The 115,343-nt window shown below is 35.4% G+C and carries 120 protein-coding genes (1 of these 120 running past the window's edge); 41 read left to right on the forward strand and 79 right to left on the reverse strand.

Features of this window, described 5'->3' with window-relative positions; translation table 11 throughout:
- Positions 1–773: 773 nt before the first annotated feature.
- The 8 genes from ACSVH7_RS09150 to ACSVH7_RS09185 all read right to left on the reverse strand — a co-directional run bounded on the left by ACSVH7_RS09150 (position 774) and on the right by ACSVH7_RS09185 (position 10,041).
- A complete protein-coding gene (locus ACSVH7_RS09150) occupies positions 774–1,235 on the reverse strand; it encodes a UpxY family transcription antiterminator (protein ID WP_438066411.1) in 462 nt (153 codons plus the stop codon).
- Positions 1,236–1,562: 327 nt separating this feature from the next.
- Entirely contained in the window at positions 1,563–2,951 is a 1,389-nt protein-coding gene (locus ACSVH7_RS09155) for a UDP-glucose 6-dehydrogenase (RefSeq protein ID WP_438066412.1), read from the reverse strand.
- 280 nt (positions 2,952–3,231) lie between these two features.
- Complete coding sequence (locus tag ACSVH7_RS09160; protein WP_438066413.1) at positions 3,232–4,203, reverse strand: SDR family oxidoreductase; 972 nt, start codon at positions 4,201–4,203, stop codon at positions 3,232–3,234.
- The gene (locus tag ACSVH7_RS09165; protein ID WP_438066414.1) at positions 4,203–6,671 is read right to left on the reverse strand and encodes a polysaccharide biosynthesis tyrosine autokinase; all 2,469 of its coding nucleotides are present in this window, start codon (positions 6,669–6,671) and stop codon (positions 4,203–4,205) included. The genes ACSVH7_RS09160 and ACSVH7_RS09165 overlap by 1 nt, the downstream gene beginning before the upstream one ends.
- A 15-nt stretch (positions 6,672–6,686) precedes the next feature.
- Positions 6,687–7,484: a polysaccharide biosynthesis/export family protein gene (locus tag ACSVH7_RS09170; protein WP_438066415.1), complete on the reverse strand. Its 798-nt coding sequence runs from the start codon at positions 7,482–7,484 to the stop codon at positions 6,687–6,689.
- Positions 7,485–7,715: 231 nt separating this feature from the next.
- A complete protein-coding gene (gene recR / locus ACSVH7_RS09175; RefSeq protein ID WP_438066416.1) occupies positions 7,716–8,345 on the reverse strand; it encodes a recombination mediator RecR in 630 nt (209 codons plus the stop codon).
- Positions 8,346–8,485: 140 nt separating this feature from the next.
- Positions 8,486–9,643 carry a DegT/DnrJ/EryC1/StrS family aminotransferase gene (locus tag ACSVH7_RS09180; RefSeq protein WP_438066417.1) on the reverse strand — a complete coding sequence of 386 codons (1,158 nt, stop codon included), beginning with the start codon at positions 9,641–9,643 and terminating at the stop codon, positions 8,486–8,488.
- 32 nt (positions 9,644–9,675) lie between these two features.
- Positions 9,676–10,041, reverse strand: a complete 366-nt coding sequence (locus ACSVH7_RS09185) for a CoA-binding protein (protein ID WP_438066664.1) — start codon at positions 10,039–10,041, stop codon at positions 9,676–9,678.
- Between the two features lie 292 nt (positions 10,042–10,333).
- On the opposite strand from ACSVH7_RS09185, the gene ACSVH7_RS09190 reads away from it, so the two are divergent.
- On the forward strand, positions 10,334–10,960 hold the full coding sequence (locus ACSVH7_RS09190; protein WP_438066418.1) for a MarC family protein: 627 nt from the start codon (positions 10,334–10,336) through the stop codon (positions 10,958–10,960).
- Between the two features lie 51 nt (positions 10,961–11,011).
- Here the strand turns inward: ACSVH7_RS09190 and ctlX are convergent, their stop codons facing one another.
- The 38 genes from ctlX to rpsL form a co-directional block, all read right to left on the reverse strand.
- The gene (gene ctlX / locus ACSVH7_RS09195; RefSeq protein WP_438066419.1) at positions 11,012–11,947 is read right to left on the reverse strand and encodes a citrulline utilization hydrolase CtlX; all 936 of its coding nucleotides are present in this window, start codon (positions 11,945–11,947) and stop codon (positions 11,012–11,014) included.
- Positions 11,948–12,003: 56 nt separating this feature from the next.
- Positions 12,004–12,918 carry a dimethylarginine dimethylaminohydrolase family protein gene (locus tag ACSVH7_RS09200; protein WP_438066420.1) on the reverse strand — a complete coding sequence of 305 codons (915 nt, stop codon included), beginning with the start codon at positions 12,916–12,918 and terminating at the stop codon, positions 12,004–12,006.
- A 65-nt stretch (positions 12,919–12,983) separates the two neighbouring features.
- Positions 12,984–14,267: a citrate synthase gene (locus tag ACSVH7_RS09205; RefSeq protein WP_438066421.1), complete on the reverse strand. Its 1,284-nt coding sequence runs from the start codon at positions 14,265–14,267 to the stop codon at positions 12,984–12,986.
- Between the two features lie 157 nt (positions 14,268–14,424).
- Entirely contained in the window at positions 14,425–15,717 is a 1,293-nt protein-coding gene (eno, locus tag ACSVH7_RS09210) for a phosphopyruvate hydratase (RefSeq protein WP_438066422.1), read from the reverse strand.
- A 110-nt stretch (positions 15,718–15,827) separates the two neighbouring features.
- The gene (carA, locus tag ACSVH7_RS09215) at positions 15,828–16,937 is read right to left on the reverse strand and encodes a glutamine-hydrolyzing carbamoyl-phosphate synthase small subunit (RefSeq protein WP_438066423.1); all 1,110 of its coding nucleotides are present in this window, start codon (positions 16,935–16,937) and stop codon (positions 15,828–15,830) included.
- A gap of 126 nt (positions 16,938–17,063) precedes the next feature.
- Positions 17,064–17,765 (reverse strand): hypothetical protein, encoded by a 702-nt coding sequence (locus ACSVH7_RS09220; protein ID WP_438066424.1) that lies wholly within the window; start codon positions 17,763–17,765, stop codon positions 17,064–17,066.
- A gap of 120 nt (positions 17,766–17,885) precedes the next feature.
- Positions 17,886–18,374 (reverse strand): 50S ribosomal protein L17, encoded by a 489-nt coding sequence (gene rplQ, locus ACSVH7_RS09225; RefSeq protein WP_438066425.1) that lies wholly within the window; start codon positions 18,372–18,374, stop codon positions 17,886–17,888.
- 38 nt (positions 18,375–18,412) lie between these two features.
- Positions 18,413–19,405 carry a DNA-directed RNA polymerase subunit alpha gene (locus ACSVH7_RS09230; protein WP_438066426.1) on the reverse strand — a complete coding sequence of 331 codons (993 nt, stop codon included), beginning with the start codon at positions 19,403–19,405 and terminating at the stop codon, positions 18,413–18,415.
- Positions 19,406–19,426: 21 nt separating this feature from the next.
- The gene (rpsD, locus tag ACSVH7_RS09235) at positions 19,427–20,032 is read right to left on the reverse strand and encodes a 30S ribosomal protein S4 (protein ID WP_024981528.1); all 606 of its coding nucleotides are present in this window, start codon (positions 20,030–20,032) and stop codon (positions 19,427–19,429) included.
- A 91-nt stretch (positions 20,033–20,123) separates the two neighbouring features.
- A complete protein-coding gene (gene rpsK / locus ACSVH7_RS09240; RefSeq protein ID WP_007803677.1) occupies positions 20,124–20,507 on the reverse strand; it encodes a 30S ribosomal protein S11 in 384 nt (127 codons plus the stop codon).
- 8 nt (positions 20,508–20,515) lie between these two features.
- The gene (gene rpsM / locus ACSVH7_RS09245; protein WP_024981526.1) at positions 20,516–20,890 is read right to left on the reverse strand and encodes a 30S ribosomal protein S13; all 375 of its coding nucleotides are present in this window, start codon (positions 20,888–20,890) and stop codon (positions 20,516–20,518) included.
- 2 nt (positions 20,891–20,892) lie between these two features.
- Positions 20,893–21,009, reverse strand: coding sequence for a type B 50S ribosomal protein L36 (gene ykgO, locus ACSVH7_RS09250; protein WP_002987490.1), 117 nt, complete (start codon positions 21,007–21,009; stop codon positions 20,893–20,895).
- An 11-nt stretch (positions 21,010–21,020) separates the two neighbouring features.
- Complete coding sequence (infA, locus tag ACSVH7_RS09255) at positions 21,021–21,236, reverse strand: translation initiation factor IF-1 (RefSeq protein ID WP_007136545.1); 216 nt, start codon at positions 21,234–21,236, stop codon at positions 21,021–21,023.
- A 4-nt stretch (positions 21,237–21,240) separates the two neighbouring features.
- Positions 21,241–22,587 (reverse strand): preprotein translocase subunit SecY, encoded by a 1,347-nt coding sequence (gene secY, locus ACSVH7_RS09260; protein WP_438066427.1) that lies wholly within the window; start codon positions 22,585–22,587, stop codon positions 21,241–21,243.
- 13 nt (positions 22,588–22,600) lie between these two features.
- Positions 22,601–23,053, reverse strand: a complete 453-nt coding sequence (gene rplO, locus ACSVH7_RS09265; protein ID WP_024981524.1) for a 50S ribosomal protein L15 — start codon at positions 23,051–23,053, stop codon at positions 22,601–22,603.
- An 11-nt stretch (positions 23,054–23,064) separates the two neighbouring features.
- The gene (rpmD, locus tag ACSVH7_RS09270) at positions 23,065–23,247 is read right to left on the reverse strand and encodes an uL30 family ribosomal protein (RefSeq protein ID WP_438066428.1); all 183 of its coding nucleotides are present in this window, start codon (positions 23,245–23,247) and stop codon (positions 23,065–23,067) included.
- A gap of 12 nt (positions 23,248–23,259) precedes the next feature.
- Positions 23,260–23,784, reverse strand: a complete 525-nt coding sequence (gene rpsE, locus ACSVH7_RS09275; RefSeq protein WP_024981522.1) for a 30S ribosomal protein S5 — start codon at positions 23,782–23,784, stop codon at positions 23,260–23,262.
- Between the two features lie 6 nt (positions 23,785–23,790).
- Positions 23,791–24,141 carry a 50S ribosomal protein L18 gene (rplR, locus tag ACSVH7_RS09280; RefSeq protein WP_438066429.1) on the reverse strand — a complete coding sequence of 117 codons (351 nt, stop codon included), beginning with the start codon at positions 24,139–24,141 and terminating at the stop codon, positions 23,791–23,793.
- An 11-nt stretch (positions 24,142–24,152) separates the two neighbouring features.
- On the reverse strand, positions 24,153–24,695 hold the full coding sequence (gene rplF / locus ACSVH7_RS09285) for a 50S ribosomal protein L6 (RefSeq protein WP_438066430.1): 543 nt from the start codon (positions 24,693–24,695) through the stop codon (positions 24,153–24,155).
- A 19-nt stretch (positions 24,696–24,714) separates the two neighbouring features.
- Entirely contained in the window at positions 24,715–25,113 is a 399-nt protein-coding gene (gene rpsH, locus ACSVH7_RS09290) for a 30S ribosomal protein S8 (protein WP_438066431.1), read from the reverse strand.
- A 109-nt stretch (positions 25,114–25,222) separates the two neighbouring features.
- A complete protein-coding gene (rpsN, locus tag ACSVH7_RS09295; RefSeq protein ID WP_438066432.1) occupies positions 25,223–25,492 on the reverse strand; it encodes an uS14 family ribosomal protein in 270 nt (89 codons plus the stop codon).
- A gap of 3 nt (positions 25,493–25,495) precedes the next feature.
- Positions 25,496–26,047 (reverse strand): 50S ribosomal protein L5, encoded by a 552-nt coding sequence (gene rplE, locus ACSVH7_RS09300; RefSeq protein WP_298294545.1) that lies wholly within the window; start codon positions 26,045–26,047, stop codon positions 25,496–25,498.
- Between the two features lie 2 nt (positions 26,048–26,049).
- Complete coding sequence (rplX, locus tag ACSVH7_RS09305) at positions 26,050–26,364, reverse strand: 50S ribosomal protein L24 (protein WP_026727873.1); 315 nt, start codon at positions 26,362–26,364, stop codon at positions 26,050–26,052.
- Positions 26,365–26,375: 11 nt separating this feature from the next.
- Positions 26,376–26,744, reverse strand: a complete 369-nt coding sequence (gene rplN / locus ACSVH7_RS09310) for a 50S ribosomal protein L14 (protein ID WP_007803649.1) — start codon at positions 26,742–26,744, stop codon at positions 26,376–26,378.
- Between the two features lie 2 nt (positions 26,745–26,746).
- Complete coding sequence (gene rpsQ / locus ACSVH7_RS09315) at positions 26,747–27,004, reverse strand: 30S ribosomal protein S17 (RefSeq protein WP_438061545.1); 258 nt, start codon at positions 27,002–27,004, stop codon at positions 26,747–26,749.
- Positions 27,005–27,021: 17 nt separating this feature from the next.
- Positions 27,022–27,213 (reverse strand): 50S ribosomal protein L29, encoded by a 192-nt coding sequence (gene rpmC / locus ACSVH7_RS09320; protein WP_031456038.1) that lies wholly within the window; start codon positions 27,211–27,213, stop codon positions 27,022–27,024.
- 11 nt (positions 27,214–27,224) lie between these two features.
- On the reverse strand, positions 27,225–27,650 hold the full coding sequence (gene rplP, locus ACSVH7_RS09325; protein ID WP_017495016.1) for a 50S ribosomal protein L16: 426 nt from the start codon (positions 27,648–27,650) through the stop codon (positions 27,225–27,227).
- A 19-nt stretch (positions 27,651–27,669) separates the two neighbouring features.
- Positions 27,670–28,422, reverse strand: coding sequence for a 30S ribosomal protein S3 (gene rpsC / locus ACSVH7_RS09330; RefSeq protein ID WP_024981513.1), 753 nt, complete (start codon positions 28,420–28,422; stop codon positions 27,670–27,672).
- Positions 28,423–28,427: 5 nt separating this feature from the next.
- Entirely contained in the window at positions 28,428–28,841 is a 414-nt protein-coding gene (rplV, locus tag ACSVH7_RS09335) for a 50S ribosomal protein L22 (RefSeq protein WP_438061547.1), read from the reverse strand.
- Between the two features lie 6 nt (positions 28,842–28,847).
- Positions 28,848–29,126 carry a 30S ribosomal protein S19 gene (rpsS, locus tag ACSVH7_RS09340; RefSeq protein WP_024981511.1) on the reverse strand — a complete coding sequence of 93 codons (279 nt, stop codon included), beginning with the start codon at positions 29,124–29,126 and terminating at the stop codon, positions 28,848–28,850.
- A 6-nt stretch (positions 29,127–29,132) separates the two neighbouring features.
- Positions 29,133–29,957 carry a 50S ribosomal protein L2 gene (gene rplB, locus ACSVH7_RS09345; protein WP_438066433.1) on the reverse strand — a complete coding sequence of 275 codons (825 nt, stop codon included), beginning with the start codon at positions 29,955–29,957 and terminating at the stop codon, positions 29,133–29,135.
- Positions 29,958–29,966: 9 nt separating this feature from the next.
- Positions 29,967–30,257 (reverse strand): 50S ribosomal protein L23, encoded by a 291-nt coding sequence (gene rplW / locus ACSVH7_RS09350; RefSeq protein ID WP_438066434.1) that lies wholly within the window; start codon positions 30,255–30,257, stop codon positions 29,967–29,969.
- Positions 30,258–30,263: 6 nt separating this feature from the next.
- Positions 30,264–30,893: a 50S ribosomal protein L4 gene (gene rplD, locus ACSVH7_RS09355; RefSeq protein ID WP_438066435.1), complete on the reverse strand. Its 630-nt coding sequence runs from the start codon at positions 30,891–30,893 to the stop codon at positions 30,264–30,266.
- A complete protein-coding gene (gene rplC / locus ACSVH7_RS09360) occupies positions 30,893–31,510 on the reverse strand; it encodes a 50S ribosomal protein L3 (protein WP_024981507.1) in 618 nt (205 codons plus the stop codon). Before rplC ends, rplD begins: the two co-directional genes overlap by 1 nt.
- A 156-nt stretch (positions 31,511–31,666) precedes the next feature.
- Positions 31,667–31,972 carry a 30S ribosomal protein S10 gene (rpsJ, locus tag ACSVH7_RS09365; protein WP_007803605.1) on the reverse strand — a complete coding sequence of 102 codons (306 nt, stop codon included), beginning with the start codon at positions 31,970–31,972 and terminating at the stop codon, positions 31,667–31,669.
- 11 nt (positions 31,973–31,983) lie between these two features.
- Positions 31,984–34,140, reverse strand: a complete 2,157-nt coding sequence (gene fusA, locus ACSVH7_RS09370; protein WP_438066436.1) for an elongation factor G — start codon at positions 34,138–34,140, stop codon at positions 31,984–31,986.
- Positions 34,141–34,151: 11 nt separating this feature from the next.
- Positions 34,152–34,628 (reverse strand): 30S ribosomal protein S7, encoded by a 477-nt coding sequence (gene rpsG / locus ACSVH7_RS09375; protein ID WP_024981505.1) that lies wholly within the window; start codon positions 34,626–34,628, stop codon positions 34,152–34,154.
- 92 nt (positions 34,629–34,720) lie between these two features.
- Entirely contained in the window at positions 34,721–35,104 is a 384-nt protein-coding gene (gene rpsL / locus ACSVH7_RS09380; RefSeq protein WP_007136570.1) for a 30S ribosomal protein S12, read from the reverse strand.
- Between the two features lie 179 nt (positions 35,105–35,283).
- On the opposite strand from rpsL, the gene ACSVH7_RS09385 reads away from it, so the two are divergent.
- A complete protein-coding gene (locus ACSVH7_RS09385; RefSeq protein WP_438066437.1) occupies positions 35,284–36,972 on the forward strand; it encodes a hypothetical protein in 1,689 nt (562 codons plus the stop codon).
- 232 nt (positions 36,973–37,204) lie between these two features.
- On the opposite strand, the gene ACSVH7_RS09390 is transcribed toward ACSVH7_RS09385, so the two are convergent.
- From ACSVH7_RS09390 to ACSVH7_RS09400, 3 genes are read right to left on the reverse strand one after another with little or no spacing between them, the layout of a single operon-like run.
- Positions 37,205–38,143, reverse strand: a complete 939-nt coding sequence (locus ACSVH7_RS09390) for a hypothetical protein (RefSeq protein ID WP_438066438.1) — start codon at positions 38,141–38,143, stop codon at positions 37,205–37,207.
- A 23-nt stretch (positions 38,144–38,166) separates the two neighbouring features.
- Positions 38,167–39,588 carry a SusD/RagB family nutrient-binding outer membrane lipoprotein gene (locus ACSVH7_RS09395; protein WP_438066439.1) on the reverse strand — a complete coding sequence of 474 codons (1,422 nt, stop codon included), beginning with the start codon at positions 39,586–39,588 and terminating at the stop codon, positions 38,167–38,169.
- 19 nt (positions 39,589–39,607) lie between these two features.
- Positions 39,608–42,748 (reverse strand): SusC/RagA family TonB-linked outer membrane protein, encoded by a 3,141-nt coding sequence (locus tag ACSVH7_RS09400; protein ID WP_438066440.1) that lies wholly within the window; start codon positions 42,746–42,748, stop codon positions 39,608–39,610.
- 355 nt (positions 42,749–43,103) lie between these two features.
- Here ACSVH7_RS09400 and rlmB point away from each other — a divergent pair, with 355 nt between their 5' ends.
- Positions 43,104–43,838, forward strand: coding sequence for a 23S rRNA (guanosine(2251)-2'-O)-methyltransferase RlmB (gene rlmB / locus ACSVH7_RS09405; protein ID WP_159687123.1), 735 nt, complete (start codon positions 43,104–43,106; stop codon positions 43,836–43,838).
- 67 nt (positions 43,839–43,905) lie between these two features.
- On the opposite strand, the gene ACSVH7_RS09410 is transcribed toward rlmB, so the two are convergent.
- Entirely contained in the window at positions 43,906–44,685 is a 780-nt protein-coding gene (locus ACSVH7_RS09410) for a rhomboid family intramembrane serine protease (RefSeq protein ID WP_438066441.1), read from the reverse strand.
- 262 nt (positions 44,686–44,947) lie between these two features.
- Here ACSVH7_RS09410 and ACSVH7_RS09415 point away from each other — a divergent pair, with 262 nt between their 5' ends.
- Positions 44,948–46,225 (forward strand): replication-associated recombination protein A, encoded by a 1,278-nt coding sequence (locus ACSVH7_RS09415; protein WP_438066442.1) that lies wholly within the window; start codon positions 44,948–44,950, stop codon positions 46,223–46,225.
- A 73-nt stretch (positions 46,226–46,298) separates the two neighbouring features.
- Here the strand turns inward: ACSVH7_RS09415 and ACSVH7_RS09420 are convergent, their stop codons facing one another.
- The 6 genes from ACSVH7_RS09420 to gcvP all read right to left on the reverse strand — a co-directional run bounded on the left by ACSVH7_RS09420 (position 46,299) and on the right by gcvP (position 53,764).
- Entirely contained in the window at positions 46,299–47,060 is a 762-nt protein-coding gene (locus tag ACSVH7_RS09420; protein ID WP_438066443.1) for an ABC transporter ATP-binding protein, read from the reverse strand.
- Positions 47,057–47,806, reverse strand: a complete 750-nt coding sequence (locus ACSVH7_RS09425) for an MlaE family ABC transporter permease (protein ID WP_438066444.1) — start codon at positions 47,804–47,806, stop codon at positions 47,057–47,059. The genes ACSVH7_RS09420 and ACSVH7_RS09425 overlap by 4 nt, the downstream gene beginning before the upstream one ends.
- 47 nt (positions 47,807–47,853) lie before the next feature.
- On the reverse strand, positions 47,854–48,702 hold the full coding sequence (locus ACSVH7_RS09430) for a glycosyltransferase (protein ID WP_438066445.1): 849 nt from the start codon (positions 48,700–48,702) through the stop codon (positions 47,854–47,856).
- Between the two features lie 94 nt (positions 48,703–48,796).
- Positions 48,797–49,318: a methyltransferase gene (locus tag ACSVH7_RS09435; RefSeq protein WP_342690509.1), complete on the reverse strand. Its 522-nt coding sequence runs from the start codon at positions 49,316–49,318 to the stop codon at positions 48,797–48,799.
- Positions 49,319–49,604: 286 nt separating this feature from the next.
- On the reverse strand, positions 49,605–50,663 hold the full coding sequence (locus ACSVH7_RS09440; RefSeq protein ID WP_438066446.1) for a 3-oxoacyl-ACP synthase III family protein: 1,059 nt from the start codon (positions 50,661–50,663) through the stop codon (positions 49,605–49,607).
- Positions 50,664–50,914: 251 nt separating this feature from the next.
- Positions 50,915–53,764, reverse strand: a complete 2,850-nt coding sequence (gene gcvP / locus ACSVH7_RS09445) for an aminomethyl-transferring glycine dehydrogenase (RefSeq protein ID WP_438066447.1) — start codon at positions 53,762–53,764, stop codon at positions 50,915–50,917.
- Between the two features lie 228 nt (positions 53,765–53,992).
- Here gcvP and ACSVH7_RS09450 point away from each other — a divergent pair, with 228 nt between their 5' ends.
- Positions 53,993–54,808 carry a hypothetical protein gene (locus ACSVH7_RS09450; RefSeq protein WP_438066448.1) on the forward strand — a complete coding sequence of 272 codons (816 nt, stop codon included), beginning with the start codon at positions 53,993–53,995 and terminating at the stop codon, positions 54,806–54,808.
- Between the two features lie 171 nt (positions 54,809–54,979).
- A complete protein-coding gene (locus ACSVH7_RS09455) occupies positions 54,980–56,092 on the forward strand; it encodes an ATP-binding protein (RefSeq protein ID WP_438066449.1) in 1,113 nt (370 codons plus the stop codon).
- Between the two features lie 55 nt (positions 56,093–56,147).
- On the opposite strand, the gene ACSVH7_RS09460 is transcribed toward ACSVH7_RS09455, so the two are convergent.
- The 6 genes from ACSVH7_RS09460 to ACSVH7_RS09485 all read right to left on the reverse strand — a co-directional run bounded on the left by ACSVH7_RS09460 (position 56,148) and on the right by ACSVH7_RS09485 (position 61,420).
- Complete coding sequence (locus tag ACSVH7_RS09460; RefSeq protein ID WP_438066450.1) at positions 56,148–58,175, reverse strand: M3 family metallopeptidase; 2,028 nt, start codon at positions 58,173–58,175, stop codon at positions 56,148–56,150.
- Between the two features lie 167 nt (positions 58,176–58,342).
- A complete protein-coding gene (gene purE, locus ACSVH7_RS09465; RefSeq protein WP_438066451.1) occupies positions 58,343–58,828 on the reverse strand; it encodes a 5-(carboxyamino)imidazole ribonucleotide mutase in 486 nt (161 codons plus the stop codon).
- A 106-nt stretch (positions 58,829–58,934) separates the two neighbouring features.
- Complete coding sequence (locus ACSVH7_RS09470) at positions 58,935–60,095, reverse strand: 5-(carboxyamino)imidazole ribonucleotide synthase (RefSeq protein WP_438066452.1); 1,161 nt, start codon at positions 60,093–60,095, stop codon at positions 58,935–58,937.
- A 48-nt stretch (positions 60,096–60,143) separates the two neighbouring features.
- Positions 60,144–60,569, reverse strand: a complete 426-nt coding sequence (locus ACSVH7_RS09475; RefSeq protein WP_438066453.1) for a type II toxin-antitoxin system VapC family toxin — start codon at positions 60,567–60,569, stop codon at positions 60,144–60,146.
- The gene (locus tag ACSVH7_RS09480) at positions 60,559–60,807 is read right to left on the reverse strand and encodes a DUF6364 family protein (RefSeq protein WP_438066454.1); all 249 of its coding nucleotides are present in this window, start codon (positions 60,805–60,807) and stop codon (positions 60,559–60,561) included. Before ACSVH7_RS09480 ends, ACSVH7_RS09475 begins: the two co-directional genes overlap by 11 nt.
- Before the next feature lie 67 nt (positions 60,808–60,874).
- Entirely contained in the window at positions 60,875–61,420 is a 546-nt protein-coding gene (locus tag ACSVH7_RS09485) for a hypothetical protein (RefSeq protein ID WP_438066455.1), read from the reverse strand.
- A gap of 98 nt (positions 61,421–61,518) precedes the next feature.
- Between ACSVH7_RS09485 and hpt the strand changes: the two genes are divergently transcribed.
- The 5 genes from hpt to ACSVH7_RS09510 all read left to right on the forward strand — a co-directional run bounded on the left by hpt (position 61,519) and on the right by ACSVH7_RS09510 (position 67,545).
- A complete protein-coding gene (gene hpt, locus ACSVH7_RS09490) occupies positions 61,519–62,049 on the forward strand; it encodes a hypoxanthine phosphoribosyltransferase (protein WP_438066456.1) in 531 nt (176 codons plus the stop codon).
- Positions 62,050–62,120: 71 nt separating this feature from the next.
- On the forward strand, positions 62,121–62,693 hold the full coding sequence (locus ACSVH7_RS09495; protein WP_438066457.1) for an adenylate kinase: 573 nt from the start codon (positions 62,121–62,123) through the stop codon (positions 62,691–62,693).
- A 220-nt stretch (positions 62,694–62,913) separates the two neighbouring features.
- Positions 62,914–64,137 carry a hemolysin family protein gene (locus ACSVH7_RS09500; RefSeq protein ID WP_438066458.1) on the forward strand — a complete coding sequence of 408 codons (1,224 nt, stop codon included), beginning with the start codon at positions 62,914–62,916 and terminating at the stop codon, positions 64,135–64,137.
- A gap of 86 nt (positions 64,138–64,223) precedes the next feature.
- Positions 64,224–65,225, forward strand: coding sequence for a GTPase ObgE (obgE, locus tag ACSVH7_RS09505; RefSeq protein ID WP_438066459.1), 1,002 nt, complete (start codon positions 64,224–64,226; stop codon positions 65,223–65,225).
- A gap of 175 nt (positions 65,226–65,400) precedes the next feature.
- Entirely contained in the window at positions 65,401–67,545 is a 2,145-nt protein-coding gene (locus ACSVH7_RS09510) for a S46 family peptidase (RefSeq protein ID WP_438066460.1), read from the forward strand.
- Between the two features lie 153 nt (positions 67,546–67,698).
- Here the strand turns inward: ACSVH7_RS09510 and ACSVH7_RS09515 are convergent, their stop codons facing one another.
- Complete coding sequence (locus ACSVH7_RS09515; protein WP_438066461.1) at positions 67,699–68,730, reverse strand: glycosyltransferase family protein; 1,032 nt, start codon at positions 68,728–68,730, stop codon at positions 67,699–67,701.
- An 8-nt stretch (positions 68,731–68,738) separates the two neighbouring features.
- Positions 68,739–69,554 carry a UDP-2,3-diacylglucosamine diphosphatase gene (locus tag ACSVH7_RS09520; protein ID WP_438066462.1) on the reverse strand — a complete coding sequence of 272 codons (816 nt, stop codon included), beginning with the start codon at positions 69,552–69,554 and terminating at the stop codon, positions 68,739–68,741.
- 234 nt (positions 69,555–69,788) lie between these two features.
- Between ACSVH7_RS09520 and ACSVH7_RS09525 the strand changes: the two genes are divergently transcribed.
- The 7 genes from ACSVH7_RS09525 to ACSVH7_RS09555 all read left to right on the forward strand — a co-directional run bounded on the left by ACSVH7_RS09525 (position 69,789) and on the right by ACSVH7_RS09555 (position 75,343).
- Positions 69,789–70,478, forward strand: coding sequence for a tetratricopeptide repeat protein (locus tag ACSVH7_RS09525; protein ID WP_438066463.1), 690 nt, complete (start codon positions 69,789–69,791; stop codon positions 70,476–70,478).
- A gap of 45 nt (positions 70,479–70,523) precedes the next feature.
- On the forward strand, positions 70,524–71,879 hold the full coding sequence (locus tag ACSVH7_RS09530; RefSeq protein WP_438066464.1) for a UDP-N-acetylmuramate--L-alanine ligase: 1,356 nt from the start codon (positions 70,524–70,526) through the stop codon (positions 71,877–71,879).
- 271 nt (positions 71,880–72,150) lie between these two features.
- Positions 72,151–72,843 carry a RadC family protein gene (radC, locus tag ACSVH7_RS09535; protein WP_438066465.1) on the forward strand — a complete coding sequence of 231 codons (693 nt, stop codon included), beginning with the start codon at positions 72,151–72,153 and terminating at the stop codon, positions 72,841–72,843.
- Positions 72,844–72,897: 54 nt separating this feature from the next.
- The gene (gene parS, locus ACSVH7_RS09540; protein WP_438066466.1) at positions 72,898–73,401 is read left to right on the forward strand and encodes a type II RES/Xre toxin-antitoxin system antitoxin; all 504 of its coding nucleotides are present in this window, start codon (positions 72,898–72,900) and stop codon (positions 73,399–73,401) included.
- Positions 73,401–73,859: an RES family NAD+ phosphorylase gene (locus ACSVH7_RS09545; protein ID WP_438066467.1), complete on the forward strand. Its 459-nt coding sequence runs from the start codon at positions 73,401–73,403 to the stop codon at positions 73,857–73,859. The genes parS and ACSVH7_RS09545 overlap by 1 nt, the downstream gene beginning before the upstream one ends.
- 5 nt (positions 73,860–73,864) lie before the next feature.
- Positions 73,865–74,554, forward strand: coding sequence for a YjjG family noncanonical pyrimidine nucleotidase (locus tag ACSVH7_RS09550; protein ID WP_438066468.1), 690 nt, complete (start codon positions 73,865–73,867; stop codon positions 74,552–74,554).
- Positions 74,555–74,611: 57 nt separating this feature from the next.
- Positions 74,612–75,343 carry a hypothetical protein gene (locus ACSVH7_RS09555; protein ID WP_438066469.1) on the forward strand — a complete coding sequence of 244 codons (732 nt, stop codon included), beginning with the start codon at positions 74,612–74,614 and terminating at the stop codon, positions 75,341–75,343.
- Between the two features lie 185 nt (positions 75,344–75,528).
- On the opposite strand, the gene ACSVH7_RS09560 is transcribed toward ACSVH7_RS09555, so the two are convergent.
- Genes ACSVH7_RS09560 through ACSVH7_RS09570 form a run of 3 tightly spaced genes read right to left on the reverse strand, consistent with a single transcriptional unit; the run spans position 75,529 to position 77,941 of the window.
- Positions 75,529–76,584: a mannose-1-phosphate guanylyltransferase gene (locus ACSVH7_RS09560; RefSeq protein ID WP_438066470.1), complete on the reverse strand. Its 1,056-nt coding sequence runs from the start codon at positions 76,582–76,584 to the stop codon at positions 75,529–75,531.
- Between the two features lie 36 nt (positions 76,585–76,620).
- The gene (locus tag ACSVH7_RS09565; RefSeq protein WP_438066471.1) at positions 76,621–77,220 is read right to left on the reverse strand and encodes a SprT-like domain-containing protein; all 600 of its coding nucleotides are present in this window, start codon (positions 77,218–77,220) and stop codon (positions 76,621–76,623) included.
- 43 nt (positions 77,221–77,263) lie between these two features.
- Entirely contained in the window at positions 77,264–77,941 is a 678-nt protein-coding gene (locus ACSVH7_RS09570; RefSeq protein ID WP_438066472.1) for an SDR family NAD(P)-dependent oxidoreductase, read from the reverse strand.
- 113 nt (positions 77,942–78,054) lie between these two features.
- On the opposite strand from ACSVH7_RS09570, the gene ACSVH7_RS09575 reads away from it, so the two are divergent.
- Entirely contained in the window at positions 78,055–78,648 is a 594-nt protein-coding gene (locus ACSVH7_RS09575; RefSeq protein ID WP_438066473.1) for an N-acetyltransferase family protein, read from the forward strand.
- A 78-nt stretch (positions 78,649–78,726) separates the two neighbouring features.
- Here ACSVH7_RS09575 and ACSVH7_RS09580 read toward each other — a convergent pair whose 3' ends face one another.
- Complete coding sequence (locus tag ACSVH7_RS09580; RefSeq protein WP_438066474.1) at positions 78,727–79,866, reverse strand: acyl-CoA dehydrogenase family protein; 1,140 nt, start codon at positions 79,864–79,866, stop codon at positions 78,727–78,729.
- Positions 79,867–80,327: 461 nt separating this feature from the next.
- On the opposite strand from ACSVH7_RS09580, the gene ACSVH7_RS09585 reads away from it, so the two are divergent.
- Positions 80,328–80,918, forward strand: a complete 591-nt coding sequence (locus tag ACSVH7_RS09585; RefSeq protein ID WP_438066475.1) for a chalcone isomerase family protein — start codon at positions 80,328–80,330, stop codon at positions 80,916–80,918.
- A gap of 132 nt (positions 80,919–81,050) precedes the next feature.
- Positions 81,051–82,277 carry a Glu/Leu/Phe/Val dehydrogenase dimerization domain-containing protein gene (locus tag ACSVH7_RS09590; protein ID WP_438066476.1) on the forward strand — a complete coding sequence of 409 codons (1,227 nt, stop codon included), beginning with the start codon at positions 81,051–81,053 and terminating at the stop codon, positions 82,275–82,277.
- A 222-nt stretch (positions 82,278–82,499) separates the two neighbouring features.
- Here ACSVH7_RS09590 and ACSVH7_RS09595 read toward each other — a convergent pair whose 3' ends face one another.
- From ACSVH7_RS09595 to gldB, 3 genes are all read right to left on the reverse strand, one after another.
- The gene (locus ACSVH7_RS09595) at positions 82,500–83,564 is read right to left on the reverse strand and encodes a serine hydrolase domain-containing protein (RefSeq protein WP_438066477.1); all 1,065 of its coding nucleotides are present in this window, start codon (positions 83,562–83,564) and stop codon (positions 82,500–82,502) included.
- A 184-nt stretch (positions 83,565–83,748) separates the two neighbouring features.
- Positions 83,749–84,087: a gliding motility protein GldC gene (gene gldC, locus ACSVH7_RS09600; RefSeq protein ID WP_438066478.1), complete on the reverse strand. Its 339-nt coding sequence runs from the start codon at positions 84,085–84,087 to the stop codon at positions 83,749–83,751.
- Entirely contained in the window at positions 84,087–85,043 is a 957-nt protein-coding gene (gene gldB / locus ACSVH7_RS09605) for a gliding motility lipoprotein GldB (protein ID WP_438066479.1), read from the reverse strand. The genes gldC and gldB overlap by 1 nt, the downstream gene beginning before the upstream one ends.
- Before the next feature lie 180 nt (positions 85,044–85,223).
- Between gldB and nadE the strand changes: the two genes are divergently transcribed.
- Both nadE and ACSVH7_RS09615 read left to right on the forward strand, forming a co-directional pair.
- Positions 85,224–86,024: an NAD(+) synthase gene (gene nadE / locus ACSVH7_RS09610; protein ID WP_438066480.1), complete on the forward strand. Its 801-nt coding sequence runs from the start codon at positions 85,224–85,226 to the stop codon at positions 86,022–86,024.
- Positions 86,025–86,114: 90 nt separating this feature from the next.
- On the forward strand, positions 86,115–86,744 hold the full coding sequence (locus ACSVH7_RS09615; RefSeq protein ID WP_438066481.1) for a LuxR C-terminal-related transcriptional regulator: 630 nt from the start codon (positions 86,115–86,117) through the stop codon (positions 86,742–86,744).
- Between the two features lie 62 nt (positions 86,745–86,806).
- Here the strand turns inward: ACSVH7_RS09615 and dnaG are convergent, their stop codons facing one another.
- From dnaG to ACSVH7_RS09640, 5 genes are all read right to left on the reverse strand, one after another.
- On the reverse strand, positions 86,807–88,783 hold the full coding sequence (gene dnaG, locus ACSVH7_RS09620) for a DNA primase (RefSeq protein WP_438066482.1): 1,977 nt from the start codon (positions 88,781–88,783) through the stop codon (positions 86,807–86,809).
- Positions 88,784–89,459: 676 nt separating this feature from the next.
- Positions 89,460–90,503: a hypothetical protein gene (locus ACSVH7_RS09625; RefSeq protein WP_438066483.1), complete on the reverse strand. Its 1,044-nt coding sequence runs from the start codon at positions 90,501–90,503 to the stop codon at positions 89,460–89,462.
- Positions 90,504–90,545: 42 nt separating this feature from the next.
- Positions 90,546–91,214, reverse strand: a complete 669-nt coding sequence (locus tag ACSVH7_RS09630) for a hypothetical protein (RefSeq protein WP_438066484.1) — start codon at positions 91,212–91,214, stop codon at positions 90,546–90,548.
- Complete coding sequence (locus tag ACSVH7_RS09635) at positions 91,201–91,761, reverse strand: RNA polymerase sigma factor (RefSeq protein WP_438066485.1); 561 nt, start codon at positions 91,759–91,761, stop codon at positions 91,201–91,203. Before ACSVH7_RS09635 ends, ACSVH7_RS09630 begins: the two co-directional genes overlap by 14 nt.
- 157 nt (positions 91,762–91,918) lie before the next feature.
- Entirely contained in the window at positions 91,919–92,896 is a 978-nt protein-coding gene (locus tag ACSVH7_RS09640) for a polyprenyl synthetase family protein (RefSeq protein ID WP_438066486.1), read from the reverse strand.
- A 229-nt stretch (positions 92,897–93,125) separates the two neighbouring features.
- Here ACSVH7_RS09640 and ACSVH7_RS09645 point away from each other — a divergent pair, with 229 nt between their 5' ends.
- The gene (locus tag ACSVH7_RS09645) at positions 93,126–94,007 is read left to right on the forward strand and encodes a hypothetical protein (protein ID WP_438066487.1); all 882 of its coding nucleotides are present in this window, start codon (positions 93,126–93,128) and stop codon (positions 94,005–94,007) included.
- A 169-nt stretch (positions 94,008–94,176) separates the two neighbouring features.
- Here ACSVH7_RS09645 and rlmN read toward each other — a convergent pair whose 3' ends face one another.
- Positions 94,177–95,220 carry a 23S rRNA (adenine(2503)-C(2))-methyltransferase RlmN gene (rlmN, locus tag ACSVH7_RS09650; protein WP_438066488.1) on the reverse strand — a complete coding sequence of 348 codons (1,044 nt, stop codon included), beginning with the start codon at positions 95,218–95,220 and terminating at the stop codon, positions 94,177–94,179.
- 376 nt (positions 95,221–95,596) lie between these two features.
- Here rlmN and ACSVH7_RS09655 point away from each other — a divergent pair, with 376 nt between their 5' ends.
- The 5 genes from ACSVH7_RS09655 (at position 95,597) to ACSVH7_RS09675 (ending at position 99,823) form a co-directional block, all read left to right on the forward strand.
- Positions 95,597–96,163: a YceI family protein gene (locus ACSVH7_RS09655; protein WP_438066489.1), complete on the forward strand. Its 567-nt coding sequence runs from the start codon at positions 95,597–95,599 to the stop codon at positions 96,161–96,163.
- An 11-nt stretch (positions 96,164–96,174) separates the two neighbouring features.
- Positions 96,175–97,575, forward strand: a complete 1,401-nt coding sequence (locus ACSVH7_RS09660; protein WP_438066490.1) for a hypothetical protein — start codon at positions 96,175–96,177, stop codon at positions 97,573–97,575.
- 3 nt (positions 97,576–97,578) lie between these two features.
- Positions 97,579–98,130 carry a hypothetical protein gene (locus ACSVH7_RS09665; protein ID WP_438066491.1) on the forward strand — a complete coding sequence of 184 codons (552 nt, stop codon included), beginning with the start codon at positions 97,579–97,581 and terminating at the stop codon, positions 98,128–98,130.
- 186 nt (positions 98,131–98,316) lie between these two features.
- Positions 98,317–99,075, forward strand: coding sequence for a LamG-like jellyroll fold domain-containing protein (locus tag ACSVH7_RS09670; RefSeq protein WP_438066492.1), 759 nt, complete (start codon positions 98,317–98,319; stop codon positions 99,073–99,075).
- A 106-nt stretch (positions 99,076–99,181) separates the two neighbouring features.
- A complete protein-coding gene (locus tag ACSVH7_RS09675) occupies positions 99,182–99,823 on the forward strand; it encodes an O-methyltransferase (RefSeq protein ID WP_438066493.1) in 642 nt (213 codons plus the stop codon).
- A 177-nt stretch (positions 99,824–100,000) separates the two neighbouring features.
- Here the strand turns inward: ACSVH7_RS09675 and ACSVH7_RS09680 are convergent, their stop codons facing one another.
- Entirely contained in the window at positions 100,001–100,564 is a 564-nt protein-coding gene (locus ACSVH7_RS09680) for a phosphatase PAP2 family protein (protein ID WP_438066494.1), read from the reverse strand.
- Positions 100,564–100,956: a Sec-independent protein translocase subunit TatA/TatB gene (locus ACSVH7_RS09685; RefSeq protein ID WP_438066495.1), complete on the reverse strand. Its 393-nt coding sequence runs from the start codon at positions 100,954–100,956 to the stop codon at positions 100,564–100,566. Before ACSVH7_RS09685 ends, ACSVH7_RS09680 begins: the two co-directional genes overlap by 1 nt.
- A gap of 560 nt (positions 100,957–101,516) precedes the next feature.
- Between ACSVH7_RS09685 and ACSVH7_RS09690 the strand changes: the two genes are divergently transcribed.
- The 12 genes from ACSVH7_RS09690 to pruA form a co-directional block, all read left to right on the forward strand.
- Positions 101,517–102,161 (forward strand): leucine-rich repeat domain-containing protein, encoded by a 645-nt coding sequence (locus ACSVH7_RS09690; RefSeq protein ID WP_438066496.1) that lies wholly within the window; start codon positions 101,517–101,519, stop codon positions 102,159–102,161.
- 62 nt (positions 102,162–102,223) lie between these two features.
- Positions 102,224–102,901 carry a TetR/AcrR family transcriptional regulator gene (locus tag ACSVH7_RS09695; protein WP_438066497.1) on the forward strand — a complete coding sequence of 226 codons (678 nt, stop codon included), beginning with the start codon at positions 102,224–102,226 and terminating at the stop codon, positions 102,899–102,901.
- The gene (locus ACSVH7_RS09700; protein ID WP_438066498.1) at positions 102,901–104,559 is read left to right on the forward strand and encodes a peptidase domain-containing ABC transporter; all 1,659 of its coding nucleotides are present in this window, start codon (positions 102,901–102,903) and stop codon (positions 104,557–104,559) included. The genes ACSVH7_RS09695 and ACSVH7_RS09700 overlap by 1 nt, the downstream gene beginning before the upstream one ends.
- Before the next feature lie 4 nt (positions 104,560–104,563).
- On the forward strand, positions 104,564–105,919 hold the full coding sequence (locus tag ACSVH7_RS09705; RefSeq protein WP_438066499.1) for an HlyD family secretion protein: 1,356 nt from the start codon (positions 104,564–104,566) through the stop codon (positions 105,917–105,919).
- Complete coding sequence (locus ACSVH7_RS09710; RefSeq protein WP_438066500.1) at positions 105,919–107,322, forward strand: TolC family protein; 1,404 nt, start codon at positions 105,919–105,921, stop codon at positions 107,320–107,322. Before ACSVH7_RS09705 ends, ACSVH7_RS09710 begins: the two co-directional genes overlap by 1 nt.
- Positions 107,323–107,780: 458 nt before the next feature.
- Positions 107,781–108,599, forward strand: coding sequence for a type I methionyl aminopeptidase (gene map, locus ACSVH7_RS09715; protein ID WP_438066665.1), 819 nt, complete (start codon positions 107,781–107,783; stop codon positions 108,597–108,599).
- Between the two features lie 56 nt (positions 108,600–108,655).
- Positions 108,656–109,030 (forward strand): GxxExxY protein, encoded by a 375-nt coding sequence (locus ACSVH7_RS09720; protein ID WP_438066501.1) that lies wholly within the window; start codon positions 108,656–108,658, stop codon positions 109,028–109,030.
- Between the two features lie 101 nt (positions 109,031–109,131).
- Positions 109,132–109,896: a class I SAM-dependent methyltransferase gene (locus ACSVH7_RS09725; RefSeq protein ID WP_438066502.1), complete on the forward strand. Its 765-nt coding sequence runs from the start codon at positions 109,132–109,134 to the stop codon at positions 109,894–109,896.
- Between the two features lie 93 nt (positions 109,897–109,989).
- Complete coding sequence (locus tag ACSVH7_RS09730; RefSeq protein ID WP_438066503.1) at positions 109,990–112,896, forward strand: SNF2-related protein; 2,907 nt, start codon at positions 109,990–109,992, stop codon at positions 112,894–112,896.
- 53 nt (positions 112,897–112,949) lie between these two features.
- Positions 112,950–114,197, forward strand: coding sequence for a DUF5103 domain-containing protein (locus ACSVH7_RS09735; RefSeq protein WP_438066504.1), 1,248 nt, complete (start codon positions 112,950–112,952; stop codon positions 114,195–114,197).
- 77 nt (positions 114,198–114,274) lie between these two features.
- Entirely contained in the window at positions 114,275–114,661 is a 387-nt protein-coding gene (gene apaG / locus ACSVH7_RS09740; protein ID WP_438066505.1) for a Co2+/Mg2+ efflux protein ApaG, read from the forward strand.
- Between the two features lie 121 nt (positions 114,662–114,782).
- On the forward strand, positions 114,783–115,343 hold the 5' portion of the coding sequence (gene pruA, locus ACSVH7_RS09745; protein ID WP_438066506.1) for an L-glutamate gamma-semialdehyde dehydrogenase. 1,068 nt of this gene lie beyond the right edge of the window; the window shows 561 of its 1,629 coding nt (coding positions 1–561); the start codon lies at positions 114,783–114,785; the stop codon falls past the right edge of the window.

Here is a 115,343-nt window from a genome sequence, read left to right on the forward strand (position 1 = left end):
CTGCGAATCCACGGCCATCCCTACCCACCATCCTTTCAAAAAAAATTCGAGCACTCGTATCCCCCCACAACCAATCCTTCTTTTTAATTGCCTCCAACTTTAGTTGGAGGAGAACAATTTGAAAATCTTAAAGGCTTTAGCCAAAATCAGCTACTTTTATTTCCCCAAGGACAACACGATCACTACCCACCACCACAATTCAAAAATTCGCGAATCTGCGGTCACCCCTCCCCACCATCCTTTCAAAATAATTCGTGCATTCATGACTTTACCCGCACAAGACCTTGCGCCCTTGCGTCTTCACGTTTCCCTTTTTTGGAATTTGGAATTTAAAAAATTGGAATTTCCTTTTCGTGGCCATCTCCCCCACAATCTTTTCCAAAAAAATTCGAGCCTTCGTGGCCACCCACAACAAAAATCCGCGCCCATCCGCTTCATCCGTATCCATCCGCGGCCCATCCCACCATCCTTTCCAAAATAATTCGAGCATTCATGGCCATAAAAAAATCCGCGCCCATCCGCTTCATCCATATCCATCCGCGTCCCCTCCCACAATCTTTTCCAAAAAAATTCGAGCATTCGTGGCCATCCCCTCAAAAACTTCGCGAACCTTGCGTAACCCTTTGCGCCCCTTGCGGTTAATCACTTTCCAAAAACAATTCGAGCCTTCGTGGCCACCCTCCACAAAAAAACCCTTCCTGAGTTCAAAACTCAAAAAGGGTCCTATTCCTATAAAACAAAAACACTACTCCCAATAAAAAACCGACTCCCCATCACCCAATAACCCGCAGCACACAACCCATCGCTTCTAAGACCACCACATAGCCATGCGACTTCACCTCTTGCACCACCGCCACTTGATCTTTAAAAACCCCGTGCTCCAAAACCACCCGATCTCCGGGTTGCCAACTAGTCACTTCCAATTCAAAACCATTCGGATCCGACAACCAATGCTGAATACACTCAATTTCATGATCCTTAACAATCGCCGGTTTCCCTAGCCAGAACAAATAGCGCACCACCCCCGTCACTGCAAAAACAGCATTTCTTGATTTCTCTTCCAATTGCACAAAAACATAGGAATGAAATAATGGCACTTCCACTTTCTTCTTCCGATCACTCCATTGTCGTTCCTTAATCACTAGGGGGCAATAGGCTGTTATCCCAATAGCATTCAGTTTATCCGCAATCTTCTTCTCCCATTTTGGTTTGGTATATAGTACGTACCAATTCATAGTATGCTCCTTTTCCTGTTTCACTTCTTTCTTGGTTGTATTCGTTGTAGGCACATTGCAGCGCTTACTTATTTATTTTACGTACGGCATTAAGTATAGTTGTAGCGCGCTACTAAATTTGAAATGTGTTGCTACAAATCATCTAGTCGTCGCGTTTCTACTATTGTTTCCCAGCACCATCATGCTGAACACGACCTCGCATATCTTGATTGCTCCAAACCCCAAAACTTTAAGCCAAAGTTCTTAAACCCTTAAACCTTTAAACTCTTAAACCTTTAAACTCTTAAACCCTTAAACGATTAACCCCTTAAACGATTAAACTCTTTTCTACCCAATTCCTAAATACACAAACCCAATCGACTCCATTTTGGCCGCATCTAAAATATTACGACCATCGAAAACGAAGGCGGGTTTTTGCATGCTATCGTATATTTTTTGCCAATCATAGGTTGCAAATTCGTCCCATTCGGTAAGAATCGCGATGGCGTGGGCTTGTTGGCAAGCTTCGTAGGCAGTGGTAGCCGTCGATAAATGTTGCGCGTTGTGTTCCGAAGATCTTGAGGCCAAGTAATCCAAATCGGCCACAATTTTTTGGAAAGGCACTTTAGGATCATAGACCGAAAGTTGGGCTTCTTCGTTAATTAAATCATCCGCCACATAAATCGCAGCCGATTCACGAGTATCGTTGGTGTCTTTTTTGAACGCCCAACCTAAAAAGGCTATTTTTTTTCCGGCCACCGTATTGTAGAGGGTTTGCACTATTTTAGTAGAAAACCTTCTTTTTTGATGGTCGTTCATGATAATTACTTGTTCCCAATAATCGGCGACTTCGTGCAAACCATACGACTTGGCGATGTAGACCAAGTTCAAAATATCTTTTTGAAAACAAGACCCACCGAACCCTACAGATGCTTTTAAAAACTTAGGGCCGATACGGCTATCCATACCAATAGCTTTGGCTACTTCGTTGACATCAGCACCAGTCACTTCACACAATTCCGACATCGCGTTGATAGAAGAAATGCGTTGTGCTAAAAAAGCATTGGCGGTTAGTTTGGACAATTCAGACGACCAGACATTGGTGGTCAAAATCTTTTCGGGTGCGACCCAATGAGCATAGACATCAACCAAGGCTTGTATGGCCTTTTGTCCTTCGGGAGAAGGATCGCCACCTATTAAAATGCGGTCCGGAAACAACAAATCGTTTACAGCGGTCCCCTCGGCCAAAAACTCTGGATTAGATAATATTTGAAATTGCACACCATTCCCGGTATGGTCTAAGATACTCTTAATCGCTTCAGCGGTACGGACCGGCAAAGTCGATTTTTCCACTACAATTTTGTTAGTTTTCGCAATTTTCGCAATCTGGCGCGCACACAATTCGATGTATTTCAAATCGGCAGCCATTCCTTTTCCCTTACCATAGGTTTTGGTAGGCGTGTTGACCGAAATGAAAATCAGTTGCGCTTCGTCTATCGCTTTTTCCACATCGGTAGAAAAAAACAAATTCCGACCCCTTGCTTCTTGAACCACTTCTGCCAATCCTGGCTCATAAATAGGAATCTCGTTGACATCAGCTGCATTCCATGCCGCAATTCTTTCTTGATTCAAATCCACCACAGTCACTTGAATCTGTGGACATTTTTGCGCAATAACTGCCATCGTGGGGCCTCCTACATAACCTGCACCTATGCAACATATTTTTGTAATCGTCATCTTCTTTTTTTTGAAATATAAATTTTGCTTACTTATTATCCTCTATCTATTCAAATTACTTCTAACCTCTAATTCCTAAATTCTCTAACTTCTAATTCCTAAATTCTAATTCCTAAATTCTAATTCCTAACTTCCAATTCATAACTTCTAATTCCTAATTCCTAATTCCTAACTTCTAATTCCTAAATTCTAATTCCTAACTTCTAATTTCTAACTTCTAATTTCTAACTTCTAATTTCTAACTTCTAATTTCTAACTTCTAATTCCTAACTTCTAACTTCTACTTTAAATGCTCCCAATACCACTGCACCGCTTCTTTCAAGCCTTCTTGCAAAGAGAACTTCGGGTCATACCCCAATAATCGTTTAGCTTTATCGATACTGGCTAGCGAATGCGGAATATCTCCCGCTCGATTAGGACCATATTCAATGGGAATGGATTGGATTCTTTCATCAAATTCTCCTAAATATGTTTTCAAATACCCCACCAAATCATTCAAGGTATTCCGATCTCCAAACGCTGTATTAAACACCGTATTAATGGCTTCCGGATGAGTCGTTGTTAGCGCCAATGCATTCATCTGAATCACATTATCGATGTAAGTAAAATCCCTAGAATAATTTCCATCCCCATTAATCTTCGGACTTTCGAGTGCCATTAATTGCTTCACAAACTTCGGAATCACTGCCGCATACGCCCCTTGCGGATCTTGTTTGCGTCCAAAGACATTAAAGTATCGCAGTCCTATCGTCTCCATTCCATAAGTTCTTCCGAAAATTTCAGCATAGAGTTCATTAACATATTTGGTAATCGCGTAAGGAGACAAAGGCTTCCCGATTACTTCCTCTATTTTGGGCAGTCCTTCAGAATCCCCGTAAGTAGAGGAACTCGCCGCATACACAAAACGTTTGACCTTGGCGTCTCTAGCTGCTACCAACATATTCAAGAATCCGGAAACATTCACTTCATTAGTCGTACTCGGATCCCCAATAGAGCGCGGCACGGAACCCAAAGCCGCTTGGTGCAAAACATAATCCACTCCCGTCACGGCCTTGGCACAAACCTCCTTATCTCGAATATCTCCTTCTATCAATTTAAAATTAGGATGCGCCTCCACCTCCAAAAGATTCTTCCGATGTCCTGTAGCAAAATTATCCAACACCACCACCTGATAGCCTTTCTCTAAAAAATAAACCGTCAAATTAGACCCGATAAAACCCGCGCCTCCTGTAATTAATAGTGTTGCTCCCATTATACTTTTCTTTCTTTTTTCAACCAATCAAGTAGCTTCGTGATAGTACTTTTAACTACTTCTTTTTCATGATAGCCACTAGCATAGGTAGTATTACCGTAACCATACCCATAGCCGTAGCCATAACTTGTTCCGTAACGTGCTTTGTTTTCGAAACCATTCATTATAATACTCGTGTTCTTCAGTTCGCCACGTTTCACTCGATTGTTCAATAGGGTAATCATGTCTTTCTTAGAAAAGTTTTGCCGAACAATATAAAGTGTTACATCACAATATTGATCCAATTCTAACGCGTCTGACACTAAGCCAACGGGAGGCGTATCTAAAATAATATAATCATAGCGTTCTTTAAGATCGTTCATCAAATCTGCTACTCTTTCACTTATAATCAACTCCCCAGGATTTGGTGGAATCGGTCCCGAAGTAATAACATCTAAGTATGGAATTTCAGTCGTATTAATGATCTCATCAATCCCATTTTGATTGATTAAATAGTTAACCACACCTTTTTCATTTTTCAAATCAAATTCACCATACAACTTAGGTTTACGAAGATCTAAACCAACAATTACTGTCTTTTTTTCACTTAAAGCAAACACGGTTGCAATATTAATGGAACAAAATGTTTTCCCTTCTCCACTAACAGAGGAAGTAATCATCAACGTTTTTGCCCCGTCAACATTTTGTTTTTTATACAAAAATTGCAAAGAAGAACGGATCGCTCTAAAGGACTCTGATAATGCAGATTTTGGTTTATTGAAAACGGCCAAGTCGGAAGAATCATTATTTACTCCTATGACTCCAATTAAAGGAATCTTGGTAAGATTACTTATTTCATCGGTATTTTGAATAGAATTATTGATAAAAAACAGCACCAAAACTATGAGAAGAGGAATCAATAATCCTAAAAAGAAAGCCAACACATAATTCACAGAAGTTTTGGGTCCAATTAACCCACCGCCAACGTCTTTTGCAGGATCAATAAACCGAACATCGGATAAATTAGCCGCTTTTACAATATCAGCCTCAGTTCTTTTCTGTAAAAAAGTATTGTAGATATTATCACTTAAATCATATTTACGCTTAATCTTAATCAATTCTTGTTGGTCCTCTGGCAATTGTTTGATAGCACTTTCAGAGACCCCAATTTTACTGCTAATTGTAGCTAAGTCATATTGTAAAGATTGTTTAGCAGTCACTATATTTTCTAATAAAACATTTTTAACCGCTTCCATTTGATTATCAAAATCTTTGAATATTTTTTCGCTTTTTACAGCATAAGCCATCTCGGATCGCTGCGTTGATAGGGCTATTAATTTCGATACATTGACCACAATATTAGGATCTTCAATACCAGCAACGGATGGTGCAGGAAGTTTTGAGTAATCTAAACTATTTCTCAAATACGCTTTTAGGGAATTGTAATAAGCCATTTTGCGCTCAATTTCATCCTTTTGAACATCATACTCTAAGATTTTGTCCGAAAATTTTGCCCCGCCATCTTCAATATTGATTATGTTTTTATCCTTACGAAACGTTTTCAATTCGTTACCCGTTTCTTTCAATTGCGATTCCATGGTGACCAAAGTACTGTCTATGAAAGCGATTGTATTTGTTGCAAATTGATTTTTACCATCAAGTTGCCTTTTAATCAACATTTTTACGGTGGCATTCAAATAATCAACCAAACGCGCTTTGTTCGTTCCTTGCAAACTCAGCGTCAGTATAGACCCTCCTTTATCATCTGCTTTTACGGCAATTCCACGATAATTAGAAACGGTACTATCAAAATCATTAAAACGAATAAAATACTCATTCCCTTTATAAAATCCGGGATTTTCATTAATCTGAAGACTTACGTTCAAAAATGGAAGTTGTACTTTCTCTCCTATTTTATACCTCTTTTTAAATTCGCCTATTTCCACTGATGTAGTCGATGTCGTACCATTAGCATACTGAAACAAGGGCACTGTATTCGTTTCAAAAGGAATTTTAATTTCGTAAACCGATTCTGAAACAAAAACAATACTGATTAAAGTATTGGCTAATTGCCCTTTGGATTTATCTAATGCTACCTTAAAAGGTATCGCTCCATAGGCATCGACTAAATTGTATTCACCCTGTACTAAATAATCAATATAATACTGCATTTTATCTACCACCAATTCGTTGTGAGAACGGGATTGCAATGTGGTAGTTACCGTTTGTACTTTATCAGAAACACCTCCCCAATTAAAAGTCAAACTCGTATTAGAAGTAAACAACGGATTATTTTCTTCTTTTACAGAAATCAAAGTTTCTAATCCGTAAATTTTTTCTTTCCTAATATTTACTTGGTAGGCTATAAAAAAAGAAATCGCTAAACTTATTAAAAACCATTTCCAATATCCTGCAATTTTTATGAGGAGCGCTTTAAAATCAAAAGTAGATTGATTATCAAAAATAGAGAAGTCTTTTAGATCAAGCATTTTCTTGAAATGGATTTAATTTTTTAATAATAAATAAGTAGTCGTCACTAAAGACAACAAAGTGATGATAGTTCCTAAAGACTCTATCCCCGTTTTACCCGTACCCCACGACTTTTGGCGTAGCGGTTTAACATAGATATAATCATTGGGTTGTAAATAATAATACGGCGAGTTCACCACATTTCTATCCGTTAAATCTAAATTATGCATTTCAACTCCTGTAGGAGATTTTCGCATAATCGTTACTTCTTTCCGATTACCTACCATGGTTATATCTCCAGAGTTGGCAATAGCTTCGAGTATGTTTACTCTTTCCTGAAACAATGTTTTGGTTCCGGTACTTCCTACTTCGCCATTGATAGTATATCGAAAACCTGATAATTTCACAGTCACAAAAAGGTTCGCTTCTTTGTTAAAATATTCTTCAAGTAATTGTTTTTCTATTTTCAATCGTACTTCATCTAATGTAAAACCCAGCACAGTGATTTCTCCTAAAATTGGCATACGAATAGTACCATGATCGTCTACAATAAACCCATTAAAGTACAACCCACTTTCAGAATTTTGATTCAAATCTTGATTATTGCTTGCACTTGTATTAAAAATAGCCACTAACTTTGGATCGATAGCTTTAAGATTGATACTCAAAACATCATTAGTTTGCAATCGATAGGGCTTAGATTCAAGGGCAACGATAGCTTTTTCTGGAGAGACTTCTTCTTTTTGTTGCAAATAGGTTAAATCTTTTATAGGTATACAAGAAACGAAGAGCATACAACTCATAAAGATCAAAAAGTAATTCGATTTATTCATGCTTTTAATTTTATGGTTTTACGCTCAAATGAGTGGGCTTAAAAAGTAACAACTTAATTTTTCTTTGCAACATTAAGTGATTAAGATGCATTAAGCCATCGAAAGCTTACTTTTCTTATGCTTATAATGGTAAGATTTTTTATTCCTATTTTCTTAACCACTCCTTTCTGGGTAGCACCAATTTTGTTACAAAGATAGTTTTTCATTGACAATTAACCAGAATCAGCACCGTTAATTAGATCCCGTAGTTTTGAAGGAAGATTCAAAAGGAACCCGCTGCAAAATACTACGCCCAAGCGTGACTTCATCAGCATATTCTAACTCATCTCCTACAGCTATCCCTCTGGCTATGGTGGAAAAAAGAATTCCTGTTGTGGCAATTTGTTTGTAAATATAAAAATTGGTCGTATCTCCTTCCATAGTAGAGCTTAGGGCAAAAATCAATTCTTTTACCTGTCCCATCTTTACTTTCTCTACTAGGGAATGAATGTTCAACTGACTCGGCCCTACACCGTCAATAGGTGAAATTTTACCTCCTAAAACATGATAAATTCCTTTAAACTGCCCCGTATTTTCGATGGCCATCACATCTCGAATATCTTCGACTACACAAATAAGTTGATGATTTCTAGCCGTATTAGCACAGATATGACAGATCTCCGTATCCGAGATATTATGACAAGTCGTACAAAACTGTATATCATTTCGCATGCTTGTCAACGCTTCCGACAAAAATTGGGTTTGATCTTTGGGTTGTTTCAATAAATGCAACACCAATCGCAATGCTGTTCGTTTTCCAATGCCAGGCAATTGTGACATCTCACTAACCGCTCTCTCTAATAATTTTGAAGAAAATTCCATGGTTACAAAATTACATTTAATAATCAAAAAAGCCTAGTTTTATTGATTTGCGGAAACACTGGAATGGATTGTACCACAAATTCAAAAAAAAACTCAAAATCAAGAGCAACTAAAGCCATTCAGAATATTGCCAAGCCCCACTATGAAGCAATACAGTCATAGTCCTTTAGCAATTGAGAGATGCAAGATTGAATACTGTTTTTAGCTTCCTGATTTAAGCTAGAACTCGAAGGCAAACACAAACCGTTTTCGAATAAAGTTGCTGCCACTTGGCCACCATAATAAGGATAGTTGCAAAACAACGGCTGTTGATGCATCGGTTTCCATAAAAGACGCGTTTCAATGCCTTGTTTTTCCATAAATGACCTAAATAATTCAGGGGTCAATCCGTTGGTTTTCTCCTTATCGATTTGAATTACAGTTAACCAATAATTCGAAAAAAAATCCGCATTAGGTTCTTTAAAAACAGAAATACCATCTACAGCAGCAAAAGCCTTTTCATAAAACAAACAATGACTTCGCCTCGCTGCTAGGCGTTCTTCCATCACTTCCAATTGACCACGACCTATAGCTGCCGAAATGGCACTCATAGCATAATTGTAACCCAACTCGCTATGCAAATAATACGGTGCAGCATCTTTAGCTTGTGTAGCCAAATAAAAAGCCCGATCTCGAAGCTCCTTAGAAGCCACTACGAGTGCACCGCCACTAGATGTTGTGATGATTTTGTTTCCATTAAAGGAAAAAACCCCTATATCGCCTAAGGTACCACAAGGCTGTTTTTTGTATTGACTCCCAAAAGCTTCAGCACTATCTTCCAGAATAGGAATCTCATACTTTGTAGCTATCGCTCTTATTGCATCAGCTTGAAAAGGCATTCCATACGAATCCACCACGAGTATTGCTTTGGGTTTCTTCCCCAAGCTGCAGCGGGATTGTATGGCTAATTCTAGTGCTTTAGGACACATGTTCCAAGTAGCCCTTTCACTATCTACAAAAACAGGAATAGCACCGATGTAACGTATCGGATTGACGGTAGCAGAAAAAGTAAACGTTTGACACAAAACTTCATCACCTGATTGCACCCCCAACAACAAAAGCCCTAAATGAAGGGCCGAGGTCCCCGAATTTGTAGCACAAACCCATTTTTTAGTAGTTAAAAAACGTTGTATATCATCTTCAAAATCCGACACACCAACGCCAGAGCTGATCCAGTTTTTTCGAATCGCCTCTTCTATATAGCGCAATTCCTTACCACTTGAATGCGGCTCTGAAAGATAAATGCGATTTTGAGTCATAAACACAAGCTCTATGAAAAAGAATAAGTAGGCTAATATTGATTTGTAGCTAGTAACACTAAAGTACATGCTACTTCAGCTTTAATCCCGTTCAATTCTAACAACTGATATAATTCAGGATTTTCAGTGCCTGGATTAAAAACAACTCTTTTAGGTTTTGCCTCCACAATATAATTGTAATAATCTCTTTGTCGTAAAGGGTTCAAATACAAAGTGACGGTATCCACATTTTTCAGTGGGATAGTTTTAGTCTGTATTTTTACTCCCGCCACTTCTCCTTTATTTTGACCAATTGCTAAGACGGTGTGTCCTTTATCTACCAACATCTGAATGGCTTTATAAGCATATTTTTCAGGCTTTGAAGAAGCCCCCAATACTACTGTTTTTTTGTTTTTCATCATTTAAATAAAATATGTTGCAAAAGTAGTCAAAAATAAAGGACAACATCGCTATTTTATTGCTTATAACCCTTTAATCAGAGTAATTACGTAGAAAAAAATACCTGTAAATAACACAAAACATAAGTGTAATTCATAAAAATTCAAATCTCTTATTGTACCTTCTGCTACTCTAGAAGAAGAAGTATTATTAAAAAAAACAGTGATTTTCTCATAATTCTTAAACATTAAAATAACATAGAGATGAGATGTATCGCCTCAAAAATTGTAGTTTTGTAGTAAAATCACCTTTATGGAATTATTCGTATACCTTTTTGCCGCATTATTTTCAGTACTCAACCCTATTGGAACCGTTCCAATTTTTGTAGGTTTAACACAAAATGACTCTCAAACGGAGCGCAATAGATTGTCTCTTTGGACCGCCATCAATGTTTTTATTATTTTGGTCGTCTCCTTCCTAATCGGTCAATATGTACTTTCTTTTTTCGGAATAAGTATTGATTCCTTGAGAATTGCCGGCGGCATCATTATCGTAAGTTCTGGATTTTCATTATTGTCTGGAAAATTCAATAAGAAAAGAGGAATTAACAAAAAAATTGAAAACGAAGTCCACAAAAGAAACGATATCGCTTTAACCCCTTTAGCCATTCCAATGTTAGCGGGTCCTGGCTCGATGTCATTGCTAATTGCTTTTTACAATCAGCACCATACCACTCACGAAATCCTAATTTCTATTGCAGCATTGTTAGCTATATCAGCAACGATCTATGTTATTTTGAGAAGTGCGCATTACCTGGCCAACGCCTTAGGAGCCTCTGGAATAGTCGCCATTTCTAGAATTGTAGGGTTTATAGTGATCGCTATTGGTATTGAATACATCATCAGCGCCCTTATCAATATTTTCAAGGCCAATTTCTAGGCAAAAGAAGCCAGTCAAAACTTACTTGACTGGCTTCTTTTTAATATAACATTACGCTCTTGGTAAGAAAATTTCGGCCATCATACAACGGGCGCTTCCTCCACCACAGGCCTCGATGGTATCCAAACTCGAACTAAGTATAGTTACATGTTCTTCTAATTGAGCGATTTGTTTTTTAGTCAAACTTTGATGTGCCGCCGTGCTCATTACCAAATACCTTCTATCATCAGCTCCTTTTACCTCTAGCATATTACCTGCAAAATTATTCACTTGATCTTCTGTAATCAACAGTAGCTCTTTATCGTCATTTCTTAAACTATCCATTACCATTTTACGCTCTTTTTTGTCATCGATAGCATCCGCGCAAAGGACCGCAAACGTCTCTCCCAAACACATCATCACATTAGTATGATAAATAAGTTTTCTCTCGCCTGCTACTGTTTGAAAAGCTTCAAAAATAACGGGAGCATAATCAAAATCTTCACAAAATTCTATAAACAATTCTTCATCAGCTCTAGAGGAAAGCGCACAATAAGCTTTCCCATTCGCTCTGTCCAGCAACAAACTGCCTGTTCCCTCTAAGAAAATACCATCCTTTTCTGCTTCTGTATAATCCATAATTTCATGGATCATAAAGCCATTGTCTTCTAGCACGTCTAGTAACTCTTCGCGACGTTCCAAACGCCTGTTTTCAGCAAACATTGGATACAAAACGACATCCCCATTTTCATGAAACGAAATCCAATTGTTTGGAAAAATACTATCCGGTGTGTCTGGAGTGAGCGTATCTTCAACCACAATCACATGTACCCCAACCGATCGTAATTTCTCAACAAACAAATCAAATTCGGCTTGCGCTTTAGCATTTACAGTGGCAGGTAATAACCCGTCTATTACTTTTTGGTAATAATTATTAACCGCTGTTTGCTCATTCATTCGAAAGGCAACAGGGCGTATCATCAAAATGGAATTAGTTGTTTGTTTCATTATATTTTTTATTTATGTGAAAATTAATCAAAGTTACGCAATCCTTTCCAAAAGTATTACGCTCTGATAAGCGGTAAGGTGGAACATCGCAACAAACCTTCTTGTTTAGCGATTTCAGAGTAAGCAATTTCTTCTACGGTAAAACCTTGTTCTCGTAGCCACTGGTTCAATCTAGTAAAATTTCTTTCAGAGACCACTACTGAAGGGGCGATTGAAAATACATTTGAATTCATATGATACATCTCCTCACGGGTAATATGAAACAAATTTTCTTCTCCAAAAAGCCCTACTAAGAATAAATAATCCGATTCTTCACGAAAACCATTCTTGTAGATAATTCCTTTGTGTTCTCCAACAGGTTGAAAACAACAATCTAAATGCAAAGCGTTGTCTCTGGCTTCAACTTTAGATTTTACTAAATCAAACTCTTTGACAATTTTATTAGGAAAAAGCGCTTTTAAATAAGCGACCCCATGATTATTTGTCCTTGCAGTAATATAATCTTTATAGTCGCTTCCTTTGTAAGTTCCTACAAAAATATAATCCTTCCACAGCATGACATCTCCCCCTTCGATATGAACTTCTTCTGGCGGACGTACAACTTTTGCGGGGTTCATCTGATCAACAATATATTGTATCGCTTCTAATTCTCTTTCTCTATCCGGTAAAATATTCGATTTAATAAAAACATCTTCTATTACAAATCCAATATCACGCGAAAAAATCTGATTATAATCTGAAATGAGTTGTGGTCGGAGTACTGTAACATCATATTTTTTAAAAACAGCATCAAAACCTTCCATTTCATTAATCATATCCTTTTCTAAAGGATAGGTCCCCGCTAAAATATGTTCCAATGATTTGGGATCATACGCCTCTGCAACAGTAGGGGTAGGTCCATTGCTATTGGCTAAACCTAAAACGACCATTCGCAACCTGCTAGTCTCATTTTGTACTTTTAATTCTAACATAAATCCTTTGGTTTAGAGCAAAAAAAGCTCCACAAGTTAGTGAAGCTTTAATTTTAATTATATTTCTATCGTTCCTCTACGGTTTTAAAATCACGCAATGGATACCCAATATATATTTGTCTAGGTCTTCCAATTGGTTCTTTTTTCTCTCTCATTTCTTTCCATTGCGCAATCCATCCTGGCAAACGTCCAATTGCAAACATTACTGTAAACATATCTGTTGGAATACCTAATGCTCTATAGATAATTCCTGAATAAAAGTCTACATTAGGATATAAATTTCTGGATTTAAAGTACTCGTCTTCTAAAGCAGACACCTCTAATTTTTTGGCAATTTCAAGAATTGGATCAACTACACCTAGAGTAGCTAAAACTTCATCTGCAGCTTTTTTAATGATTTTTGCTCTAGGATCAAAATTCTTATAGACCCTATGTCCAAATCCCATTAATCGGAAAGGGTCATTTCTGTCTTTTGCTTTTTCAATGTATTTATCTGCATCTCCACCATCTTTGTGAATCTCTTCTAACATTTCTAAAACAGCTTGATTTGCCCCTCCGTGTAAAGGTCCCCAAAGAGCAGAAACTCCAGCCGAAATGGAAGCAAATAAACCAGCATGAGATGAACCTACCATTCTAACGGTCGAAGTAGAACAATTTTGCTCGTGATCTGCATGTAAAATAAATAATTTGTCTAATGCATCTACAACTATAGGATTTGCTTTATAAGGCCCTGTTGGAATTTCAAACATTAAACGCATAAAATTCTCTACATAACCAATAGTATTATCATAGTAATTTAATGGATATCCCATACTTTTTCTGTAAGTCCAAGTTGCAATTACCAAGAATTGCCCCATAGTTTTACATACAGCATCATACATTTCTTTTTGATTGTCTGCATTAACAGATTTAGGACTAAAAGCAGTTAAAGCACTTGTCAAAGCAGACAAAACTCCCATTGGATGTGCCTTTTTAGGAAAACCATCAATAATCGTTTTCATTTCTTCATTGACCAAAGTATGATGATGAATATCACTTTCAAACTGTGCTAACTGTTCCTTGGTAGGTAATTCCCCGAAAACGATTAAGTAAGAAACTTCTAAAAAATGTGCTTTTTGAGCTAAATCCTCAATTGCATACCCTCTGTAACGCAAAATACCCAACTCCCCATCTAAGAAGGTAATCTCGCTTTTACAAGAACCAGAATTTTTGTATCCTGGATCAAGGGTAATTATACCGGATAAATCTCGTAATTTACTGATATCAATCGCAGCTTCATTCTCACTTCCAACAACAATAGGAAGTTCAAATTTATTGCCATCGAATTCTAATGTAGCTATTTTTGACATGATTTTTTAATGGATAGTTTTGATTAATTTTATTTCTGCCAAAACTAGTGAATTTAGAACTAAATAAAAAAAAAAACACCCTTACATGCTAAAACTTTAATAAAAAAAGTCGTCTGAATTAACAGACGACTTTCTATAGTAAAAGAAACGATTTGTATTACTTCAAATTAAAAGCATTTTTGCCAGGAAAATAAGCAGTTGCCTCTAATTCTTCTTCTATTCTTAATAATTGATTATACTTTGCCATACGATCTGAACGTGAAGCGGAACCGGTTTTAATTTGACCACAGTTCAAAGCTACAGCTAAATCTGCAATTGTATAATCTTCAGTCTCACCTGATCGATGTGACATTACAGAAGTATATCCAGCATTTTTCGCCATATTAACAGCCGCAATAGTTTCAGTTAATGTTCCAATTTGGTTCACTTTTACTAAGATAGAATTAGCAATTCCTTTCTCAATACCTGTTGACAAACGCTCTACGTTTGTTACAAATAAATCATCACCCACTAACTGAACTTTATCTCCAATTTTCTCTGTCAATAATTTCCAACCATCCCAATCATTTTCTTGCATACCATCTTCAATGGAAATAATTGGATACTTAGAAGCCAATTCTGCTAAATATTCAACTTGTTCTGCAGAAGTTCTTACTTTACCAGTTGGTCCTTCAAATTTAGAATAGTCATATTTTCCATTTACATAAAATTCAGAAGCCGCGCAGTCTAATGCAATCATTACTTCATCACCAAAAGTATAACCAGCAGCTTCCACAGCTTTTTTAATTGTATCAAGAGCATCTTCAGTACCACCCGGCAAATTTGGAGCAAAACCTCCCTCATCACCAACAGCTGTAGACAAACCTCTATCGTGTAATACTTTTTTCAAATTATGAAAAATTTCAGTCCCCATTTGCAAAGCATGAGTAAAAGAAGTTGCTTTAACAGGCATGATCATAAATTCTTGAAATGCAATTGGCGCGTCTGAATGTGACCCACCATTGATGATATTCATCATCGGCAAAGGCAATGTGTTAGCAGAAACACCACCTACATAACGATACAATGGCATTCCCAATTCATTGGCAGCAGCTTTGGCAGCAGCCAATGAAACACCTAAAATAGCATTTGCACCAAGTTTAGATTTATTTGGAGTACCATCCAAATCGATCATCATTTGGTCAAGTTTATTTTGCTCAAAAACAGAAGTTCCAACAAGTTCTTCGGCAATAAGGGTATTTACATTGTTAACTGCAGTTAAAACACCTTTACCCATGAATGACTTACCTCCATCTCTTAATTCGACTGCTTCGTGCTCACCAGTAGACGCTCCCGAAGGAACAGCTGCTCTACCAATAATTCCATTTTCAGTAATTACGTCCACTTCAACTGTTGGATTTCCTCTTGAATCAAAGATTTGTCTTGCGAAAATTTTAACTATAATACTCATTATCCTTAAATTTTATGTTATTAATTTGTATTTTCTCAAAATTACTGAAATAAAATGATACTATTAAATAAAGAAACCACAATATTTGATAATTTATTAACGATAACGTTTTAGACCAAAACTTTCTGGATATTTGCAATAAATTGATCAAATAAATAAGACGAATCATGTGGCCCAGGACTTGCCTCAGGATGATATTGTACAGAAAAACAGTTTTTATTTTTCATACGCATGCCTGCTACGGTCCCATCATTCAAATGTAAATGCGTGATTTCTAAATCAGGATGATTATCTAATTCTTCTTTGTTTACCGCAAAACCATGATTTTGCGAAGTAATTTCACCTTTACCAGAAATCAGATTGGTCACTGGATGATTGATCCCTCTGTGTCCATTAAACATTTTATAAGTTGAGACTCCATTTGCCAAAGCGATAACTTGGTGCCCTAAGCAGATCCCAAATAAAGGCCTGTCATCTGCAATTATCTGCTTTGCTACACCTATGGCACTATCCAACGGATCAGGATCACCAGGCCCATTAGACAAGAAAAAACCATCGGGATTGAAAGAACATAAATCCTCGTAGGATGCATCAAAAGGAAAAACCTTAATGTAACAATCTCTTCCAGATAAATTTCTAAGAATATTAGTTTTTATACCTAAATCTAATGCTGCAATTTTATATTTAGCGTTTACCTCTCCAAAATAATAAGGTTCCTTTGCAGAAACTTTAGAGGCTAATTCCAAACCTTTCATGTCAGGAACACTTGACAATGCAACTTTTAATTGCTCAATTGGCGTGTCATCAGTACAAATAACAGCATTCATAGCTCCATTTTCTCTAATATAACTCACCAAAGCCCTTGTATCCACATCAGCAATACAAATCAAATTTTGTTTCTTAAAATAATCCTCGAGACTTTCAGATGCATCAGGCCTAGAATAGTTAAAACTAAAATTTTTACAAATTAAACCTGAAATTTTAATAGTATTTGATTCCACTTCTTTTTCATTAACTCCATAATTACCAATATGCGCATTGGTAGCCACCATCAATTGACCGAAATAAGAGGGATCAGTAAAAATTTCTTGATAGCCAGTCATTCCAGTATTAAAACAAACTTCACCAAAAGCGACACCGCTAAGGCCAATAGATTTTCCATGAAAAATGGTACCATCACTAAGTAAAAGAAGAGCTTGTTGTCTTGTTGTATATTTCATTTGCGGTTGTTGTTATTATTTTGCAAATTTAAACCAATTATTTAGGCTTGGTATAAAAATGCAATAAAAATTTATAATTCTAAAGCTTTTAACAAAACACTATAAAAATGAAACTAATTATACAAATTACAAAATAGATTTATAATAATCTAAAATTTTACATATATCTCCTTCATCATCATACTTAAGTTTATTTTTTTTAACATACTCCTTGATCAAATCACTTTTATCAATTAAAGCATTAAGAACAGCATTTTTCTTAAGTTGAACTTTTACTTTTCTTCCATTCAGAATAAAAAAATAGGAGGATATTTGCGTATATTCAGCATCACTAATAATAACATTTGTCATTGGATTAATTACAGCTTTTGTTGTTGAAAGGTGGACATATTTAAAAAACTGTATTGAATTCAAATTACAAATTTCAAGAGACAAACCTTTTAAATCCCCATCATTAAAAACTTTATATCGTTTGTCATTCTTTAAAACATAATCAAACTTATCTAAATCATATTGAAAAACTGAATCCTTCGATAAATAAGATTCTAAAGTTTTAGACTTTAGATTAAAATTTAAATTCACAACATTTATTGACTTACCACTTTTCAAAACTACAATATAGTTGCTATTATAGTTGGGAAACAAGTAAATTGAACCCTTAATAGTATTATCAACCACAACACCTGGCACCCACATACCGGAGGTTCTGATATTGCCAACATAGCTAGAAGTATTAAAATCACTTACAGAAACATTTTCAATACCGTTTTGGGATAGTGCTTGAAAAAATGATAAAACAAAAATAAAAAGAAAACAAAGCTTTTTCATAATGGAATTTGTGTTAATTTATAAAATATCACGAATATAACTACAAATTATATGCCAAAAAAAAAGGATAAACTATAAATAGTTTATCCTTGATTATTTATCGAATAATTATTTTCTTAATTACTCTGCAGCTTCAGTAGTTTGTTCAGCAGCATCAGCAGAAGCTTCAGCAGCTTCTTCTGATTTCTTAGCTTTACCACCACGACGGCTTTTTGCTTTTTTAACTTCTTTTTTACCACCGTTATAAAGCTCATTAAAATCAACTAATTCGATCATTGCCATATCAGCATTATCTCCTAAACGATTTCCAACTTTAATAATACGAGTGTATCCTCCCGGACGATCACCAACTTTAGCAGCAACATCTCTAAAAAGATCAGTTACAGCATATTTGCTACGTAGGTAAGAAAAAACAATACGACGGTTGTGAGTCGTATCAGCTTTAGATTTTGTTATAAGCGGCTCAACAAATTGTTTTAACGCTTTAGCTTTAGCAACAGTAGTATTAATACGTTTGTGCTCAATAAGAGAACAAGCCATATTAGCTAACATAGATTTTCTATGCGCAGTCTGTCTGCTTAAGTGATTGAATTTTTTTCCGTGTCTCATTGCTTTATAAATTTAATCACACCAAAAGGTGGATTAGATTACTCTTTATCTAATTTGTATTTTGCTAAATCCATACCGAAAGTAAGGTTCTTTACTGCTACTAATTCATCTAGCTCAGTCAAAGATTTTTTACCGAAATTACGGAACTTCATTAAGTCATTTTTATTAAAAGATACTAAATCCCCAAGTGTATCAACTTCAGCCGCTTTCAAACAATTTAAAGCTCTAACAGATAAATCCATATCGACAAGCTTCGTTTTAAGCAATTGTCTCATATGCAATGATTCTTCATCATAAGATTCTGTTTGAGCAATTTCGTCAGCCTCAAGTGTAATTCTTTCATCAGAAAACAACATGAAATGGTGAATTAAAACTTTTGCAGCTTCAGTAAGAGCATCTTTAGGATTAATAGAACCATCAGTTTTAATTTCAAAAACTAATTTTTCATAATCTGTTTTTTGCTCAACACGGAAGTTCTCAATAGCATATTTTACATTTTTTACAGGAGTAAAAATTGAATCTGTAAAAATGGTACCAATTGCAGCATTCTGTTTTTTGTTCTCTTCTGCAGGAACATATCCTCTTCCTTTTTCAATAGTCAAATCAAAACTTAATTTGATTTTACTGTCTAAATTACAGATAACATGTTCTGGATTCAGAACTTGAAAACCTGAAATAAACTTTTGAAAATCACCAGCTGTTAATTGATCTTTACCTGAAACAGAAATAGTAACTGATTCATTATCTATATCCTCTATTTGACGTTTGAAACGTACTTGCTTTAGATTTAAAATAATTTCGGTAACATCTTCAACAACTCCTGAAATAGTGGAAAACTCATGATCTACACCTTCGATACGAACTGATGTTATTGCATAACCTTCTAATGCTGAAAGCAAAACTCTTCTAAGTGCATTACCAACGGTCAATCCATATCCAGGTTCTAAAGGTCTAAATTCAAATTTACCTTCAAAATCGGTTGAATCGATCATGATAACTTTATCGGGCTTCTGAAAATTAAATATTGCCATAAATTTCGACTAAGTCAATTATTATTTGTTGTACAACTCTACGATTAATTGTTCTTTAATGTTTTCAGGAATTTGAAGTCTCGCAGGTACAGAAACAAAAGTTCCCTCTTTAAGATCATTATTCCAAGTAATCCATTCATAAACATGACTTGAATTAGACAAAGAACGTTCGATAGCTTCTAATGATTTAGACTTTTCACGAACTGCAACTTTATCACCAGGCTTAAGGTGGTAAGAAGGAATATTAACCACTTCACCATTAACAGTAATGTGTCTGTGTGATACGATTTGACGAGCACCTCTTCTAGAAGGAGCAATACCCATTCTAAAAACAACATTGTCTAATCTTGCCTCACACAATTGTAATAACACTTCACCAGTAACACCTTTAGTAGCTGATGCTTTTTCAAATAAATTTCTGAATTGTTTTTCTAAAATTCCATAAGAATATTTAGCTTTTTGCTTTTCCATTAACTGAACAGCATACTCAGATTTTTTTCCTCTTTTTTTAGCCATCCCGTGTTGCCCAGGAGGGTAATTTCTTTTTTCGAAAGCTTTATCATCTCCGAAAATTGCTTCGCCAAATTTACGAGCGATTCTTGTACTTGGACCAGTATATCTTGCCATTTTTAATTGTTTAAGATAGAGATTATGAATTCAGGTCATATCCTTCGATAATCTATAATCTATCTAGGTTATACTATAATAAATTTGAGTATTAAACTCTACGTCTTTTAGGAGGACGACATCCGTTGTGAGGCATTGGAGTAACATCAATGATTTCTGTAACTTCAATTCCACCATTATGTATAGAACGGATAGCAGACTCACGCCCGTTTCCTGGTCCTTTAACATATACTTTCACTTTTTTAAGACCAGCCTCAAGAGCTACTTTGCTACAATCTTCTGCTGCCATTTGGGCTGCATATGGAGTATTCTTTTTAGAACCTCTAAAACCCATTTTACCAGCTGAAGACCAAGAGATAACTTCACCTTTTTTGTTTGTTAACGAAATGATGATGTTATTGAAGGTAGCAGAAATATGAGCCTCTCCCGTTGATTCAACGATAACTTTACGTTTTTTTGCAGTTGCTTTAGCCATATTACTTATTATTTAGTTGCTTTTTTCTTGTTCGCAACAGTTTTTCTTTTACCTTTTCTAGTTCTAGAGTTGTTTTTAGTTCTTTGTCCTCTTAATGGAAGACCCGTTCTATGACGAATACCTCTGTAACAACCAATATCCATCAAACGTTTGATGTTTAAAGATACTTCAGAACGTAATTCTCCTTCAATTTTGAATGCAGAAACAGCTTCACGGATTGCTCCAATCTCATCATCATTCCATTCTTGAACTTTTTTATCTTGGCTTACTTGAGCTTTCTCTAAAATCTCAATTGCTCTACTTTTTCCTAATCCGAAGATATAGGTAAGTGCTATAACACCTCTCTTGTTTTTTGGGATATCTACCCCTGCTATTCTTGCCATAATTATCCTTGTCTTTGTTTAAATCTAGGATTCTTTTTGTTGATTACGTATAATCTGCCTTTTCTACGTACAATAATGCACTCGGCGCTTCTTTTTTTAACTGATGCTCTTACTTTCATTTTGAATATCTTTAATATCTATAAGTAATTCTTGCTTTTGACAAATCATAAGGGCTCATTTCTAGTTTCACTTTATCACCAGGTAATAATTTGATATAATGCATACGCATCTTTCCAGATATATGAGCAATTACAATATGTCCATTTTCTAACTCTACTCGGAACATAGCATTTGATAATGCTTCAATAATTGATCCGTCTTGTTCTATTGCTGATTGTTTTGCCATAAATTTAAGCTACTGCTTTTCTGTTTTTACCACTTTTCATCAAACCATCATAATGTTTGTTCAACAAATATGAATTGATTTGTTGCATTGTGTCTATAGCAACACCAACCATAATGATTAATGAAGTACCTCCAAAAAACATTGCCCATGATTGTTGTACATCCATAAGACTTACGACAATTGCTGGGAACACAGCGATCAAAGCAAGAAATAAAGATCCTGGGAAAGTAATTAAAGACATCACTTTATCAAGATAATCAGAGGTCTCAGCACCAGGACGTACTCCTGGAATAAAACCACCGCTTCTCTTTAAATCATCAGACATTTTGTTGGTTGGTACAGTAATAGCGGTATAAAAAAATGTAAATATAACTATTAAACTAGCAAATACAAAATTATACCAAAAACCAAAGATATTACTAAAAGCACTAACAATTGTCTGAGAAGTCTCTGACTTAGACAAACCAGCAACAGCTGCGGGAATAAACATAATGGCTTGAGCAAAAATTATCGGCATAACACCTGATGCATTTAACTTCAATGGAATCCATTGTCTATTTCCACCCATCATATCTTGCTCAAAATCACCAGAGGTACTACGTCTAGCATACTGAACTGGAATCTTTCTAACAGCCATTACCAATAAGACACACGAAATGATAACTAACAACCAAATGATAACTTCAATTACCAAAAGCATTGGTCCTCCATTATTATTGGTAACTCTCGTCGTAAATTCCTGAATAAATGCCTGAGGAAATCTAGCTAGAATACCCACCATAATTAGCAATGAAATACCATTTCCAATTCCTTTGTCAGTGATTTTTTCACCTAACCACATTGCAAATATTGTTCCTGTTACCAGAATAACCACTGAAGAAAATAAGAATTCAAAAGAATTAAACCCTAACAAAAAGGCATTACTCGGTAATGTTCTGTAAAGATTGTAAATATATGTTGGTCCTTGCACTAGAGTAATTCCAATAGTTAACCAACGGGTAATCTGATTGATTTTTTTTCTGCCACTTTCTCCATCACTTTGTAATTTTTGAAGATATGGAATTGCAATTCCCATCAACTGAACTACGATTGAAGCAGAAATGTATGGCATAATACCTAAAGCAAAAACTGAAGCTTTAGAAAATGCACCACCAGTAAACATATCTAATATCGAACCGATACCTTCTTTAGTTTGACCAGCTAAACCTGTCAATTGCGTTGCATCAATTCCAGGCAATGTAACGTGTGCACCAAAACGATAAACTAGAAGAAGTCCTAATGTAATTAGGATTCTATTTTTTAGTTCCTCAATCTTCCAAACATTACTTAATGATTCAAAAAATTTCTTCATATGAGTAGAAAAATTATAATGTTACTGCTTCACCTCCAGCAGCTTCAATAGCCGCTTTTGCCGTTGCAGTAAATTTGTGAGCAGATACCTTTAATTTTGCCTTCAATTCACCTCTTCCTAAAATCTTAACGATTTCATTTTTAGTAGCCAAACGATTAGCAACATAAACAGACATATCTACAGCATCTGTTACTATACCATTATCAACTAATAATTGAAGTGTATCTAAATTAACACCTTCGTATTCTTTACGGTTGATGTTTGTGAAACCAAACTTAGGTACACGTCTTTGAAGTGGCATTTGCCCTCCTTCAAATCCAATCTTTTTAGAATAACCAGAACGAGATTTAGCTCCTTTGTGACCTCTTGCAGAAGTTCCACCTTTACCAGAACCTTCTCCTCTACCTAATCTTTTATTTTGATTGTGTGTAGAACCTTCAGCAGGTTGTAAATTACTTAAATTCATACCAGTATTTGTTATTTAATTTCTTCAACAGAAACTAAGTGTTTAACTTTATTTATCATACCAAGGATAGCAGGATTTGAATCATGCTCTACAACTTGTCCCATTTTACGTAAACCCAAAGCTTCTAATCCTCTTTTTTGAGACAAAGGACAGTTGATTTTGCTACGTACTTGTTTTACTAATAATTTAGCCATAATTTCCTTGAATTAACCTTTAAAAACTTTCTCTAAAGAAACTCCTCTTTGTTTTGCAACAGTGTGCGCACTTCTCATTTGTAATAAAGCATCAAAAGTAGCTTTAACCACATTATGAGGATTTGAAGATCCTTGAGATTTTGACAATACATCGTGAATACCTACTGATTCTAGAACTGAACGAACAGCTCCACCAGCAATAACTCCTGTACCATGAGAAGCAGGAATTAAGAACACACGTGCACCACCAAATTTACCTTTTTGTTCGTGAGGAACTGACTGACCATTCAAAGGAATTCTAACTAAGTTTTTCTTTGCATCTTCTACTGCTTTAGCAATAGCTTCAGAAACATCTTTAGATTTACCTAATCCGTGTCCAACCACTCCATTTTCATCACCTACCACTACAATTGCAGAAAAACCGAAAGCTCTACCACCTTTTGTAACTTTAGTAACACGATTTACACTCACCAAACGATCTTTTAATTCAAGACCACTTGGTTTTACTAACTCTATATTCTTGTATTTATTAGACATACTATATTAGAATTTAAGCCCAGCCGCTCTTGCGCCTTCTGCTAATGATTTAATACGACCGTGATATAAATAACCTCCTCTATCGAATGTTACTGTTTCAACACCAGCTTTTAAAGCCTTTTCAGCAACTAACTTACCTACGGCTGTAGCTACTTCAATGTTCGTACCTTTTCCTATTTCTTTTTCTCTTGAAGAGGCAGCTAATAAAGTAACTCCGTTTACATCATCAATTAATTGAGCATAAATTTCTTTGTTACTTCTAAAAACAGAAAGTCTTGGTTTAGTAGCAGTACCACTAATCGTTTTTCTAATTCTGAATCTAATTCTCTGTCTTCTTTCAGGTTTTGTTAATGACATAATCTTATTTTTTAAGCTGATTTACCTGCTTTTCTTCTTAATACTTCACCTACAAACTTAACCCCTTTACCTTTGTAAGGTTCTGGTTTACGGAAACCTCTAATTTTAGCAGCAACTTGTCCTAAAAGTTGTTTATCAAAAGAAGTTAACTTAACGATTGGGTTCTTACCTTTTTCAGAAATAGTTTCCAAAGTCACCTCTGGAGCAATCTCTAAAACTATATTATGAGAAAAACCTAAAGCTAAATCTAATTTTTGACCTTGATTTGAAGCTCTATAACCTACCCCAACCAACTCTAAAGATTTTGTAAAACCTTCATTAACACCAACAATCATATTATTGATTAATGAGCGGTATAATCCATGCTTCGCTCTTTGGTTTTTGTGATCTGAAGATCGTTCCACTAGAACTTGATCTCCATCAACAGTCACAGTCACGTCCGAAAACTCCTGTGTCAATTGACCATTTTTTCCTTTTACTGTAATTATACCATCAGCAACTGTAACAGTTACTCCAGCTGGTATAGTTACTGGGCTTTTACCTATTCTTGACATCTTATCTCGTCTTTAATAATTAGTATACGTAACAAATTACTTCTCCTCCTACATTCAATTGCTTAGCTTGTTTTCCTGTCATCAAACCTTTTGATGTAGAAACAATAGCAATTCCTAATCCATTAAGGATTCTAGGCAATTTAGAAGCACCTGCGTACTTACGTAAACCTGGTTTACTAATTCTTTGGATATCTTTAATTACAGGCTCTTTAGTAACTTTATCGTACTTTAAAGCAATTTTGATTGAACCCTGAACAGCGTTGTCTTCAAATTTGTAACTTAAGATATAACCTTGATCAAATAAGATCTTAGTTATTTCTTTTTTTAGATTAGATGCGGGAATTTCAACAACTTTGTGGTTTGCAGCCACAGCGTTTCTAACTCTCGTTAAATAATCTGCAATTGGATCTGTATACATATGTATCAATTTGCGGTGACGGTTTTCGAAATATACTCATAATTCGAACCTGAAACCAGTTTATAAATGTGAAAAACAGACGTGATTACTCACGTCTGAATATTTTAATTTACCAAGATGCTTTTTTAACACCTGGTATCAATCCATTGTTAGCCATTTCACGGAATGTTACACGTGAAATACCGAATTGACGCATATACCCTCTTGGTCTACCTGTTAATTTACAACGATTATGCAAACGAACTGGCGAAGCGTTTTTCGGTAATTTTTGCAAACCTACAAAATCTCCAGCTTCTAACAAAGCTTTTCTTTTCTCAGCATACTTTAAAACCGTTTTTTCTCTTTTCACCTCACGGGCTTTCATTGATTCTTTAGCCATATCTTAATTCTTTTTAAAAGGTAAACCTAATTCAGCCAACAATGACTTTGCTTCTTTATCAGTTTTTGCAGAAGTAACAAAGGAAATATCCATACCAGATATTTTGTTTACTTTATCAATATCAATTTCAGGGAAAATGATTTGTTCTAAAACTCCTAAGTTATAATTTCCTCTTCCGTCAAAACCAGTAGATTTAATTCCACTAAAGTCTCTAACACGTGGTAAAGATGAAGTAATAAGTCTATCTAAAAACTCATACATTCTTTCTCCACGTAAAGTCACTTTTGCTCCAATTGGCATTCCTTTTCTAAGTTTGAAAGACGCAACGTCTTTTTTAGAAATAGTAGCTATCGCTTTCTGTCCAGTAATCTTTGTTAACTCCTCAACTGCATAGTCGATTAATTTTTTATCAGATACTGCTGCACCAACTCCTTTACTCAATACAATCTTTTCCAATTTTGGAACTTCCATTATATTTGAGTAACCGAACTCTTCTTTAAGAGCAGCAATAACTCTGCTCTTATATTCTTCTTTTAGTCTAGGTATATATGCCATTACTATAGTACTTGATTAGATTTTTTTGAAAATCTTACTTTCTTATCTCCTTCTACTCTAATACCCACTCTTGTAGTCTCCTTTGTTTTTGGATCAATAAGAGCAATATTAGAAATTTGTATAGAAGCTTCCTTTTTTACAATACCACCTTGAGGGTTTTTTGCACTTGGTTTCGTGTGTTTAGAAACCATGTTCACACCTTCAACAATCGCTTTGTTTTTCTCACGGTAAACACGTAAAACTTTACCTTCAGCACCTTTATGGTCTCCAGCAATTACTCTTACGATGTCTCCTGATTTTATTTTTAGCTTTATCATCTTATAACGAATTAAAGCACTTCTGGTGCTAATGATACAATTTTCATGAATTGTTTTTCACGAAGTTCTCTTGCTACCGGACCAAAAACACGAGTTCCTCTCATCTCACCAGCAGCATTTAACAATACACAAGCATTGTCATCAAATCTGATGTATGAACCATCGGCTCTTCTCACTTCTTTTTTGGTACGTACAACAACTGCAGTTGAAACAGCTCCTTTTTTAACGTTTCCGTTTGGAGTTGCATCTTTGATAGAAACTACAATCTTGTCACCAACAGAGGCATACCTTCTTTTGGTACCTCCTAAAACACGGATAGTTAAAACTTCTTTAGCTCCTGTGTTATCTGCTACTTTTAGTCTTGATTCTTGTTGTACCATAATTATTTAGCTCTTTCTAGGATTTCAACTAATCTCCAACATTTTGATTTACTCAAAGGACGCGTTTCGCTAATTCTTACAGTATCTCCAATGTTACAGTCGTTTGTTTCGTCGTGTGCTACAAATTTCTTTGTTTTCAACACGAACTTACCGTATAATGGGTGTTTTACTCTAGTTACTTGAGCAACAACAATAGACTTATCCATTTTGTTTGAAGTAACCACACCAATTCTTTCTTTTCTTAAATTTCTTTTTTCCATCTTTCAGCAGATTACAATTATTGTAACTCTCTTTTAGTAAGTTCTGTAGCTAATCTAGCAACCGTTCTACGTACACTTCTAATTTGAAGTGGATTTTCGATCGGAGAAATAGCGTGAGCCATTTTTAAATCGGCATAAACCTTTTTAGTTTGACTTAGTTTTTCTTGCAACTCGGCTGCAGAAAGATCTTTTATTTCTGATTGTTTCATAATAATATAGATTATGCTTCGAAATCTCTTGCAACAACGAATTTAGTTTTAACTGGAAGCTTTTGGGCCGCAAGACGTAACGCCTCTTTTGCAACTGACAAAGGTACTCCTCCAACTTCGAACATAATTCTTCCGGGTTTAACTACAGCTGCCCAATATTCTACGGCACCTTTACCTTTACCCATACGTACCTCAAGAGGCTTCTTAGTGATTGGTTTGTCTGGGAATATTTTAATCCATAATTGTCCTTCTCTTTTCATGTAACGAGTTGCAGCAATACGCGCAGCCTCTATTTGACGAGAGGTCAAGAACATTCCATCTTCATGTACAGATTTAATACCAAACATTCCATTTGAAAGTTCATGTCCTCTTTGAGAATTCCCTTTCATTTTACCCTTTTGTACCTTACGATACTTTGTTCTTTTAGGCTGTAACATTTTTCTTTAGTTTAAAAATTTACTTTCTTTTACGAGCGTCTGGTTTTCCACCTTTGTTAAAAGGTTTTCTGTCTCCTCTAGAAGAATCCCCTCCTTTACCACCAGCTTGTTTTTTGTCCATGCCAGCAAGTGGAGAAAGATCTCTCTTACCATAAACTTCACCTTTCATGATCCACACTTTGATTCCCATTCTACCATAAGTAGTATGAGCTTCTGCAAGTGCATAATCAATATCAGCTCTGAAAGTTGATAGAGGTATTCTACCTTCTTTGAATCCTTCTGAACGTGCCATTTCAGCACCGTTCAAACGACCAGAAATCAATACTTTTATTCCTTCAGCATTCATACGCATAGAGGCTGCGATGGCCATTTTAATAGCACGTCTGTAAGAAATTCTGCTCTCAATTTGACGACAGATGCTTGTAGCAACTAGATACGCGTCAAGTTCAGGTCTTTTGATTTCAAAGATGTTAATTTGAACCTCTTTGTCAGTAATTTTCTTAAGTTCTTCTTTCAACTTGTCTACCTCTTGTCCACCTTTACCGATAATGATACCAGGTCTAGCAGTAGTGATAGTAACGGTTACAAGTTTCAAAGTTCTCTCGATGATTACTTTTGATACACTAGCTTTTGATAAACGAGCATGAACATACTTTCTGATTTTGTGATCTTCGGCTAATTTATCACCGTAATCATTTCCACCATACCAGTTTGAGTCCCATCCTCTGATGATACCAAGTCTATTTCCAATTGGATTTGTCTTTTGTCCCATGCTGCTTAAGAATTGCTTTGTGTGTTATTGATAGCTCCTAACACGATTGTTACGTGATTAGAACGTTTTCTTATTCTGTGTGCTCTTCCTTGTGGAGCTGGACGAAGTCTTTTCAACATCATTCCACCATCTACGCGGATTTCCTTAACAAATAATCCCGCTTCTTCTAAACTAGCGTCACTATTTTTTTGCTCCCAGTTGTTGATTGCAGATAATAATAGTTTTTCTAATTTTCTTGAAGCTTCTTTAGAACTAAATCTTAAAATGTTAAGTGCTCTTTCTACCTTCTGACCTCTTACTAGATCTGCTACTAAGCGCATTTTTCTAGGTGAAGTAGGGCAGTTATTTAACTTCGCGAAAGCAATAGACTTATTAGCCTCTTTTCTCGCATCTGCTGTTTCTCTTTTACGAACTCCCATTGCTTCTTATTTTTTACCTTTATTTTTTGCTCCAGCATGACCTCTAAAAGATCTCGTTGGTGAAAATTCTCCTAATTTATGTCCTACCATGTTTTCTGTAACGTAAACAGGTACAAACTGACGACCGTTATGAACTGCGATAGTTTGTCCAACAAAGTCTGGAGTAATCATAGAAGCTCTAGACCAAGTCTTAACCACTCCTTTATTACCACCTGCGATGTTTTCTTCAACTTTCTTTTCTAACTTATAATGAACGAAAGGTCCTTTTTTTAATGAACGTGCCATATCTTATTATTTCTTTCTACGTTCTACAATGTACTTGTTACTCGGGTTTTTCTTAGAACGTGTTCTATAACCTTTAGCAGGTATACCGTTTCTAGAGCGTGGATGTCCACCAGAAGAACGACCTTCTCCACCACCCATTGGGTGATCAACAGGGTTCATTGCAACAGGTCTTGTTCTAGGTCTTCTGCCTAACCATCTTGTTCTACCAGCTTTTCCTGATACAACTAATTGGTGGTCTGAATTAGAAACCGCTCCAATTGTAGCCGAACAAGTCAACAAGATTAATCTTGTTTCTCCAGAAGGCATTTTAATTGTAGCGTATTTTCCATCTCTTGCCATTAATTGAGCAAATGTTCCAGCTGAACGAGCAATTACAGCTCCTTGTCCTGGTCTCAATTCAATACAAGAAATAACAGTTCCTAAAGGAATTCTGCTTAAAGGTAGCGTATTACCAATTTCAGGTTGAGATTCTGTACCAGAAACTAATTTCTGACCAACTTTCAAACCGTTTTGAGCGATAATATAAGTTTTTTCACCATCAGCATAAGCTAATAAAGCGATAAATGCAGTACGATTTGGATCATATTCAATTGATTTTACCGTAGCAGGAATTCCTTCTTTTGTACGTTTAAAATCAATAATACGATATCTCTGCTTGTGACCACCACCCGTATAACGCATGGTCATCTTTCCTTGACTATTTCTACCTCCAGAGTTTTTTATCGGCGCTATCAAAGAGCGTTCCGGCTTATCAGTTGTAATAGCGTCATAACCATTCACAACTCTAAATCGCTGACCTGGGGTAATAGGTTTTAATTTTCTTACTGACATTTTTCTATCTTAGATATTGTTGTAAAAATCAATTGTTTCTCCTTCTTGTACTTGTACAATTGCCTTCTTAATAGCATTTGTCTTTCCACTGATTAAACCACTTTTAGTGTATTTTGTAGTTCTGTCTGGTCTAACATTCATCGTGTTCACACTAACAACATTTACGCCATAAGTAGCTTCAATAGCTTTCTTAATTTCAATTTTGTTAGCTTTTCTGTTCACTTCGAATCCAAAACGGTTCAAAACTTCACTTTCTTTGGTTACTTTTTCCGTTACTATAGGTTTAATTATGATACTCATATCCTATTATTTACTTAAATTTTCTTCAATTACTTCCAAAGAACTCTCCAAAAGCACTAAATTATTTGCATTCAAAATAGCATAAGTGCTTAATTCTAAGCTACTTACGACATTTGAGCCCTGCAAATTTCGTGACGACAAATATACATTTTTATTGGTTTCACCCAATACGAATAATGATTTTTTGTTTTCTAACTCTAAAGCTTTCAAAACATTGATGAAATTTTTAGTGCTTGGCGTTTCAAAATTAAAATCTTCCAAAACAATAATATTTGCTTCTTTAGCTTTAATAGAGAAAGCAGATTTTCTAGCCAAACGTTTCAAGTTTTTATTCAATTTGAATGAATAACTTCTTGGTCTTGGCCCAAAAACAGTTCCACCACCTTTAAACAAAGGATTTTTTGCACTACCCGCACGAGCAGTACCTGTACCTTTTTGTTTTTTAATCTTACGTGTACTTCCCGCAACTTCAGCTCTTTCTTTAGCTTTGTGCGTCCCTTGTCTTTGATTAGCTAAATATTGCTTTACATCAAGATATACCGCGTGATTGTTTGGCTCAATTGCGAATACTGAATCAGAAAGTTGTACTTTTCTTCCAGTATCTTTTCCGTTGAAATCTAATACTTTTACTTCCATTACTTCTGAATGATTACATAAGAGTTGTTATGACCAGGAACACATCCTTTAATAACAAGTAAGTTCTTATCAGAAACTACTTTTAAAACTCTAAGGTTTTGAACTTTTACATTTTCTCCTCCCATTCTTCCAGCCATACGCATCCCTTTGAATACTCTAGATGGATAAGAAGAAGCTCCTACAGAACCTGGCGCTCTTAAACGGTTATGCTGACCATGAGTTGCTTGACCAACACCACCAAAACCGTGACGTTTTACAACCCCTTGAAAACCTTTACCTTTAGACACACCTTGTACATCCACAAATTCTCCTTCTTCAAAAATAGAAACATCAATAAGATCTCCTAATTTTTGTTCAGTTGCAAAATCTTGAAATTCAACGACTTTTTTCTTAGCAACAGTTCCCGCTTTTTTAAAGTGACCTAAAGCCGCTTTTGTGGAATGTTTCTCGTTTTTGTCATCGAAACCAAGTTGCAACGCTTCGTACCCGTCAACCTCTTTGGTTCTGACTTGGGTAACAACACATGGTCCAGCTTCGATTACCGTACAAGGAATATTCTTCCCGTTTTCATCGAAAATACTAGTCATGCCGATTTTTCTACCAATTAACCCAGACATAAATATTAATTATTAATTATTAAAATATAAATATAGAACGCAGCTTTTAAGCAAATTCTATTTTTTTAAGTGGGTGCAAAGGTATAACTTATTTACACACAATCCAAAAAAACTTTTTTTACCTAAAAACAGCGTCCTTAATTACTTTAGAACTACTTAAACTTTGATTTCTACTTCCACTCCACTTGGTAATTCAAGTTTCATTAAAGCATCGATAGTTTTAGATGAAGAAGAATAAATATCAATTAATCTCTTATATGACATTACTTCAAATTGCTCTCTTGCTTTTTTGTTTACGTGCGGAGAACGCAATACTGTAAACAATTTTTTGTGTGTTGGCAATGGAATTGGACCCGTTACCACAGCACCAGTAGTTTTTACTGTTTTTACAATCTTTTCAGCAGATTTATCCACCAACATATGATCGTAAGATTTCAATTTTATTCTGATTTTTTGACTCATTTTCTTAAAGATTATGCGTTTCCTTTTGCTTTTTTGATAACTGCTTCTGAAATATTAGAAGGTGTTTCAGCGTAGTGTGAAAATTCCATTGTAGATGTAGCACGACCTGAAGACAAAGTTCTTAAAGTTGTAACATATCCAAACATTTCTGATAACGGAACATCAGCCTTAATCGTTTTTGCACCATTTCTATCGCCCATGTCATTCACTTGACCTCTACGACGGTTAATATCACCAACGATATCTCCCATGTTTTCTTCAGGTGTAATCACTTCCATTTTCATGATTGGCTCAAGAATTACAGCTCCAGCAGCTTTTGCTACTTCTCTATAACCCATTCTAGCTGCCAATTCAAAAGAAAGAGCATCAGAATCCACAGGGTGGAAAGATCCATCCAATAAAGTAACTTTCAAACTATCTACTTGGTATCCTGCTAAAGGACCAGTTTTCATAGCTTCACGGAAACCTTTTTCTACAGAAGGAATATATTCTTTTGGTACGTTACCTCCTTTTACAGAGTTAATAAATTGTAATCCTACAGGAACTTTACCATCTACTTCATCAGCAGGTTCAAGTACAAATACGATATCACCGAATTTACCACGACCTCCAGATTGTTTCTTGTAAGTTTCTCTGTGTTGTGCAGATTTTGTAAAAGCTTCTTTGTATTCCACTTGAGGCTCACCTTGGTTTACTTCAACTTTGAATTCACGCTTCATTCTATCAACCAAGATATCTAAGTGTAACTCACCCATACCTGAGATAATAGTTTGTCCTGAAGCTTCATCAGTTCTAACCGTAAATGTTGGATCCTCTTCAGCTAATTTAGCTAAAGCCATACCCATTTTATCAACGTCAGCTTTTGTTTTTGGTTCAATAGCGATACCAATTACTGGCGCAGGGAATTTCATTGACTCCAAAATAATTGGGTGTTTCTCATCACACAATGTATCTCCAGTTTTGATATCTTTAAATCCAACAGCAGCTCCAATATCACCTGCCTCGATATACTCGATTGGGTTTTGCTTGTTAGCATGCATTTGGTAGATACGAGAAATTCTCTCTTTGTTACCAGAACGTGTATTCAAAACATAAGACCCAGCATCTAATCTTCCTGAGTAAGCACGGAAGAAAGCCAAACGACCTACGAATGGGTCAGTAGCAATCTTAAATGCTAATGCTGCGAAAGGCTCTTTTACATCTGGCTTACGCAAGATTTGAGTTTGATCCTCTTCAAGCAACTCAGCATCATCAGGATGAATACCAGTAATACCTTCTTTATCCATTGGAGATGGCAAGTACTTACAAACTGCATCTAACATGAATTGAACACCTTTATTTTTGAAAGATGAACCAGCAATCATCGGAATGATAGCCATATCCATTGTAGCTGCTCTTAATGCATTGTTAATCTCCTCTTCTGTAATAGAATCTGGATCTTCCATGTATTTATCAAGCAAGTTTTCATCATAATCAGCAACCGCTTCGATAAGGATATCTCTGTATTCTTTTACTTCATCAACCATATCCGCAGGGATATCGATAATATCAAAAGTAGCACCTTGCGTAGCATCATGCCAAACAATAGCTTGATTTTTAACCAAATCAACAACCCCTCTAAAATCATTCTCCTCACCAATTGGCAAAGTAATCGCTACCGCGTTAGATTTCAACATATCACGTACTTGCTGACAAACTGCTAAGAAATTAGATCCTTGACGGTCCATTTTATTAACAAATCCCATACGAGGCACACGATACTGATCCGCTAATCTCCAGTTAGTTTCAGATTGAGGCTCAACACCATCTACCGCACTAAACAAGAAAACCAAACCATCTAATACACGTAACGAACGATTTACCTCTACAGTAAAGTCAACGTGACCAGGAGTATCGATAATGTTGAAGTGATAAGGTAATGTTTCAGGCAAAGCTTTACCTTGCTCTGTTGGAAAATTCCATTCACAAGTTGTAGCTGCAGAAGTAATAGTAATCCCTCTTTCTTGCTCTTGTGCCATCCAGTCCATTGTTGCAGCACCATCGTGCACTTCACCAATTTTGTGTGATTTTCCAGTATAGAATAATATACGCTCCGTTGTTGTTGTTTTACCAGCATCAATGTGAGCAGCAATTCCAATATTTCTTGTATATTTTAGATCTCTTGCCATTTCTTTATGAATTAAAATCTAAAGTGAGAGAAAGCTTTGTTAGCTTCTGCCATTTTGTGAGTATCCATTCTTTTCTTAACCGCAGCACCTTCTTCTTTAGCCGCAGCTAAACATTCTGAAGCCAATCTTTGCGCCATTGATTTTTCGTTTCTTCTTCTTGCATAAAGAATTAACCATTTCATAGCCATAGAAATTTTTCTATCTGGTCTAATTTGCATTGGAATTTGAAAGGTAGCTCCACCTACTCTACGACTACGTACTTCTACGTGAGGCATAACGTTTGTCAAGGCATCTTTCCAGATTTCTAATGAAGTTTTTTCGTCATTTTGTTTTTTAGACTCTATAATGTCAATTGCATCATAAAATACTTTAAACGCTGTAGATTTTTTACCATCCCACATTAAGTTATTCACAAAACGTGTTACCAGTTGATCATTAAATCTTGGATCTGGTAAAAGTGGTCTTTTCTTTGCCGCTCTTTTTCTCATGTCTTTTTTTTAATTTTTTGTCATTAGCACATAACTATCACTTAGAATTCAAAATGAACTCTATTTCAGCTACAAGCAGTTAACTTTTTAAATTACTTTTTTGCTTCCTTTGGGCGTTTAGCTCCGTACTTAGATCTTCTTTGCGTTCTTCCTGCTACACCTGATGTATCAAGCGCACCACGAACGATGTGATATCTAACTCCTGGTAAATCTTTTACCCTTCCACCCCTAACTAATACTATCGAGTGCTCTTGTAGATTGTGACCTTCTCCAGGGATGTAAGCATTCACTTCATTACCATTTGTCAAACGTACACGCGCTACTTTACGCATTGCAGAGTTTGGTTTTTTTGGTGTAGTAGTGTAAACACGCGTACAAACCCCTCTTCTTTGAGGACAAGAATCTAAAGCAACCGATTTACTCTTCTTAGTTATCTGAGTTCTTCCTGTTCTTACTAATTGTTGAATTGTTGGCATAATTAATACTAAAAATTTCTTATTATATTAAATTCCCGCTTTTTACGGGGTTGCAAATGTATAAATTATTTTTCACTATACAAACCTTAATTCATTAATTTTCAATATCCTTGTTTTAGATTATGATTTTCATAACATTCAATAGATATTTGCGTTAGCTATCTTTTAAAGAAATTCAATTGAAACAATTACTAATCATTGCCTTTTTCCTCACTCTTTGCCAAACTAGCTTGGCTCAAAATTTTATTTTAAAAATAAACGGAACATCAGACAAAGAAACAACAACAATTGACTCCCTAAACTATACCCGCAAACACCAAAACATAAAATCTTTAGAAAAAGAAATCACCAACTTATCCGAAAAACTAAAAAGCATTGGCTACCTAGACCAATACTCGAAAGATATAATACAAAAAAACGATTCTACCTTTTCAATTGAATTTCAACTAAATGATCCAATAAAATACACCTATATATCTCTATCCGAAAACGAACTCCTAAATCCTATTCTTAATAATTTTTCAACAAAAAAAAACATAGGTATCAAATACAATGAACTACCAACATTCCTAGAAGAAACTCTTAAAAAAGTTGAACAAAACGGATATCCTCTAGCCAAACTACAGCTAACAAATATCAAGAAAATCAAAAACAGTCTTTACGCAGATTTAAACATCAAACTAAACAGTCAAAGAAAAATCAATCAAATTGTAATAAAAAACAATGACGCAAAATTCTTTCCAAATAATCATATCCAACAAATTAATAAAAAATTCAAAAACAAGCTACTTAACCAAAATTCCCTGCGCGAGATACAATTAGAATTTGAAAAATATCCGTTTGCCAACCAAACAAAAAAACCACAATTACTCTTAAGCAAAGATTCAACCTTAATTTATGTTTATGCAGAAAAAAGAAAAGCAAATACTTTTGATGGCTATATTGGCCTAGGAAACAACGAGGCAGAAAAAACAACCATTAACGGCTACCTAGATATACAGCTTCAAAATATACTAAAACAAGGCGAAGAATTCTTTATCTATTGGAAAAGCGATGGCAACAATCAAAAAACATTTCGAACAGGACTCACATTGGACTATCTATTCAAAACTACGCTAGGACTGAACGCCCAACTACACATTTTCAAACAAGATAGTACGTTTCAAAACTCAAAATCACTAGTTAACCTAAATTACATCATCAACTACAACAGTAGATTAAATATCGGCATCGAATCTACAACTTCTAGCGATATTCAAAACAGCAACAATTCCGTAAGCGACTACACCAACCATTTTTTTACAACTGGCCTTAATTACGCAAAAAAAGATCCCAACCACGATTTATTTCCTGAAAAAACAAAAATTGAATTCCGTTTTGGAATTGGAAAAAGAAACCAAACAAACATTCTGTCTTCTACACCAAATCAAAAACAACATTTCATACACTTAAATCTTGCACACAATTTTTACTTTAATTCAAAACACAGCATCAATCTTAGAAGTCAAAATTATTTCTTAAAAAGCGACACCTATCTAACCAACGAACTTTTTAGATTCGGTGGACTGTACTCCATAAGAGGTTTTGCAGAGAATAGTTTACAAGCTAATTATCTAATTTCCTTGTTAAGTGAGTACAATTATTTAATTAACCCAAATTTAAACATTAACGGCATTATCGACTTTGGAACCTACAAAGATTTAAGTAATTCATCAAAAACCCATCAACTCAAAGGGTTTGGATTAGGCTTAGGTGTTTTAACAAAAAAAGGAATGCTAAAAATTTCTATAACAAACGGCTTAGACACTAAAAACAACTTTCAATTTACGAACAGTATACTCCAACTAAGCTACAACACCTCTTTTTAATCATAATTTTGCAAATCAGGAACACTACGAAAGCAAAATAAAGACCTATCAACAATAAATCTTTCATTATTTTCCACATATACAAAACATATTAATATCAATAATTAAATTACACAAAAGACCTCCATACACATTACAAAAAAATTATTAAAATCACCAAAAACACATTAAAAAAAAAAGAGACTGTTCCTTTACGAAACAGCCTCTTTTAAAATTTTTTAAGAAAATAATATTACTCGACTACTTTTTCAAGCACTTCGTAAACCTCTCTGGGTCCAACTGAACCAGAACCAGTTAAGTAACCATAAGATCTATAAATTCGATCTTTACCAGCAACATCATCTTTAACAACTACATTTTGAGGGCCTGAAACTGCGCAAGCATTCAACATATTTGAAGCAGATTCTGTACAGTTGATAAGTGGCCAGCCATTTAATAACTGAGTTGAACCTTTATAAAGTACTGGTGTATTAACTGTTCCAGAACCATCAATTTTAAAATAATGTGTATTAGTAGGACCTGCAAACGGACCTGCATATTCAACTAATTTATATGTAGTCGCATCAACAGATTCAACTATACGAATAAGATCACCAGTCCAAGCAGATTGAGTCAGAACACCAATTCTCCAATATTTACTATCAGCAAGAATTACTTTGTACTTTCCAGCAAAACGAGTTCCCACAGCCACTTTAGCTGTAGCCGCATTAAGATTCTTATACCCTCTACTTGTGTGACTTAAAAATTTCAAAGTCCAAGCGTCACCAATATTTAACAAACCATCGTCAGACGATATTGGCAAGCCATCCACCTTTAAATCCTTAATAAGCTCATTAAAAGAAAAGTCAAAAGAAACCTTTTGAACACCAGGAGCTACAGGCACATCAAGTGTAGTCAACAAAACTTCATTTGAAGTTTTACCGTCTATATTAGTAAAAACCTTATACACATCTATTTTAGAAGTAAAATCTTCCTCAGTTTGATTAATTGAAAATTTAGCCGTGTACTTCTTATCATTGCCATTACCTACAACATAACCTACTAACTGAGACTCAACCTCTACAAGACCTCCAGTTCTTTCATTACCTGTAAGTGTATCACTATCTTCTTCACAAGAAACAATTCCTGCAATTACAAAGAGTGATAAAAAATATAATTTAATTTTTTTCATTTTATATATTTTAAAATTTAGTACTAATTCATCCACCACAATGGGGTAGTCAATTTGTCTCCACCAGTTAGAGTAGCTACAGCAGCAGCATAATTATCTTTATTCAAAGAAATCTCATTAGAATTGTAGTACAAACGGGATGGTATTGCTGGTTGAGCTGCTTGCATTACTGGAGACAATGCTGGATAACCTGTTCTTCTCCATTCCGTCCAAGCCTCAAATCCTTGACCAAATAAAGAAATCCACATTTGTTCACCAATATTAATTCTTGCTTGCGCTTGATTCGTAAAAATAACATTTGGTTGGTCTATATAATCAGCTGCATCATCACTTAATCCATTAAAATTAAAACTAGCCTTGATACCATTATTATAATATTCTAATGCTTTAGAAACACCTCCAGAAATAAGTCCTTCGTTAGCCGCTTCAGCAAGATAAAATTGAACTTGTGAATAAGACAAAATTACACCTGGAAGAGTAGGCTCTAAATAGAACGACCCCAAGGCTGAAAAACCACCATAATTTGAAGTGTTTTCTTCACCAGGTATATTACCAACATATGATCCTGCATTATTCTTATCTGCTATAACAGTCAAACGAGAGTCATTTAATGATTGTAATTTTTCCACTAACACAGAACTAATTTTATATTCCTCTCTTGCACCAAATACAATAGTTTCATATATAGGATTAGCGTCTGGTTGAGCTACAAGATAAGTTATATTAGCACTATCATCATTTCCAGCCATTAAATTTCCTCCTGCTACTAAAGCAGCTACTTGAGAAGCAACATTAACCTTTTTAGAAATACGCATTAAAGCTTTCAATTTTAAAGAATTGGCTAATTTTCTCCATTTAGCAACATCCCCTTTATAAATTAAATCAGATGATGCAGGAATAGTACCGGTACCAGATGCTAAAAGTGCATCTGCTTTAGTCAACATATCTATAATTCCTGTATATACAACTTCTTGACTATCATATTTTGGCTTAAAATTACCACTAACAAAAACCTCATTAAAAGGAATAGGGCCAAATAAATCCGTTAGAATTTGAAAACCATTTGCCTGCATTACTAAAGAAATTCCTTTTAAACTTTCATTTCCTTCCGCATCAGCCAAAACATACATAGACTTAGAGTCAGAAATTACAGATGCATAAATATTATCCCAAACACCGTCAATAGCACCACGACGAGGTATATAACGCTCTTCATCATTATATTGCACCTTAGAAACATGTTGCGCCCAACACATTCCCATATCTCCACCTTGTTGCATTCCATAAATCACATTTTGATTAACGCGAATAATATTTCCTAGCAATAAGTGAGCCGGAACTTCTAGCGGATTATTTGGATCCGAGTTTACCGTTTCGAAATCTTTGTCACAACTTACGCTTAAAAATGCAATAGCTGCTACAAATAAAATTGATATTTTTTTCATAATTTTTTAATTATAGAAATTAAAATTTAACATTTATATTGAAACCAACGTTACGAGTAGATGGAATTTGACCAAATTCTTGACCTTGTTCACCATTATCACTACTAAATCCAGTTTCAGGGTCAATATGAGGCGCTTTTTTATACAAAATTGCCAAGTTTGTAGCGATTAAAGAAAACTTGAAATCCTCAATACCAGTTCCTTTAAACAATTTCTTAGGAAAAGTATATCCTATAGAAACATTTCTTAATTTTACATAAGTAGCATCAAAAATCGCACTTTCTTCTATTGTATTACCAAATGAATTTTGATTAAATTCTTTAGCACTTACCACTACATCGTTAGTAACATATCCGCCATTTCCGTCAGATTTCACTCCATTACCAACTACCCCTGTTTCACGACCGATTAAAGTTTCTTCTAAAGTACCCGCATATCTTCCCCATGCATAAGTCATAGAGTGAACATCACCACCTACTTTTGCATCAACAAGTGCTCCTAAATCGAAATTTTTGTATTTAAAAGAAAAATTAGCGCCACCAGTCCAGTCTGGAGTAATGTTCCCTAATATTTTTTTATCTGTTTGAATTACAGGTAAACCATTTTTATAGATAACATTACCATTGTCGTCTTTCTCAAAACCTCTACCTACAAGAGAACCGTAAGCCTCTCCTGGGCGTGCTTCTAGAGTTACTCCCCACTGACCTCCTAAAATATAGGTATCCAAACCTCCTAAAGATTCAATTTTGTTCTTATTTTTAGAAAAATTCAAATCAATATCAAAAGAAAAATCACTTGTTTTAACAGCAGTAATTCCCAATTGCAATTCAATCCCTTTATTAGTCATATCTGCTACATTATCCCAAAGGCTAGTAAAACCTGTTGAAGCAGATACCTGAATTGGAACTAATAAATCAGAACTTGTTTTTGTGTAATAAGTTGCTCCTAATCTCAATCTATTGTCGAATGCATTCAAATCCACACCCGCTTCAATACCAACAACCGATTCAGGTTTCAAATTAGGATTAAATTGAGTCGCAGGAGTTGAGGCTTGATTTCCCCATCCATTATTATTCAAATCATAAGTAGAATTTAAATTATAAGCAGTTAATGCTCCAGTACCCCCTACTTTAGACCAACCTCCTCTTACTTTAATATAGTTGACAGTAGACTCCTGTAAACCAAGTATTTCAGACAACACAACAGAACCTGAAATCGCAGGATAAAAGAAAGAATTATTATCTTTCGGTAATACACTTGCCCAATCATTTCTACCAGAGAAATCTATAAAAACAAAGTCTTTATAAGACAATTGACCATACCCTAATACAGAACCAATTCTAACTTCGTTATAATCATTTCCATAAATAGGTGTTGAACCAGTTTTGTTATTTGAAAGATTATACAAATCAGGCAATTCCAAAGCTGTAATTTGACCGAAAGTCTGAGTTCTTGTTCTTTTCATTTTATTTCCAGCAATATTTAATGACAAATTAAAATCATCATTTATTTGCTTTTTATAACTCAATGTAGCTTCAGCATTTACCTCTGAATAACGTAATGTATTTTCATTATATGAACCATCACCAGCACTATTTGTCCCTTTTGCTTGTCTACCTGTTGTTCTTTGAGAATAATGATCTAACATTACTTTACCAGTAGCCGTTAAATCTTTCACAATTTCATATGTAGCATAAGTAGACCCCGTAACTCTATCCCTATCATAAGTATTAATATTTGTATCTAATACCCAATATGGATTGTTTTGAAAATTATTATTCCAGTTAATAGGAGTTCCAGCTGCAGCAGTTCCCGCAGGCGCTAAAGGTAAGTTTCTCCAATCTTTTAAATCTCTAAAATTAACACTTCTAGCTGACCAAATAAATTGTTGAGCAGCATTTTCATTATTATAACCTGCGGTTGGTAAATTATTACTCTTATCATTAAAGAAAATACCATTAACCCCAGCTGTTAATTTTTCACCTATTTTAACGTTACCATTTAAACTAACGTTAAATTTTTTAAAATCTGTGTTATATAGAATACCTTTTTGATCCGTATTTCCAACTGACATTCTAAAACTAGCTTCCTCAGTACCAGAAGAAAATGAAATAGTATTAGAATTTGTATAACCAGTTTCATAAAAATCCTTAACATTATTCTTATGGGAAACCCACGGAGTTGCAGCTCCACCATTTTTAAATGAATCCCATTGTACAAAACTTAAACCTCTATCAAGAGCAGGCCCCCAACTTTCATCAACACCGTCATTGATACCATGACCAGCACCATCAACAAATTTAAAAGAATCCGAAGTTGATCCTTGACCATATTTATTTTGAAAATTTGGAATTACCAAAGCATTAGAAAATGTGAAGTTTGAATTAAATGTAACTGAACCAACACCTTTTCCTTTTTTTCCTGATTTTGTAGTAATAATAATAACCCCGTTACTAGCTCTCAAACCATACAAAGCTGCAGCATTAGGTCCTTTCAGAACTGTCATGCTTTCAATATCGTCAGGATTAATACTAGCTGCACCATTAGGTAAATCTCTACCTCCACCAGAACCAGCATTACCTGAAGATGAATTATCAAAAGGCACACCATCAACAACAAAAAGAGCCTGATTATTACCTGTTATGGATGAATTACCTCTTAAAACGATTCTAGAAGACGCGCCAACTGCTCCAGAACTGTTGGTTACCTGCACACCTGCAATTTTACCACTCATTGCATTAACTAGATTTGTCTCTCTAGTCTCTGTCAATTCAGCACCTTTAATTGATTGAGCTGCATATCCAACAGCTTTTTCTTTACGCTTAACACCTAAAGCACCTACTACTACTTCTTCCAAAGCAACACTACCATCTTTCAATGCAACATTTAAGATGTTTGAAGCATTTACTTTAACTGTCGAATCAGTCATCCCAACAAATGAAAAAATAATCAAATCTCCTGTACTCGCTTTTAGCGAATATTTTCCATCGAAATTTGTTTGTGTTCCATTTTTACTGCCTTTGATCTGGACATTTACTCCAGGAATAGGTATTCCTGCGTTGTCAGTGACAATTCCTGAAATTGTTCTTTCTTGCGCAAAACAAATTTGCAAAACAAACACTAAAAGTAGTGTTGAAATCCATTTGAATTTTGATCTCATATTAAAAATTTTGAATTAGTTATAGCGCAAACATCTTAATAATTTCTTAAAGAAACAAACTTGCACACATATATTTTAACCATTTACGTATAATTTCATTTATAACAAAACACACGCCTAAATGTTAAATATTTATACATATCAAGCATATAAGAACAATTAATACCATTTTCAGTTTTATATTTCCAATAAAAACAAACAAAAAAATAGCAATTTGTAAAAAAATAAAAAATAAAAAAATAAAAGTGTTACCCATAATTTTAACACTTACACTTGTTAAAAATTAATTGAAAGTAAATAATATATTACATTTTTTTTGTTTTTTTTAACTAATAAAAAAAACTAAATTTGTCTTATGGAAAAAGAACATCAAATATTTGGGATAAGAGCCATCATTGAAGCGATTCAAGCAGGGGCAACAGTAGATAAAGTTTACATACAAAAGGAAGCTAGTGGCGAATTAATGAAAGACTTAATGAAAGTCATGAAAAGAGAAAATATCAATTTCTCTTATGTTCCTGTTGAGAAACTAAACCGACTCACACCTAACAATCACCAAGGCGCGGTAGCTACCATCTCTCCTATTTCCTTTTTTGATTTAGAATCTTTGATTGAGACAGTTCTTGAAAACGGGAAGAATCCGTTATTTTTAGTATTGGATGGAATTTCTGATGCTAGAAATTTTGGAGCTATCATCAGAACGGCTGAATGTACTGGTGTGAATGGAATAATCGTTCAAAAATCAGGATCGGCGCCTGTAAATGGAGATACCGTAAAAACTTCGGCGGGAGCTGTTTTTAATATTCCGATTTGTAAAGTAGACCATATTAAAGACGCTATTTTCTTACTTCAAGCAAGTGGCATTACTACTGTTGCAGCAACTGAGAAAACTGAGCAAAGTTTGTATGATGTAACGCTATCTGGACCTACTGCTATTGTAATGGGAGCTGAAGACCGAGGTATTAATCCATCGGTGTTAAAAATCATTGACGAGAAAGCTAAACTACCTATGTTTGGAACTATTGGTTCACTAAATGTATCAGTAGCTTGTGGTGCTTTTTTGTATGAAGCAGTAAGACAGAGAAGTTAGATTATAGAAGGCAGATTACAGGATGCACATTACATAGATCTATACCAGAATAAATATCACAAAGGAATCAAGACTCTTGTTTTGGTTCCTTTTTTTGTGTGGGTACGCAATCGTAATGAATGGGCAAATTGGAAGTAAAATACTCCATTATTGGATCTATCTCCTCCTCTACCTCTGCCTTGGGTGGATTGACAAAGTTGCCATTCTCGTCAAAACGCTGCATAAATTTGTCTTGGGAAGGATCATAATCTGGACGCTCCCATTCGTATTTGTAGATTTTTTGATACTCCTCGGCTTTGAAAACGATAGATAACAAAAAACCAGTGATAAAGCCCGCTAAATGACCTTCCCAAGAAATGGTATTATCTACTTCGGGGAAGACATACCAAATCAATCCACCATAAACCAAAACTACAGTTAATGAGAGTGCTACCAAACGATAGTATTGGGTTTGAATTCCTTTAAAGAATATAAAACTGACTAAAACATAAATGAGTCCACTAGCACCAATATGATAATTAGTACGACCAATTACCCAAGTAATAACACCAGACAAAACTATTCCGTAGCAAAGAACAGCAACCGTTTGCTTAGGATAAAAATAACACAGAGCAGACAGCAACACAAGTAGCGGCAGGGAATTATTATACAAATGTGTCAAATCAGAATGAATGAAAGGACTGAAAAGAATACCTTGGAGTCCCGATAAAGTTCTGGGTAAAATACCATTTTTATCAAAATCGAAATGGAAACGGATTTCTAACCAATAGACTATCCATATGGTCAATAAAAAAAGTAGTGGCAATAAGACTACTCGATTACGAAATTGAAAATGGTTTTCTTCCATAGGATAAATGCTATGCTATTGGTCTCTCAAAAATACATCCAAAATAGCAGAAATGCTAAATTGTCATACCCAATGTGTCGTGGTAGGTTTAGCCCAGATGGGAATGGAAAGCCCGGAGTGCCGCGCTCTAATTTTTCTTGGTAGAAAAGAGCGACCAAAGGAAGCTCCTTTTATGCCTAGAAAAATAGTGCGCGGTGCGAGGACTTGTAATGTACAGCTGGATTGGCTCCTGAAAACTATAAAAATTGTTTATTTTTGCAAGATGGAAGCACCTTTAGCAGAACGTATTCGGCCACAACAACTCACCGATTATATTAGCCAAACACATTTGGTAGGCCCAAACGGCTCGTTAACGCAACAAATTAAGAACGGAATCATCCCCTCGCTCCTATTGTGGGGACCTCCTGGGACTGGCAAAACTACGCTTGCGCAGATTATTGCACAGGAATCTAAACGCCCTTTTTATGAATTGAGCGCTATCAATTCTGGGGTGAAGGACATTCGGGATGTAATTGAAAAAGCCAAACAAAGTGGCGGTTTGTTTACGGCCAAAAACCCAATTTTGTTCATTGATGAGATTCATCGTTTTAGTAAATCGCAACAAGATTCGCTATTGGCGGCGGTGGAAAAAGGATGGATTACTTTGATTGGTGCTACGACAGAAAATCCGAGTTTTGAGGTGATTCCCGCATTGTTATCGCGTTGTCAAGTGTATATTTTGAATGCTTTTACGAAACAGGATTTAGAGTCTTTGTTGGAAAGAGCAATGAAAGCAGACGCCATTTTGGTTACCAAAAAAATTGAATTACAAGAAACCGAAGCTTTGCTGCGATTATCTGGAGGCGATGGTAGAAAACTGCTAAATATATTTGAATTGGTAGTCAATGCCTCGGCCTCGGAACCGATTATTATTACCAATGAGCGGGTTTTGGAATTGGTGCAACAAAATACAGTGTTGTATGACAAGACGGGAGAACAACATTATGACATTGTTTCCGCTTTTATAAAATCGATTCGAGGGAGTGACCCCAATGGAGCGGTATATTGGTTGGCTCGAATGATTGAAGGTGGCGAAGACGTTAAATTCATAGCCAGACGTATGTTGATTTTGGCAAGTGAAGACATTGGCAATGCTAACCCCACGGCCTTTATTATGGCTAATAATACGTTTCAGGCGGTGGCTACGATTGGCTATCCTGAGAGCCGTATCATTTTGAGTCAGTGTGCGGTGTATTTGGCAACTTCCCCAAAGAGCAATGCTTCTTATATGGCCATTGGTACAGCACAACAAATCGTAAAACAAACCGGAGATTTGCCTGTACCCTTACACTTAAGAAACGCTCCTACGAAATTAATGAAAGAGTTGGGCTATGGTGAAGAATACAAATATTCGCACGATTACGCGAACAATTTTGCCGAGCAAGAATTCCTTCCTGAAGCACTGAGCAACACGCCTATTTATGTTCCCGGTAATAACTCGAGAGAAAACAGTATTCGAGAGTTTTTGAAAAATAGATGGAAGGAGAAGTATGGATATTAATTAATTCCCAAAAAAATGCTAAAAAAAACAGGCTTTCTGCCAATGCATGAAGCCTCTTTTTTTATGTGATTTTCTATCCTTTTAAATAAGCTTCCCGAACTTTTTTGAATAAGTTAGAAGAATAAACAAAATCAACAATGGCTTGATTATCGGTTCTAAAAATCTCTTCTTTGGTTCCTTGCCATTCTTTGATTCCATTTTTTAGAAATAGGATGTTTTCACCAATTTCCATAACGGAGTTCATATCATGAGTATTAATCACGGTGGTAATATTGTACTCTTCAGTAATTTCTTTAATCAAATTATCGATAATGGTAGATGTGTTGGGGTCTAAACCTGAATTAGGTTCGTCACAAAACAAATATTTTGGGTTATTCACTATCGCACGTGCAATAGCTACCCTTTTTTGCATTCCACCAGATATTTCCGAAGGCAATTTTTTATGGGCATCAATCAGATTGACTCTTTTTAAAACAAAATCCACTCGATCTCGGGTCTCTGAAGCGGTGTTGTGCGTAAACATTTTTAAGGGAAAACCAACATTCTCGGCAACAGTCATCGAATCAAATAAAGCACTCCCTTGAAATACCATCCCAATTTCTGTTCGTAATTCTCTTTTTTCTTCGGGGAATAATTCAGAATAAATTCTACCATCAAAAGAAATAGTTCCTTTTTCTGGCGAATGTATACCTAGTAAACTTTTTAATAAAACCGTTTTTCCTGAACCACTCTGACCTATAATTAAGTTGGTTTTTCCTGCTTCGAACAAGCAAGAAACCCCTTTTAATACTTTACTCCCTCCAAATGATTTTTCTATGTTTTTTATTTCGATCATGCTCCCAAAAGTAACTGTGTTAATATGTAATTGAACGTAATAATACAAACCGAAGTCCATACGAATGAAACGGTACTAGCTTTACCCACTTCGAGAGCGCCACCTTTCATATAATATCCATGAAAAGAAGGAATAGTCGCCAATAACATGGCAAAAATCAGCGTTTTGATAAAAGCATAAGTGATGTGAAAAGGCACAAAATCTAATTGAACCCCAGTTATAAAAGATTCGCTAGAAGTAAATCCACCATAAACAGCAGCTACCCAGCCTCCAAAAATGCCTAAAAACATGCTAATTCCAATCACAAAGGGGAATAATAATAGTGCAATTATTTTTGGAAACACTAAATAATTAAGCGAATTAACGCCCATTACTTCTAAGGCATCAATTTGTTCGGTAACCCTCATTGTACCTATGCTAGAAGTGATGAATGACCCCATTTTTCCAGCCATAATTACTGAAATAAATGTAGGTGCAAATTCTAAAATCACAGATTGTCGGGTGGCAAAACCAATGAGATAGGTTGGAATTAATGGATTCGTTAAGTTTAAAGCGGTTTGAATAGAAACTACGCCGCCTACAAAAAATGAAATAAAACAAACGATTCCCATTGAATTAATGATGAGATCATCAATTTCTTTAAAAATTAAATCTTTCATCACAGACCATTTGGTTTGTTTGATGAAGATTTCTTTGATCATCAGAAAGTATTTCCCGATTTGTGAGATGTAGCGAATTAGCATCATAGGTTGTAAAATAGTACCAAAAATAGTAATTAGTTTTCAACTGCTGGTTAAAACAGTTTTTCTTTCATTTTTTTCCAGCGGTAATTTCTGAAAAATTTAGCTTGTTCCGCTGTTACAAATAAAGGTTTCCCGGATGATTTTGCTTTCCAAAAACCCAATATGTAATCAATAAATAATAGGGGTTTCCCTTTTCGTATGGCCAATTTTACTGATGAAATTGACGTGATGATAAATCCGTAACCCAAGCTGTAAAAAGCTTCGCCTTGTTTGTATCTAGCGGCTTTGTTATAGCTTGCGCCCGTTGGTTTGAGGTGTTTTACATGCAAACTTTCGTCGGTGACTACTTTCCAATTGTAAAACTTGCATAATAACTCGTCTACGGTGTCCCAACCCATAGCTGGTTTTAGCCCGCCAATTTGTTGGAAAGTTTCTTTTCGATAAGCTTTTAGCGCCCCACGAATATGGTCTTTGTCGGTTAAATTTTCTAATATCCACTCCCCATTTTTTTCGATGTAGCAAAAACCACCCACCATGCCAATGCGTTCATCGGACTGGAAATGTTTGATAATGGTTTCAAAATAATTGGAAGGAAATATTAAATCGGCATCAATCTTTACAATTAAATCATAGTTGTCGTCCAAGGTTTCGAATCCTTTTTCAAAAGCTTGAATGACTTTACTTCCCGGTAGATGTATGTTTTCTGATGATTTATTGACCAAACTTATGTATGGGTTATTTTTAGCAAATTCCAATACAACATCAGCGGTTCTATCTGTTGAATTGTCATTGACCACTACAATTTTTGAAGGCAAAACCGTTTGCGAAATCAGTGATTGCAGTGTCAAACCAATTAAAGCTTCTTCGTTATAAGACGGTATGACGATATAGTATTTCATAAAAAATAAAATTCCAAAATTTTAAAATTCCAAATTCCAAATGATTGGATGAGTCCAAAATTGGAAATTGGAATTTCATTTTTGTGATTTGTTTTTAGGCTCGTTCAGCGTAAACAATATAATATCTTGGCGTGAAAAAACGCAATAGCGGACGGAATCCTATTTTTTTTACGGGATGCGTAAACTTTTCTCTTGCGATGATTTTCCAACCTGTTTTTTCTAATAACCAATCCAATTGCCAGTCTTCAAATTCGTGGTAATGTCTGTCCCACATGTCGGTTTTGCTACGATAAGCAGGTGAAAACCATAAACGAAGAGGGATTGAAATCAATAATTTGTCGCATTTTACATTTTGTAAAACGGTATAGGGATTTAATAAATGTTCAAAGATTTCGAAGGCAGTAAAAACCGTATAGTCTTCAGATTGTAAGGCGTTTTGATTGTTGTCTAAGTCCTCGCCAGTGGTGTTTTTTACGGTATATCCATTTTCTTCCATAATTTTTGAGAAAGGGTTGGGAACGCCTAAATCAAAAATGGTTTCTTGGGTAGTGATGTGTTTTTGTAAAAATTCTAAAGTATGCTTGAATCGTTTATTTGGAAATGTTTTCTCGTACATAGTTATGGGTGTTGACCTTTTGGAAACAAAGGCGCAAATATACAAATTATATGTGTTTTGAAGGCATGGTATAGCCCAGATAAAAACGAAAAGCCCACAGCAATGGGGTTTAATTTTTGCTGGTGCATCAAAGCGACTAAAAGAAGCTCTTGAGGCGCCTTGCAAAAATAAACTCCAGGGCGAGGACTTGTAGTGGATAGCTGGATTTGCTCCTGAAAAATAGTCATTAGTCCATAGTGATTAGCACAATTTGAGCTAAGGACTTAGGACTAGTTACTAATCGCTACTAGTAACGATATACAAAGGCGTTGACATTCATTCCGGCTCCAACGGAGGCAAACATGATAACATCTCCTTTGTGAATTTCATGGTTTTCAATTTGGCCTTTGGTAAGTAAATCAAATAGCGTAGGTACAGTTGCAACACTACTGTTTCCTAATTCATGAATACTCATAGGCATAATGTCTTTGGGAGCCGTTTGTTTGTAAAGTTTATAAAATCGGTTGATGATCGCCTCATCCATTTTTTCATTAGCTTGATGAATTAGAATTTTTTTCACGTCACTAATGTCGATGCCGCTTTTGTCCAAACAACTTTTCATCGCTGCAGGGACTTTACTTAATGCAAATTCGTATATTTTACGGCCATACATTTTGATATAGCGTGTATTCGGATTCAAATCTTGATTGTATGATTTTCCAAAAAACAGATAATTGGCTTCGTCTATGGCAAAAGTGCCGCTTTCGTAAGAGAGCATACCCGTTTCAGAATCTGAGCCTTCGATAATGGCTGCACCAGCACCATCAGCATAAATCATGGAGTCTCTATCGTGCGAATCCACTACTCTTGATAGGGTTTCAGCTCCAATAACTAAGCAACGTTTTGCCATTCCAGAGGTGATAAAGGCATTGGCTTGTAGTACGCCTTCAATCCATCCTGGGCAACCAAAAAGAATGTCGTAGGCCACACATTTTGGATTCTTGATTTGCAATTTGTTTTTTACTCTGGTTGCTAAACTAGGTAAGGTGTCTGCCTGAATGGTTCCGTGGTTTACATCGCCAAAATTATGGGCATAAATGATGTAATCGATGGTTTCTGGATCAATTTTGGCATCTTCTATAGCTTTTTCAGAAGCAAAAAAAGCCAAATCCGAAGAATTCAAATGGTCCGCCGCATAACGACGTTGATCAATACCTGTTATCCCTTTGAATTTATCAATGACAACATCGTTAGGATAAGCAAAAGCTGACCCGTCTTCATTTAAAAATATATGTTGATCAAAATCGGTATTTAGAATTTTTTGAGTCGGAATATAACTTCCGATTCCTGTAATTTGTATTTTCATCGGGTATAAAATTGGCATTATATAGGCTAAAGTAAGCATTAAAAATTAATCTAAGCTATAATTTTTACTATGCATGCATATAATTATCAAATACTAATTAATTTATAGAAATACTGTTTATTTTTTAATAATTTTTAAATTTTAGGAGGATTTCAATCGATTGAAACCAGTGTTTTTCCCGTTCATTGAAAAAGAAAAAACCCGACAAATTCAAAACTTGTCGGGTTATAGTAAGTACTTCAGCAATAGCCTTAACTTTCCATATATGCTTCAATAGGCGCACAGCTACAAACTAGGTTTCTGTCGCCATAAGCATCATCGGCTCTGCGCACAGTAGGCCAGAATTTGTTTTCGGCAATATACTCTAATGGGAAAGCAGCTTGTTCTCTGCTGTATGGGAAATCCCAAGTTTCAGCAGTTAGCATTGCTAAAGTATGTGGTGCATTTTTCAATACATTATTACTGTCCTCGATAGTTGCTGCTTCGATTTCTTTTCGGATGGAAATCATAGCGTCACAGAAACGATCCAATTCTTCTAAGTTTTCACTTTCGGTAGGTTCGATCATTAAGGTACCTGCTACTGGGAAAGAAACGGTTGGCGCGTGGAAACCATAATCCATCAAACGCTTAGCGATATCAGTTACTTCGATTCCTTTTTGTTTGAAAGGACGACATTCCAAAATCATTTCGTGTGCGGCACGCCCCATTTCACCAGAATATAAAGTGTCATAGTGACCGTTTAGTTTTTCTTTGATGTAGTTGGCATTTAAAATAGCGTGTTCCGTTGCTGATTTTAATCCTTCAGCACCTAACATTGAAATGTATCCGTAAGATATCAAGCAAACTAAAGCAGATCCCCAAGGTGCAGCAGAAATAGCGGTAATTGCATGTTCTCCTCCTGTTGGAATTACTGGGTTTGTTGGTAAAAATGGAACTAATTGAGGAGCTACACAAATTGGTCCAACACCTGGTCCACCACCACCGTGAGGGATAGCGAAGGTTTTGTGTAGGTTCAAGTGGCAAACATCAGCACCAATAGTAGCTGGATTGGTCAAACCTACTTGAGCGTTCATATTCGCACCGTCCATGTAAACTTGACCACCGTTATCGTGAATGATTTTGGTGATTTCTTGGATAGCACTTTCGAATACCCCGTGAGTAGATGGATAAGTAACCATCAAGCAAGAAAGGTTGTCTTTGTGTAGCATCGCTTTTTCACGTAAATCTTCTACGTCAATGTTTCCGTTTTCCAAAGTTTTGGTTACCACTACTTTCATGCCTGCCATAGCTGCAGATGCTGGGTTGGTTCCGTGAGCTGAAGATGGAATCAAAGCGATGTTTCTGTGGTGATCTCCACGAGATTGGTGGTACGCACGAATTACCATTAATCCGGCATATTCTCCTTGTGCTCCAGAGTTAGGTTGCAAAGTAGTACCAGCAAATCCTGTGATTACATTCAATTGTTGTTCTAATTTGCGCAACATTTCTTGGTATCCTTGCGCTTGATCTAGTGGAGCAAAAGGATGAATGTTATTCCATTGTGGGTTGCTTAATGGCAACATTTCTGAAGCTGCGTTCAATTTCATTGTACAAGAACCTAAGGAAATCATCGAATGGTTTAATGATAAATCTTTACGTTCTAGCATTTTGATGTAACGCATCATTGCTGATTCTGAATGGTATTTATTGAAAACGTCGTGTTGTAAAAACGAAGATGTTCTATTTAATTCTTCTGGGAAGTGGTTGGTTACTGTTAATTCAGTAATTTCAGGAGCTTGATTTCCTTTTGCGGCAGCGAAAATGCTAACAATTTTGGCTACGTCTTCGATGCTAGTAGTTTCGTTGAATGCAATAGAAACTGTTGCTTCGTCGATATAGAAGAAGTTGATGTTGTTTTGTTCCGCTACTGCTTTTATTTTTTGAGCCTCAGCTTTCACTACAATAGTATCGAAGAAAGCACTGTTGGTTTGCTCGTACCCTAATTTAGCCAATTCGTTAGCTGTTGTTGCAGCCACGGCGTGTACTTTATTAGCGATATAGCGTAAGCCTTTAGGTCCGTGATATACCGCATACATACCCGCCATTACAGACAATAATACTTGCGCCGTACAGATATTTGAAGTCGCTTTGTCACGTTTGATGTGTTGTTCGCGTGTTTGTAATGCCATACGAAGTGCACGGTTTCCGTTTGTGTCAACAGTTACACCGATTATTCTTCCCGGCATACTACGTTTGTATTCGTCTTTGGTTGCAAAATACGCTGCGTGAGGCCCACCATATCCTAATGGAATTCCGAAACGTTGTGTAGTACCAATCACTACAGCTGCTCCCATTTCGCCTGGAGGCGTCAATTTTGTTAAACTCAAAATATCTGCTGCAACGGCTACTTTTATTTCGTTAGCAGCTGCTTTTGAAATAAATTGTGAATAGTCATATACTTGACCGAATTTACCTGGATATTGCAACATAGCTCCAAAAAAGTCTTCCGAGAATTCGAAAGTTTCGTGGTTACCAACTACCAATTCTATTCCGATTGGCGTAGAACGTGTTTGCAAAACAGATAAAGTCTGTGGTAAAATTTCTTCAGAAACGAAGAATTTGTTGGTATTGTTTTTCTTTTGATCGCGGGTTCTTACATCAAAAAGTAAAGCCATAGCCTCAGCTGCTGCTGTACCTTCGTCAAGAAGTGAGGCATTGGCGATTTCCATACCTGTTAATTCAATCACCATCGTTTGGAAGTTCAAAATTGCTTCTAAACGACCTTGTGCGATTTCGGCTTGGTAAGGAGTGTAAGCGGTGTACCATCCTGGGTTTTCAAAAATATTTCTTTGAATAACAGCAGGAACAATCGCTTGGTGATATCCTAAACCAATATAAGATTGGAAAACTTTATTTTTATTACCTAATTCTTGAATGTGATTCGCAAATTCATATTCTGTCATTGCAGGATCCAATTGCAGTGGTGCTTTTAGACGAATGTCATCTGGAAGGGTTTCATAAACGAGTCGTTCTATAGAATCAACTCCAATGGTTTTCAACATGTGTTGAAGGTCATTCTCTCTTGGACCAATGTGTCTTAAAGCAAAAGCATCTGTTCTCATTTGTACTAAATAGTGTTTTTTATTTCTTTGTCAAAAGGAGTCAATTGTAATGTTTTGGATTACATTTGAATAAATCAAGATACACCTTAGACGAAGAACTGTAAGTGTTGTTTTTTTGATGCGCAAAAATAAGTATTATTAATAATTCTTAACCTATTTTACCGGGTATTTTTTATAGATTTTTCAACCAAATCTATCATTTGATTATAATTGATTAATTTTTGTTTAATGAAGATTTTCAGACAGTTATTTTATTTTTATATCAAAGGCAGCATTCATGTGGCTTTCTCGTGTTTGACCTTGTTGCTCATCACTCAACAACAGTTATTTTTTTTAAAGAGTTCCTCTTTAAATGGCTTTGTGTTTTTTAGTACACTGTTGGCTTACAATTTTGTCAAATACGAGTCCTTAGTTCGGGTTAAAAAAGTCAATTTTCGGAATGAATTAAAAGTAATTCTCGTGTTTAGTGGGCTGGTCTTTTTAGGGACTATATATTATTTCTTTCAATTGCAATGGAGCACTCAAGTAGGTGCTTTTTTTATTGTAATACTCACTTTGTTGTATGCTTTGCCTTTTTTTCCCAATCGGAGTAATGCTAGGAATTGGAAAGGGATTAAAATATATATTGTGTCTTTATGTTGGGCTTTGACGACTGTTGTATTACCTGCTTTAGAAGGAGGATTTTCATTAGATAGTACGGTGTTAATTTATGGTTTGCAGCGATTTATAATGGTATTTGTTTTGATCATCATTTTTGAAATTGTTGATTTGAAAAATGATGACCCTTTATTACGAACTGTACCTCAGCTAATCGGAGTTCAAAGAACTAAACATATTGGTTTTGGATTGTTGGTTTTAATTTGTCTTTTGGATTTTTTAATTGGCAACTTTCGTTTATTTTCTCTTTTTTTTATACTAATCACAGCCTTATTTTTGGCTTTTGCTCATGAAAATAGCGCTAAATATTACACCTTGTTTTGGGTGGAGTCGATACCAATTTTTTTGTTTTTGGCACAACTATCCATTGCTACAATACGTATCTAGTGAATATTATGTTTTAAAAATGTACTATTTTGCGAATATAATATCTTAAAAACATATTTATTGGTGAATATAATATCTAATAAACATATTATTTGGTGAATATGATATCTAAAAAACATATTTATTGGTGAATAATTGTTTTTTGTATTACCTTTGATTAAAAATAATACAATGATACTAAGGGATTTAATAGATAGAATAAAGAGTAGATTAAATAAGGGAAAAGTTATTGTGCTTGTAGGGCCGCGGCAGGTAGGAAAAACAACGTTGATCAATGCTTTATTGAAAGATATTTCGTATTTATTTTTGGACGGAGACGATTCAGTGGTCATGGATACTTTGTCAAACGCCAATACTGAAACGTTAAGAAGTATTATTGGGAATTATAAATATGTTTTTATTGATGAAGTTCAGCGTATTCCAAATATTGGTTTGAAGCTAAAAATTATGGTGGATCAAATTAAAGATGTTCAGGTAATTGTGAGCGGCTCCTCGGTTTTAGACATTCACAATCTAACACAAGAACCGCTCACAGGCAGGAAATTTGAGTTTCAAATGTTTCCGATTTCGTGGACTGAATTTGAAAATAATGTGGGCTATATCAAAGCGAAGCAGCAACTCGAACTTCGATTGTTGTACGGAATGTACCCAGACGTGATTACTAATTTTGGGGACGAATATGAGATTCTAAAAAATCTCGTGTCGAGTTATCTGTACAAAGATATTTTGGCATTGACCGGCATTCGAAAATCCGAAGTTTTAGAGAAAATTCTACAAGCATTGGCATTGCAAATTGGTAGCGAAGTGAGTTATAACGAAATCGCTCAGTTGGTAGGTGTCGATAAAAATACGGTTAGCAATTATATTGATTTACTTGAAAAAAGTTTTGTGATTTTTAGACTGAATAGTTTCAGTCGCAATGTTCGTAATGAAATTAAAGCCAATCGAAAAATATATTTCTATGATAATGGGGTTCGGAATATGCTGATAGGAAATTTTAATTTTTTGGAATTCCGTCAGGACAAAGGAGCGCTTTGGGAAAACTTCCTAATTTCAGAGCGAATGAAAGCGTTGAGTTATCAAAACAGTGTGGCGAAACCTTATTTTTGGCGTACCACTCAACAGCAAGAAGTAGATTATGTAGAAACCGTTGCAGATGGAGTTAATGCTTATGAATTCAAATGGAAAGCTAAAAAAGTAAAACTATCCAAAACTTTTTCAGATAATTATAAAGGCAGTTTTACGGTTGTAACTGCTGATAATTTTAGGGATTTTTTGAAATAAAAAAACCGAAGCATTGCATTGCTGCCTCGGTTTTCAATAGGAATGCTGAAATTAACTAAATCAACCCAGCACGTTTCAACAAAGCATCTGGTTTTGGTTCTTGCCCTCTAAAACGTTTGTACAATTCCATTGGCAATTCGGTGCCGCCTTTTGAAAGTACGTTGTCTTTGAATTTTGTCGCCACTTCTTTATTGAAAATGCCTTTTTCTTGAAAATAAGCGAACGCATCGGCATCGAGTACTTCTGCCCATTTGTAGCTGTAATAACCAGAAGAATAGCCTCCTGCAAAAATATGGGAGAAAGAAACCGACATACAATTTTCTAATACATCAGGATATAGGGAAGTGCCTTCAAAAGCTGTTTTTTCAAATGCTTTGATATTAGTGATTACACTTGGATTGTTACTATGAAAGGCCATATCCAAAATGCCAAAACTCAATTGGCGAAGCGTAGCCATCCCTTCTTGAAAACTGGCGCTTTCTTTTATTTTATCTACATATTCTTGTGGAATTATTTCGCCAGTTTCATAATGTTTAGCAAATAAAGCCAAAGCTTCAGGTTCGTAGCACCAGTTTTCCATCACCTGACTTGGTAGTTCCACAAAATCCCAATACACTGAGGTTCCTGATAAACTTGGATAGATAGTATTGGCCAACATACCGTGTAATCCGTGACCAAATTCGTGGAATAAAGTCGTTACTTCATTAAAAGTTAGTAATGAAGGTTTGGTGGCGGTTGGCTTGGTGAAATTACAAACATTCGAAATATGAGGTCTTTCGTTTATGCCGTCTTTAATGTATTGCGATTTGAAAGAAGTCATCCAAGCGCCGTTTCGTTTGCCTTTTCTTGGTAAAAAATCGGCGTAGAAAATAGCTACAAGTTCGCCAAATTCATCTTTTACTTCATATGTGGAAACTTCTTCGTGGTATTTATCGATGTCGAAAATTTCTGTAAAGGTTAATCCAAATAATTTATTGGCAATGGTAAACGCTCCGTTCAAAACATTTTCTAATTGAAAATAAGGTTTCAGCTTTTCGTCATCCAAATTGAATAATTTTTGCTTCAATTTTTCAGCATAATAAGCGCCATCCCATTTTTCTAATTGTTCAATGCCATCTAATTCTTTGGCGAAAGCAGATAATTCAGCAAACTCTTTTTCAGCAGCTGGTTTGGCTTTGGTCAACAAATCATTCAAAAACGATTTGACTTTGTCGGGATGTTGCGCCATTCTTTCTTCCAAAACAAAATGAGAATGCGTTTCATAGCCTAATAAATTAGCTCTTTCGAAGCGTAACTTGGCAATTTTCAAAGCAATTTCTTGATTGTCGAATTCGTTATTTTGAAAGGCTTTTTTACCAGCAGCGATTGCTATTTCTTTACGCAATTCACGATTGTCGGCATAGGTCACAAACGGAAGGTAACTTGGGAAATCCAAAGTGAAAATCCATCCTTCTAAATTCTTGCTTTTGGCCAATGCACTCGCCGCTTCTATAGCACCTTCAGGTAAACCTTTTAAATCGGCTTCATTAGTCAAATGCAATTGGTAGTTGTTGGTTTCGGCTAAAACATTTTCACTGAAAGTCAATTTGAGTTTAGCCAATTCCGTATCGATTTCGCGCAATTTTAGTTTGTCTTCTTCCGAAAGCAAGGCGCCATTTCGAGAAAAACTTTTGAATTTCTTGTCTAATAATGTCGCTTGTTCTGGCGATAAATTTAAGGTGTCTTTTTGCTCGTAAACGGTTTTTATTCTTTGGAATAAGGCTTCGTTTAAGGTGATATCGTTGCTGAATTCGGTCAACAAAGGCGAAACTTCTTGGGCGATTTTTTGCATCTCATCGCAAGTTTCGGCCGAATTCAAATTAAAAAAAATAGACGATAAACGGTCCAAAGCATTTCCTGAAAAATCCAAGGCCTCGATAGTGTTTTCGAAGTTTGGAGCAGCTGGATTGTTGATGATGGCATCAATTTCCGCTTTTGCTGCAGCGATATTCTCGATAAATGCAGGTTGGTAATCCTCCAATTTTATCTGAGAAAAGGGTGCAGTATTGTATTTCGTTTTGAAGGTAGAGGTTAAAATTTCCATATTTTACTGAAGGGACAGGTCGCGACCTGTCCGTACTTTTTTTTGATTATTATAATTTAAGATAGCGACCTGTCCGTACTTTTTTATAATTAATATTTATGATTGTGGAATCTGCCCATACTTTTATTGATTAATAATTTAAAATAGCCGATTTGTTCGTCGGTTATCTATTTTTTCAATCCTTCAGCCGCTTTGTTTACGGCATCTTTCAATCCTTCTTTATAAAGGACGATTTTATCTAAAACGCATTTATCAGCACTACCAATGATTTGGGCAGCCAAAATCCCAGCGTTTTTTGCACCATTTAAGGCAACAGTGGCAACTGGAACACCACCAGGCATTTGTAAAATCGACAATACAGAATCCCAACCATCAATTGAATTACTTGATTTTACTGGAACTCCGATTACTGGAAGTGGCGACATCGAAGCTACCATTCCTGGTAAATGTGCAGCGCCTCCAGCTCCAGCAATAATCACTGAAATACCTCGTTTGTGAGCGTTTTGGCTAAAATCAAATAATTTTTCTGGTGTTCTGTGCGCCGAAACAATATCGACTTCTACTGCTATATCAAATCCGTTAAGGATATCGATGGCGTCTTGCATTACAGGCATATCTGATATACTGCCCATTATTACGGCTACTTTGTTCATTGTTTTATATTTAAAGATTTAAAAATTAAATGATTTAAAGATTTTGGAAAGATAGAACTTTATGGTTTTACCAATTTTTTAATCTTTAAATTATTCAATCTTTTAATTATTGTGCAATCACTCTTATCGTATTCTTTACCTCCTCCGCAATTTTTCTTGCTTCAGCCATATTTTCATTGGCAATGGTCACGTGTCCCATTTTTCTGAAAGGACGGGTTTGTTTTTTACCATAAATATGGGGTGTAACGCCATTCCAACCTAAGATCGTTTCGATGTTTTCGTAAACCACCTCTCCAGAATGACCTTCGGCACCTACCAAATTGACCATAATTCCAGCTACTTTACTATCGGTGTTGCCTAAAGGTAAATCCAAAATGGCGCGCAAATGGTTTTCGAATTGCGAAGTATAACTCGCTTCAATACTGTAATGACCAGAATTGTGCGGGCGAGGCGCCACTTCATTTACTAGAATTTCATCGTCTTCGGTTTGAAACATTTCAACCGCCAAAAGTCCTACGTGATTGAATTGTTGTGAAACATTTAGTGCAATAGCTCTGGCTTTTTCGGCTACTTTTTGATCGATTCTGGCGGGACAGATTACATATTCTACCTGATTGGCTTCGGGATGAAATTCCATTTCGACCACAGGATAGGTTTTGATTTCGCCCGATGGATTGCGGCATACGATAACTGCTAATTCGTTTTTGAAAGGAATCATCGTTTCGGCAATGCATTCTACATTGGGTAACAAATCTAAATCCGTAGCTTTTCGCACCACTTTTACGCCGTTTCCGTCGTAACCAAATTCCGTACATTTCCACACAAAAGGCATTTTGATTGTAGATTGTAGATTAACGACTTCAGATTTCAGATTTTCAAGATTGGTAAACTTTTGGAAAGGAGCAGTTGGTATAGTATGTCTTAAATAAAATTCCTTTTGTATCCCTTTATTTTGAATCAAACGCAAGGTTTTAGGTGATGGATAAACTTTTTTGCCTTCGTTTTCTAGTTTTTCTAAGGCTTCTAGATTTACCAATTCGATTTCGAAAGTCAGCACATCGACTTGTTTTCCAAAGTTGTACACTGTATCAAAATCCATCAAATCGCCTTGGAAGAATTGGTTACAAGCGATTTTGCAAGGCGCTTCGTCGCTAGGGTCTAGTACATAGGTTTGTATGTCGAATTTTCGAGTGTCAAACAACAGCATTTTGCCTAATTGTCCGCCACCTAATATGCCTAGTTTAAAATCAGAAGAAAAATAATTCATTTTTTAGTTATTGTTTAGTAACGATTAAATGCATTTGCTTTGCTCGTGTTATTTGGTAATTATATTTAAAAATTCGTCTGGAGTGAAAACACTAATCTCTGAAAATTTAAAATCTTTCAAATCTCTAGTGATTATGCAATCCATTGTGTTTATTGATTGTGCTGTGATAATTTGTATAGCATCTTCAAAATCTTTGTGACTGGATTTGAGGCTTTTTTTTAAAATAGATTCTGTTACAGCAATTATAGAAATAGTGTCTAATAAATCTTCAATAATAGAACGTAATTCTTTTTCGTCAACTACCCTTTTTGCGATATAGTGCATAGTGGCAATAGAATGAGAGGAAGAATACATTTTGATTTTATGGCGTTCACAATAGTCGAAAATTAAAATAACATTCTTTGAAAAGGGTAATCTATTCGCAACAATGTCCACTAAAATATTGGTGTCAAGAAAAATATTTTTAAAAACCATATTTCTCTTTATAATGTTCTTCTTTTGCTTTGTCTAAGTCAAAATCAGGTGGAAGTGTAATCCTGCCAATCAATTTTTTTACTTTTGGGTGAATGTCTTCTGCCATTTCTGATTTGTCGGTTAGGTTTTTGAAATAATTTTCTACCAATTCAGACAAACTTCTCCCCGTTTTTTTTGCATACAATTTTGCATCTTCTATAACTGTTTTTTCTAACGATAATGTGAGTTTGGTGTTCATATACGTATAGTTTTTGCAAATGTACGGATAATTTTTATTTTCGTTTATTTTTGAAAATAGAAAAACGCTACTTAATTTTCTTCAAAATCTCCCTTGAAACGGCCTTGTAGGCTGCGGATTGAGTGGGATAGTCTTTTTCGATGATGATTTGTAACTCAGGATAAATCCAATCATTCGATTTTCCTAGTACAAATAGAGCGCGGATACAGTAGCATTTGGCCGCTACCTTGGTGTCAGATATCAACCAATCAAAGCAGCATTCCGTTATTTGCTCAAGATGTTTTGGGCTTAGTTTTATTGTTTTCTTTTTAAAATGATTTTCAACCAATAGTTGAATTACTTTGGCAACTGGACGAATCGCACTTTCATGCTGGAGCTGATTTAGATGCGAACAAAAAAAATCCAAATGCGGTTGCAGCCATTCTAATTGATTATAAGCCACTTGTTCCAAAACCCAACAGGCTTTGTATGACTTTTCATCATCAGTAGCAAAACAAAGTTGTAATAATGTTTCAAAATGTGCGGGATCGTTCAAAACAAATTGTGCAGCAAGTACTCTTTTGTCGCGGTAACCGCTTACATAATCTAGATGGGACAACAGTTCAGCGCTCATTTTGGATGGTTTTAATTTAAAAATACAAATTTAAAATCAATTGTGAATTGTCAAATCCGAATTCTGTATCTTTGTGCATTATTTTAAATCTAAAAATAATGATACAACTTCACGATAAACAATTTGTTCCGTTTATTGCGGCTAGCGAAATAGATTTTGCTATCACAAAACTAGCGAAACAAATTCAAGATGATTTTGCAGAAGAAACTCCTGTTTTTGTAGGAGTATTAAATGGTTCATTTATGGTAGTTGCTGATTTGGTAAAAAAATATACCGGTCCATGCGAAGTAAGTTTTGTAAAAATGGCTTCTTATGAAGGTGTTGCTACTACCGAAAACGTAAAACAGTTAATAGGCTTAAATCAAGATCTTACGGGACGTTCTGTGATCATTATTGAAGATATCGTCGATACCGGAAATACTTTGGTCGAGCTTAAAGAACTATTTAAAAGTCAAAATGTTAAGCATCTAAAAATTGCCACTCTTTTCTTTAAGCCGGATGCTTATAAAAAAGATGTCAAAATTGATTATATTGGAATTCGTATTCCTAATAAATTCATAGTTGGCTATGGTTTAGATTATGACGGAATTGGACGTAATTTGCCAGAAGTATATCAGTTAAGCGAATAAACAAAAATATAAATTCACAACCTTAGAAGTCCCTTTTTTTAAGGGTACTGTTTATAAATTTTTTTTAAAAAATGATCAACATAGTTTTATTTGGGAAACCAGGTGCAGGAAAAGGAACTCAAGCAGAATTCCTAAAAGAAAAATACCAATTAGTTCATATCTCGACCGGAGATGTCTTTCGTTTTAATTTAAAAAACGATACGGAATTAGGAAAACAAGCACGCGTTTACATGGATGCGGGCGATTTGGTTCCAGATGAATTAACTACCAAAATGTTGATTGACGAAGTAAACAAGCATTTGGATGCCAAAGGAATTTTGTTCGATGGTTATCCAAGAACCATTTCTCAAGCCGAAGCATTAGATGTCTTTTTGCCAACTATCGGTAGCCAAGTAACTGCGACTGTTGCGCTAGAAGCTGATGACGAAGTACTAGTGGCACGTTTGCTTGAAAGAGGAAAAACAAGCGGTAGAGTAGACGACCAAGACGAAGAAAAAATCAGAAACCGTTACCAAGAATACAATGAAAAAACTGCCCCTTTGATGGATTATTACAAGGCGCAAAACAAATTTCACGCTGTAGATGGTATAGGAAGTATTCAAGAAATTACCGAAAGACTTACTCAAGTTATCGATAATTTATAGAAGCATTTCCAGCTGTACGTTACAAGTCCTCCTCTTGTGGTTTGTTTTTGTAAAGCATCGCCCAAGCTTCTTTTAGTCGCTTAGCGCTACTTACAAAAACTAAACCACAAGAGTCCGGGCTTTTCTCTTCCATCTGGGCTAAAAAGAAGTTTAACTAATAAATATACAATTGGAAATACTCATTATCTTTTTTCTTATACTCCTAAATGGAGTTTTTTCAATGTCAGAAATTGCATTGATTTCAGCAAGGAAAAATAGATTAGAAACAGCTGCAAAAAAAGGAAATAAAAGTGCAAAAACAGCATTAGATTTAGCCAATTCTCCCAATAAGTTTTTGTCAACCGTACAAATAGGAATCACTCTAATTGGTATTTTGACAGGTATTTATTCTGGAGATAAAATCACCAAAGACGTAGAACTTTTTATACAAAGCTATGAAGTTTTTCAACCCTATGCCCACTCCATTGCAGTAGGAATTGTGGTTGTCGTTCTTACCTTTTTCTCTTTAGTATTAGGCGAGTTGTTGCCCAAACGAATTGGTCTCAACCACCCAGAGTCGATTGCTAAGACTGTAGCGATGCCAATGAAATTTATTTCGATAATCACGGCTCCGTTTATATGGTTACTTACATCTTCTACAGATGCTATTTTAGATATTTTGCAAATCAAACCTACTGCAGACGGCAAAGTAACCGAGGAAGAAATCAAAGCCATTATCAAAGAAGGAACAGAAGGAGGCGAAGTACAAGAAATAGAACAAGATATTGTAGAGCGCGTTTTTCATATTGGTGACCGAAAAGTCAACTCTTTAATGACGCACCGTAAGTCTGTAGTTTTCTTGCCATTTAATGCCAACAAAGAACAAGTAAGGCAGTTAATGTTGAAAGAATTGCATTCCATTTACCCAGTTTATGGAGAAAATTTTGACGACATAGTAGGCGTGGTCAACTTAAAAAACATATTCTCTAATTTTGAAAATGATACTTTCAATTTAGCGGATATTATGACCGAAGCGCCTTTTATTATGGAACAAACTACCGCTTACACGGCTTTGGAGAATTTCAAAAAAACAGGTATCCATTATGCCTTTGTTTCTGATGAGTATGGCGATTTTCAAGGGGTGATTACCTTGAATGATATTTTAGAAGCTTTAGTAGGTGATGCTGCTGAGTTTTATAAAGATGATTTTCAATTAATAGAAAGAGAAGATGGCTCTTGGTTGGTAGATGGACATTATTCACTGCACGATTTCTTAACCTTTTTTGAGCTAGATGAATTAATAAATGATTATGAAGTAACCACAGTGAGTGGCTTGATAATGACTGAATTGTCTCGTATTCCAAAACAAGGAGAAAAATTGATTTGGCAAAAATTTGAGCTAGAAGTAATCGATATGGACGGTGTGAAGATAGATAAGGTAATGGTGAAAGCCTTGAATGGTTAATTTGGTTTAGGATTTAATTGTTTAATGTTGTTGGTTCTCCGAACAAATTTAAACTTTTAAATTTTTAAGCTTTGAAATAAAAAAAAATGACAGAAGGAAATTTTGTAGATTACGTAAAAATATTTGTTTCTTCCGGTAAAGGAGGAAAAGGATCTACGCATTTACACAGAGAGAAATTTATACAATACGGTGGGCCAGACGGTGGAGATGGAGGTCGAGGAGGACATGTGTATTTGGTCGGAAACAAAGCGCTTTGGACACTTTTTCATCTCAAATTTGCCAGACATGTCAAAGCAGGACATGGAGGTGACGGAGGTGGTGATCGCAGTACCGGTGCCGATGGTGAAGACAAGTATATTGAAGTTCCTTTGGGAACTGTGGTAAAAGACAAAGAAACTGGTGAAACACTCTTTGAAATTACCGACGATGGTGAAAAACAAATTCTTTCACGTGGAGGTAAAGGTGGTTTAGGTAACTGGCATTTTCGTAGTTCAACGAATCAAACGCCAAGATATGCGCAACCAGGTTTACCTGGTGTTGAAATGGACGTGATTTTGGAGTTGAAAGTTTTGGCTGATGTTGGTTTAGTAGGTTTCCCAAATGCAGGAAAATCGACTTTGCTATCTGTATTGACTTCTGCAAAACCAAAAATTGCCGATTATCCGTTTACGACTTTAAAACCCAATTTAGGAATTGTAGCGTATCGAGATTATCAGTCGTTTGTAATTGCTGATATTCCGGGTATTATTGAAGGTGCAGCCGAAGGAAAAGGGTTAGGGCATTATTTCTTGCGTCACATCGAAAGAAATTCTACGCTGTTGTTCTTGGTTCCAGTAGATACGCCAGATATCAAAGCGGAATATGAGATTTTGGTAAACGAATTGACTAAGTACAATCCAGAAATGTTAGACAAAGAACGTTTGTTGGTTATTTCAAAAATTGATATGCTCGATGACGAATTAAAAGCAGAACTAAAAGCCGATTTAGACGTTGCTTTCAAAGACGTTCCCTATATGTTCATTTCATCGGTTGCTCAACAAGGGTTGACCGAATTGAAAGATAAATTATGGAAAATGTTGAACGAATAATTTATTTTCATTCAAATATATAAAGGTGTTCTTGAAAAAGAGCACCTTTTTTGTTTTGTATAATTCATAAATTAAAGTTAATAATCAGATTGTAAAATGTGATTTTGAATGCGAATAGTCGTTTAAAATGCGAAAATGACTTATATTCGCCATGCTAAAATAAATAATTACCTATATGAAAAAGATTGTCTTATTCTTGACCTTATGCCTTATGGCTTTTCCTGTAAAAGCAGATGAAGGAATGTGGTTCTTGATGTTCATCGAAAGATTAAACCATAGAGATATGGAAAAAATGGGCTTGCAATTGACAGCCGAAGAAATTTATAGTATCAACCACCACAGTTTGAAAGATGCAATTGTACAATTCAATGGTGGATGTACTGCCGAAATTGTGTCTAAACAAGGTCTAGTTTTAACCAATCACCACTGCGGGTATGACGCGATTGCAGAATTGTCATCTAAACAAAATAACTATTTGAAAAATGGATTTTGGGCGAAAGACAAAAGTCAAGAACTAAAACCAAAATCGTTGTTCGTTCGTTTCTTTGTGCGTATGGATGATGTTTCTAAACGTATTTTGTCTAAAGTAAATGATAAGATGACCGAAGCTGAGCGCAACAAAGCAATTCAACAAGAAATTGCTTTGATTGAAAAAGAAAATAGTGAAGGCGGAAAATATACCGTTTCTGTTCGTCCATTTTTTCAAGGAAATGAGTACTACTATTTTGTGTATCAAGATTACAAAGATGTTCGTTTGGTAGGAACTCCAACAGAGAGTTTAGGAAAATTTGGTGGAGACACAGACAACTGGGAATGGCCACGCCACACTGCGGATTTTTCTATGTTTAGAGTGTATGCTGATAAAGATGGAAATCCAGCAGAGTATTCTCCAGAGAATGTGCCATTGCAACCAAAACATTACTTACCAATAAGCTTAAAAGGTGTGCAAGAGAACGATTATGCTATGATTTTAGGGTATCCTGGTCGTACCAACAGATGGATGCCAGCTAATGGAATTGAGCAAAACGTGAAGTATGCTTATCCTGCTTGGGTAGAAGGTGCCAAAACAGGAATGGACAATATGAAAAAGTTTATGACTAAAGATGCTACTGTAAACTTACAATACGCTTCTAAATATGCGTCTACTGCTAACTATTGGAAAAACCGTCAAGGGATGATTGATGCTTTGACCAAAGCTAAAACGGCTCAAACCAAAACGAAAGAAGAAGCTAAATTTAATGCTTGGGCTAATAAAGCAGAGAACAAAGCGAAATACGGAGACGTTATTGCTACAATCAATAACTACTATGCGCAAACCAACTTAAAAGCGCGTCACGATAACTACTTGACACAATTATTGCGTACTGCGACTTACGGAACTTTGCCTGCAAATTTAGGAAATGGTTTAATCGCATATGCTAAAGAAAACGAAGCAAAGAGAGCCGAAATGTTGCCAAGATTAACTTCAGCAATTGATGGCGCTTACGGAAGTTTGTACGCCCCTCTTGAAAAAGAAGTGTTGACCGCACAATTGAATTTGTATGCTGCTAAAGCGGCTGAATATGGTTTGGCACCAAAAGTAGCCGAAATGAAAGCGGCTAATAATGGTGATTTTACCAATGATGTACACAAAGCAGTAACTTCTAGTATTTTTACTTCAAAAGATGCAGTGCTTGCGTTTTTGAAAGAGCCTAAAGTTGAAACTATTACTAACGACCCTTTGTATGTTATTTCTAATGATTTGATGACTAAAATTAGAGCCAAATCGCCAGAACAAGCGAAAGCTGATGATGATTTTGCTATTGCTTTCCGTAAATTGGTGGAAGGTTTGAGAGAATCAAAATTGAATACGATTCAGTATCCAGATGCGAATTCTACTTTGCGTTTGACTTACGGAAAAGTGCGCTCTTTGCCTGCTGACAAACGCAACGACGCCAAAATTAACAATTACACGACAATGACAGGAATGGTGAACAAATACAAAGCGGGTGACGCTGAGTTTGATTTACCTGCTCGTTTGTTAGAATTGAACAAAGCGAAAGATTTTGGTCAGTATGCGGATAAAGCGGGATATATGCCAGTAAACTTCTTGACAGATACTGATATTACAGGTGGAAACTCAGGTTCTCCAGTATTGAACGGAAAAGGAGAGTTGATTGGGGTTGCTTTTGACGGTAACATTGAAGCTATGGCTGGTGATGTTATTTTTGATAAAAAACTACAAAGAACCATCAATTTAGATATTCGTTTTGTGCTTTGGATTATTGACAAATATGCTGGAGCTCAAAATATTATTGATGAAATGACTATCGTAAAATAGTTCAAAATCAAATTGAAGGCAAGAAAGAATGTTGTGGCTCTTTAGCCCCGATAGCAGTGAAAATCCTTTGGTGGCGGTGTTCGACACCAAAGATTGTAACGGATAGCGGGACGATGACAACCAGAATGCCTATTTTTTCTGCTCCTAAATACTTTAATAGATAAGACCGTCTTGATTCATTTCAAGGCGGTTTTGTTTTTGGGGATAGGTGTCAAACAAGAAGTCTAAAGTGTGTGGAATGACATTGGCTTCGATTTTGGGGTAATTCATAGGCAAGGTGAGCCAATTTTCTATAATCAAATCGAAATCTCGACCGACTTCGTAAATAACGGGAATACCCATTTTTTTTAGAGCGGCAGCGTTGCATTCTTGCTCGTAATGTTTTCGAATAGGAATGGAAAGGATTTTTTTGCGAAGAAACAAAGCCTCGGAAGGCGTTTCAAATCCGCCGCCTGTGATGATGCCTTGGCATTTGATTACACTTTTGTTGAACAACGCTTGGTCTACAGGATAATAAGTGATGTTTTTGACTCTATGCTTTGTTTTTACGTCGCTCAAAAACCAGTGAAAGTGCTCGTTGGGTAATTTATTGAAGGCTTTTTCTAAACACTCTTTTTGAAAAGAAGGAAGATAAACGGTAATGTGTCCGCCATTTTTAGGCTCTGCGTGTAAGATTTCGTCTTTGATGATGGGGGGCAAAATGAAATCATCGTAGCGTTCAAAATGTAGTCCTATGTTTTGAGGAGCAGGCGCATAATGTTTGAAAATTAATTCACCGATGACATCTTTTTTTTCGGGGCGAGGGGTTAGTTTTGAGGTGAAACTGGCTTGATGACCAAAAGATACCGAATGTTTTTTTTGTAGTTTACAAGCCAATGAAGTGATGGAATCAAAATCATTGATGATGACATCGTATTGGTCTAATGGTAGCGAGCGAGCGTCTTTGTAGATTTGGTTAGGTTTTACTTTTTTGGCAATATTCCAATAATCTAGTCCGCCGCATTGACTGTAGTGAAGGCTCAAACCGTTGCTTCTGTATTTAATCGGAATGCTTGGATTTAATGAAGCATAAGTGCCGCTTAAGAGAAAGTCAACTTCGCCATATTTTTGCAGATAAGGGTAGAGTTGAATGGCTCTGCTAATGTGTCCGTTTCCTGTGGCTTGAATGGCGTAGAATATTTTCATTTTACGGATTAGGATAGGATTTTGACAACGATGTCGTTGTTTATTGTTTCTTCGGCTACATCGGTCTCTTTGTAATGTTCTTTAAGGTATTGGTAGATGCTCCATTTTCCTTTTTTGTATTCTAAAGCGGTGAGGTTTTCGACCCAATCACCACTGTTAAGATAAGTGACTTGTCCGTGCTCATTTTCGATGGTTTTCATTTGGGGTTTATGAATATGTCCGCAAACTACGTAACTGTAGCCTTTTTCTATGGCAATTTCAGCAGCAGTGGTTTCGAAATTACTTACAAAAGCTACTGCTTTTTTCACACTGTCTTTGATGGTTTTGGAGTAGCTTCTTTTTTCTTTACCCAACAATTCTCGAAACCAATTGATACAACTGTTGATTAGAATCAATAAATCATAGCCTTTACCACCTAATTTAGCAAGGATTTTGGCATAGCCTCTAGTGGAAGAATCAAATACATCGCCGTGAAAGAACCACGTTTTTTTGCCATCGATTTCTAAAATCAATTTGTCGACCAACTCAAAATTTCCTAAAACAAAATCTGAATATTTGCGAAGGGCTTCATCGTGATTTCCGGTAATATAGATGACTCTTGTGCCTAAATTGGAGAGTTTTATGATTTGTCTTAAAACATTCATATGCGCCACAGGAAAGTAACTTTTGCTGAAATTCCACATATCGATAATATCACCATTGAGAATTAAGATTTGCGGTTGAATGGATTTGAGGTATTGTAGTAATTCTTTGGCTTGGCAACCATATGTGCCCAAATGCACATCACTAATTACGACTAGAGGAATTTTTCGTTTACTTTTCATATGTGTGGATTATATTTTTAATGGACACATATGGTATCGATTTGTTTCTCTTTGGTGTTTGCTTAGGCAAACTTTTGGTTATTATCGATTTCATATAAAGTTTTTACGAAAATAAGATGGCAGTGTTAGGGGAATGTGATTTTAATTTTTTCTTTGTATTATTTATTTCGTCTTAGTTTATCTTGAATGTAAATTATCCGCCAGTTTACTCTAAAATTTATTTATTTTTGAAAAATGAAAAAATCAGTACTGTTTTTTATGCTATTTCCTCTTTTTATGGTTTCACAATCAAATTTCGAGACAGCCGAAAAGTTATTTGAAGCCGGAAAGTACACACAAGCAGCTCCTTTGTTTGAGTCGGTATTGAAAACAAATCCAAATGATCTTAAGGCTATTGAATATCTTGGCGATATAGCTGGGAAACAAAAACAATGGGATAAAGCGTTAGGCTACTACAATAAATTAAAAAAAATAAAACCCAATGAAGCCGATTATCATTACAAATGTGGTGGTGTTATGGGGATGAAAGCCAAAGAGGTGAATAAATTCAAGGCTCTAGGGATGATAGGTGACATTCGATCCTCTTTTGAAAAAGCCATTGCTCTCGACCCTAAACATATTGATGCAAGATGGGCACTCATTGAACTCAATTTGCAATTGCCCGGAATAGTTGGTGGTAGTCAGTCGAAAGCGATACAGTATTCTAATGAGTTGTTGAAAATTTCTCCAGTAGATGGTTATTTGTCTCGTGGCCATATTGAGGAGTATTTTGACCGCTACTCGGCTGCTGAAATTCAATATAAAAAAGCGCACGAAATTGGCAATTCAAAAGTCACTTTTCAAAAATTATATCAATTATATTTGAAAAAATTAAACAACCCTAAGAAAGCGCAAGAACTAAAAGGGCAATTCGAAAAAAATTAATCAAATTTCGTTTGAAATTTAGAACCTATAAATCTGGAATTTACTATGAAAACTCATTTTATAGCTATTGGCGGAAGTGCAATGCACAATTTGGCCTTGGCTCTTCACAACAAAGGATATCAAGTAACAGGTAGCGACGATGCTATTTTCGAACCTTCAAAATCTCGCTTGGAGAAAAAGGGAATTTTGCCTGCTGAACTAGGTTGGTTTCCTGAAAAAATCACTGCTGATATTGAAGCCGTGATTCTAGGAATGCACGCAAAAGCTGATAATCCAGAATTATTAAAAGCGCAAGAATTAGGATTGAAAATCTATTCTTATCCTGAGTTTTTATACGAACAATCCAAAAACAAAACCCGTGTAGTAATAGGAGGGTCGCACGGAAAAACTACAATTACCTCAATGATTTTGCACGTGATGCATTATCATAATATAGAAGTAGATTATATGGTAGGCGCCCAATTGGAAGGTTTTGATACTATGGTGCATCTTACAGAAGAAAATGATTTTATGGTTTTGGAAGGTGATGAGTATTTGTCTTCTCCTATTGACAGAAGACCTAAATTTCACTTGTATCAACCGAACATTGCTTTGATTTCTGGAATTGCTTGGGACCATATCAATGTTTTTCCGACCTATGAAAATTATGTCAATCAATTCGAGATTTTTATTGACAAAATCACCAATGGCGGGATTTTAGTGTATAATGCTGAAGATTTAGAAGTGAAAAGAGTGGCCGAAGCAGCTACGAATCCGATTCGTAAAATGGCGTATAACACTCCAAACTATGAAGTAAAAGATGGAGTAACGCTTTTAGAAACGCCAGAAGGACCTATGCCAATTGAAGTTTTTGGAGCACATAATTTGAACAATCTCGCTGGTGCCAAATGGATTTGTCAAAATATGGGTGTAGATGAAGCTGATTTTTATGAAGCGATTGCTAGTTTTAAAGGAGCTTCGAAACGCTTAGAGAAAATAGCCGAAGGTAAAGGGAAAGTAGCTTACAAAGATTTTGCACATTCACCGAGTAAAGTAGCGGCAACTACAAAAGCCGTAAAAGAGCAATATCCTGATCGTACTTTGGTGGCTTGTTTGGAATTGCACACGTACAGTAGTTTGAATGCCGAATTCTTAAAAGAATATGAAGGAGCACTGGAATATGCGGATGTTGCCGTGGTTTTCTATTCTCCTGATGCTGTAAAAATTAAACAACTCGAAGAAGTGACGTATGAACAAATAGCCAAAGCTTTCAATAGAGAAGACTTAATTATTTATACCAATCCAATCGAATTCAAGACTTTTTTGTTCAATCAAAATTTAGAGAACTCGGCATTGCTGCTAATGAGTTCCGGTAATTACGGCGGATTGAATTTTGATGAGGTTAAAAGCATAATAGAATAATATTTTTCTTTTTGGGTTCTAACCCGAATTGAAGGGATGAAAAAAAATGAATAAAAATCTTTACCATTAAGATATTAAGAAAATTAAGTTTTTGAGTTCTTAATGTGTCTTACTATCTTAATGGTGGAAAGAAAAATAATTCATTAGGACACTAATTTTCTTTTTTTAAAAATGTGCTTTTTGCAAATTGTAAAAAGCACATTTTTTATTTTAAGAAATATACTATATATTTACTTACTAAGTAATCTATTCATTTATAAATATTTAGCATTTGGAAGCAACTAATTTTCCTATTACCCATTGGTCAGAAGATGACAAGCCTCGCGAAAAAATGATGCTCAAAGGTAAAAGTGCTTTAAGCGATGCCGAATTAGTCGCCATCTTGATAGGTTCAGGAAGTAGAAATGAATCGGCAGTGGCCCTGAGTAAACGTATTTTAGCTAGCGTCAATAATAATTTGTCTTCTTTAGGAAAACAATCTTTGGCTCAGTTGATGGAATTTAAAGGGATAGGCGAAGCCAAAGCCATTACGATTGCAGCGGCTTTAGAATTGGGAAGACGAAGAAAAGAAGAAAACCCTCTCGAATTGGTAAAAGTAACTTCGAGTAAAGTGATGTATCAAGAAATGTATCCTATCATAGGTGAGTTAGCTCACGAAGAGTTTTGGGTAGTATATCTTAATAATGCGAATAAGATTATTTTTAAAGCACAACTCAGCAAAGGAGGAATTACAGGAACTGTTGTTGATGTGCGATTAGTATTTAAAATAGCATTAGAGCAAAATGCAGTAGCTATTGTTTTGGTACATAATCATCCGTCAGGAAAACTCCAAGCCAGCGAAGCCGATATTCAGGTAACTAAAAGAATTAAAAATGCCGGACTACAGCTGGATATTTCTGTCTTAGACCATATAATTGTCACTGAGCATAGTTATTTTAGCTTTGCTGATGAAGGAATTTTATAATTAACGTATTTAATATGGACATTTGTCTTATATTTGCAGACAAATGTCTTTTTTATGGAAGCGATTAAATTAAATTCTCAAACAGCTATCAATGCAATGGTGCGTTCGTTTGTTTCAAAATTAGAGCAAAGTAGTGGCTACAAAGTGTTGAATAAAAAATTGACGTATGCTGATTTTTTAAAGAATAAAATGCTAATTGTTCACGCCATTCGCGAAGGGATTCCCTATGAATTTTTTAAATTGATTCAAGAACAAACGCCTTTTAATGAAGAAGATTGGGCGCTTTTCTTAGGAATATCCACAAAATCTTTACAACGCAGTCGTGCCAAGGATAGTTTTGTTTTTAAACCTTTGCAATCCGAAAAAATATTAGAACTGGCTGAAGTCACCACCGTTGGCAGAACCATTTTCGATTCAGAAGAGCAGTTTTACAGTTGGCTAACGCTTCCTTCATATGCTTTAGGTAATCTAAAACCAATTGAGTTATTGCGAGATTCTTACGGTAAAGAAATGGTCTTGCAAGAGATGGTAAAAATCGACCAAGGTATTTTTGTGTAATGGAAGTTTTTCGACTAGCTAGAAAGAAATATCCCATAGAATTATCTGGAAAAGGCGCTTCAATGTGTGGTGCGAGATGGAATTCTAAAGGCACAGAAATCATTTACACAGCAGAAAGTAGAGCACTTGCTATGGCAGAGGTTGTTGTACATTTGTCATTAGCTACTTTGCCAAGTGATTTTGTAATGCTAACCATTTCTATTCCTGACACTATCGAAATTAGCGAAGTCAAAATGGCCGATTTACAATCGGATTGGAATGTGTTTCCTTCCTCTTTTCATACCGCTGTACTTGGAGATCGTTTTATTCAACAAAATGATTTTGCTTTACTGAAAGTACCTTCGGCTGTGGTCCAAGGAGATTTCAATTTTTTAATCAATCCGTTTCATCAGGATTTTAAGCAAATTCAGATCATAGATCAAGTTGATTTCCCTTTCGATAAACGAATATTCAAATAAAAACTATGCTTTTAAAAAATATAACCGATGTCTTTTTTGATTTAGATCATACCCTTTGGGATTTTGATAAAAATTCTGAAATGGCTTTTGATATCATTTTCAAAAAAAATCATCCAGATGTGGATACAGCCTTATTTATAGAAAAATATATCCCGATTAACCAAGCGTGTTGGAAACTGTATCAAAAAGATCAAATTTCGCATGAGCAATTGCGGTATGATCGCTTAAAATTATCATTTGATGCTTTGAATTATGCCATTGCCGATGCTGCAATCCATCAAATGGCAGAAGATTATATCGAATTATTACCTGAGAACAACTTTTTATTCGAAGGTACGATTGATATTTTAGAATACTTGCATCAAAAATACAGCTTGCACATCATTACAAATGGTTTTGCTGCTGTTCAGGATAGAAAAATTAAAAATTCTAATTTAGAAATTTATTTTAAATCCATCACCAATTCAGAAATGGCAGGAGTTAAGAAGCCGAATCCCATTATTTTTGACCACGCACTCGAAGTGGCAAATGCCCAAAAAGAGCAGAGTGTAATGATAGGCGATTGCCTCGATGCAGATATAAATGGGGCGATAAATGCGGGTTTAACAGCTATCTTTTTCAATCCAAATCAAGTTCCTGTAGACCCCGAAATCAAACAAGTGAAACATTTACTAGAGTTACAAAATTTCTTGTAACTTTAAACCATTCGAAAGAGGTTTCCCCTCTGTTTTTTACTCTTAAAAATTACAACAATGAAAGTACGTTTTTTATTCATTTTAGCTCTATTCACAAGTTTTTCCTTTGCACAATCTATCAACGATTTTAAAGCAGTAATTGTTCCTTTAAAGTATGATTTTCAAAAAAAAACCAACGAATATCGACTTGCGACCTTAACAAAATTCAATTTAAACAAAGCCGGATTTGAAGTTTTTTATACGGAAGAAAGCAATCCTTACGACAAATGCAATTTGTTATATATTGACGTTATTAACGTAAAAGCATTTTTAGCTACCAAGATGTATTTTGTGTTGAAAGATTGTAATGGAAAAGAAATATTTAAATCAACAACAGGATATACCAAAGAAAAAGAATACCAATTAGCCTATACCGAAGCTTTGAATGAAGCTTTTACTTCATTGTACGCTCAAAATTATAAGTACAACGGAACTTTATCTACAACCACAAAAACACCAACAACTATTCCTGTAGTAGTCAATACTCCTACAACAACAAACACGGCCATTGAGACTAATTCTTTGACAAACACCAATATTTACTATGCACAACCAACTTCTAACGGCTATCAACTAGTAGACACTACACCAAAAGTAATCATGAAAATTTATAAAACTTCTAAGAGTGATTACTTCACTGCAATAAAAGAAGGCATTCAAGGGGTATTGCTTTTAAAAGACAAGGATTGGTATTTTGAATATTACCAAAATGAGCAATTGTTTTCTGAAAAAATGAATATTAAATTTTAGCAATTCATCGTTTTCAATTAAAATTTATCAGAAAGAGGTTTCCCCTAAAAATAAAAGAGTCTGAAATTAGACTCTTTTATTTTTACCTTCCTTTAACTTTTGGTTTTAAACTATTTTAAATATAACGAAATCACAGCAAAATCATTAGCCATAAACTCCCACTTTTTTTCATGACCAAAATCAGCTTACTTCAATTTATTCGCAATAACCTTAATATCTTGTTCCTTACTTTTGGGATAAATCAACAACACATCGTCATTATCAACAATGATAAAATCATGTAACCCATCAATTACTACTGTTTTTTTAGTTGCAGTTCGAATAATATTATGAGAAGCATTTTCTAATAATACTTTTGCGTTTACTACGGCATTATCTTGCACGTCTTTGGGTAATTTATCATATAATGAGCCCCAAGTCCCCAAATCATTCCAATCAAAGGTGGCTGGTAAAACAAACACATTTTTAGCTTTTTCCATCACAGCATAATCAATCGAAATGTTCTCGGCTAATGGATAAAACTCTTTGAGAAATTGCTGTTCCTCTTGAGTATTAAAACTATCAAACCCCTTCATAAAATGGGCTAACATTTCAGGTTGAAAGGTTTGAAATGCTTTTAGAATAGAAGGAATACTCCAAACAAAAATTCCTGCATTCCAAAGAAAATTTCTACTCTGAATAAACTTTCTAGCAGTAGCATAATCTGGTTTTTCTCTGAATTGAACTACTTTTTTTACAGGTTTACTGTTCAATTTATCATATTCGATATAACCGTATCCTGTATTAGGAAATGTTGGTAAAATCCCTAGAGTCATTAAGGTATCTTCAGTTTCACACAAATCGAAAGAGACCTGCAAATTAGCCCTAAATTGCGCTTCATCTTCAATCCAATGGTCACTTGGAGCGACAACCATGACAGCATTAGGATTCATTTTTTTTATTTTCAAAGCAGCAAACAAAATACAAGGAGCCGTATTTCGCATAGCGGGCTCTAAAACAATTTGATTTTGATTCACCATGGGTAATTGCTCCAAAACAATAGCATTATAGGCCTCATTAGTTAGAATGAGGATATTTTCTTTTGGAATTAATTGCGACAATCGGCTGAAGGTTTTCTGTATTAAAGTCTCTCCGGTGCCTAACATATCGTGAAATTGCTTTGGAAACTCGGTAGTACTTACTGGCCAAAAACGAGATCCTACGCCTCCTGCCATCAAAATTGCATAATAATTTTTGTTCATAGTGATTTTCTTTGCTGCCAAATTAATTTACCTACGTTACATTCGTAGCAATTCAACTTCGGCATTGGGGTTAAACAAATACATTCTATTCGAACTTACTTCTATACATTCGTAACGCTTCGTTCTCAAAGCTCCTTTTTGAAAAATTTTTCCGTTATGAATTCGAAAAACACTTCCGTAGGGTATTTCAAAGATATAACTTTTATCATTTTGTTGGTCAAATTGTTTTAAGGCCAAAGCCAAAGTAGCATCGGTATCACTACTTGCAGCAGGATTTTTAAAATGTCTGGCCAACAAAGGCAATAACTGATTGGGAAAAATCTCAGGTCGTATAAAAGGAACCATTAATCTTTGAAAGGTATATTTCCATTCGGCTCCATGGGGTTTTATCTGACGGCCAAACTTTTCAAAAGCTACCAAATGCGAGATCTCGTGAATTAAAGTGATTAAGAATCGGTATTTATTTAAATTTGAATTGACTGTGATTTCGTGTTTTCCACTACTCCCCCGTCTATAATCACCATGGCGAGTTACGCGCTCATTAACGATTTTTAAATGCACCCGGTTCGCAACAATCAGTTCAAAAACTGGTTTTACAGCATGTTCAGGCAAATATTTTAAAAGCGTGTCAGACAAATTGTATTTGGAATTTGAAATTTGGAATTTGGAATCTCAACCCTTATGGATTACTAGTAGTGACTTGCAATACTTTTCCGTTATAATACTTATTACCAGTAAGGGTAAAATCGAAGATATATTGAGCCATTTCTATTGCTGATAATGGTGCTTGGTATCCAGGAAAAGCTTCTTCCAACATTTCAGTTTGAACAGCTCCCAAAGCTAACACATTAAAAGCAATACCCTCTTCTTTATATTCTTCAGCCAATAATTCTGATAATGTGATTACGGCTCCTTTACTAGAACTATAAGCTGCTAATCCTGCAAATTTTAAGCTTCCTTGAATACCGCCCATAGAACTAATTGTTACAACATGACTACCACGTTGCAGATAAGGCAATGCAATTCGAGTGAGATTAGCCACTCCAAAAACATTGACGCGGTACACCCAATCAAAATCTTTTTGGGTAAGTGTTGCAAATGGCTTGTTGATTAAAGCTCCTGCATTGTGAATGATGGCATCCGCTTTTTTCCAAGTATGCTCCAGAAAATCGGTAATTTTATACAAATCGGATTCCGTTGATAAATCCACAGACAAACAAGAAATGTTTGGATGTTCCAATAACGTTTGCGGTATTTTCCTAGACAAGGCCAAAACTTGATGACCAGCAGTAGCGAATTGTAACGCTAATTCATAGCCAATACCCCTACTCGTTCCAGTAATGATAATTTTTTTCATCTAGCAAAAATAATAAAACCGAAACAAAATGACCCTAAAAAAAATAAAAGCTTATCTAAGTCTCAAATTTCTTCACTTCTATTTTGTACTTTTAAACATAAAAAAACAGTAGTATGTCATTACCCTATATTTTAAAAATTGCTACAAATGAAGATATTCCCGGAATAATAGCGCTTCATCAAGCCAATTTAGTAGTAAATTTAAACGAAACAGAAAAGCAAGGTGGATTTGTAACAACCGCCTTAACCGTCGCTCAAATTGAGTATGTAATCCAAGAAAAGGGACTTTTTGTAGCTCAAAAAAACAACACCATTATAGGTTTTATGGTAGCTGCCGACTGGATTTTTTTTGAACAATGGCCTATATTCAAGCACATGATAGATTTATTTCCGAAATTATCCTATAAAAATTTCTCTATTACTACCGAGAATAACTTTCAATATGGCCCTGTATGTATTGACAGAAACTTTAGAGGGCAAGGCATCCTTCAAGAATTATTCGAATTCATGCGGATACACATGCTTCAAAAATTCCCATTAGCTCTTACTTTCATCAACAAAACAAACATCCCTTCTTTCAAAGCCCACACTGAGAAATTACGATGGAAAGTCATTGATGAATTCCAATTCAATGCCAATGAATATTATGTTTTAGCCTATGATATGCTAGAAAAAACAGTGCCCAATGAGGCGTCGTCAGAAGAATGACAAAATAAAAAACCATTAAAAGAAGCGTATCGTTCACACAACAATACCAACTTTTAATGGCTTACCTTTAAAAAAAAATTATAGGGTTAGTCCTCTAGAAATTACAATACGTTGAATTTCTGAAGTACCTTCATAAATTTGAGTGATTTTAGAATCACGCATCATGCGTTCTACATGGTATTCTGCCACATATCCGTTTCCTCCGTGAATTTGAACCGCCTCATTCGCTACCTCTAGCGCAATTTCTGAAGCATATAATTTAGCCATAGCACCAGAATGTGCAATATCTTGTCCCGCGTCCTTTTCGCACGCCGCTTTCATTATAAGTAATTTTGCTGCCGTAATTTTCACATACATATCTGCCAATTTAAAAGCAATGGCTTGATGATTAAAAATTTCTTTACCAAAAGCTTTTCTTTCTTTGGAATATTTCAATGCCAATTCATAGGCCCCAGTAGCGATCCCTAAGGCTTGAGAAGCAATCCCTAATCGACCGCCATTTAACACATTCATGGCAAAGGCAAATCCAAAACCATCCGCTCCAATTCGGTTTTCTTTAGGCACTTTGACATCGGTAAACATCAAGGAATGTGTATCACTGCCGCGAATTCCCATTTTTTTCTCTTTGGGACCAATTTCAAAACCAGCCCATCCTTTTTCTACAATAAAAGCATTGATTCCTTTGTGTCCTTTTTCAATATCGGTTTGAGCAATTACTAGATAAGTGCTAGCCGTACCTCCATTGGTAATCCAATTTTTAGTTCCATTCAATAAATAGTGATCCCCTTTATCTATCGCTGTCGTTTTTTGCGAAGTGGCATCAGAACCAGCTTCAGGCTCAGACAAACAAAAAGCACCAATTACTTCACCTTTAGCCAAAGGCATTAGGTATTTCATTTTTTGCTCTTCCGTACAATATTTTTCTAATCCTGCGCAAACCAAGGAATTATTAACCGACATGATCACTGCCGCAGAAGCATCAACTTTAGCAATTTCGGTCATGGCCAAAACATAAGAAATACTGTCCAATCCTGCGCCACCGTATTTCGGGTCAACCATCATACCCATGAAGCCAAGTTCAGCCATTTTTTTTACTTGCTCCGTTGGAAACTTAGAATGTTCATCTCTTTCGATTACCCCGGGTTGCAGTTCGGTTTGAGCAAAATCCTTAGCCGCTTGCTGAATCATTTCGTGCTCTTCCGTTAGATTAAAATCCATATTTTTGGTTATTTTTTAGTAAACATTGAAATTTTGAAGTCAAAAGTAGAATTTATAAATTAAAAATTCAAACGATTTCGTTATTTTAGCGTTTGTTCAAAATAATCACCATTATTTTTTCAAAAACATTAAAAATTTAATTCAAAAATGGTGTTTTTGATAGCAACATGGAGGACACGCAAAACATGCCTGAATTATAACCTTAATAATAGTGTAGTAAAAAAGAAACAAATCAACATTTTTGCCATAAATAAAAAAAATTAAGCATTTTCCAAAAAACAAGCAATTAACATAAAAACACATAAAATCTATGCATTTCGAAAAAAGCCTCGAATTTCTAATTCCTTGATTTATAAATTAATTCCGAATTATACAAAACTTTTTCAAACCTAAAAATTCGCATTGAAAAACGCCCCCCTTGATATAAATTTGCAACCTCTTTTATTAATTTACAATAATTTATGAAAAATTCAATTACATGCTTACTGGTTCTCCTTTTTTGTTTTTCTTTTTCAAATGGAATTGCTCAAGAAAAATTTTCTGTGAATGGGGTGACAATACCTAGAACCATCGATTTTGAAAATCAAAAATTACAATTAAACGGATTTGGATCTCGAACTAAATTCTGGACAGAAGTATACGTTCAAGCCTTGTATTTAACCATTTTATCAGAAGATTCCAAAGATATTTTGGACAGTGACACAAATATGGGAATAAGATTACAAATAACATCTTCTTTGGTAAGTTCACAAAAACTATCAAAATCACTACATAAAGGAATGGTGAAGTCTATTGGAGAAGAAAATCTCGCTCAGTTTACTACTCAATTAGACTTATTAGAAAAATTATTAAATCGAGAAGCTACGGTAGAAAATGACGCTTTTAATTTGCTTTATTCTTCCGCAGAAAAATCCATTTTAGTCTATAAAAACAATAAATTAGAAGGCAAAATACCTGGCTTTGATTTCAAAAAAGCTTTCTTTGGAATTTGGCTTTCTAACACTCCTGTTGATTTAGAACTAAAAGAAGCACTTTTAGGAAAAGTCAAATAAATCCCCAATCCCAGTTACTTCAAAACACCCGTTTCAACTGGTTCAAAAAAAAGCCGTTACTAAAATTGTGAAATTTTGGTAACGGCTTTATTCTTTTTATATATTTGTCCAAAAATAAACAAATCGCAATAAATGAAAGATTTATTAAAGAAATTCGAAAATAAACAACCTGAAATCATCTTTAATTGGAAAGATTCTGAAACAGAAGCGGAAGGATGGACGGTGATTAATTCCTTGCGAGGAGGGGCTGCTGGTGGTGGAACAAGAATGCGCAAAGGACTTGATGTGAACGAAGTTTTGTCATTAGCCAAAACGATGGAAGTAAAATTCTCAGTTTCCGGACCAGCAATTGGTGGTGCTAAATCAGGAATTAACTTTGATCCGAACGATCCCAGAAAAAAAGGCGTTTTACAACGTTGGTACAAAGCGGTTTCTCCTTTATTAAAAAGTTATTATGGTACAGGTGGCGATTTGAATGTAGACGAAATCCACGAAGTCATCCCAATGACCGAAGAATGTGGCGTTTGGCATCCACAAGAAGGGGTGTTTAACGGACATTTCAAACCTACCGAAGCAGACAAAATCAATCGCATCGGGCAATTGCGTCAAGGTGTAATCAAAGTAATCGAAAATCCTAAATTCTCCCCCGATGTAACTAAAAAATATACCGTTGCCGATATGATTACCGGTTATGGCGTTGCGCAAGCCGTAGGACATTATTACAGCATTTACGGTGGTAATATCAAGGGTAAAAAAGCTATTGTTCAAGGCTTTGGCAACGTAGGTTCAGCAGCCGCTTTTTATTTGGCTGAAATGGGAGCCAAAATCGTTGGAATCATTGATAGAGACGGAGGATTAATCAACGAAAATGGTTTCTCATTCGAAGAAATCAGCACCTTATTTTTGAACAAAGACGGCAACAAATTGGTATCCGAAAATATGATTCCATTTGAGGAAGTCAACCAAAAAATATGGACTATTGGGGCAGAAATTTTCACTCCTTGTGCTGCCTCTCGATTGGTAACTCAATCCCAAATCGACAGTTTAATTGCAAACGGATTAGAAGTGATCTCTTGCGGCGCGAACGTTCCATTTGCCGACAAAGAAATTTTCTTTGGTCCAATTATGGAAGATGTAGACCACAAAGTAAGCTTAATTCCTGACTTTATTTCCAACTGTGGAATGGCTAGGGTTTTTGCTTATTTTATGGAGAAAAAAGTACAAATGACAGATGAAGCCATCTTTCAAGACACTTCGGAAACCATCAAAAATGCCATCGTAAAAGCACACGCTTTGAGCACTGCAAAAACCAACATCAGCGCGACGGCTTTCGAAATTGCTTTGAAACAATTGGTGTAAAATCAACATACAAATTTCCCAAAGGTGCGGCTCATCAACCGCACCTTTTTTTATTTCACTTTTCATTTTTTGAAGCCACTGCAAAAATATTGCTACCCAGCATATGCAGCGAACCACAAAAAAACAAAATATCGCGATGAGGTTGAGGCTCGGTGAGCTATAAGATTTACTGTTGAGTCATAACAAAACCAGATTTCTTATTCCTCTTAGCAGCATTACAATTTACTTTATCACCGCATTTATTTTATCCCAAAGGGCACTATCAAAGCCTGAAAGGGCAAAATTAGGATTCGCTGGATCCGAAGCATAACCCATTCTAATCACCACCATATTTTTGCTAGGAATCACATAAATTCGTTGATCTTCGGCCCCCATCGCGGCATACATATCAGCGGGCGCATTAGGCACCAAAGCGCCTTGATACACCGTTTGTCCACCCGGAACCATATACTTTGATTTCCCATTCAACCACCACAAATAACCATACGACGGATTAATAGTTTGTGAGGTACTGATACTTTCCTTAAAATAGGTTTCATTGAGGATTTGTTCTTCTTTCCATTTACCATTTTTAAGTGCCATAAGTCCAAATCTAGCCATACTACGAGTAGTACTATGATAAATCTTAAAAATTGTTCCAACATTCCAAAATCCCTCCATCCCAATTTTATTCCTCAACTTGCTGTTAAAATACAGGTCAAAATCTTGTTTACTTGCGGCAGCCACCACATCCATCAACTTCTGAAATACATTATGGTACGACCATCTAGTTCCTGCATCAGCCAAATAAGTTAGGTTTGATTTTATAACAAGCTCTTTATCATCATTTAATCCTGATGTCATGGTTAACAAATGCTTTGAAGTAATGAGGTTTTCTTTTTCTAATGCAGCGCTCGTCCAACCTGTACCTAAATATTGAGACACTTTATTGTTGATGTTAAGCAATCCTTCTTGTTCCGCAATTCCCATAGCGGTAGCTACTAATGTCTTTCCTGCGCTATTCCATGGCCAAGTAGTCGCTGCGGTGTGTCCGTTGAAATATTCTTCCATTACGATTCTACCATTCACTAGAATCATAAAGGATTTTGTATGTTTATCGGCTAAATAATCTTTTAAGGGCTGAACCGCGCTTTGGTTCCAACCTAAACTAGCCATCGATTTCGTTTCCCAAGTACTTCCAGTATTGGGCGGAAAATAAAAAGCTTCTGGAGTGTTTTGTGGAGTATCATCGCTTTTTTCACATCCCATGAATAACGATGATATCAATAAAAGGGCTAGGTATTTCATACTAATCCGTTTGACTGTTGATTCGTTCAATAAATAGACTTATCAAAGTTAGAAAAGTTTAATTATAAGCTAGTTGTTTGAACTGCATTTCAAAAAACTAATCTAACAAAATGTTTTTTAAAAAAATTATCACAAAAAAAAAGTGGCTTCAAATAACTCAAAACCACTTTTTTTTAAAGAAACTTTATTGACGCTTCAAGTCTAATTTTTCAGCAAAATAATCACAAAAATCAAGCATAGTAGCCGCCATTTTTTCATCATTTGTGGCTCGTTTGAATGTTTCGGACATTGCTACTAAAGTTTGGTGGAAAAAAATTTTCATTTCGTCCACAGGCATATCCTTGGTCCATAAATCAATTCGCATGCTCTCTTTTAGTTTGCTATCCCAAATGGAGAGCATAATCGCCTTAGCTTCTTCAGCCTCAACGCCACCGTCCTCGGCAGACCAAAGCAAACGTTCTGGAATTTTATTTTCGTCTAATTCGACTTGAAACTTAATTTCTGAGGTATGTGTATTTGACATTATTTTTGGGGTTTATATTTAGACTTTTCAAAAACTTCTTTCGCATTTTTAGAAAACAATTCCGTTACAGAAACGGGGTTGTTTTTCATATAAGAACGGACTATTTGCCATCCTATCCAAGCCCCTACTTTACCTGGAGAATCATTATCAATTTCCAAATAAAACTTAGAAAACGGCGCCGGTTGTAAAAAACGAGGGGCTAATTTCGAATCCACACTATAAAGCAATTCTTTTTCTATAAAATAGCGCCAAATATATCCCTCATTCTCTAAACACCATTTATTTTGCGCTTCGGTATATCCTATTATTGCAGCGTCAGTATAGGCAGGCAACAACAATTCTTTTACATACAATTCTTTCCCAGCAAAAATCATTTGAGACAAAAAGTCTCGCTCTTTACCTGGTGTCAATTTTGTTTGCAGAAAACTTGAAGCCACATCAGGAACCATTTGATTTTGTTCAAAATTTTGCTTAATGTATTCAGGAAATTGATAGAATTTATGTTGTTTTCCCAAATACAATTCCAAAGAAATAACCACTAAACTATCTGCATAAATCGTTTTGGTATTGTAATCCATTTCACCAATCAAAGTGACGACTTTGGGGATTTTTGTAGTTGGAAAATAAAATTTTATATGTCTGAAAAGCTCCTCAAGTTCCTGTGTAACCGGCTCAAAATTACGATACTTCTTTTGGACTTCTGCATACAATTCGCGCCATTGAGGGTGTTGCATTTTTTCAATCCAAACAGCATCATCAGTATTTTTTGGAAAAAAAAGCGGATATTTTTGCTTTAATTGAGCAATATTCTCAGGTTTTGTCTCGAAGAATGCCTGATCAAATCGCTCCACTTCAATGGTAACAGGGATGGCTTCTACTGTTTTTTCAACCTTACTTTTTTTATCGCAAGCCACTAAAAGCAAGCAAAAAAGTAATGGGAAAAGATATTTATTCATATACATTAAATTAAGTAATAGATTTTAGTACAACGCTACATTATAATTGGATAAATAAGCGGCAATCATCACAAATTGATAATTATTATTTATTTTCGCTTAAAAATATTCCCAACATGGGAGTCTGTTTTTAAAATTCGGTACAAATATACATTCCTGCTTTCTAAAACCTCAATTATAATGATTAAAAAAACTGCTTTATCCCCAGAAAAAGTGAACCAACAAATCGTAAACTGGTTAACTGATTATGCTAAAAACGCTAAGTCAAATGGATTTGTAATCGGGATTTCAGGAGGCATAGATTCAGCCGTGACCTCGATACTTTGTGCTCAAACCGGATTAGAAGTGCTTTGCATTGAAATGCCGATACACCAAGCTCCTTCTCAGGTAAGCCGAGCACAAGAACACATTCAACAGTTAAAGAAACGATTCCCAAATGTAAAAAGCGCCTCATCAGATCTCACTTCGGTATTTGAAACCTTCAAAAAAATAGTTCCGGAACATGAAAACTCAGATAAAGTCAATCTTTCTCTAGCCAATACAAGAGCTCGTTTGCGAATGAGTACTTTATATTATTATGCTGGGATTTATGGTTTGCTTGTAGCGGGTACAGGGAACAAAGTAGAAGATTTTGGGGTGGGTTTTTACACCAAATATGGAGATGGCGGCGTAGATTTGAGTCCCATTGCTGATTTATTAAAGTCCGATGTTTACGCTTTGGGAGAATTCTTAAAAGTACCTCATTCGATTTTAACTGCTGCTCCAACCGACGGACTATTTGGAGATGATCGTTCGGATGAAGATCAACTGGGTGCTAGTTATGACGAACTCGAATGGGCTATGTTGCAAGATGAAGAAAAAAAATCAGCCTTAGATTTTACCGGAAGAGAAAAAGAGGTATTCGAGCTATACAAACGCCTAAATACAGCTAATCAACACAAAATGAACCCAATACCCGTATGCTTGATTAAAAAAAATTAAAAAAAAACCTTAAATAAAATTAGTTATTGTATTTTTTTTACTACATTTATCAAATCATTTTGATAGACAACTCTTAAAAAAATAAATACCATGATTAAAGTTTGTTTAGCAGATAATTTTCCAGTAACTCATTTTGGAGTGAAATCGTACTTTAAGGATCATGATGAGATCTCAATTGTAGCTAATGTAGGTAATTTTTCGATGGTTCGAGAAATTCTTCAAAGCAAGGAAATTGATGTATTAGTTATTGATCTAGAACTTGAAGGATTAGCGAGTATTTTTGAAATCAAGGCGATGTTAAAAAATCACCCTACTACCAAAATTATTATCTATAGCAGCCTTTCAGAGCAAATTTATGCTCCAAATGCAATTAAAGCAGGAGTGGCGGGCTATGTGCACAAAACTGAAAAACTAGAAACATTAGGTCAATCTATTGTGAAAGTTCAGCAAGGAAAAATTATCGTAAACGAAAATGTTCGCAAAAACATGGCTTTGATAGCCAAACAAAGTAAAAGTGAACGTTTGTATCGTAAATTATCCAACAGAGAAATAGAAGTATTGCGTTATTTGAGCGACGGTAAGAAAAACCACGAAATAGCCGATATTCTTTCTTTAAATGAAAAAACCATTAGTACTTATAAATTGCGTTTACTTACCAAATTAAATGTAACTAACTTGGTTGATTTAGTTAATAAAGCCAAAACCTTAGAAATTGTATAGTGCAATTCACCTACAGGGTATAAAAATCAAAAAAAGAAGCTTAACGCTTCTTTTTTTTTTGACTATAAATAAGTGGAACGAATCCTTCCTATGGTTCCGGTTAAATTCACTTTAAGTTTATTGTAATCATTAATCATGACTTTTAACTCTTCAAAATCAGCCTCAGGATTAGTCGTAAACTCTTGCATCAAATCCATAATCAACTTATTAATCAAATATTCCCGAATAGAAATAATTGTTTCAGTAGTATGTTGACTGACCGTTTCGGTTTTTTGCTTTACAAAAATATTTTGCCCTTCCCAGTTATGCAAGACAATTTGCTCCTCCTCCATCAAAATATCAGTTACCTCTTGAGCAAATTCTGGCTGTAATCCTTTTAAATAATTCTCAATTCCCTCGGCTTCATCCTGCAGAAAGTAATTGATTAAATCGTTAAAAATTGCTCTAAACAATGGATTAGCAAGTTCTACCTCATCCTCTTGTAAGCTTAAATAAATGCGATGAAATACCTTGTATTCTTTTTGTTCTACCACATGTACAATTTCACCTTCTGCATTTGCTTTCAAAAGTACGTCTTCAAAAACCTCGCTTTTATGCCCGTAAAGTAATAAAATTTCAATGATTTTTCTCTCCAAACGATACAGCACATCTACTTTTTCTGCTTGAACAGGATTCTCATTCTTAACGACTTCGAAGGCTTTTTGCTCTTGTTTTTGTTTTTTTCCAACTTCAGCGATGTCTTTTTGCATTAATTGTGCCAAAGTACTCACCAAAACTTGCTCAGAAATATCCATAATTCTAGAACATTCTTGCAAATAAATCTCTCGTTGAATACGGTCTGGAATTTTAGAGATACTCGTGACCATATCCCGAATCAAATCGGCTTTTTTGATAGGATCATTCTTAGCTTCATTCATTAATAGAGAAGCTTTGAACTGAATAAAGTCCTTGGCGTTATTCTCCAAGTAAGCTACCAAATCATCATAAGATGTTTTTTTGGCAAAACTATCTGGGTCGTCGCCATCAGGAAAAGTACACACTTTTACGTTCATCCCTTCTTCCAAAATCAAATCGATGCCTCGAATGGAAGCACGAAGACCCGCTGCATCGCCATCAAAAAGTACGGTAATATTTTTGGTCAATCTATTGATTAATCGGATTTGGTCGGGTGTTAAAGCCGTACCTGAAGAGGCGACCACATTTTCGATTCCCGCTTGATGAAATTGAATTACATCGGTATATCCTTCTACTAAAAAGCAATTGTTTTGTTTCGCAATAGCTTGTTTGGCTTGGAAAATTCCGTACAAGACTTTGCTCTTATGATAAATTTCGCTCTCGGGAGAGTTTAAATATTTGGCCGCTTTTTTATCATTGGTTAAGATGCGACCTCCAAAACCCAAGGTTCTACCCGACATACTTTGGATAGGAAACATGACCCTGCCTTTGAATCGATCAAATGGTCTGTCGTCTCTTGGAATGGTTAAGCCTGTACTTTCTAAATATTGTAATTGGTATCCTTTACCAAGCGCTTCTTTAGTTAAAGCGTCCCAAGTTTCTGGGGAATAGCCTAACCCGAATTTTTTTATGGTTTCGTTGGTGAAGCCTCTTTCTTTGAAATACGAATAGCCAATCGCCTTCCCTTCTTCTGTATTTAATAGTGTGGAATGAAAATAATTTTTCGCAAATTCTGACACCAAAAACATACTTTCTCGAACATCAGTATTGGCTTTTTCGGCATCGGTTTGTTCCGTTTCTTCGATTTCAATATTGTATTTTTTAGCCAAATATCGAATCGCTTCGGGATAAGTAAAATGTTCATGCTCCATTAAAAAAGCTACTGCGTTTCCTCCTTTTCCAGAACTAAAATCTTTCCAAATTTGCTTTACAGGCGACACCATAAAAGAAGGTGAACGTTCGTCTGAGAAGGGACTCAACCCTTTGAAATTACTTCCTGCTCGTTTTAATTGTACAAAATCGCCAATAACCTCCTCTACACGAGCGGTTTCGAAAACGGTGTCTATGGTTGCTTTTGAAATCAATTTATAAGGGAATAAAGTTGGAAAAGTCCAAAGATACAAAGTTAATTTTGGATTATTAAACTTAGCATTGTTACACAATAGATTTGTCTATAAAGGTTTTGGCCACGAATGCACTGATTTAAGACAAATTAGTGTGAAATTTTAACCGCAAGGTTCGCAAAGGAAAAATCGCAAGGTTCGCAAAGTTTTGGCTTTGTGGTTCAATTGAAAAAAGTCTTAGTGAATCTACTAAATCAATGCACGAATTATGGCACGCAGATTTCATGGATTTAAATAGATAGGTGGTGTGGGTGGCTTCAAAAAAAAAATAGCAGCTATTCAGCTTGTCTTGCTTTGAATTGGCTCCAGCTTTAGCTGGAGTTATAGGGATTGATTTCATTGGCTTTAGCCAAATAAAAGCGACTAATTTTGGCTAAAGCCTTTAAAACTTTCAAATTTCATCCCTCCAACTAAAGTTGGAGGCAAATAACATTCAAAAAAAATACCTGAATAGTTATAAAATGCAAATTTTTTTATTCACCCGATACTACAAAATTTCTTCCAAGGAAAAAACCTTGCTAATCGTATAGCCCCGACAGAAGGGAAAAACCTCGTGAGCTGGGGTTCAGCTCACGAGGTTTAGGAATGATGGCGGGAACGATATGGCCTGAAAAAGCCTAATGATTCGCTCCTAAGCTTAATTAAAATCGAAACGTATTCCCATAGAAATATTGTTTTGGTCTACTGCATTGCTTGTAAACAATGGATTCAAATCATATTTTACATACAAACTAGTTTCTTTGTACCCAATGTATGAACTCAAACCATAAATAAAATTATTAGTATTGAAATCCGCTTTGTTTTTGGCGTAAATTTTATCACCATTTTCACGATATTCTATCTTTTGTTTGGATTTTAAATTGATTCCTGCGTAACCTCCTAACCCAAAACGAAAGGATTTGTGGGTTCTGAATTGACGCTTGTCGTCGTTCATTGTACTACCAGAAAAATCGAATTCTAAATGCATAGGAACCACTAAATAAACGTTTCTGAAACGGGATTCTTTCAAGTCTTTGGAATACACTTCTAGGTTAGTCTGGTCTCCGTTTACTACAAAAGTTCGGTTTTCGGTAGGACGCAAATTATTATACATTACGGACATACCGTATTTGAAATGCAATAAATTATTCTCTTTTAGGATTCTGGTGTTATAGGTAGTTCCCCACTCATAAAAATGAGAACCCATAAATTTGAAATCTTTGTCTTGTAATTTGCCATCAACCATAAGGTTGTTCAAACCTGCAGCAAAAACAAATTGACTCGTGGTTCTTTTTTCACCAAATTTCTTTTCTTTCTTTTTATTTCTGAAGTCGAAATCGTCGTCCCAGTGAATCACTAAAGTTCGAGAAGAATCACTTTCTTTGATTTTTCCGTCTACTTTTAGCTGTACCAATTCATTTAATTGTTCTTGTTCTTTGGCTACTCGGGCTTCGATATTGATGGCTCTGGCTTCGGCGAGGACTTTCTTTTTCTCGTCGGCTTTTTCTTTGGTGATTGTACCTGCTTGTAACTGAAGATTTACGGCTTCGATTTCCTCTTTTAGTGCTGCTTTTTCTTCTTTAGTGATTTTTTCAATGCGTGTTGCGATTTCCTTGGCTCGTTTCTCGAAGGATTCTTGCCCAATCATTTTGCTGGCTAAAAGACAGAATAGGGCGGCTAGATAAATGGTAAAATTTCTCATGATTACTAGTTTTTAAAAAATTTGATTGATGATTGATTGTTTTTATTCTTGATTGTTTCGGTTGGCCAGAGCCACTTTTACGGTTTGATAATTTTTATTCACTTTGGCAATTACTTTTTCTCTAAAAGAGAGTTCCAATTCTCCATCGACTTGCGATAATAAAGTAGAAGCATCGACTTGAATTTTTTGCTTTTTTTGGATAACTGTGGGTACTACTTGAATATTTTCATCTATTGCGGCAATGGCTTGATATGTTGTTTTGGTTTCGGCAGTAGTGGTAATTTGATTGCTGATGGTTGTGATTTGATTGTTGATTGAAAGCTCCTGATAATTTGTTTTTGTAGTGCTTATTGCATTATTGGTAATCTTTGACACATTCGTTGCTACAGAGGATTTAGGCTGAACACTTATTTCGTTTGTTGATTCAATAGAAGGTGGTGACGTAACCGAATCTTTATCTTCAGTAGAAGTCACCACAATTTCTTGTGATGGCGTTATGATATTACTTTCTTTTGATGTGTTAAAAAAGAGCGTTCCTACCAATAAAAGTCCTGTAACACTTGCTGCAACATACCACCAATTGATTTTTTTCTTTGGCTTTTCTTGGATAGACAACATCGCGTCTAATCGATCCCAAGCTTGAACTGAGGGAGCAATTTCTCTATTGGAGAGTTTCTCTTTGGCTTGTTGTTCAAAATTATTTTGTTCCATTTTGCTTATTTTTTAAGCAGTTGATCTGCTGTTGTAACATTTTTCTAGCGTGCGATAATTGTGATTTTGAAGTACCTTCTGAAATACCAAGCAATTGAGCAATTTCCTGATGTTTGTATCCTTCTATCGCATATAAATTAAACACCATTTTATAGCCTTCTGGAAGTGTATCAATTAAGGTTTGAATTTCTTCTACGGAGAACTGATCACCAATGGCATCAAAACTTTCCTCAACAAAAAACTCGTCTTCGGTATATTTCATTTTTTTATTAACTCTCAAAAAAGAAATACATTCATTGACCATAATTCTGCGGATCCAACCTTCGAAACTTCCTTTGTTTTCAAAATTTCTTAAATTCACAAAAACCTTCATAAATGCGGTAATCATTACATCTTCGGCTTGATGAATATCTTTGATATACTGGCGGCAAACTCCTAACATTTTTGAAGAGAATTTAGAATACAACTGTTGTTGTGCCTGTCTATTGTTTTCAATAGCAAGTTGAATCCATTTTTGTTCTTCATGCTGTAATGGAATTACTTTCATATAATAAAACGTGTTGGTCAGCAGTTTTTGTTTTTGTAAAACCGACTTCTATTAGCATAGACGAGGCAAGCAACAAAAAGGTTGCATGAAGTTGCTTTATTTTTATTAAAAAAAATAAAAAACCAATAAATTTAAGGGTTGGGGGATTGAAAAAAAATTAAATTTTTCTGTCAATGACATAATTCACCATCAAGATCAACGCCGATTTATAATCGGATGAAGGGAAATTATCTAAAATTGCTAATGCATCTTGTTGAAAATCCATCATTTTTTTTTCTGCGTAAGATAGCCCCCCATTATCGATGACAAAAGCGATCACCTCTTTGACACGTTTTTTGTTTTTGTTGTGATTTTTGATAGAATTAATGAGCCAATTTTTATCTTTTGTTGAACAAGTATTTAAAACATGAATCAACGGCAAGGTCATTTTCTGTTCTTTAATATCAATTCCGGTAGGCTTACCAATGGCATCTTCGGTATAATCAAATAAATCGTCTTTGATTTGAAACGCCATCCCAATAAGCTCTCCAAACTTTCGCATTTGCTCTACCACTGCTTCCTTGTCGGTCACAGAACGGGCTCCTAAAGCGCAACACGCCGCAATTAGTGTTGCCGTTTTTTTCCGGATGATTTCGTAGTACACCTCTTCGGTAATATCGAGTCTTCTGGCTTTTTCGATTTGCAATAACTCGCCTTCGCTCATTTCTCGAACGGCTACAGATATGATTCGTAATAAATCAAAATCGCCATGATCTATGGATAATAATAAGCCTTTCGACAGCAAATAATCACCTACCAAAACAGCAATTTTATTTTTCCACAAGGCATTGATGGAGAAAAAACCTCGGCGTCTATTGCTATCATCTACTACATCGTCATGAACCAATGTGGCCGTATGGATCAGCTCGATCACGCAAGCCCCTCGATAGGTTCGTTCATCTATCGTTCCATCGGTAATCATTTTAGCAGTAAGAAAAACAAACATCGGACGCATTTGTTTTCCTTTTCTATTTACGATGTAATAAGTAATTCTGTTGAGCAAGGCCACTTGAGAGGTCATTGATTCATAGAACTTTTTCTCGAAAAGTTCCATTTCTTTAAAGATGGGTTGCTTTATTTGTGAAGTGATATTCATTGAGGGGTCAAATATAACATATAAAACAAAAAAAAACGATATACTGCTTTTTTAAATTTATTCACAAATTAAGTGTAAACAATAAATTTAGTAGTTTTCCGTTTGGATAATCACACGATCCGACTTTTTTCTACTACGCCCCTCCTCTACTAAAGACTCATTATCAAGCCTCATTAAACCTTTTTTAAATTGAGACATCTAACAAACTTAACCCAAAAACTTTGAAATTATGAAAACAAACAAAATGATCTGGTTAGCAACATTGGGGCTAACTTTTTTTATTGGTTGTCAAAACATTGACGACTTGACTCAAGAAAAAAACGTTGCCGTTACCAATGAAGAAGTGATTTCAGAAGTAGCAACGGATAACTTGGTGGACGATGTTTCCACGATCACCGAAGACCAATTTGGCGTTCAGCAAAATTTGAGTAGTAAAAGTGCCATCGCTTATAAAAGCATGCTTCCCGATTGTGCTAAAGTTACGGCTCAACTCACCAATGGGGTTTGGACTAGAATTATTGATTTCGGAACCACAGGTTGTACTCTGGCCAATGGTATTGTTTTAAAAGGAAAAATCATCCTTACTTTTGAGAACAATTTTACTGCTACAGAACAAAAAATTACGCATAGACTAGATGGGTTTTATCATAATGGAAAAAAAATTGAAGGCACCCAAACCATTACAAGAACCTTAAAATCAACAGCATTACTTGCAGATATTCATCCGGTAACAACGCTAACGCTCAACTTAACGATCACATTAGAAGATGGTAAAAAAATTGAACGGACCGGTACAAGAGTTAGAGAAATGGTGAGTGGTTTTGCAACTCCAGGAGAATGGTCTGATAACGTATTTTTGGTGTGGGGCTATACGATGACAAAATTTGCCAATGGAGACACATTAACAACTACTGTGAAAGAAAATCCACTTCGTTTTGCTGCCGCTTGCAAGTTGCCTATTCCTTCTAAAGGAATTGCCGTTCATGTAAAAACAAACGCTGAAAATCAAACTAAAAAAGAATATCGTATTGACTTTGGTGATGGGGAGTGCGACAACAAAGCAACGATAACTATTGATGGTGTTTCAAAAGAAATAGAAATTAAAAAATAATAAGAGCTAAGCACATAAACCCAAAATTCGCATTTGAAAGCTTTTCAACTGAATTCGTTTCAAAAGAGTACCTGAGCTCTCTTTTTAATTAATATTTAGAGGTGCTAAGAAGATTAATGCGAATTTTGGGTTAAAAAAAAACAAAAAGAAGGACGTGGTTCTTCTTTTTTTATGCTTCTTTATTGGCTAATTGCCCACAAGCCGCATCGATATCTTTGCCCCTGCTTCTTCTTACTTTCACTACAATTCCAATAGCCTGTAATCCTTTAATATAAGCAGCTATTGCCTCCTCAGAGGCTTGCTGAAATTCGCCATCGTCAATTGGATTGTATTCTATCAAATTGACTTTACACGGTACATGTTTACAAAATTTCACTAAAGCATCGATGGAGGCTTGATCATCGTTGATTCCTTTCCAAACTACATATTCATAAGAAATTTTACTTTTCGTTTTTCGGTACCAATATTCAAGAGATTCTCTCAATTCTTTCAAAGGGAAATTGGCACTAAAGGGCATAATTCGCGCTCTTGTGGCATCGATGGCGGAATGTAAAGAAACGGCCAATTTGAACTTCACCTCATCATCGGCTAATTTTTTGATCATTTTGGGAATTCCCGAAGTAGATACCATAATTCTTTTAGGCGACATGCCCAATCCCTCGGGTGAAGTAATCATTTCGATGGCCTTCAAAACATTGTTATAATTCATTAAAGGCTCTCCCATGCCCATAAAAACTATATTTGACAAAGGATGATTATAGTAGAATCTACTCTCTTTATCGATGGCAATAACTTGATCATAAATCTCGGCTGGTTCTAAGTTTCGCATGCGTTTTAATCGAGCGGTGGCACAAAAATTACAATCTAAACTACAGCCTACTTGACTCGAAACACAGGCTGTAGTTCTGGTTTCAGTAGGAATCAAAACTGATTCAACCACTAATCCATCATGCAAACGAACGGCATTTTTCACAGTCCCATCCTCACTGCGCTGCATGGTATCTACTTTTATATGATTGATCACAAAATTAGCCTCTAGCACACTTCTAGTAGGTTTAGACAAATTTGTCATGTCTTCAAAACTATGAGCACCTTTGGTCCACAACCATTCATACACTTGATTGCCTCGAAAAGCTTTGTCGCCATTGCTTACAAAAAAGTCTCGTAATGCTTCTTTAGATAATGCTCTAATGTCTTTTTTCTCAATTTCCATGTTGCAAATTTATTCAAAATATAATGTATTGATTTGAATTTTTTATAGTAATCCCATTTAGAGACTGTAAAAGAAAAAAAAGTTTGGTAGCCACCTCTTTCGAAGTAAAAAAACACTAGTAAAGAAACTATAAATAACAAATTTTTTCCTACTTAATTTCTTGGCCCGTTATTTTTACCATAACTATTTCACCCAAAATATTCAACTATATCGATGTAAATATGTTAAAATTTCTTAGTCTGATTTTTATCATGTTTGGCAGAATCATTTCTTTCTTTATTTGCTAAATAATCAAAAAATAACTGTCAAAAATGAATAAAACTCAGAAAAACAGTTTTTTTTAAACAATAACTCAAAATATTCAAATTTACAAACAATGAAATCATCTAAAAAACAATCCCTTTTGTTACTGTTCACTGTAGTTTTTATTAACATTACAGCTTCAGCACAAAGGAATTACATCCTAGACAGCAAAACTAATTTTTCGGTAGCAGGAACCTCTACTTTACACGATTGGGAGATGAATTCAGCGGCGAAAACAGGGAATGCCAATTTTACCATTGCTGATTCAAAATTAGTCGATATCAATTCCATTACTATTGACTTAGCGGTTGAGACAATCAAAAGTGGAAAAAGTGGCATGGACAAAATTGCTTACGAAACGCTAAATACCAAAAAATTCAAAAGCATTAAATATATTTTAAAATCAGCGGTAAAAGTCAATGAAACAACTTGGAATCTTGTTGGAACTTTTACTATTGCGGGAGTAAGCAAAGACCTAAAAACCCAAGTTAAAACAAGTATCACTAACGGATTAGTTACCCTTCAAGGCGTTAATAAAATCACCTTTGAAGAATTCGGCATGAAAGCGCCAACAGCTATGTTTGGCACCATAAAAACAGGTAAAGATCTTACCATCAAATTTAATCTTAATTACAAATAAAATTAAAAACAATGAGAGTAATCTATTTCTTAGCAGCCGCTTTATTAAGCCTAACTGCCGTACAAGCCCAAGAGCGTTTTGGACAAATCCAAAACTTAATTCCAAGAGACAAAACAGGAATCAATCAATTTGATGTAAAAAAAGATAGTGTAGCATTTAAAGGTTTGAGCATTGACTTAGGCGCTGCTTTTGCGTTACAATTTCAAGCTGTAAATTCATTTAACGGACACAAAGAAAGTTCATTTACCGGACCAACTGGTAACGCTATAACAGGATATCGATTAAATAATTTGGCCAACAATTTTAATTTACCTACAGCCAATATGACTATTGGTGCCCAATTATTTGATGGTGTACGCGTGAATCTAGATATCTATTTAGCGGCAAGACACCATAACGAAACTTGGGTAAAAGGAGGATATTTACAAATTGACAAATTAGACTTTATCCAAAAAGATTTCTTGAAAGACTTCATGAAATATGCCACCATCAAAATTGGTCAAATGGAAAATAACTATGGTGATGCTCACTTTAGAAGATCTGATAATGGTAATGCTTTGATGAATCCTTTTATCGAAAGTAACATTATGGACTCTTTTACTACAGAAATGGGTGTTGAATTGTATTACATACGTAATGGTTTTGTGAGTATGATTGGGGTAACCAATTCTAAATTAAACCAAAACGTTACAGAATTCGTTCCAGGAAAACCAACTGTAGCGGCACCAGATCAAAACAGTACCGTAAGTCCAACTATTTTGGCAAAATTAGGGTATGATAAACAACTTGACAAAGATTTAAGGGTACGCCTTACAGGTTCTTTATATCACAATGCGAACACAAGTGGAAATTTATATTCATCTGACAGAGCGGGTAGCCGTTACTATGGAGTAATGACACATGCAGCTTACCAAAATGGAAGTGCAGCAGTTGACAATGATTTCACAAAAGATTTACAAGCTAATCAAACTACTGGACGCTTTAATCCAGGATTTGGCAACAAATTAACCGCTATAATGTTCAACCCTTTCGTAAAATACAAGGGATTAGAGTTTTTCGGAAACATTGAAACAGCTACTGGTGGAAACAAAAAAGGTGTGGACGAAAGTCGTACCGTAAATCAATTTGCCGGCGATGTTGTATACCGTTTTGGAAAAACCGAACAATTTTATGTAGGTGGACGATACAACACCTTATCAGGAAAATTAGACAACGCTCATGCAAACAAAATCACTATTAACCGTTTTGAAGCTTCTGCAGGTTGGTTTATGACTAAAAACATTTTATCAAAATTGGCTTATGTAAACCAACAATACAAAGATTTTGGTCAATTTAATGCTAACGGAACAGTTAATGATTTTTACCAAGGAAAATTCAACGGTTTAATGTTTGAAGCAGTTATTACTTTCTAAGAAATGCATAACAAAATACTACTAGGAATTTTAGGTGTAGCACTTCTCTTTTTTTTGGGGAGTGCTACACCCCCTTTTCAAGCTAGCGATCCCACGCTTATCATCAATAAAATCGAAATTACGATTAATGGTCAATCGACAGTAGGCAAATATAGTTGTGGTACTACTTTTTACAAAAATGACACCCTAGTTTTGAATGTGGCTCAAAAAAACAGCCTCAAAGCAGAAATCCCAATGGTCAAATTTGACTGTGGTAACAAAATCATGACCAAAGATTTGCAAGGAACTGTAAAAGCAGACCAATTTCCTTTTAGTGTTGTGACTTTATCAAACATCCGTCCTTTCGGGAATCACTACAAATGCAATTTAAATTTTTGTATCGTTACTAAAACATTGGTTTACAAAGATTTTATTTTGACCAATACCAATCAAAAACTTCAAGGGGCAATTGCTTTACAATTCACTGATATCGGATTAAGTCCACCAGTTAAAATGGGAGGTTTAATCAAGGTGAACAATCAAGTGACTGTAAATTTCAGCCTCTACAAAAAATAAATCCCACAGCACATTTACCTTTTATAAAAAAAAGGAAACGTACTTCGTTTTTCATTATAATAGTATTGCAATTTCTTTTAGAAAAGCGGATTAAACGGTTTTCTGTGCACTTTGTCGTAAAAGTTATCATAAATTAAACACAGCGATTAGTTTTGTTTTTTCATTAATCTTTTACCAATTACTATCATGAAAAAAGTCTTTCTTCTTTTTTTTGCAACGGTTACATTGTCGTTCTCTGCTCAAACACCTATACACCATTTTACCTTTGACGAAACGCTAGTCAATACCAACAAAACTGCGACTTTTAATGGTACTGCAAAATACTCGAAAGATCGTGCTGGCTTAGATAAAAAAGCGGTTTCTTTAAATCAAGAAGCATTAACGGCTAACATTGGTAATTTACCTCAATTCAACACGCCTCGCACTGTTTCCATTTGGATAAAATTCAATGACATCAGTAACTCTAATTATATTTGGGGCTATGGTGCAGCTTCCAACAATCAATATTGTGGCATTATTCATCAAGGCACCTCAACAGATGAATCTCCTTTAAACATAGCTGCTTGGGGATATAAAAATGACTACGTCACCACACTACCTTTGAGTCCAAATGTATGGTACAATTATGTGTACGTATACGATGGTGCTATCGCAAACCTCTTTCGAAATGGGGTTTTAATCGAGAGTTTTAATGCGCCTGACAGAAATACTCTAGGCTCTATTTTCAAACTAGGCAACATCAATTCCCTCATTAGTATTAATGCCACTATTGATGATTTAAAAATATACAATACAGCTTTATCCATAAATCAAGTACTAGATTTATACAGTAGCGAATCAGCCCTAGTTGTAGTAGAAAGTAAAAAAAGTAATAAAGGTAAAAGCCTATCCACTTCTCGATCAACACCTTCAAAACATACCAAAGCTATTGCACTATTTCAATAATTTTCTGATTTTTATTCAAAATGGATTTTACAAAGTAAATGCCCTTTTTTTTATCCCTAGTTGGTAAATCAATACCTTTGTGGCTTGATTTCAAAATAACGATGCCATGCACTTTTTATCACAAGATCTTGAAGACTATATTGAACAACACTCCGAAAAGGAGCCTGCTCATCTAGCTGCTTTAAATAAAGAAACGTATCAAAAAATTTTATTACCAAGAATGCTCAGTGGCCATTTTCAAGGCCGTGTCTTGAGTATGCTTTCAAAATTAATTCGACCTGTAAATATCCTTGAAATAGGCACTTATACTGGCTATTCCGCTTTGTGTTTGTGTGAAGGAATGCAGGAAAATGGACAACTCCACACGATCGATATTAAAGAGGAATTGGTAGATTTTCAACGAAAACATTTCGACAAATCGGTATGGGGACCTCAAATTGTACAACATTTAGGTGAAGCAATAACCATTATCCCAACGCTTGATTTAAAATTTGACTTGGTATTTATAGATGCCGACAAAGAAAACTATATCAATTATTTTGAACTGATTGTTCCTAAAATGAATAAAGGAGGAATTATTTTATCGGATAATGTTTTGTGGAGTGGAAAAGTAGTAGAGCCATTGCAAAAAAATGATGTTAGTACCAAAATTTTATTGGAATACAATCAGCTTTTAGCGCATGATTCTCGAGTAGAAACCGTTTTACTTCCTATTCGAGATGGATTAACAGTAAGTAGAATACTATAAATCCATTGTTGTAGTTACCGAAAAACCTAGCCCAGATGGTAATGAAAATCCTTTGGGTTCGAAATGGATTTTTTTCTTGACTAAAAAAAGCGACTGGAAGAAGCTCTTTTTTAGTCTTAGAAAAAACCATTTTCGGGGCCAAAGATTGTAATGTACAGCTGGAAAATGCTCCTTACCTTAAAGTGGAAAATAACGCTTTTGAAGGATTTTATATACTTTATACATTCCTAAGCTAAATACTATTCCGAAAAAATAACCTGATAAAATATCAATTGGGTAATGCAGTCCAAGGTAAATGCGACTGTATGCAAAGACTAAGGGCCAAAGAAAAAACAAACCAAAAAATCGGTACTCTTTTCTTAAAATTAAAAATAAAAAAGTGACAATTGCCATCGAATTTGTGGCGTGACCCGAGTAAAAGCTAAAGGAATTCCGCACTTGAACTACCCTTATAAAAGTATTGATATCCGCATTGTTACAGGGCCGCAAACGCTGAAAGGTATTTTTAAAAAAATTAGCGGTTTGATCCGTAAAAGTGAGCAAAGCAAATACAAAAACGAATAAAATAAGTGTTTGTTTTAGGCCTAATTTTTTATAGATTAAGTATAAAAAAAGTATAAAAAGAGGTATCCAAGTAATTTGTTTAGTAACAAGTAACCAAAAACCATCAAATGATTCAGAACCCAATCCATTCAAAAAAACAAAACATTGAATGTCCAGCGCTTCAATTTTTTCTAGCATTAGGATTGTCTTTTTATTGGCCCTTCCATTTGATTGTCTTCGGGTGAAGTTTCGATGGCAGCATTTTCAACAGTTGAAGATACTTTTGTGATTTCAGTATCAAAATCTGAAACAAAATTTGAAAGGGTCTTGCCGGTATCTCCCAACAAGCCTTGCTTGGCTTTGTCGATTTCAGAATTAATACCGCCAGTCAAATCCGATAGCGTTTTCTCATCGATTCCATTAGCCTCTGCTCCTTTCTGAATTTCATTTTTAATATCATTAGTGGCGTGCTTGAGTTGTGCCATAGCTTTCCCCATAGTACGCGCCATTTCCGGCACTTTATCAGAGCCAAATAACATTAGTACAATAAACATTATAAAGATGAGCTCTCCTCCTCCAATTCCAAACATAAAGCGGTATTTTTTTATGCGACAAATATATTAATTTAATATCGTAGCTGATAAATTAATACCAAAAATTAGTCCTTTGACCACCGTAAAACACCCTAAGCTGTATTTTTTGGTCTCTCATTTTTATACCTCTAGCCTGATTGTGTTCCTTTTTTTACATCCTAATCGTTCCTCGCATGATTTCCAAACGAGGGGAAACATTGATGGATATCATAGCAAATGTTAGGTAAGAGTTTTAAAAGCAGCTCTAATAAATAGGTAAAAAAAAGAAAAAACAAAAATTTGAATCATCAAGGGACCAATAAAATCCATTTTTTTCTTAATTTCATCTTAGTTTAAAAGAATTTTACTTTAAAACAAGTGTAAGCAGGAGTGTCTTTAGTGATAGAAATGCTGTTTATATATTTTTTTTAAGAAAAATCTTTTATTTTCAATTCTAAAAAAATCAATGTAAAAAACACAATTAAAAGTTAAATACAAAAAATCTAATAGTAATACTTTTAATTTTGTAAATGATTATTACATTTTGTAATAATGATTCTCACCTAAAAACTACTACTATGAAAACCATTGTGTGTTTTATTTTAATGATGATTGCAGGAATTCAATTGAGTTTAGGACAAAATAAGGATTCCCTACAAATCCAAAAAACCTATACTAGTTGGGAACAAGCCATCAAAGAACCCGAAAAAGTCTATCGATTGAACTTAAGTAACCAAGAGTTGAATTTAGATTCTCCAGCTTGGGCCAAATTTAAAAACTTAGAGTACTTAAATTTAAATAACGTTCATTTAAATAGCTTACCCAAAGGAATTATAACACTGAAAAACCTAAAAGTTATAGAATTGAGCGGTAACGATTTTAAAAAAGTACCTGAAGAAATCAGTGCTTTGAAAAGTCTTGAGGTCGTTCATCTCAACGAATATGATTACCTCAATTTACCACAATCCATTGAAGCATTAGCAAAACTTCCTAACCTAACGATGCTGTATTTAGAAAACAATAATTTAGACCAATTGCCCAGTCAGATTGCCTTGTTGAAAAATCTAGCTCAGTTGTCCTTAAATCAAAATCGCTTCAAAGAAATTCCGAGAGAAATAAAGGGATTACAACATTTACAGCAATTGGACATTAAAGACAATCCAATCAAAATACCTATGAATCTGCAGGATAATATGAATTTTGGTTTCAGGATCAATCTCTAAAACAGTGCATTTTTTATATCTTTTCTTTGCCTTCATCAACATCACAACCAGAATTACATAAAATGGATGTCATCTTAAATAATCTTAAAATTCAAATCAATAGTAAAGTGTATGTCAAAGATCCTGAAACTTCGGTTTTAGGAAAAAAAATCATTCAACAGAGTATCCTTTTGATCCATGAAATTGGTTTTGAAGAATTTACCTTCAAAAAACTTGGAGAACAAATAGGTTCGAATGAAAGCTCTATCTATCGATATTTCGAAAACAAACACAAATTAATACTCTATTTATCTTCGTGGTACTGGAGTTGGATGGAATATCGATTGGTTTTTGCTACTAACAATATTGTCAATCCTTTAGAAAAATTAATCAAAGCGATTCAAATTGTTACCGAAAAGGTAGAAGATGATCAAACCACTACGCACATTAATGAAAGTATCTTAAATAGCATTATCATTCAAGAGTTTACCAAGTCATTGCAAACTAAAGAAATAGACGAAGAAAACAAAGAAGGCTTTTTTTTAATTTACAAACGATTAATTAATCGAATTATTCAAATGATTCAAGAAGTCAACCCGAAGTATCCCTTTGCCAAAAGTCTGGCATCCTCCTTGATTGAAGGAGCCCATCACCAACATTTTTTAATGAATCATTTAACAACAATCACCAATTGTAACGCCACAGTAAGTCCGTCTGACTTTTACACTCACTTAATTACTAGTCTTTTAAAACAACAATAATGACACCATTACAACGCTATTACAAATTATTACTTTTAGATAAAAGAGACGTATACCAAATTTTCTTTTATTCCATATTCTCCGGACTAGTAAGTTTGTCCCTCCCATTAGGCATACAAGCTATCATTAATTTTATTCAATCCGGACGCGTCACGGTGTCTTGGATAGTGTTAGTAATTGTGGTAGTATTAGGTGTAGCATTAGTAGGAATATTGTCATTAATGCAACTTCGAATTACCGAAAACCTACAACAGAAAATATTTGTTCGTTCCTCCTTTGAATTTGCCGCACGTATCCCAAGAATTAAATTTGAGGAGTTGCACGACACGTATCCACCGGAATTAGCCAATCGTTTTTTTGACACGATGACCATTCAAAAAGGAACTTCGAAATTATTGATTGATTTTTCCGCTGCTTTACTACAAATTTTGTTTGGAATAATTTTGCTTTCTTTTTATCACCCCTATTTTATCATGTTAGGTTTTTTACTAATCGTTTTATTGTATTTAATTTTTAAATTTTCGTATTTCATCGGTTTAGAAAACAGCCTTAAAGTTTCAAAATACAAATACAAAGTCGCGGGTTGGTTACAAGAAATGGCCCGAAATAATTACAGTTTTAGAAAAGAACGTAATTATGATTTTGCCCTACAAAAAAATGATAATTTCGCTGTAGAATATCTCCATTATAGAGAATCTCTTTTTAGCGTTTTGAAAAGGCAATTTTCGCATTTGATCTTTTTTAAAGTAATCATTACGGCAAGCCTGCTTTCTATTGGTGGCTTCTTAGTGATTTCACAAGAAATGAATATTGGGCAATTCGTGGCTGCAGAAATCATTATTTTACTGGTGATCAACTCCGTAGAAAAAATAATTTTAGGTTTAGAAACACTGTATGACGTATTGACAGCGGTAGAAAAAATTGGATTGGTTACCGATTTGACTATGGAAGAAGATACCGTCTATGAAGCCAATAAATTTTATCAAGCCATTAGTTTGACCACAGAAGGAGTTGGAGTAAAATTTCCAAGCTCTATCAGAAACATTTTAGAAAACATTAATTTAAAAATTGACCAAGGAGAGCGTGTTTTTGTAGCAGGACAAAATGGTTCTGGAAAAACGACCCTGATTCGGATTCTTTCAGGCTTGTTACAACCTACACAAGGCGCTATTTACATCAATGATGACACTTTTAAAAAAGTAAATCTTAAACAATACCGCTCACAAATAGGCAATATCATACACGGTGAAACTCCTTTTGAAGGAAGTATAATCGATAATATCATCTTTAATAATCCTGATTACACTGATGAAGATTTAAAATGGGCTCTGGATGGCGTACAATTATCCCCGTATATCAAATCATTGCCAGACGGCTTAGATACCCGTATTTTTCCAGAAGGACAACAATTATCCTCCTCAAATGCCCAAAAAATATTGTTAGCCCGAAGTATTATTAGCAAACCAAAAGTGTTGTTTTATGAGGACCCAACCGATGCTATGGATGAAAAAGTAGCCAATGAAATTATCGATTTTATCACTTCCGATAAAAACCAATGGACCATTGTGGTATCCTCAAAAAATCCACATTGGAAAACAAAATGCAACCGATATATCACTATGGAAAAAGGTCAAATTATATCAGACATAAAAAAATAAAGCCATGCTAAATATTTCAGAAGGTAATAAAACCAGTTTAGAAACATTACAACGCTACAAAACCGTACAGGATTTGAGCAGTAGACCGCATTACAAAATTTTAAATAAAATCATTTGGACCGTATCCATATTTGCCATTATTGCGCTATTCTTACCTTGGACTCAAAACATCTCAGGCTCCGGAGCCGTGACTACATTAAAACCTAACCAACGACCACAATCAATACAAAGTGTTATTTCTGGACGAATAGAAAAATGGTACGTTCAAGAGGGCGATTTTGTTGAAAAAGGAGATACCATTATGTTTATTTCAGAGATCAAAGAAGACTATATGGACCCTAATTTGGTAGCCAATACCAAAAATCAAGTGAATGCAAAAAAACAGGCTTTGCAATCGTATGGGTCAAAAGTAACCACGCTTTCTGCACAGATTCAAAATATTGAAAACGAAAAAAAGCTTAAATTAGAACAAGCTCAAAATAAAATAAAACAAGGAGTTTTCAAAATCAAAAGTGACTCGATTGACTTAGAAGCGGTAAAAACCCAACTCAAAATTGCCAATACTCAGTACAATCGTGCTTTACAACTAAACAAAGAAGGATTAAAACCGCTCACTGATGTTGAAGAAAAAAGACTAAAACAACAAGAAGTGGAAGCCAAAATTATTACTCAGGAAAATAAACTCTTAACCAGTAAAAATGATTTTATCAATGCTAAAGTAGAAATTGGAAGAATTATCGCTGAGTATGGTGAAAAGGTTTCTAAAGCACAAAGCGACCAATTTACGGCCTTGAGCAATCAATTTGATACCGAAGCACAAGTAAATAAATTAGAAAACCAATATGCGAATTATAGCATTCGAAATGGAATGTATTACATCAAAGCGGTGCAAAATGGTTACATCAACCGTGCTATTCAAGCGGGAATTGGAGAAACCATCAAAGAAGGAACTCCAATTGTGACAATCATGCCGGCAAAATATGATATAGCCGTAGAGACTTTTGTCAATCCAGTTGATCTGCCGCTTATTAGAAAAGGAGAAAAAATAAGAGTTTGGTTTGACGGATGGCCTACTATCGTTTTCTCTGGATGGCCAGACATGTCTTATGGAACTTTTGGCGGACAAATTGTAGCCATCGAAAATTTCATCAGCGAAAACGGTAAATTCAGAGTATTGATTGCTCCAGACCCAAAAGAAGACAAATGGCCAAGTCAATTAAGAGTTGGCTCCGGCGCAGAAACTATAGCTTTGCTAAACACGGTTCCAGTATGGTTTGAAATCTGGAGAACCCTAAACGGATTCCCACCCGATTATTACAAAACAAGCAAAAGTGACAAACCTACAAAAGCAAAAAAATAATGAAGCAGTTCCTACTTGTTTTCTTACTATACGGTACTTTTTTACAAGCACAAAACTCCCCTATTATTACTTCTAGCGGTAATGAATTTAGCTATAATGAGTTTTTGGGCTATGTCAAAAAATACCATCCCTTAGTAAAAAATGCCGATTTAGAAATCACCCGAGCTCAAGCCAATTTGATGATGGCCAGAGGTGGATTCGACCCAAAAATAGAAGTCGATTTTGATAAAAAGCAGTTCAAGAATAAAGAGTATTACTCTATTTTGAATAGTAGCTTTAAAATTCCGACTTGGTATGGTATTGAGGTTAAAGCGGGTTTTGATAACAGCGAAGGAATTTACTTGAACCCACAAAATACGCTTCCGAATCAAGGGTTAACCTCTTTCGGGCTTAGTGTGCCATTGGGGCAAGGTCTTTTGATTAACCAACGAATGGCAGATGTTCGCAAGGCCAAAATGCAAGTACAATTGAGCCAAGCCGAGAGAAAACTTGAAGCCATTGCGGTTTTGTATGACGCCTCGAGCGCTTACTTTAATTGGAAAAGAAACTATGATGAGGTACAATTATACAAAGTCTATGAAAAAAATGCTCAAATTCGTTTTAAAGGTATCGAAACCTTAATTAAACAAGGCGATAAACCAGCTATAGATAGCACCGAAGCTGGAATCATCGTAAAAAACAGAACGCTAAGTTTGGAAGATTCGGAATTGAAATTAGCCAAAGCCAAATTGGAGCTTTCCAACTATTTGTGGTTAGAAAACAGTATTCCGCTAGAACTTTCGGATGCGTTGATTCCAGAAAGTAAATTGGCCGCTACGATTCAGGAAACCTTACGCACGAATGATTTACAAAATCAAGATTTTTCGATAACCAACCATCCAAAAATCAATGCGTTGGAACGCAAAATAGATATGCTCAATGTAGACCGAAAACTCAAAGCGAATGCCTTATTACCAAAAATCGATTTGAGCTATTCGTATCTATCTGAGCCCAGTTATATTGATAATTTTGAATTTAATGATTATAAGATTGGAGTGAATTTTGCCTTTCCTTTGTTCCTAAGAAAAGAACGTGGAGGTCTAAAACTTTCAGAATACAAAGTACAAGAAACACAATATGCCTTGAGTTTAGAAAGAGTCCAATTGACCAACAAAATTACGGCACAAAAAACAGAAATCACTTCGCTTACCAAACAACGCAATTTGATTGAGGGCTTGGTTAAAAATAATGAAACGATGCTGCAATCTGAAGAACGATTGTTCTCGTTTGGAGAAAGTTCGTTGTTCTTGATTAACACGCGTGAGAACAATTTGGTTTCGGCTCAATTGGCGGCGATTGCTTTAGAGAATCGTTTTTTGATTTCGAACTCGGAGTTGTTTAAGATTATGGCGAATCCGGATTGATATTTGTTTAAAAACATTTAAGTCATAGAAGTTTTTGGATTAAAATTATGGGGGTTTTTTGAACCATATAAGGGATTGAAGGGCATATAAAAGTTAACCTAAAAGCAAAAAATGCGTGTGATTTAACCGCAAAGGGCACAAAGGTTTACGCAAGGGGCGCAAAGACTGAAGCAACTCATTTTAAAACATATAAGTCATAGAAGTTTTAGGATAAAGTTGTGGGTGTTTTTTGAACCATATAAGAAATTGAAGGGCATATAAGGTTGAGTAAAAATCCGTTCCATCTATATAATCCGTGGCTAAATTTAACCGCAAAGATTGCAAGAGTCTTCATAAAAAAAGCAAAAACTAAAGCGGCAGTTAAAACGATTAAACTTTTAAACAGTTAAACGATTAAATATTTAATCGATACAATTATTTTAAAAGTCGTACTTTTGCCCACTGAAAATTTAGCTGCTATGATTATTGTAAAATCAAGAGAAGAAATTGAATTGATGCGCGAAAGTGCTTTGATTGTTTCCAAAACTTTAGGAATGATTGCCTCCGAGATTAAAGAAGGAGTGACTACTTTATATTTAGACAAAATGGCCGAAGCATTCATTCGCGACCACGGTGCAGTACCGAGTTTCTTGGGATTGTACGGATTTCCGAATTCGTTGTGTATGAGCCCAAACTCTCAGGTCGTACACGGTATCCCGAACAACAAACCGCTAGAAAATGGCGATGTGATTTCGGTGGATTGTGGGGCTTTCAAAAATGGATATCACGGGGATCACGCGTACTCGTTTGAGATTGGCGAAGTAGCACCTGAAACAAAAAAATTGTTACAAGTTACAAAGGAATCGTTGTATGTTGGGATTCGTGAATTCAAATTAGGAAATCGCGTGGAAGATGTAGGAAATGCGATTCAGAAATATACCGAAGCCCACGGTTATGGTGTGGTTCGTGAATTAGTAGGTCACGGTTTAGGTCAGAAAATGCACGAAGATCCCGAAATGCCTAATTATGGTAAAAGAGGTCGCGGTAAACTTTTTGTAGAAGGAATGGTGGTGGCTATCGAACCGATGATCAATATGGGAACCAAAAACATCAAACAACACAAAGACGGATGGACCATCACTACTGCCGATGGAAAACCAAGTGCTCACTTTGAACACGATGTAGCCATCATTGACGGAAAACCTGAAATTTTATCGACTTTCAAATACATTTACAAAGCACTTGGCATTGAAAGCGACGAAGAAGAAGAGTTTAGAAAAGTGCCTTTGGTGGTGTAACTCGTCACTTTTTTGACAAAGATTGCACAGATTTTCACAGATTATTTTTTTTGAATATGGAGGAATTTTATTTAAAAGAAGAAACATATAAAATTATAGGACTGTGTATGGAAGTACATAAAATTCTCGGTAAAGGTTTTAATGAAATTGTTTACAAGGAAGCCTTACAATATGAATTTATAAAAAATAATGTTCCTTTTGAAAGAGAAAAAGAATACAGAATTGAGTACAAGGATATTGTTTTGTCAAAACATTATTTTGCTGATTTTGTAGTTTTCGATGAAATAATATTAGAAATAAAAGCAATCTCACAATTAACTAGTAGCGATACGGGGCAAACTCTAAACTATTTAGCTTGTTCTAAAAATAAAATAGGACTTGTTATTAACTTTGGCGAGGATAGTTTAAAATATAAAAGAGTTATATTATGATAAAAATCTATTTCACTCTTATTTTAATCTGTGAAAATCTGTGCAATCTGTGTCGTATAATTACACTAATCTGAAATTTGTGTTTTAACAATCAATTTTAAATGAAATCTGCTTTTAAACTTATACTCAATACCATTCCGCGTCCATTATTAATTCGTTTGAGTTATGTGGTACGACCCATCATTGCTTTTACCTTAAAAGGTGACAAATTTACGGACCCAATTGATGGCAAAAGCTTTAAATCGATGTTGCCATACGGATACGAAACCCAGCGCAACAACGTGCTTTCGCCAAGTACACTTTCGCTAGAAAGACACCGCTTATTGTGGTTGTACCTCAACGAGCAAACGGATTTTTTTACAGCACCCAAAAAAGTCTTGCATTTTGCTCCTGAACAAGCTTTTTATAAATTGTTTCGCAAGCAAAAAAACTTGGACTACACTACTACCGATTTGTTTTCGCCTTTGGCAGATGTAAAAGCAGACATTTGCGATTTGCCTTTTGAAGACAATCAATACGATGTGATTTTGTGTAACCACGTTTTGGAGCATATACCAGACGATACCAAAGCGATGCAGGAATTGTACCGCGTACTGAAACCTGGCGGAATGGCCATTTTACAAATTCCGCAGGACTTAAATCGTGAGGTGACGTTTGCCGATGACTCAATTACAGACCAAAAAGAACGCGCTAAAATATTTGGACAATACGACCACGTGCGCATTTATGGGCGTGACTATTTTGACAAATTAAGAAGCATCGGTTTTACCGTAATCGAAGAGGATTATACCAGCAAAATTGCTCCTGAATTGGTAGAAAAATACTGTTTGGCCAAAGGCGAAATTATCCCGGTTTGTTTTAAATAAACTTTGACAAATCAACACGAATGTCACGAATTAGCACGAATTGTTTTGGTGTAATTTGAGTTAGTTTACCATCAATCAATCATTAATAACCTTTTGGAACCCGAAAATCATTTCCAGTTTTGCTTTAATCTTAGTTTTGAAGCGAGACTCAATTACTATATTCCCACTGCCTATGTAGTTGGGCATACGGATACCATTACCTATTTAGAAAAAAAAGCAAGTCCTGAAGTCCTTCAAAGTTTGGGGATAACTCTCGGAAACTTGGATGCTACTACACAAAAAATAGTGTCACTCTCTGAGGTACTTCAACCCGAAGCCCTGTTTAAGAAATACCGAACCAAAAGTAAATCAGCCATAAATATTGAAGATTTACTTAAAGACGATAAACTAAAATTCGGCATTGAACAGTTTATAAAAATAAGCTTAGCGCAATTTTATTCTTTAGTAAAAGAGAACGATTTCCCGCTCTCATTAAACTTGGGGAAAGAAAAAGATTTTCGCATCAGCCGAATCAGCACTCAAAATCCAGCTTTGGGCACCGAACTGCATTTTGACAAACACGACAACGGGATTTCGTACACCTTACAACTGAAAGATGCTGATACTACATTTTACCCCTCGAATACTAAAATTACACTTTTATTAGACGAGCCTGCTTGGGTTGTTGCACATCATAAATTGTATCAACTAAAAGACATCAATTCGAAAAAAATTACCCCTTTTTTGACCAAAAAAGTGGTGGAAATCCCCTCGAAATTAGTGCCCGATTATTTTGAAAAGTTCATCAAAGACATTGCTAAAAAAGTAGATATTACAGCTACAGGATTTGAAGTCATTACTCGCGAAACCATACACCATTGCACACTACAGTTGGTCTATGATTTTTTCAAAAACAACTATTTCATTGGGCTTTTATTTGATTATGATGGCTATGTGTTTGATGCCACCAAACCCAAAAACACCCATTCAGAAATTAACCTGAAGGATTTGAACAACATCCAATTGGTACAATACAAAAGAACGGAAGCTGAAAATAATTACAACCAAGTATTATTGGATTTGGGTTTGAGCAAAAACGAAAACAATATATTTGAACTCACTCAAAACACAACAAATCAAGACGCTTACGCCTGCATTCAGTGGGCGATCGAAAATAAAGAGAAACTAGCATCTTTAGGTTTTTCATTAGAAAATTTAAAAATAGACGGAAAGAAAATCGATAGCAATACTGTAACAATTCAATTCTCCAACACCATTCAAAACGACTGGTTTGACATCAAAATGACTGTGGTTTGTGATGATTTTGAATTTAATTTCAGCGAGTTACTTCCGAATATAAAAAACAAAAATCGTCTGTTTGCCTTGCCCAACGGAAATTACTTTTTGATTCCGTCAGAATGGATGACGCGCTACAGTGCGATGGCAAAATTGGCTAAAATCAAAAATGGAAATCTTGCGGTGCTCAAAAGTAATTTTGCTGTTTTTGAAGACATTCCACAGTTAAAACAGGCCTTGCACGTGAAGGAATCTGTTCAATACCAACCTTCGCCTTTGGTTAAAGCTACGTTGCGACCGTATCAAATAGAAGGGGTGCAATGGCTTTTGGAACATTATAACAATGGATTAGGCGCTTGCTTGGCCGATGATATGGGGTTGGGGAAAACATTGCAAACCTTATCCACACTGGTCGCGGTACAAGAAAAACTAGATTTTGAAAAATCCGAAAACATACAACTCGATTTGTTTGGCAACGAAATTCCTGTAGCCAAAGAATACTTAAAAGCTTTGATTGTGCTTCCCTCCTCTTTGGTGTTCAACTGGTATAACGAAGCTAGAAAATTTACGCCGCATTTTCGAAGAATTCAGTATGTAGGACAAGATCGAAAAATACTGTCTAAAAAGTTAGAAAAATACGACTTGATCTTTACCAGCTATGCCGTAGTGTCGAGAGATCTTTCGATTTTAGAAAAATACCAGTTTCGTTATTTGATTTTGGACGAAAGTCATTACATCAAAAACAAAAATTCGAAAATTTTCAAAGCGATTAATCAACTGCAAACCACTCATAAAATCTCGTTGAGCGGCACGCCGATAGAAAATTCATTGGACGATTTGTGGTCTCAAATGCAATTTATCAATCCGAATATTTTGGGGAGTTATGCTTTTTTTACCGAGCATTACAAATTTCCGATTGAGAAAAAACAAGACGAAAACAGTCTCGCAGAACTCAAAACCTTAGTGAGTCCTTTTATTTTAAGACGTACCAAAGAGCAAGTTTTAAAAGACTTACCAGAACTCTCGGAGCAAGTTTTCTATTGCGAGATGGAACCCGAACAAGAAAAATTATACGAAGAAGAAAAGTCGAAAGCGAGAAACGCACTTTTAAAAACTGATGGTTCTGGCATTGACAAAATCAATATTATCAATACGTTGATGCGCTTGAGACAATTGAGTAATCATCCAAAAATGGTCGATGCGACCTCAGAAATGGATTCTGGAAAATATATGGCAGTGACGCGATATTTGGAAACCTTGGTGCAGTCCAATCAAAAAACGATAGTGTTTAGTTCATTTGTCTCGAATTTAGAATTTTATAAAAAATGGAGCCTCGAAAACAAGATTGATTTTTGTGAACTCACGGGCGCTACACCTCAAAAAGAGCGCGCCTATCAAGTTCAGAAATTCCAAGAACAAGAGCGCGCAAAATTGTTTTTCATTTCCTTAAAAGCGGGTGGCGTGGGACTCAATATTACCAAAGCGTCGTATGTTTTGTTTTTGGATCCTTGGTGGAATCCCTTTGCCGAAAAGCAAGGTATCGGTCGTGCCCATCGTATTGGACAGCTGAACAAAGTGAATGTAATTCGATTCATCACTAAAAATACTGTGGAGGAAAAAATCATTCGTTTGCAGGAAAACAAAAAACTACTTTCAGATGCGTTGCTTGATGAACAGCACATCAGCCCAGAACTTGAAGAAAATTTAGATTTTATTTTAACCTAAAAACCATTTCAATAAATACTTATCTTTACTAGAAAATCATTTATAAAATTGAAATGAGAAAAATTTCTGTTCTACTACTTTTTTTATTTTATTCGTTGGCGGACGCCCAAGCTCTTCAAGAAATAATCCCTCCTTACAACATTAAGACAGTTTCCTTTATGGACAATGGTCAAAATGTAATTCCGGTTTTTAGATTAGGGGAATCTTTTGAGTTGAATTTTGATGATTTATTTGGGAATGAAGCCAATTACTACTACGAAATCATTCATTGTGATTACAATTGGGTGCCTTCGGATATTCCAAAACAAGAATACTTAAAAGGGCTTGATAACCAAAGAATTATTGATTACTCCAATTCTTTCAACTGTCTTCAATTGTATTCTCATTATCAACTTAGTATTCCCAATCAGTTCACACGATTGGCTTTGAGCGGTAACTACATGATCAAAATTTTAAATGAAGACAGAGACGTTATCTTTTCAAGAAAATTTATCATTTACGAAGACATAGCTACTGTACGATTACAAATTAAAAGAGGAAGAAATTTGAGTACCATTGAAAGTAAACAAAATCTAGATTTTTCAATAACGTCAAAGAGCCTTACTTTTCAAAATCCGTTACAAAATGTCAAAGTGCTTCTTTTACAAAATCGTCAATTCAACACAGGCATCAAGAATATTCCTCCGCAATACACTATTGGTAATGAATTAATTTACAAATATGATACTGAAACTCAGTTTTGGGCAGGCAACGAATTTCGTTTTTTTGACAATAAAGAAATAAGAAATGCTGCTAACAATGTAGCTAAAATTAGTTCGAATGGAGGAATTTATAATAGCTTCTTGTTTACTGATGATGCAAGGGCCAATTTCCCTTACAGCTTCACACAAGATGCCAACGGAAATTTTGTAGTTCGAAACTTGAACGCCACCAATCAAAAAATTGAAGCCGATTATGCTTGGGTCTATTTCAGTTTATCTGCTCCTAGTTTCCGATTAGACAAAGACATCTACATTAATGGAATGTTCAACAATTATGCACTGACTCCAGAAAATAAAATGGAGTACAACGAGAAAAAAAATGTTTATGAAAAAGCATTGCTAATCAAACAAGGATTTACCAATTATCAATACATAGTAGCCGATGTCAAAGGAAAAATAGATTCCGAGAACAGTATTGATGGCAACTTTTTTCAAACTGAAAATGAATATGAAGTGATTGTATACTATAGAGAAAACACACAACGATATGATCGCGTCATAGGATTTGTCGCACTAACATCTGTAGGTGTTTCGAATTAGAAAACTCATTAAGTTAAAAAAATAAATTCCAATACATTTTTTTGTAATTTTGTAAAACTAGTAACTAATTACTTCCTATGGTTTCACAAATAACAAGAGGCATAAAAATTTCTGTTTTGACTAGTTTTGAAGGGACTTATTTCAAAAACTACAAGATACATTTTGCCTTTAGCTATCAAATAACCATTGAAAATCACAGCAAAGACTCTGTTCAACTTACTTCACGCCACTGGGAAATCTTTGATTCCCTCAATTACAATGAAGTGGTAGATGGTGAAGGAGTAATCGGTAAAAAACCCGTTTTGAAACCAGGAGAACAACACACCTATAGCTCAGGTTGCTTATTATCCTCACCTTATGGTGCCATGAGAGGGTATTTCAATATGATTAATTTTACTACCACTAAAAATTTTAAGGTTTTTGTGCCCAATTTTAGATTGTGCGCTCCTTTTGCCTTAAATTAATTTGACTTTTATTCTAAGCTTTAGAATGAAAATTTCATTTTTACTTTGTACTTTTACATCAAATTTTTAATAAACCCCCAATCAATTCGTATTTTCTGTTCAATTATTTAATATAAAAAATATGCTAAAAGGATTTTTTAACGTACCCAAAGCGGTGAACGAACCTGTAAAAGGTTACGCCCCTAACTCCCCAGAAAAAGCAGCCGTTCTTGCCGCTTACAAAGCCATGTGGAATTCAAAAATTGAGGTTCCTTTATACATTGGTAGTGAAGAAATCAAAACGGGTAATACTAGAAATATGACCGCACCACACGATCACCAACATGTGGTAGGAACGTATCATTTAGCCGAAAAAGCACATATTGAAAAAGCCATTGCTAATGCTCTTGAAGTAAGAACAGCATGGGCAAATATGGCCTGGGAACAACGCGCCGCTATTTTCTTAAAAGCTGCCGAGTTGATTGCTGGACCATACAGAGCTAGAATCAATGCTGCAACGATGATTGCGCAATCTAAAAATATTCATCAAGCCGAAATCGATGCGTCTTGCGAGTTGATTGACTTTTTACGTTTCAACGTAGAATTTATGACTCAAATCTATGCTGATCAACCAGCCTCTACTTCTGATATGTGGAACCGATTAGAATACCGTCCGTTAGAAGGATTCGTATACGCAATCACT

Source organism: Flavobacterium sp. TSSA_36 (genome assembly GCF_051547165.1).
Classification (GTDB): domain Bacteria; phylum Bacteroidota; class Bacteroidia; order Flavobacteriales; family Flavobacteriaceae; genus Flavobacterium.

Coding starts and splice junctions, on each gene's coding strand:
- ACSVH7_RS09590 (WP_438066476.1), top strand. CDS start 81,051: ATGAAAGATTTATTAAAGAAATTCGAAAATAAACAACCTGAAATCATC.
- ACSVH7_RS09655 (WP_438066489.1), top strand. CDS start 95,597: ATGAAATCATCTAAAAAACAATCCCTTTTGTTACTGTTCACTGTAGTT.
- rplV (WP_438061547.1), bottom strand. CDS start 28,841: ATGGGAGTTCGTAAAAGAGAAACAGCAGATGCGAGAAAAGAGGCTAAT.
- rplD (WP_438066435.1), bottom strand. CDS start 30,893: ATGGAAGTAAAAGTATTAGATTTCAACGGAAAAGATACTGGAAGAAAA.
- ACSVH7_RS09660 (WP_438066490.1), top strand. CDS start 96,175: ATGAGAGTAATCTATTTCTTAGCAGCCGCTTTATTAAGCCTAACTGCC.
- rpsM (WP_024981526.1), bottom strand. CDS start 20,890: ATGGCAAGAATAGCAGGGGTAGATATCCCAAAAAACAAGAGAGGTGTT.
- ACSVH7_RS09400 (WP_438066440.1), bottom strand. CDS start 42,748: ATGAGATCAAAATTCAAATGGATTTCAACACTACTTTTAGTGTTTGTT.
- ACSVH7_RS09700 (WP_438066498.1), top strand. CDS start 102,901: ATGACACCATTACAACGCTATTACAAATTATTACTTTTAGATAAAAGA.
- rplE (WP_298294545.1), bottom strand. CDS start 26,047: ATGGCATATATACCTAGACTAAAAGAAGAATATAAGAGCAGAGTTATT.
- ACSVH7_RS09640 (WP_438066486.1), bottom strand. CDS start 92,896: ATGAATATCACTTCACAAATAAAGCAACCCATCTTTAAAGAAATGGAA.
- recR (WP_438066416.1), bottom strand. CDS start 8,345: ATGGAATTTTCTTCAAAATTATTAGAGAGAGCGGTTAGTGAGATGTCA.
- ACSVH7_RS09415 (WP_438066442.1), top strand. CDS start 44,948: ATGGAAGCACCTTTAGCAGAACGTATTCGGCCACAACAACTCACCGAT.
- ACSVH7_RS09625 (WP_438066483.1), bottom strand. CDS start 90,503: ATGAGAAATTTTACCATTTATCTAGCCGCCCTATTCTGTCTTTTAGCC.
- ACSVH7_RS09435 (WP_342690509.1), bottom strand. CDS start 49,318: ATGTACGAGAAAACATTTCCAAATAAACGATTCAAGCATACTTTAGAA.
- ACSVH7_RS09720 (WP_438066501.1), top strand. CDS start 108,656: ATGGAGGAATTTTATTTAAAAGAAGAAACATATAAAATTATAGGACTG.
- ACSVH7_RS09710 (WP_438066500.1), top strand. CDS start 105,919: ATGAAGCAGTTCCTACTTGTTTTCTTACTATACGGTACTTTTTTACAA.
- infA (WP_007136545.1), bottom strand. CDS start 21,236: ATGGCAAAACAATCAGCAATAGAACAAGACGGATCAATTATTGAAGCA.
- ACSVH7_RS09530 (WP_438066464.1), top strand. CDS start 70,524: ATGAAAACTCATTTTATAGCTATTGGCGGAAGTGCAATGCACAATTTG.
- ACSVH7_RS09485 (WP_438066455.1), bottom strand. CDS start 61,420: ATGAGCGCTGAACTGTTGTCCCATCTAGATTATGTAAGCGGTTACCGC.
- ACSVH7_RS09395 (WP_438066439.1), bottom strand. CDS start 39,588: ATGAAAAAAATATCAATTTTATTTGTAGCAGCTATTGCATTTTTAAGC.
- rplP (WP_017495016.1), bottom strand. CDS start 27,650: ATGTTACAGCCTAAAAGAACAAAGTATCGTAAGGTACAAAAGGGTAAA.
- ACSVH7_RS09580 (WP_438066474.1), bottom strand. CDS start 79,866: ATGGATTTTAATCTAACGGAAGAGCACGAAATGATTCAGCAAGCGGCT.
- ACSVH7_RS09475 (WP_438066453.1), bottom strand. CDS start 60,569: ATGGTTTTTAAAAATATTTTTCTTGACACCAATATTTTAGTGGACATT.
- ACSVH7_RS09570 (WP_438066472.1), bottom strand. CDS start 77,941: ATGAAAAAAATTATCATTACTGGAACGAGTAGGGGTATTGGCTATGAA.
- parS (WP_438066466.1), top strand. CDS start 72,898: ATGGAAGCGATTAAATTAAATTCTCAAACAGCTATCAATGCAATGGTG.
- rpsD (WP_024981528.1), bottom strand. CDS start 20,032: ATGGCAAGATATACTGGTCCAAGTACAAGAATCGCTCGTAAATTTGGC.
- rplC (WP_024981507.1), bottom strand. CDS start 31,510: ATGTCTGGGTTAATTGGTAGAAAAATCGGCATGACTAGTATTTTCGAT.
- gldB (WP_438066479.1), bottom strand. CDS start 85,043: ATGAATAAATATCTTTTCCCATTACTTTTTTGCTTGCTTTTAGTGGCT.
- rpsH (WP_438066431.1), bottom strand. CDS start 25,113: ATGTATACAGATCCAATTGCAGATTATTTAACGAGAGTTAGAAACGCT.
- ACSVH7_RS09725 (WP_438066502.1), top strand. CDS start 109,132: ATGAAATCTGCTTTTAAACTTATACTCAATACCATTCCGCGTCCATTA.
- ctlX (WP_438066419.1), bottom strand. CDS start 11,947: ATGAAACAAACAACTAATTCCATTTTGATGATACGCCCTGTTGCCTTT.
- ACSVH7_RS09200 (WP_438066420.1), bottom strand. CDS start 12,918: ATGTTAGAATTAAAAGTACAAAATGAGACTAGCAGGTTGCGAATGGTC.
- ACSVH7_RS09500 (WP_438066458.1), top strand. CDS start 62,914: ATGTCAGAAATTGCATTGATTTCAGCAAGGAAAAATAGATTAGAAACA.
- rplF (WP_438066430.1), bottom strand. CDS start 24,695: ATGTCAAGAATAGGTAAAAGCCCAGTAACTATACCAGCTGGAGTAACT.
- ACSVH7_RS09695 (WP_438066497.1), top strand. CDS start 102,224: ATGGATGTCATCTTAAATAATCTTAAAATTCAAATCAATAGTAAAGTG.
- ACSVH7_RS09690 (WP_438066496.1), top strand. CDS start 101,517: ATGAAAACCATTGTGTGTTTTATTTTAATGATGATTGCAGGAATTCAA.
- ACSVH7_RS09495 (WP_438066457.1), top strand. CDS start 62,121: ATGATCAACATAGTTTTATTTGGGAAACCAGGTGCAGGAAAAGGAACT.
- ACSVH7_RS09615 (WP_438066481.1), top strand. CDS start 86,115: ATGATTAAAGTTTGTTTAGCAGATAATTTTCCAGTAACTCATTTTGGA.
- ACSVH7_RS09420 (WP_438066443.1), bottom strand. CDS start 47,060: ATGATCGAAATAAAAAACATAGAAAAATCATTTGGAGGGAGTAAAGTA.
- ACSVH7_RS09430 (WP_438066445.1), bottom strand. CDS start 48,702: ATGAAATACTATATCGTCATACCGTCTTATAACGAAGAAGCTTTAATT.
- ACSVH7_RS09575 (WP_438066473.1), top strand. CDS start 78,055: ATGTCATTACCCTATATTTTAAAAATTGCTACAAATGAAGATATTCCC.
- ACSVH7_RS09205 (WP_438066421.1), bottom strand. CDS start 14,267: ATGTCAAAAATAGCTACATTAGAATTCGATGGCAATAAATTTGAACTT.
- ACSVH7_RS09515 (WP_438066461.1), bottom strand. CDS start 68,730: ATGAAAATATTCTACGCCATTCAAGCCACAGGAAACGGACACATTAGC.
- ACSVH7_RS09585 (WP_438066475.1), top strand. CDS start 80,328: ATGAAAAATTCAATTACATGCTTACTGGTTCTCCTTTTTTGTTTTTCT.
- rplB (WP_438066433.1), bottom strand. CDS start 29,957: ATGTCAGTAAGAAAATTAAAACCTATTACCCCAGGTCAGCGATTTAGA.
- ACSVH7_RS09595 (WP_438066477.1), bottom strand. CDS start 83,564: ATGAAATACCTAGCCCTTTTATTGATATCATCGTTATTCATGGGATGT.
- rpsK (WP_007803677.1), bottom strand. CDS start 20,507: ATGGCTAAAGCAACTGCAAAAAAACGTAAAGTTATCGTTGAATCAACG.
- rplW (WP_438066434.1), bottom strand. CDS start 30,257: ATGAGTATCATAATTAAACCTATAGTAACGGAAAAAGTAACCAAAGAA.
- ACSVH7_RS09220 (WP_438066424.1), bottom strand. CDS start 17,765: ATGAAAAAGCTTTGTTTTCTTTTTATTTTTGTTTTATCATTTTTTCAA.
- ACSVH7_RS09670 (WP_438066492.1), top strand. CDS start 98,317: ATGAAAAAAGTCTTTCTTCTTTTTTTTGCAACGGTTACATTGTCGTTC.
- ACSVH7_RS09170 (WP_438066415.1), bottom strand. CDS start 7,484: ATGAATAAATCGAATTACTTTTTGATCTTTATGAGTTGTATGCTCTTC.
- ACSVH7_RS09645 (WP_438066487.1), top strand. CDS start 93,126: ATGAAAACAAACAAAATGATCTGGTTAGCAACATTGGGGCTAACTTTT.
- ACSVH7_RS09180 (WP_438066417.1), bottom strand. CDS start 9,643: ATGACTCAAAATCGCATTTATCTTTCAGAGCCGCATTCAAGTGGTAAG.
- ACSVH7_RS09155 (WP_438066412.1), bottom strand. CDS start 2,951: ATGACGATTACAAAAATATGTTGCATAGGTGCAGGTTATGTAGGAGGC.
- rpsE (WP_024981522.1), bottom strand. CDS start 23,784: ATGTCTAATAAATACAAGAATATAGAGTTAGTAAAACCAAGTGGTCTT.
- rpsS (WP_024981511.1), bottom strand. CDS start 29,126: ATGGCACGTTCATTAAAAAAAGGACCTTTCGTTCATTATAAGTTAGAA.
- rpsG (WP_024981505.1), bottom strand. CDS start 34,628: ATGAGAAAAAGAGCGGCAAAGAAAAGACCACTTTTACCAGATCCAAGA.
- ACSVH7_RS09455 (WP_438066449.1), top strand. CDS start 54,980: ATGATACTAAGGGATTTAATAGATAGAATAAAGAGTAGATTAAATAAG.
- map (WP_438066665.1), top strand. CDS start 107,781: ATGATTATTGTAAAATCAAGAGAAGAAATTGAATTGATGCGCGAAAGT.
- ACSVH7_RS09510 (WP_438066460.1), top strand. CDS start 65,401: ATGAAAAAGATTGTCTTATTCTTGACCTTATGCCTTATGGCTTTTCCT.
- ACSVH7_RS09390 (WP_438066438.1), bottom strand. CDS start 38,143: ATGAAAAAAATTAAATTATATTTTTTATCACTCTTTGTAATTGCAGGA.
- ACSVH7_RS09635 (WP_438066485.1), bottom strand. CDS start 91,761: ATGAAAGTAATTCCATTACAGCATGAAGAACAAAAATGGATTCAACTT.
- ACSVH7_RS09460 (WP_438066450.1), bottom strand. CDS start 58,175: ATGGAAATTTTAACCTCTACCTTCAAAACGAAATACAATACTGCACCC.
- ACSVH7_RS09545 (WP_438066467.1), top strand. CDS start 73,401: ATGGAAGTTTTTCGACTAGCTAGAAAGAAATATCCCATAGAATTATCT.
- fusA (WP_438066436.1), bottom strand. CDS start 34,140: ATGGCAAGAGATCTAAAATATACAAGAAATATTGGAATTGCTGCTCAC.
- ACSVH7_RS09555 (WP_438066469.1), top strand. CDS start 74,612: ATGAAAGTACGTTTTTTATTCATTTTAGCTCTATTCACAAGTTTTTCC.
- ACSVH7_RS09665 (WP_438066491.1), top strand. CDS start 97,579: ATGCATAACAAAATACTACTAGGAATTTTAGGTGTAGCACTTCTCTTT.
- ACSVH7_RS09550 (WP_438066468.1), top strand. CDS start 73,865: ATGCTTTTAAAAAATATAACCGATGTCTTTTTTGATTTAGATCATACC.
- ACSVH7_RS09675 (WP_438066493.1), top strand. CDS start 99,182: ATGCACTTTTTATCACAAGATCTTGAAGACTATATTGAACAACACTCC.
- ACSVH7_RS09705 (WP_438066499.1), top strand. CDS start 104,564: ATGCTAAATATTTCAGAAGGTAATAAAACCAGTTTAGAAACATTACAA.
- ACSVH7_RS09630 (WP_438066484.1), bottom strand. CDS start 91,214: ATGGAACAAAATAATTTTGAACAACAAGCCAAAGAGAAACTCTCCAAT.
- gldC (WP_438066478.1), bottom strand. CDS start 84,087: ATGTCAAATACACATACCTCAGAAATTAAGTTTCAAGTCGAATTAGAC.
- ACSVH7_RS09150 (WP_438066411.1), bottom strand. CDS start 1,235: ATGAATTGGTACGTACTATATACCAAACCAAAATGGGAGAAGAAGATT.
- ACSVH7_RS09425 (WP_438066444.1), bottom strand. CDS start 47,806: ATGATGCTAATTCGCTACATCTCACAAATCGGGAAATACTTTCTGATG.
- ykgO (WP_002987490.1), bottom strand. CDS start 21,009: ATGAAAGTAAGAGCATCAGTTAAAAAAAGAAGCGCCGAGTGCATTATT.
- ACSVH7_RS09410 (WP_438066441.1), bottom strand. CDS start 44,685: ATGGAAGAAAACCATTTTCAATTTCGTAATCGAGTAGTCTTATTGCCA.
- ACSVH7_RS09560 (WP_438066470.1), bottom strand. CDS start 76,584: ATGAACAAAAATTATTATGCAATTTTGATGGCAGGAGGCGTAGGATCT.
- hpt (WP_438066456.1), top strand. CDS start 61,519: ATGATACAACTTCACGATAAACAATTTGTTCCGTTTATTGCGGCTAGC.
- carA (WP_438066423.1), bottom strand. CDS start 16,937: ATGAAATATACAACAAGACAACAAGCTCTTCTTTTACTTAGTGATGGT.
- apaG (WP_438066505.1), top strand. CDS start 114,275: ATGGTTTCACAAATAACAAGAGGCATAAAAATTTCTGTTTTGACTAGT.
- ACSVH7_RS09520 (WP_438066462.1), bottom strand. CDS start 69,554: ATGAAAAGTAAACGAAAAATTCCTCTAGTCGTAATTAGTGATGTGCAT.
- ACSVH7_RS09685 (WP_438066495.1), bottom strand. CDS start 100,956: ATGTTTGGAATTGGAGGAGGAGAGCTCATCTTTATAATGTTTATTGTA.
- rlmN (WP_438066488.1), bottom strand. CDS start 95,220: ATGGAAATTGAGAAAAAAGACATTAGAGCATTATCTAAAGAAGCATTA.
- rpsL (WP_007136570.1), bottom strand. CDS start 35,104: ATGCCAACAATTCAACAATTAGTAAGAACAGGAAGAACTCAGATAACT.
- rpsC (WP_024981513.1), bottom strand. CDS start 28,422: ATGGGACAAAAGACAAATCCAATTGGAAATAGACTTGGTATCATCAGA.
- rplR (WP_438066429.1), bottom strand. CDS start 24,141: ATGTCATTAACAAAACCTGAAAGAAGACAGAGAATTAGATTCAGAATT.
- ACSVH7_RS09470 (WP_438066452.1), bottom strand. CDS start 60,095: ATGAATTATTTTTCTTCTGATTTTAAACTAGGCATATTAGGTGGCGGA.
- rplO (WP_024981524.1), bottom strand. CDS start 23,053: ATGAATTTAAGTAATTTACAACCTGCTGAAGGTTCTACACACAATCAA.
- secY (WP_438066427.1), bottom strand. CDS start 22,587: ATGAAGAAATTTTTTGAATCATTAAGTAATGTTTGGAAGATTGAGGAA.
- gcvP (WP_438066447.1), bottom strand. CDS start 53,764: ATGAGAACAGATGCTTTTGCTTTAAGACACATTGGTCCAAGAGAGAAT.
- ACSVH7_RS09680 (WP_438066494.1), bottom strand. CDS start 100,564: ATGCTAGAAAAAATTGAAGCGCTGGACATTCAATGTTTTGTTTTTTTG.
- rplQ (WP_438066425.1), bottom strand. CDS start 18,374: ATGAGACACGGAAAAAAATTCAATCACTTAAGCAGACAGACTGCGCAT.
- ACSVH7_RS09165 (WP_438066414.1), bottom strand. CDS start 6,671: ATGCTTGATCTAAAAGACTTCTCTATTTTTGATAATCAATCTACTTTT.
- ACSVH7_RS09480 (WP_438066454.1), bottom strand. CDS start 60,807: ATGAACACCAAACTCACATTATCGTTAGAAAAAACAGTTATAGAAGAT.
- ACSVH7_RS09160 (WP_438066413.1), bottom strand. CDS start 4,203: ATGGGAGCAACACTATTAATTACAGGAGGCGCGGGTTTTATCGGGTCT.
- rpsQ (WP_438061545.1), bottom strand. CDS start 27,004: ATGGAAAAAAGAAATTTAAGAAAAGAAAGAATTGGTGTGGTTACTTCA.
- rpmC (WP_031456038.1), bottom strand. CDS start 27,213: ATGAAACAATCAGAAATAAAAGATCTTTCTGCAGCCGAGTTGCAAGAA.
- rlmB (WP_159687123.1), top strand. CDS start 43,104: ATGGAAAAAGAACATCAAATATTTGGGATAAGAGCCATCATTGAAGCG.
- eno (WP_438066422.1), bottom strand. CDS start 15,717: ATGAGTATTATAGTTAAAATTTTCGCAAGACAAATCTTTGATTCAAGA.
- rpsN (WP_438066432.1), bottom strand. CDS start 25,492: ATGGCTAAAGAATCAATGAAAGCCCGTGAGGTGAAAAGAGAAAAAACG.
- purE (WP_438066451.1), bottom strand. CDS start 58,828: ATGAACAAAGTAGCCGTAATAATGGGCAGTATATCAGATATGCCTGTA.
- ACSVH7_RS09440 (WP_438066446.1), bottom strand. CDS start 50,663: ATGAAAATACAAATTACAGGAATCGGAAGTTATATTCCGACTCAAAAA.
- ACSVH7_RS09190 (WP_438066418.1), top strand. CDS start 10,334: ATGGAATTATTCGTATACCTTTTTGCCGCATTATTTTCAGTACTCAAC.
- ACSVH7_RS09450 (WP_438066448.1), top strand. CDS start 53,993: ATGAAGATTTTCAGACAGTTATTTTATTTTTATATCAAAGGCAGCATT.
- rplN (WP_007803649.1), bottom strand. CDS start 26,744: ATGGTACAACAAGAATCAAGACTAAAAGTAGCAGATAACACAGGAGCT.
- rpmD (WP_438066428.1), bottom strand. CDS start 23,247: ATGGCTAAATTATTAGTAAAACAAGTACGTAGCAAAATCAACTGTCCT.
- rpsJ (WP_007803605.1), bottom strand. CDS start 31,972: ATGAGTCAAAAAATCAGAATAAAATTGAAATCTTACGATCATATGTTG.
- ACSVH7_RS09185 (WP_438066664.1), bottom strand. CDS start 10,041: ATGAAAAACAAAAAAACAGTAGTATTGGGGGCTTCTTCAAAGCCTGAA.
- ACSVH7_RS09735 (WP_438066504.1), top strand. CDS start 112,950: ATGAGAAAAATTTCTGTTCTACTACTTTTTTTATTTTATTCGTTGGCG.
- nadE (WP_438066480.1), top strand. CDS start 85,224: ATGATTAAAAAAACTGCTTTATCCCCAGAAAAAGTGAACCAACAAATC.
- obgE (WP_438066459.1), top strand. CDS start 64,224: ATGACAGAAGGAAATTTTGTAGATTACGTAAAAATATTTGTTTCTTCC.
- ACSVH7_RS09525 (WP_438066463.1), top strand. CDS start 69,789: ATGAAAAAATCAGTACTGTTTTTTATGCTATTTCCTCTTTTTATGGTT.
- ACSVH7_RS09230 (WP_438066426.1), bottom strand. CDS start 19,405: ATGGCAATATTTAATTTTCAGAAGCCCGATAAAGTTATCATGATCGAT.
- rplX (WP_026727873.1), bottom strand. CDS start 26,364: ATGATAAAGCTAAAAATAAAATCAGGAGACATCGTAAGAGTAATTGCT.